Source organism: Rothia mucilaginosa (assembly GCF_019334805.1).
In the GTDB taxonomy this organism is placed as follows: Bacteria; Actinomycetota; Actinomycetes; order Actinomycetales; family Micrococcaceae; genus Rothia; species Rothia mucilaginosa_C.
This window is the reverse complement of record NZ_CP079822.1, coordinates 2,017,430-2,132,772: the sequence shown is the minus strand read 5'-3', so window position 1 is coordinate 2,132,772 and position 115,343 is coordinate 2,017,430. Positions and strand designations below refer to the sequence as shown.

The 115,343-nt window shown below is 60.9% G+C and carries 77 protein-coding genes and 4 tRNA genes (2 of these 81 running past the window's edge); 23 read left to right on the top strand and 58 right to left on the bottom strand.

The annotated features are described in order from the left end of the window. The 9 genes from LPB405_RS08440 to LPB405_RS08400 all read right to left on the bottom strand — a co-directional run. A protein-coding gene (locus tag LPB405_RS08440; protein WP_044150367.1) for a sirohydrochlorin chelatase crosses the window boundary here: on the bottom strand, positions 1-174 show its 5' end (the start). 567 nt of this gene lie to the left of the window's left edge; 174 of the gene's 741 nt are visible here — the first part of the coding sequence; it begins with the start codon at positions 172-174; its stop codon lies off the left edge, out of view. A gap of 83 nt (positions 175-257) precedes the next feature. Then, positions 258-3,071 carry an HtaA domain-containing protein gene (locus LPB405_RS08435; protein ID WP_219101252.1) on the bottom strand — a complete coding sequence of 938 codons (2,814 nt, stop codon included), beginning with the start codon at positions 3,069-3,071 and terminating at the stop codon, positions 258-260. 196 nt (positions 3,072-3,267) lie between these two features. Then, positions 3,268-4,875 (bottom strand): enoyl-CoA hydratase, encoded by a 1,608-nt coding sequence (locus LPB405_RS08430; protein WP_219101250.1) that lies wholly within the window; start codon positions 4,873-4,875, stop codon positions 3,268-3,270. Positions 4,876-5,213: 338 nt separating this feature from the next. Next, a complete protein-coding gene (locus tag LPB405_RS08425) occupies positions 5,214-7,043 on the bottom strand; it encodes a hypothetical protein (protein ID WP_257604909.1) in 1,830 nt (609 codons plus the stop codon). A 449-nt stretch (positions 7,044-7,492) separates the two neighbouring features. Continuing rightward, on the bottom strand, positions 7,493-9,298 hold the full coding sequence (locus LPB405_RS08420) for a propanediol dehydratase (RefSeq protein WP_219101239.1): 1,806 nt from the start codon (positions 9,296-9,298) through the stop codon (positions 7,493-7,495). Between the two features lie 297 nt (positions 9,299-9,595). Next, positions 9,596-11,608 carry an adhesin gene (locus LPB405_RS08415; protein WP_219101237.1) on the bottom strand — a complete coding sequence of 671 codons (2,013 nt, stop codon included), beginning with the start codon at positions 11,606-11,608 and terminating at the stop codon, positions 9,596-9,598. Positions 11,609-12,361: 753 nt separating this feature from the next. Continuing rightward, positions 12,362-14,197, bottom strand: coding sequence for an LPXTG cell wall anchor domain-containing protein (locus LPB405_RS08410; RefSeq protein ID WP_219101235.1), 1,836 nt, complete (start codon positions 14,195-14,197; stop codon positions 12,362-12,364). Between the two features lie 562 nt (positions 14,198-14,759). Next, on the bottom strand, positions 14,760-15,560 hold the full coding sequence (locus tag LPB405_RS08405; RefSeq protein WP_219101233.1) for an SDR family oxidoreductase: 801 nt from the start codon (positions 15,558-15,560) through the stop codon (positions 14,760-14,762). A gap of 126 nt (positions 15,561-15,686) precedes the next feature. Further along, on the bottom strand, positions 15,687-16,001 hold the full coding sequence (locus tag LPB405_RS08400) for a penicillin-binding protein (RefSeq protein ID WP_219101231.1): 315 nt from the start codon (positions 15,999-16,001) through the stop codon (positions 15,687-15,689). Positions 16,002-16,595: 594 nt separating this feature from the next. On the opposite strand from LPB405_RS08400, the gene valS reads away from it, so the two are divergent. The 3 genes from valS to LPB405_RS08385 all read left to right on the top strand — a co-directional run bounded on the left by valS (position 16,596) and on the right by LPB405_RS08385 (position 22,053). Then, complete coding sequence (valS, locus tag LPB405_RS08395) at positions 16,596-19,328, top strand: valine--tRNA ligase (RefSeq protein WP_219101228.1); 2,733 nt, start codon at positions 16,596-16,598, stop codon at positions 19,326-19,328. 556 nt (positions 19,329-19,884) lie between these two features. Continuing rightward, the gene (locus LPB405_RS08390) at positions 19,885-20,286 is read left to right on the top strand and encodes a hypothetical protein (protein WP_161799617.1); all 402 of its coding nucleotides are present in this window, start codon (positions 19,885-19,887) and stop codon (positions 20,284-20,286) included. A gap of 183 nt (positions 20,287-20,469) precedes the next feature. Further along, complete coding sequence (locus LPB405_RS08385) at positions 20,470-22,053, top strand: LssY C-terminal domain-containing protein (protein WP_219101226.1); 1,584 nt, start codon at positions 20,470-20,472, stop codon at positions 22,051-22,053. A gap of 140 nt (positions 22,054-22,193) precedes the next feature. Here the strand turns inward: LPB405_RS08385 and LPB405_RS08380 are convergent, their stop codons facing one another. The 9 genes from LPB405_RS08380 to LPB405_RS08340 all read right to left on the bottom strand — a co-directional run bounded on the left by LPB405_RS08380 (position 22,194) and on the right by LPB405_RS08340 (position 29,933). Next, on the bottom strand, positions 22,194-22,835 hold the full coding sequence (locus tag LPB405_RS08380; RefSeq protein WP_070629451.1) for a DsbA family oxidoreductase: 642 nt from the start codon (positions 22,833-22,835) through the stop codon (positions 22,194-22,196). Positions 22,836-23,010: 175 nt separating this feature from the next. Continuing rightward, positions 23,011-24,378, bottom strand: a complete 1,368-nt coding sequence (gene clpX, locus LPB405_RS08375) for an ATP-dependent Clp protease ATP-binding subunit ClpX (protein WP_070692263.1) — start codon at positions 24,376-24,378, stop codon at positions 23,011-23,013. A 461-nt stretch (positions 24,379-24,839) separates the two neighbouring features. Then, entirely contained in the window at positions 24,840-25,529 is a 690-nt protein-coding gene (locus LPB405_RS08370; RefSeq protein ID WP_012903382.1) for an ATP-dependent Clp protease proteolytic subunit, read from the bottom strand. Between the two features lie 5 nt (positions 25,530-25,534). Beyond that, positions 25,535-26,188, bottom strand: a complete 654-nt coding sequence (locus LPB405_RS08365) for an ATP-dependent Clp protease proteolytic subunit (protein WP_005505718.1) — start codon at positions 26,186-26,188, stop codon at positions 25,535-25,537. A gap of 319 nt (positions 26,189-26,507) precedes the next feature. Beyond that, positions 26,508-27,809, bottom strand: coding sequence for a trigger factor (tig, locus tag LPB405_RS08360; RefSeq protein WP_219101224.1), 1,302 nt, complete (start codon positions 27,807-27,809; stop codon positions 26,508-26,510). Positions 27,810-27,916: 107 nt separating this feature from the next. Continuing rightward, positions 27,917-27,991 (bottom strand) — tRNA-Pro (locus LPB405_RS08355). 303 nt (positions 27,992-28,294) lie between these two features. Next, a tRNA-Gly gene (locus LPB405_RS08350) sits at positions 28,295-28,365 on the bottom strand. A 73-nt stretch (positions 28,366-28,438) separates the two neighbouring features. Further along, positions 28,439-29,323 carry an Fpg/Nei family DNA glycosylase gene (locus tag LPB405_RS08345; RefSeq protein ID WP_219101222.1) on the bottom strand — a complete coding sequence of 295 codons (885 nt, stop codon included), beginning with the start codon at positions 29,321-29,323 and terminating at the stop codon, positions 28,439-28,441. A 118-nt stretch (positions 29,324-29,441) separates the two neighbouring features. Beyond that, positions 29,442-29,933, bottom strand: coding sequence for a ribose-5-phosphate isomerase (locus LPB405_RS08340; protein ID WP_005505713.1), 492 nt, complete (start codon positions 29,931-29,933; stop codon positions 29,442-29,444). A 379-nt stretch (positions 29,934-30,312) separates the two neighbouring features. Here LPB405_RS08340 and pepN point away from each other — a divergent pair, with 379 nt between their 5' ends. Both pepN and LPB405_RS08330 read left to right on the top strand, forming a co-directional pair. Beyond that, a complete protein-coding gene (gene pepN, locus LPB405_RS08335; RefSeq protein WP_219101220.1) occupies positions 30,313-32,862 on the top strand; it encodes an aminopeptidase N in 2,550 nt (849 codons plus the stop codon). A gap of 217 nt (positions 32,863-33,079) precedes the next feature. Beyond that, positions 33,080-34,237: an SGNH/GDSL hydrolase family protein gene (locus LPB405_RS08330; protein WP_257604908.1), complete on the top strand. Its 1,158-nt coding sequence runs from the start codon at positions 33,080-33,082 to the stop codon at positions 34,235-34,237. A 143-nt stretch (positions 34,238-34,380) separates the two neighbouring features. Here the strand turns inward: LPB405_RS08330 and LPB405_RS08325 are convergent, their stop codons facing one another. Next, positions 34,381-34,986 carry a phosphatase domain-containing protein gene (locus LPB405_RS08325; RefSeq protein WP_049345629.1) on the bottom strand — a complete coding sequence of 202 codons (606 nt, stop codon included), beginning with the start codon at positions 34,984-34,986 and terminating at the stop codon, positions 34,381-34,383. A 277-nt stretch (positions 34,987-35,263) separates the two neighbouring features. After that, complete coding sequence (locus tag LPB405_RS08320; RefSeq protein WP_049345632.1) at positions 35,264-36,127, bottom strand: hypothetical protein; 864 nt, start codon at positions 36,125-36,127, stop codon at positions 35,264-35,266. A 205-nt stretch (positions 36,128-36,332) separates the two neighbouring features. Here LPB405_RS08320 and LPB405_RS08315 point away from each other — a divergent pair, with 205 nt between their 5' ends. Continuing rightward, positions 36,333-37,241, top strand: a complete 909-nt coding sequence (locus LPB405_RS08315) for an acyl-CoA thioesterase (RefSeq protein ID WP_049345634.1) — start codon at positions 36,333-36,335, stop codon at positions 37,239-37,241. 134 nt (positions 37,242-37,375) lie between these two features. Here the strand turns inward: LPB405_RS08315 and LPB405_RS08310 are convergent, their stop codons facing one another. Next, positions 37,376-37,951: an HdeD family acid-resistance protein gene (locus LPB405_RS08310; protein WP_257604907.1), complete on the bottom strand. Its 576-nt coding sequence runs from the start codon at positions 37,949-37,951 to the stop codon at positions 37,376-37,378. Positions 37,952-38,203: 252 nt separating this feature from the next. After that, positions 38,204-39,883 (bottom strand): energy-dependent translational throttle protein EttA, encoded by a 1,680-nt coding sequence (ettA, locus tag LPB405_RS08305; RefSeq protein WP_219101214.1) that lies wholly within the window; start codon positions 39,881-39,883, stop codon positions 38,204-38,206. 93 nt (positions 39,884-39,976) lie between these two features. On the opposite strand from ettA, the gene LPB405_RS08300 reads away from it, so the two are divergent. Beyond that, positions 39,977-40,393 (top strand): MmcQ/YjbR family DNA-binding protein, encoded by a 417-nt coding sequence (locus tag LPB405_RS08300; RefSeq protein ID WP_219101212.1) that lies wholly within the window; start codon positions 39,977-39,979, stop codon positions 40,391-40,393. 710 nt (positions 40,394-41,103) lie between these two features. Here the strand turns inward: LPB405_RS08300 and LPB405_RS08295 are convergent. The 8 genes from LPB405_RS08295 to ffh all read right to left on the bottom strand — a co-directional run bounded on the left by LPB405_RS08295 (position 41,104) and on the right by ffh (position 49,358). Next, the gene (locus tag LPB405_RS08295) at positions 41,104-41,391 is read right to left on the bottom strand and encodes an antibiotic biosynthesis monooxygenase family protein (protein ID WP_219101210.1); all 288 of its coding nucleotides are present in this window, start codon (positions 41,389-41,391) and stop codon (positions 41,104-41,106) included. 209 nt (positions 41,392-41,600) lie between these two features. Then, entirely contained in the window at positions 41,601-42,488 is an 888-nt protein-coding gene (gene trmD / locus LPB405_RS08290) for a tRNA (guanosine(37)-N1)-methyltransferase TrmD (RefSeq protein WP_219101208.1), read from the bottom strand. A 3-nt stretch (positions 42,489-42,491) separates the two neighbouring features. Next, positions 42,492-43,142, bottom strand: a complete 651-nt coding sequence (rimM, locus tag LPB405_RS08285; protein WP_219101206.1) for a ribosome maturation factor RimM — start codon at positions 43,140-43,142, stop codon at positions 42,492-42,494. 177 nt (positions 43,143-43,319) lie between these two features. Further along, positions 43,320-43,565 carry an RNA-binding protein gene (locus tag LPB405_RS08280; RefSeq protein WP_005505691.1) on the bottom strand — a complete coding sequence of 82 codons (246 nt, stop codon included), beginning with the start codon at positions 43,563-43,565 and terminating at the stop codon, positions 43,320-43,322. A gap of 2 nt (positions 43,566-43,567) precedes the next feature. Further along, entirely contained in the window at positions 43,568-43,990 is a 423-nt protein-coding gene (gene rpsP, locus LPB405_RS08275) for a 30S ribosomal protein S16 (protein WP_200962953.1), read from the bottom strand. Positions 43,991-44,274: 284 nt separating this feature from the next. Further along, positions 44,275-44,763: an NUDIX domain-containing protein gene (locus LPB405_RS08270; protein WP_219101204.1), complete on the bottom strand. Its 489-nt coding sequence runs from the start codon at positions 44,761-44,763 to the stop codon at positions 44,275-44,277. 12 nt (positions 44,764-44,775) lie between these two features. After that, the gene (locus tag LPB405_RS08265) at positions 44,776-47,664 is read right to left on the bottom strand and encodes a hypothetical protein (protein ID WP_219101202.1); all 2,889 of its coding nucleotides are present in this window, start codon (positions 47,662-47,664) and stop codon (positions 44,776-44,778) included. Between the two features lie 113 nt (positions 47,665-47,777). Beyond that, entirely contained in the window at positions 47,778-49,358 is a 1,581-nt protein-coding gene (gene ffh, locus LPB405_RS08260; RefSeq protein ID WP_049342095.1) for a signal recognition particle protein, read from the bottom strand. Positions 49,359-49,639: 281 nt separating this feature from the next. Here ffh and LPB405_RS08255 point away from each other — a divergent pair. Then, positions 49,640-49,722 (top strand) — tRNA-Leu (locus LPB405_RS08255). A gap of 252 nt (positions 49,723-49,974) precedes the next feature. On the opposite strand, the gene pyk is transcribed toward LPB405_RS08255, so the two are convergent. Next, positions 49,975-51,438: a pyruvate kinase gene (gene pyk, locus LPB405_RS08250; protein WP_219101200.1), complete on the bottom strand. Its 1,464-nt coding sequence runs from the start codon at positions 51,436-51,438 to the stop codon at positions 49,975-49,977. 522 nt (positions 51,439-51,960) lie between these two features. On the opposite strand from pyk, the gene LPB405_RS08245 reads away from it, so the two are divergent. Continuing rightward, a complete protein-coding gene (locus LPB405_RS08245) occupies positions 51,961-52,533 on the top strand; it encodes a flavodoxin domain-containing protein (protein ID WP_219101198.1) in 573 nt (190 codons plus the stop codon). Positions 52,534-53,163: 630 nt separating this feature from the next. Next, positions 53,164-55,104: a GH25 family lysozyme gene (locus LPB405_RS08240; RefSeq protein WP_219101196.1), complete on the top strand. Its 1,941-nt coding sequence runs from the start codon at positions 53,164-53,166 to the stop codon at positions 55,102-55,104. 969 nt (positions 55,105-56,073) lie between these two features. Here the strand turns inward: LPB405_RS08240 and adhP are convergent. The 6 genes from adhP to LPB405_RS08210 form a co-directional block, all read right to left on the bottom strand. Next, complete coding sequence (adhP, locus tag LPB405_RS08235) at positions 56,074-57,114, bottom strand: alcohol dehydrogenase AdhP (protein ID WP_257604906.1); 1,041 nt, start codon at positions 57,112-57,114, stop codon at positions 56,074-56,076. Between the two features lie 398 nt (positions 57,115-57,512). Continuing rightward, positions 57,513-58,895, bottom strand: a complete 1,383-nt coding sequence (locus LPB405_RS08230) for a phosphoenolpyruvate synthase (RefSeq protein WP_219101194.1) — start codon at positions 58,893-58,895, stop codon at positions 57,513-57,515. A gap of 323 nt (positions 58,896-59,218) precedes the next feature. Further along, positions 59,219-60,292 carry a prolipoprotein diacylglyceryl transferase gene (gene lgt / locus LPB405_RS08225; RefSeq protein WP_219101192.1) on the bottom strand — a complete coding sequence of 358 codons (1,074 nt, stop codon included), beginning with the start codon at positions 60,290-60,292 and terminating at the stop codon, positions 59,219-59,221. Further along, the gene (trpA, locus tag LPB405_RS08220; RefSeq protein ID WP_219101190.1) at positions 60,292-61,146 is read right to left on the bottom strand and encodes a tryptophan synthase subunit alpha; all 855 of its coding nucleotides are present in this window, start codon (positions 61,144-61,146) and stop codon (positions 60,292-60,294) included. The genes lgt and trpA overlap by 1 nt, the downstream gene beginning before the upstream one ends. Beyond that, on the bottom strand, positions 61,146-62,480 hold the full coding sequence (gene trpB, locus LPB405_RS08215) for a tryptophan synthase subunit beta (protein WP_219101188.1): 1,335 nt from the start codon (positions 62,478-62,480) through the stop codon (positions 61,146-61,148). The genes trpA and trpB overlap by 1 nt, the downstream gene beginning before the upstream one ends. A gap of 326 nt (positions 62,481-62,806) precedes the next feature. After that, complete coding sequence (locus LPB405_RS08210) at positions 62,807-66,184, bottom strand: chromosome segregation SMC family protein (RefSeq protein WP_219101186.1); 3,378 nt, start codon at positions 66,182-66,184, stop codon at positions 62,807-62,809. 261 nt (positions 66,185-66,445) lie between these two features. On the opposite strand from LPB405_RS08210, the gene LPB405_RS08205 reads away from it, so the two are divergent. The 3 genes from LPB405_RS08205 to LPB405_RS08195 all read left to right on the top strand — a co-directional run bounded on the left by LPB405_RS08205 (position 66,446) and on the right by LPB405_RS08195 (position 71,895). Then, the gene (locus LPB405_RS08205) at positions 66,446-67,498 is read left to right on the top strand and encodes a 3-oxoacyl-ACP synthase III (RefSeq protein ID WP_219102067.1); all 1,053 of its coding nucleotides are present in this window, start codon (positions 66,446-66,448) and stop codon (positions 67,496-67,498) included. Positions 67,499-67,584: 86 nt separating this feature from the next. After that, a complete protein-coding gene (locus tag LPB405_RS08200) occupies positions 67,585-70,605 on the top strand; it encodes an alpha/beta fold hydrolase (RefSeq protein ID WP_219101184.1) in 3,021 nt (1,006 codons plus the stop codon). Positions 70,606-70,638: 33 nt separating this feature from the next. Next, positions 70,639-71,895: an NAD-dependent epimerase/dehydratase family protein gene (locus LPB405_RS08195; RefSeq protein ID WP_219102066.1), complete on the top strand. Its 1,257-nt coding sequence runs from the start codon at positions 70,639-70,641 to the stop codon at positions 71,893-71,895. Between the two features lie 177 nt (positions 71,896-72,072). Here LPB405_RS08195 and mutM read toward each other — a convergent pair whose 3' ends face one another. The 14 genes from mutM to murA all read right to left on the bottom strand — a co-directional run bounded on the left by mutM (position 72,073) and on the right by murA (position 90,076). Further along, positions 72,073-73,155 carry a bifunctional DNA-formamidopyrimidine glycosylase/DNA-(apurinic or apyrimidinic site) lyase gene (gene mutM / locus LPB405_RS08190; protein ID WP_219101182.1) on the bottom strand — a complete coding sequence of 361 codons (1,083 nt, stop codon included), beginning with the start codon at positions 73,153-73,155 and terminating at the stop codon, positions 72,073-72,075. 76 nt (positions 73,156-73,231) lie between these two features. Then, positions 73,232-73,921, bottom strand: coding sequence for a ribonuclease III (gene rnc, locus LPB405_RS08185; RefSeq protein WP_060824644.1), 690 nt, complete (start codon positions 73,919-73,921; stop codon positions 73,232-73,234). A gap of 16 nt (positions 73,922-73,937) precedes the next feature. Continuing rightward, the gene (gene rpmF, locus LPB405_RS08180) at positions 73,938-74,141 is read right to left on the bottom strand and encodes a 50S ribosomal protein L32 (protein ID WP_005505656.1); all 204 of its coding nucleotides are present in this window, start codon (positions 74,139-74,141) and stop codon (positions 73,938-73,940) included. 30 nt (positions 74,142-74,171) lie between these two features. Beyond that, positions 74,172-74,780, bottom strand: a complete 609-nt coding sequence (locus LPB405_RS08175) for a YceD family protein (RefSeq protein ID WP_012903341.1) — start codon at positions 74,778-74,780, stop codon at positions 74,172-74,174. 233 nt (positions 74,781-75,013) lie between these two features. Beyond that, positions 75,014-75,490, bottom strand: a complete 477-nt coding sequence (gene coaD / locus LPB405_RS08170) for a pantetheine-phosphate adenylyltransferase (RefSeq protein WP_049337936.1) — start codon at positions 75,488-75,490, stop codon at positions 75,014-75,016. Positions 75,491-75,600: 110 nt separating this feature from the next. Beyond that, positions 75,601-76,266 (bottom strand): 16S rRNA (guanine(966)-N(2))-methyltransferase RsmD, encoded by a 666-nt coding sequence (gene rsmD, locus LPB405_RS08165; RefSeq protein ID WP_219101180.1) that lies wholly within the window; start codon positions 76,264-76,266, stop codon positions 75,601-75,603. An 89-nt stretch (positions 76,267-76,355) separates the two neighbouring features. Further along, positions 76,356-79,988: an ATP-dependent DNA helicase RecG gene (locus LPB405_RS08160; RefSeq protein ID WP_219101178.1), complete on the bottom strand. Its 3,633-nt coding sequence runs from the start codon at positions 79,986-79,988 to the stop codon at positions 76,356-76,358. Then, positions 79,985-81,253 carry a Dak phosphatase gene (locus tag LPB405_RS08155; protein ID WP_219101176.1) on the bottom strand — a complete coding sequence of 423 codons (1,269 nt, stop codon included), beginning with the start codon at positions 81,251-81,253 and terminating at the stop codon, positions 79,985-79,987. Before LPB405_RS08155 ends, LPB405_RS08160 begins: the two co-directional genes overlap by 4 nt. 205 nt (positions 81,254-81,458) lie before the next feature. Then, the gene (locus tag LPB405_RS08150; RefSeq protein WP_219101174.1) at positions 81,459-82,826 is read right to left on the bottom strand and encodes a thiamine-phosphate kinase; all 1,368 of its coding nucleotides are present in this window, start codon (positions 82,824-82,826) and stop codon (positions 81,459-81,461) included. 78 nt (positions 82,827-82,904) lie between these two features. After that, the gene (locus LPB405_RS08145) at positions 82,905-84,602 is read right to left on the bottom strand and encodes a hypothetical protein (protein ID WP_257604905.1); all 1,698 of its coding nucleotides are present in this window, start codon (positions 84,600-84,602) and stop codon (positions 82,905-82,907) included. A 623-nt stretch (positions 84,603-85,225) separates the two neighbouring features. Further along, positions 85,226-86,344: a D-alanine--D-alanine ligase family protein gene (locus tag LPB405_RS08140; RefSeq protein ID WP_219101170.1), complete on the bottom strand. Its 1,119-nt coding sequence runs from the start codon at positions 86,342-86,344 to the stop codon at positions 85,226-85,228. Positions 86,345-86,569: 225 nt separating this feature from the next. After that, on the bottom strand, positions 86,570-87,688 hold the full coding sequence (locus tag LPB405_RS08135) for an NAD(P)H-dependent glycerol-3-phosphate dehydrogenase (protein ID WP_219101168.1): 1,119 nt from the start codon (positions 87,686-87,688) through the stop codon (positions 86,570-86,572). Positions 87,689-87,785: 97 nt separating this feature from the next. Then, a complete protein-coding gene (locus LPB405_RS08130; RefSeq protein ID WP_219101166.1) occupies positions 87,786-88,643 on the bottom strand; it encodes a lysophospholipid acyltransferase family protein in 858 nt (285 codons plus the stop codon). Further along, positions 88,643-90,076 carry a UDP-N-acetylglucosamine 1-carboxyvinyltransferase gene (murA, locus tag LPB405_RS08125; RefSeq protein WP_219101164.1) on the bottom strand — a complete coding sequence of 478 codons (1,434 nt, stop codon included), beginning with the start codon at positions 90,074-90,076 and terminating at the stop codon, positions 88,643-88,645. The genes LPB405_RS08130 and murA overlap by 1 nt, the downstream gene beginning before the upstream one ends. A 700-nt stretch (positions 90,077-90,776) precedes the next feature. Between murA and LPB405_RS08120 the strand changes: the two genes are divergently transcribed. Continuing rightward, positions 90,777-92,225: a transcriptional initiation protein Tat gene (locus LPB405_RS08120; RefSeq protein ID WP_219101162.1), complete on the top strand. Its 1,449-nt coding sequence runs from the start codon at positions 90,777-90,779 to the stop codon at positions 92,223-92,225. A gap of 179 nt (positions 92,226-92,404) precedes the next feature. On the opposite strand, the gene leuD is transcribed toward LPB405_RS08120, so the two are convergent. Beyond that, complete coding sequence (gene leuD / locus LPB405_RS08115) at positions 92,405-92,998, bottom strand: 3-isopropylmalate dehydratase small subunit (RefSeq protein ID WP_005505627.1); 594 nt, start codon at positions 92,996-92,998, stop codon at positions 92,405-92,407. Positions 92,999-93,024: 26 nt separating this feature from the next. Continuing rightward, complete coding sequence (gene leuC, locus LPB405_RS08110) at positions 93,025-94,467, bottom strand: 3-isopropylmalate dehydratase large subunit (RefSeq protein ID WP_219101160.1); 1,443 nt, start codon at positions 94,465-94,467, stop codon at positions 93,025-93,027. Positions 94,468-94,878: 411 nt separating this feature from the next. Here leuC and LPB405_RS08105 point away from each other — a divergent pair, with 411 nt between their 5' ends. Further along, on the top strand, positions 94,879-95,766 hold the full coding sequence (locus LPB405_RS08105) for an IclR family transcriptional regulator (protein WP_374021073.1): 888 nt from the start codon (positions 94,879-94,881) through the stop codon (positions 95,764-95,766). A 94-nt stretch (positions 95,767-95,860) separates the two neighbouring features. On the opposite strand, the gene LPB405_RS08100 is transcribed toward LPB405_RS08105, so the two are convergent. Beyond that, entirely contained in the window at positions 95,861-97,711 is a 1,851-nt protein-coding gene (locus tag LPB405_RS08100; protein WP_219101158.1) for a GTPase, read from the bottom strand. A gap of 87 nt (positions 97,712-97,798) precedes the next feature. Continuing rightward, positions 97,799-99,760, bottom strand: coding sequence for a dynamin family protein (locus LPB405_RS08095; RefSeq protein WP_257604904.1), 1,962 nt, complete (start codon positions 99,758-99,760; stop codon positions 97,799-97,801). A gap of 913 nt (positions 99,761-100,673) precedes the next feature. Here LPB405_RS08095 and LPB405_RS09095 point away from each other — a divergent pair. The 7 genes from LPB405_RS09095 to epsC all read left to right on the top strand — a co-directional run bounded on the left by LPB405_RS09095 (position 100,674) and on the right by epsC (position 107,998). Further along, positions 100,674-101,228: a DUF6318 family protein gene (locus LPB405_RS09095; RefSeq protein ID WP_257604903.1), complete on the top strand. Its 555-nt coding sequence runs from the start codon at positions 100,674-100,676 to the stop codon at positions 101,226-101,228. A gap of 269 nt (positions 101,229-101,497) precedes the next feature. After that, positions 101,498-102,685, top strand: a complete 1,188-nt coding sequence (locus tag LPB405_RS08085) for a DUF6318 family protein (RefSeq protein WP_219101155.1) — start codon at positions 101,498-101,500, stop codon at positions 102,683-102,685. Positions 102,686-102,948: 263 nt separating this feature from the next. Next, positions 102,949-103,827 (top strand): DUF6318 family protein, encoded by an 879-nt coding sequence (locus LPB405_RS08080; RefSeq protein WP_219101153.1) that lies wholly within the window; start codon positions 102,949-102,951, stop codon positions 103,825-103,827. Between the two features lie 103 nt (positions 103,828-103,930). Next, the gene (locus LPB405_RS08075; protein WP_219101151.1) at positions 103,931-104,896 is read left to right on the top strand and encodes a DUF6318 family protein; all 966 of its coding nucleotides are present in this window, start codon (positions 103,931-103,933) and stop codon (positions 104,894-104,896) included. A gap of 117 nt (positions 104,897-105,013) precedes the next feature. Beyond that, the gene (locus LPB405_RS08070) at positions 105,014-105,784 is read left to right on the top strand and encodes a DUF6318 family protein (protein WP_070506039.1); all 771 of its coding nucleotides are present in this window, start codon (positions 105,014-105,016) and stop codon (positions 105,782-105,784) included. 406 nt (positions 105,785-106,190) lie between these two features. Next, entirely contained in the window at positions 106,191-107,126 is a 936-nt protein-coding gene (gene cysK / locus LPB405_RS08065; protein ID WP_219101149.1) for a cysteine synthase A, read from the top strand. A gap of 287 nt (positions 107,127-107,413) precedes the next feature. Continuing rightward, the gene (gene epsC / locus LPB405_RS08060) at positions 107,414-107,998 is read left to right on the top strand and encodes a serine O-acetyltransferase EpsC (RefSeq protein ID WP_060824622.1); all 585 of its coding nucleotides are present in this window, start codon (positions 107,414-107,416) and stop codon (positions 107,996-107,998) included. A gap of 211 nt (positions 107,999-108,209) precedes the next feature. Here the strand turns inward: epsC and gndA are convergent, their stop codons facing one another. Together gndA and LPB405_RS08050 are read right to left on the bottom strand one after the other, a co-directional pair. Next, positions 108,210-109,682 carry an NADP-dependent phosphogluconate dehydrogenase gene (gene gndA / locus LPB405_RS08055; protein WP_219101147.1) on the bottom strand — a complete coding sequence of 491 codons (1,473 nt, stop codon included), beginning with the start codon at positions 109,680-109,682 and terminating at the stop codon, positions 108,210-108,212. A gap of 185 nt (positions 109,683-109,867) precedes the next feature. Continuing rightward, positions 109,868-109,940, bottom strand: a tRNA-Val gene (locus tag LPB405_RS08050). A 476-nt stretch (positions 109,941-110,416) separates the two neighbouring features. Here LPB405_RS08050 and aceE point away from each other — a divergent pair. Further along, positions 110,417-113,149, top strand: a complete 2,733-nt coding sequence (gene aceE / locus LPB405_RS08045) for a pyruvate dehydrogenase (acetyl-transferring), homodimeric type (protein ID WP_219101145.1) — start codon at positions 110,417-110,419, stop codon at positions 113,147-113,149. A gap of 173 nt (positions 113,150-113,322) precedes the next feature. On the opposite strand, the gene LPB405_RS08040 is transcribed toward aceE, so the two are convergent. Next, a protein-coding gene (locus LPB405_RS08040; RefSeq protein ID WP_219101143.1) for a non-ribosomal peptide synthetase crosses the window boundary here: on the bottom strand, positions 113,323-115,343 show its 3' portion. It continues 2,290 nt past the right edge of the window; the window shows 2,021 of its 4,311 coding nt (coding positions 2,291-4,311); its start codon lies beyond the right edge, outside the window; it ends in the stop codon at positions 113,323-113,325.

Here is a 115,343-nt window from a genome sequence, read left to right as displayed (position 1 = left end):
ATCATCAACGCTGGGAGATTCCACATCCACATATGCGGCGTGGACACGGTACTCCACACCGTCATTACGCTGGGCAAGCAGGAACTTGATCTGCTCACGAATCAGCGTGATAGCTTCACGACCGGCGACCGAGTCAGTGCCGTGCGAAGTTGCGATTACATTCAGAATAGTCATATTTCCATTGTATGAAAGGAACACCCCGCTCCCCCACTCATGAACACGAGTGGCGAAGCGGGGTGTTGCACGAAGGCTAAATTTTAGCTCTTGCGGCGGCGAGCCACGACCAGTGCGGTACCCGCAGCCAGGGTGATAGCACCAGCTGCTGCGGCGAACATAGCGCCGGATGCGCCGGTCTGTGCCAGCTTCGAGGAGGAGCTACCGGAGGTCGAGGAACCACCTGCGGAAGAACCACCGTTAGAGGAGCCGCCATTGGAGCCGCTCACACCCAAGTTGTCGGAGGTGCCGGAACCTGCGTCAGAACCGCCGTTGGAGCCGCCCTTGTGGCCGGCTGCGTTCTGGTCGGCGGTGCTGCTCTCAGAAGCAGAAGCGCTCGCGGATGCAGACTCGCTCGCGGAAGCACTCGCGGACGCGGATGCACTCGCAGATGCAGACTCGCTAGCCGATGCGGTCACCGAAGCGCTACTGGAGCTGCTTGCGGAGCTCGATGCACTCGCAGAAGCGCTCGAAGAAGCAGACGCGCTAGCGGACGCCGATGCAGACGCGCTCACCGAGGGGGTCACGGCGGGAATGCTCGGAACCGCGGTCGGGGAAGCGCTCACCGATGCGCTCGGAGTTGCAGAAGGTGCTACAGAAGGTGCCACGGATGCGGTCGGCAGAGACGGCGAGGTGGGCTCCTCCGAAGGCACTGCGGTGGGTTCTGCAGTCTTGGTGGGCTCAGCGGTTGCGGAAGGCTCCATAGTCGGCTCTGCAGAAGGTTCTGCGGTCACGCTAGGCTCTGCAGTTGCCGAGGGCTCGACGGTCGGCTCAGCAGTTGCAGAGGGAACCTCGGTCGGTGCCACGGTCGGTTCTGCAGTCTTGCTAGGCTCTGCAGTCGGTGCCACGGTGGGCGCGACAGTCGGCTCAGCAGACTTAGTGGGCTCTGCGGTCGGTGCCTCGGTCGGAGCAACAGTCGGCTCCGCAGTGACGGTAGGCTCAGCAGAAGGCGCGGCAGTCGGCTCAGCAGTCGGTGCCACGGTCGGAGCTACGGTGGGAGCAACGGTCGGCTCAGCAGACTTAGTGGGCTCGGGTGCCGGGGTCTGTTCCGGTGCCGAGTTTGCTGCCAGGCGGTTCAGCCACAGCTGATCCTCGTAGGTGTTCGGGTTCTCGAAGCTGGTCGGGTAGATAATATCGCCGTTGGGCAGCTCGAGGGCGTTGTAGCCGCCGCTCTTGTCGGTCTTGCGCATCGAGGAGAGCACGACCTCGTTCACCTTGTTCAGGGTGTCATCCATGAACACCAGGCGGGAGCCGGAAGCATCCACCACAACCACGTTGCCCGCGCGGGTCAGGAACATGGTGGCAACCTCGGTCTTCTCGAAGCCCTCAAGAGTTGCGGACTCGCGGACCACGCTGAAAGTGCCGTTCTCGTACTTGAGGATCTGCACCTTACCGCCGTACCAGTTGTTCCAACGGTAAATGTAGCCCTTGGGGCTGACCAGGGTCGAGGGCAGGGCGGTGTCGTAGCCTGCGGGTGAAGAGTTCGGAACCAGGGACACGCCGTTGCTGCTCATGTGCAGCAGGTGACCCTTCTGAACCACCTTTTCGCCGGCCGCATCGTAGATGGAGGTCGACGGCGCGTACACGAAGCTGCCGTCGGGCAGCGGCGCGAGGGTCACGGTGTTATTGGAGAACGAGTCACCGTAGTACTCGTCGAGCGAGTAGGCGTTCACAACCTGCGGGTCGATAGAGTCGGGCTTCGGCAGAGCCTGCGAGGTTGCCTTGCCGGATGCGTCAATGATGGTCAGCTTGCCGCCGCCCTGGCCGTCAATACTGAGGATGCCCCAGGTGTTGTTGGCGGGGTTGTAGCCGATTGCCTTGACGGTGTTGGCGCCGAGGTCTACGTCGGAGTAGGTACCGGAGGAGACGAGCTTACCCTCGGCGGTCACGGTGTACAGCTCGGGCTTGTTGGTCTCGCTGCCGATGACGAGCATGCGGTTGCCGTCAGCGTCTACCGCGAAAACGCCCTTGATTGCCTTCAGGACGCCGGTGTCGGTCATCTTCAGGTTGGAGCTGGTCAGCACGGTGTAGGTGGTGTCACCGCTGAAGCTCGGGGGTGCCACGTGCACGATGTGGTTCTGGCCCAGACGTGCGGTGTTCTGGGGCTGGTTCACGCCCGCGCCGGTGTTGTAAGACTCGGCGACGCTGTAGGCGCTCTTGGGGGTGTTAGCTGCGCTACCGTTGTAGGAGATGCTCAGCGGGTCGAGGCTGGCGCCTTCGTTGTAGAAGTCAGAGAAGGCGTGGTTACCGTCGGCGGTCAGGTTCGCGGAGATGCCGCTGATGCTAACTACGCCGTCCTTCTCGCTCTGCTTGGCGGTGCCGGTGCTCAGGGTCGCCATCTTGACTTCCATGGGGCCCTCGAACTTGCCGGAAGCGTAGTTCTTGGTGCGCACGGTCATGTAGAGAGAGCCGGTGCCGTCAGCGAGGTTCAGTTCCACGCGGGGATTGGAGAAGGTGAGGTTCAGGGCGCAACCGGTTTCGGGGTCCTGACCTTCAGCGCAGTGGCCGGTGAACCAGAGGCGGCCGGCTGCCTGCAGGGTGACCTGCTTGCCGTCTTCAGAGACGGTGGTGGAGGTCGGGGTGAAGGTGAACTGCTTTGCGGTTGCGTCCCAGGCTGCGCCGTCGGTCATTTCGCGGGGCATACCGTTGTAGGACAGGAAGGAGGCGCGCACGCCCCAACCGAAGGATGCGCCGGCGGTTGCCTGGTCGCCTGCAGCGACATTCTGTGCGGCAACGTTCTGGGCAGCGATATTAATGTTCTCGGCGAGAACGGGTGCCAGGGGCAGGGCAACAGCGCCAGCAACGGCGAGGGCGCAGGCTCCCTTGGAGAGGCGGGTGCCAGATGTGAAAATCTTCATTGGTGTGTATCCATACTATCGACATTGTTAGGACAGGCTTACTATATCGATAGCGTGAGTATTTCTCAACATCAGGTTCCAAGAAACCGTTTTGTGACAAACCACCCCACAGCACACTGACAGGGCAATAAACCCACCCCGTACCAGCACACTTCAACAGGCAACAGGGGCCGCTACTCCCCCACCCCCTACGCGACTAATCCTTCTTCGAAGCATGCATACGTGACATACCCAAAGCACCCAGAATCAGACCGCCACCCAGGGTCACCAAAATCGGCAGAAGCGGCGAACTCTTATCCATGTTGCGGGTAATCTGCGCCTCCGTTGCCTTCACACCATTCGGCGATCCGGGATCAGTACGAACCTGAGAGGAAGAACCGTTCAGAATCGCGGCACGGCGAGACTGAGCCGCCGAATCGGTACCCGAGGGCAAATTAGACTCGGGGGTCGCCACCTCAACAGGCTGCGCCTCCCCGGTGCGGTACCCCAGCGCCGAGGAAGACGCGGTGGCAGGGCTACCGGCAGCGCGCGGAACAGAAATCGTGGCGTCATTAGTACCCGGAGCCATGGCGGTATCAGCCTGAATACCGCGGGTCTTAGACTTAGAACCCGCAGCGGGTGCATCCGCAGTCTCAGAGGCAGACGCGGAAGGTACAGTAACCGGCTTCTCCTCGTTCACAGACGAAGAATTGGACGATGATCCACCGCCCTCAGAGGACGCCTGAGTCACCGTAAAACGCACCGTGTTGAGCTGAAGGTTACCGTCACCGGCAGCGTCAAAAGCCGCCACCAGGTACGTCTTACCGATCTGTAGGGACGCACCGGGCACACCAATCACAGCCTCGAACGCACCCGCAGAAATAGATTCCGGGCCAACGTGCACAATGGCGAGCGCATCACCAACAGTGTTGCCATTGGTGTCGATTTCCATGACGATCAGGTCGTAACCCTTGTCATTCTGGGGGAAGTTCGTGGCACGGACCGTGACAGGCTTCGTATCATCCTGAGAGTCACCCTGCGAATCCTGAATAGACATGTGCGCCTTGCCCTTGCGCTGATTCATCGGGTCATACACGCTATTGTCTTCTGAGATAACGTACTGGCCAGAATCCTTGTTCTGCAGGTTGTCTACGGTACGGCGAACCGTGTCACCGTTCGTATCGGTGGACGACGTAGCGGTCGGCGAAGGCAGGTTTACCGCCTCGGGACTTGGGGTGGCACTTGCCTCAGCGGTTTCTGCCTCTTCACGCTCAATGTCGACCGGCGGTTCAGTAGGCTTTGCCTTACCGTTGCGCGGGTCAGCGGCCTCAACCAGGCGGTTCCCCCGCTCGGTGACAAAGAATTCGTAGGAGACACCGTGCGCGGTATCCTCCAGAACAATCACGTACACGACGTTAGAGTCCGTCGCCGGGCTCATCAGGAGGCGAAACTCCCCCTCCTTGGTCCCCTCAGCTAGGGTCGGGCTTTCCAGAACGGAGCCACCATACTCACCGGAAGGGGTGTAGAAGTTCACATCAACCAGAACGCTGGAGGCCTCCAGATCTTCAGGGAAACCCGTCCAACGTAGAAGGTAGCCACCATCCTTGAGCTGCGCCTTCATGGTGATGGTGGAGGCTGCGCCCTGCACCTGCTGATTGTCTTCAGCCTGGTTCGGGGTTGCGGTCAGGGTGGCGGTTTTTTGCACGGCAGAGTGGGTCGTGACGGGTGCTTCCGTTGCGACAGAGGGTACAACAAGCCCGCACTGAAGCCCCGCAACCAAAACGGTTGCGGTGACAATACGGTGCTTCGCTGAATAAATACTCATGCAATGCGTCTTTTCATGATGGAATTGTGCGTGCTACTGCCCATTCTTCATGCGCCTCAGGGAGCCTTTCGGGAGCGCCATACACCCGGATTTGTCGTACCATACTCCGCTTCATATTTCAGGTGAAGAAGACCTGACAATAGCTCGCATCTATTTATCGGTTATTTCAACCCTATCACGAACCTTAAGGTTTATTCACGCGAGGGTAGAGTTTTTTTGAACACCCTGAACGCACGACTCGCCCCCGCGATCTGCGCCAACAGATAGCGGGGGCGAGCATTCCTCATGAAACAACGAACATACTATGCGATGCCGCCAAAAAGCACGGATTAGGGGCGTTAGCCGCCGAGGACTCCCCTGCGGTGAGCCATCCACGCGGCACCAACCACCAGCGCCAAACCGGCGCCTCCAAGAGCCCAGAAAGCTACACCGTGCTGCGCAACCTCTTCACTAGCGGGAGACGCCGCCGAAGCTACAGCCTTCACGCCATCCTGACGATCAGCATTCGCGTTGGAGTGCACCTGGGTGGTATTCGAGTTCACCGTAGCGGAACGATTATTAGATTCCGAATGAACCACGGGGGTGAAACCCTTATTGCCATTACCAGAAGCTGCCGACGCCGCCTTTTCTTCATCCGTCAAAGCAGCCGAGTTCGCGGCAGCAGCGATAGATGCCGGGTCAGAACCCGAACTGTACGCCGAAATCTGATTGGTGCGAGTCGGCTCAAAAGCCGAACGCGGAGCTACCGTACGTGCCTGAGCCAAAGCCTGCAGAGCCTGACGCTGACGCTCAGCCTTCGCTTCCTTTGCCTTGGACATGGCGCTCACCGCATCCAGAGTGGAACGGGGTGCGCTCGCGGCAGACTGACCCGAGCCCGACTGGGTATCATCAGAACGAGTCGAGACGGCGCTAGTAGCAGCGGAGGGGCTACCCTGAGTGGCACCGGTCGCCTCGGCCGCATTGGCGCTGGGCGTGAGCGATGCGCTTGCATCCTGGCGAGGCGACTCATCTTTCGTCAAGGAGGTTGAGTTGCCGGTCGCCTCGCCACTGACCTTGAATCGCACCGAGACAACTTCTTCCGCATACTCAGTATCGTCCGCACGCACCAGGTAGGCGGTGTACACCGAGCCGGTCTTCAGCAGAGAGCCGGGCATGCCAATCTCTTCTTTGAACGCGCCATTCACAATGCGATCAGAGCTGATGTGCGTAATGGACAGCGCATCACCCTTATGGTTGCCACTCATGTCGGTTTCAACCACAATCAGGTCGTAGCCAGCCGCATTCGCAGCCAGACGCGCTGCACTGATAGTCACCGGCTTGGTTTCCTTATCGGAGCGAACCTCAGCATACGCAACCTTCAGTTCCGTAGCGCTCAGGGTCTGAATATCGCGAGAAGAGGTCGATCCGCCGGGGATCTGCTCCAGCTTCTGCGTGTGGGTTTCGGAGTTCGGGTTTTCAGCAGACTCGGAAGGCGCCTCAGTCTTAACCTTATCCCTGCTACCCTTCTGATCTGCAGCCTGCTGGTTCTTCTGCTCCTCTTCACGGAGCTTTTCCATCGTCTTCAGCTCGTCAATGGTCGGCACCTGGTGGGCGTTTTCCTTCTTGTCCACCATCACCTCGTCAGGGTCATCCTCAATCGGGATAGCGTGCGGAACGAGGGAACCCTCAGAAATCATGAATTCGCCATAGCCCTCGTCAGAGGTCGTCAGGTCCATGACGCTCATGGAGTAGTAGCCCTCCTGAGGCATCTGCGGCATCTCAAAGGTGACGAGCATCGAGCCGTCATTCGCACGCTCAACCTGCATTGCGGAGGGCTCGTAAGTGTCAGACCCAAGCAACGTGCCAGTGGCGTCGTAGTACTGCATTACCAGGTACACCCTAGAGGCATCGCCCACGTAGCCGCCCTCATAGAGGGGCACGAGCTTAATGGTTGCCTGACCGTCCTTGATGGACTGAATCTGAATCTCAATGGTATCGACCTCAATTTCGAGGTCTTCGTAGGGGCAGCTTGAATTAAATTCGCTATTAACCAGAGCCGCCAGGCAATCATTCACGTTAATTGCTTCAGCCTCTACTGCGGAGGCGCCAGGAAGCACAAAAGCGCTTGCACCTAAAGCGGCTGCAAGCGAAAGAGCATGAATGCGTTTCGGAAGTCGAGTGATAGTCATGTGCGCCATTTCGATCGATGTAGGCGCAAAGCGTGGACTAGGGAAGGCTCACCACAAGCCGGTGTTTCTATCCAAGTATTTGCGCACCAGTACGTCGGTTACACCCTAGCCTAACACGGATATTGCACTTAATGTTGCATTGCATTCACGTGCTAAAACCTTATGTCGCAGTAATTGCCGAAATAAAAGGGAATTAATTACTTTACTGAGATATAAATAACGCAAAATTCGAATGTCAAAATATATTCCCCAGAGTGCACTAAAAAGAGATTTTTACACCACCCCAAAGCGCACCAGACCACCGCGCAATAGAGTCAAACATCCGGGCACACAGAAGGCGCCCCACCAAACACGCACCCACACGGCACGCATCCAGCAGAACGCCTCCCACTCAACAAACTCCCCTACAGAGAGCCACGCCTCACAGCGCTAAGCAACAAATAGCTGAGCTACTCGGCACCCAGCTCCTCAGCACCCTCAAGGCGGCGACGATACACGTTAACCGCAACAGCAGTACCCACAAAGGCAACCGAACCCAGCAGAGCAATACTCAGCGGCAAGGTACCCTCCGGCAGCGGGCCATTATCCTGAGCACTCGCCTCCAGCTTCGAACCGGCAGAATCACCGCGCGACTTCGAGCTACGCGTATAGAAACTACCCGAACCTGCAGCACCCACATTCTCCTGAGGCGAAGCAACAGTCACCGTCTCCCCCTCAGTAGACTGGTAACCCAACAGGTTCACCACGGTACGCCCCGGCAACATCACTGCATAACCAGACATCACCATCGTCGAAGGAACCACCGCAGTCTCAGCCACAGAACTACGAGCCTGCGCGGTAATCGCACGCGCCGACTGCTGCGCCTGCACAATATAGCCCAGAGCGCTATCCACCGAGGGAATCTTAGCAACAGAATCAATCACCAAACCCTGAGCGTCCGCAGAGGTATCTGAAGAGCCCACGCGACCTGAAGGGGCCGAAGGGCTCATACGCTGGTTCGCATCAGAAATCATCGGGACCTGCGGGTGAACAACAGTATTCGTAGGCTTCGGAGCCGGGTCAACAGGAACCGCACGCTGAATCACGCTCACACCAAAAGCACTGGTCGCCATGAGCTGCAGCTCCTCAGTGGAGTTACCACCCACCACAACCACACGGTAGCGCTTACCCGCATTCAAAGAGGTACCGGGAACCTTCAAATCAGCAGAGAAAGAAGCATCAGTCACCTGCTGAGGGCTCACATGCGTGGTTGCCAGCGGCGAACCCACGGCACCGCCGTCAGCAGGCATTTCAAAGACCATCACGTCATAGCCCAGGCCACTCTCCGCAACGTTCCTAGCGCGCACGCTAATCGGCTGCAGCTCATCCGATCCGCGCAGCTCTGCGGTGGAAATTTCCAGGGTCGCCTCACGGGTCTCCGCGGGAGCCCGATCGGAGCGGGAGTGCACCAGCAGACGATCCTCGGTCACCTCAGCGGGCGCCGCATCATCGGTAGAAGAACTCGCCGAAGCAGACTCACTCGCGGACACACTCACCGAGGCGCTAGCAGATGCACTCGCAGAAGGACGAGCCGAAACTTTCTGCGATGCGGACGGTGCCACAGAAGGTGCCGGGGCGACCGTCGGGCGCGGGCTATCCTTCGCGGCGCTCGGGGATGCGCTCGGGCTTGCGGACACCTCGGGGGTGGGATTCGCCTCCACGCGGTTAGCACGGGGAACGCCTGGGGTGTCAGGGAAGAAAATGTTCTGGCGGCTCGCCAGAATCTCGTCAACGGTCGCGCCCTGTTCAGGCATGAACTCAACCGAAATAGCATCCTTGGTGCTCAGGTTCTGCACCTCAACCATGTACGGCTGCTCAACGTTGAGGCGCTGGTGGATGCTCAGCTCAATATTGCCTTCTTCATTCTTTGAGGCAGTCATCTGGGCTGCGGGTACGGTCATGGTCGCCACAACGCCATCTTCAACGGAGATGGCGGACAGGCGAACCTTCACCTGGTCCAGGGAATTTACACCGCCGATTTGCAGAAGAGTGTAGTCGCCAGTCTGAGCCAGTAAAACCAAGGAGATACTGTGCTGAACCACATCAGTGGCAACGGCGAGCGGAAGTTCAGGCTTTTCAGGCTGCTGAGTCTGAGCGTAGGCAACAGGCGCGAAAGTTGCGGGAGCAAGAGTTGCAGGCGCGAGAGCACCCCCCAAACCGAGGGTTGCGGACGCTACTAGCGCCGCGCCGCGAGCAGTTCGCTGCGTGGAAAACATGGTCACCTATTTTCGTGAGTGAGTGTGATGAATCGTCGTGTGACTCCTGCGCCCAAAGGTCGGAAGTAGGCACAGAATAACGGTTCTCTCATATCGGTGACCGGAGGCGCTTCACAGCGACTCCTCACCCCGGGTGAACGAGGTGATAAAGAGTGATAGTACCGTCTATAACAGCACTCTAAATTATAGGTATAACCTTAGAAAAAGTTAAAGATGCAGGGACGCCCGAATCTTGCATTTCGGACGTCCCTACATCTATGTGCACGTTTTGCCTAGTGGGGCAATAATTGCCCCGTTTTAGCGGCGAGAACTGAGCCGCATCTCACTACGGCGACGACGGCTCAAACGCATACCAGCAAGCAGCGACAGCGATCCAGCTGCGCTAATGACCAGCATATTGGAGGCGCCGGTAGCCGCCAGCTGCTCGCGCTTCGGCTGGGTAGCAGCGGCAACCTTTTGACCACCAGATGCCTGCGCCTCAACCTTCTGAGCATCGCTCTTCTGGGCATCACCCTTCTGTGCAGAAGCGTTCTGAGCAGGGGCGTTCTGGGTAGCAACCGGAGCCTCATTCTTCTGCTCAGCACCGCTCTCCCCCGCCTTCTGCTCGGTAACAGAAGCCTGATCAGCCGCAGGCTCAGTAGGCACCGAAGCATCGACCGCGGGAGTCTCGACAGCGGGAGTGTCGGCTACGGGAGCCTCGACAGTGGGCGCATCCTGCTCAGGGGTAGTGGGCAGGCTATCCACGCTATCGCGCTCGACGGTAAAGCCACCATTGACCATGCGCACAGTACCCTGCTCATCCTCCGCCACAGCACTCACACGGTAGGTGGTGCCGGGCTTGAGCTCCGAGCCGGGAATCTGCACCTGTGCGGTGAAAGCACCGGAGTCGTCAATCTCAGAGACATCAGCCGACGCAATCACGCCGCCGGTAGCCACTCCGTATTCATCGATAGCGCTAACCATCAGGTGCACCGAGCTGACGCCGGTGAAGCCCTCTCCACGCAGGGTCAGGGTCTTTGCGGAATCGTTTTCGGGAACTACGGTTTCTTCTACGTGCAGGCGGGCGGTCATCACGGGGTTAGCGGTGTTGTTGGTCTGTTCTTCGGTGGTGTCGTGGACGCGGTCAAAAACGGTGTTGCGCGGCAGGCTGTAGTGGCGGCGCGGGTCGTTCTCGGGCAGTACGTGGTCGAACTGCTCGACGGGGCTCGCGGCAACTGCCTGAGCGGACTGAGCATTCGAGGTAGCCTGCTCAGACTGCGCACTCGGGGTAGCCTGGGCGACCTGCTCGGGCTGCGCCTCCTCTTCGAACTGCTTCTTCTCGAACTGTGCCTGCTCCGCCATTGCGCGCTCGGCGGTGGCAACCGGAGCGGAGCCGTGCTGTACATTCCAACCATTCATGAAGGGAACCTCAACTTCCTGGGCGGTGTAACCATTAGCGGCAGAGGGTGCAACCTCAACGCTCAGCACATAGCGCAGGTCTTCGTGAACAGCCTGCACTTCTTCCAACCTGGATCCGGGCACCTCAATGCCGTCCAGGAGGGTGCCGTTTACAACGTCGGCACGCGCGGGAGAGGCAGCGAGCAGGATGCGGTTACCCTGGCTATCCAGGGCGTAGGCGTAGGTCATCACTTCAAAGGCCTGCGCCTCACCCAGACCGGTGACCTTGTAGACGACAAGGTTCTTATCCTGCGGGATCTCCAGCTGCCCCGAAAGAATCTGAGCATTGAGCGGCTCATCCTGAGTATTTGCGGGCAGCAGCTCCAGCGGTGCGGAGGAGTTGTAGGAGGGATCCTCCGTCGCGTAGCCCTTGGCAGGGTCAACCACGGCAGTTGCGACAACGTACTGCTGGTTGGGGTCGAGGGTACCTGCGGGCAGGGTCAACTGGGTGCTGAAGCGGCCACCGTCCACATCGAGTTCGGGCACGAGGGTCATCGTCACTGCGGAGCCGCGACCCAGTGCGTAGAGGGGGTACTGGCGGTATTCGCTCACGTACACCGCCACACCGTAACGTTCAACGGCACCGCCGGTGAAGCCTTCACCGGTGACGGTAATGCTCTGGGAACGCGCCGGGTTAATGACAACACCCTGCTCGACGTACACCTGCGGGGAGTTCTGGGTAGCAACGTTTTCGATGGGGGTTGCATTTACAGCGGAGGGAGGATTGTCGAGTTCCACCGCAGTCGGTGAAGCCATTCCGCCGGTATTCTGCACCTGCACATCTGCGTGCGCAGCACCAACACCGGTGGCGGACAGGACGGAAGCAGCAATAGCGGCTGTTGCTCGGGTTTTTGAGTGAGCGGGTTCGGGCATGAAACACACCTTCTTCTGTGAGTGTGAACGATACCCTCCGGAGGGTGCCACGGATCGAAGCTGGACGGGTGTCTCTTCGGGATTGACCGCTATAACGTACGGACTAGTCATAACGTTCATGTAATGGTGGAAGTTACCGCGAAGGGAATCGCTCTATTTATCGGTAATTCCACACTAACAATACTTTTCTTGTTATTGCTGTAAAGACGCTTTACGTCCCAACTATTTTCCTGTGCAATAACCCACACAGCATATTTTTTACTCTCTATAACATCATCAAGAGCACTCAAATTGCATGGACTAGGCAAAATTTTTCAACTCTCCCTTGAAACTCAAGGTTTTATTGCATGCATATGCAGTTTTAATGGATTTGAGATAAAAATATTCTGCACATTCATGCATTTAATTTATTTCTTCTAAGTGAAAAAATCGCAGGTCACACCACTTTTACATGCGCATTGATTACAAGCATGCGTACCAATAATTGCGCGCCAAATAACCCAGCAAAATCATTCCGTTACACCGCCCCGCGCTTCCACCCCGCACCTCCACCACGAAAGAGAACACCCGCACCTCTCCCCCAGCTTGCCGCACACGCTTTGCCACCCCCCTCCATTTCAAAACAGCTCAACACAAAACTGCTAGCACGCAAAAGTGCCGCCAATACCCTTTTCAGAGTATTGACGGCACTTGAATCACTCACCTTACGGCGAGTATCAGATATTCAGAGCCTAGCCTATAGAGGCTGAGCTATTAGAGGCTGCGGCGGCGCAGGAGCATCAGTGCGGCACCAGCAATCAGAGCTGCGGCGCCAACGCCTGCGATACCTGCAACACCCTCAGCACCGGTGTGTGCCAGCTGCTGCTTCGAGGAGGAGGAAGCCTGAGCCGAGCCCTTGGTGCCGGAGACGCCTACAGTGTGGCCCTTGGAGCTAGAGGAGGTAGCAGCGGATGCGTTACCAACCTTAGCCTTGGGTGCCTGAGAAGAGGGCATGCGGGTCTCGGTTACGACAACCGAACCGTCTTCGCGCATTTCAGCGGTGAAGACGCTGGTGGTGCCGTCGCCGTTATCGCGAACGGTGGTGCTCTCGTCCTCGGTAGCTGCCGGCAGGGTCGGTGCGGGGTTGTTCGCATCGCTCACGGTGGCGGTGGTGACTGCAACCTGGTGTACCGGGCCGTTGGGGTCGCTGGTTGCCACCATTGCGTAGGCGTAACCGGGCTGCAGCAGTTCAGCAAGAACGCTGACCTTGACGCGGAAGGTGCCGTTCACGATTTCAGAAGCGGGTACGTCGTGGGTTGCCAGAGCGTCGCCGGTGATGTTGCCGTTTGCATCCAGGCGGAAGATAGCGATCTGCACACCGTTAGCGACGGACTCGTGGGTGAAGCCGGAGCCGTTGAAGGTCAGGACGTTGTACTGATCGTTCGGGTTCAGGGAAGCGTCCTCGGTGGTGAGGGTTGCGTTCTCGGGTGCTGCGGGAGCCTCCGGAGCGGGGGTCTCGTCAGCCTTGGGGGTCTCAGTCTTAGGTGCTTCCGGAGCAGGAGTTTCTTCCTTGGGGGCCTCGGGTGCCGGGGTCTCGTCAGCCTTCGGGGTCTCCGGTGCCGGGGTCACGGGAGCGGGAGTCTCGTCAGCCTTGGGGGTCTCCGGTGCCGGGGTCACGGGAGCGGGGGTCTCTTTGTTCTTGGGTGCCTCGGGAGAGGTGGACTCGGTGACCTTGAAGGAGGAGAGAGCCACGAGCTTCTGGTCAGCCTGAGCAGCCTGAGGGTTGCTCACAGCAACCAGAGCGTAGGAAGCGCCGGCGGGCAGCTTGCTTGCCTCGACAGTGAAGGAAGTCTTGAAGGAGCCATCCTGAATCTGGTCCGCAGACACGGACACGGTGGTAATGGCGTCACCGGTAATCTGCTGGTTCTCATCCAGCGCGTAGATGCTGACCTGGACGCCGGGGCCGACCTTCTCGCCGTAGAAGCCGGTACCAACAACGCTCACGGTGTTGAACTGCGCATCACCGGAGAAGCGTGCGTTCTCGATGGAGACGAAGGGGTTAGCCTGCTTCACCTCGGGAGCGGGGGTCTCAGCCTTGGGGGTTTCAGCCTTAGGAGTCTCAGCCTTAGGAGTCTCTGCCTTAGGAGCCTCGGTCTTCGGCGCTTCAGCCTTAGGAGACTCGGTTGCCTCAGCCTTAGGTGCTTCGGTTGCCTCAGCCTTAGGTGCTTCGGTTGCCTCAGCCTTAGGTGCTTCGGTTGCCTCAGCCTTAGGTGCTTCGGTTGCCTCAGCCTTAGGTGCTTCAGCCTTAGGTGCTTCAGCCTTAGGAGCTTCGGTTGCCTCAGCCTTGGGAGCATCAGCCTTAGGTGCTTCAGTTGCCTCAGCCTTAGGAGCTTCAGCCTTAGGAGCTTCGGTTGCCTCAGCCTTGGGAGTCTCGGTTGCGTTGCCGCCGGGCAGGGAAGAAGTCTGAGAAGATGCCTTCTGATCAACAACCTGCTGCTGCTGATCGGCGGGTGCTTCTGCCGCGAAGGTTGCCGGGATTGCTGCTACAGAACCAGCGGTAAAAGCTGCCGCAGCTGCGATCTTGTAAACGCGACGGGTAGTCTTCGACATTTTTCCTCGATCTCTGAATTATCGGTGGTGAACCTACGCGGTGTGCCTCCGTCCTTGAGGGGCGCGCAGATTCACACATGGGTGTGACTGCTAAAAGGCTAACACCCAACTCTGAGTCTTCTGCCCTCTTAATGCCCGCTTTAAGTAACTGTAATGAAATCGTTATAAAACCACCCCTCAAGTTGAGGGTTATTACAGACCAATTATGGTGTTTTGTGGTCATATACTGACATGTAAACACCGGTAACCCTACATTTTGATTGCATTTGAAGAAAATATAATACTTTCCATAGATGATTTCACCCCAACTATTTCACCCTGGTGAACCTTAAAGTCTCACGTACCACTTTATAGTTTTATCAAGCACTCCTTGATACCTCTCCCCCACCCGTTCTCGCCCCGTACGGCACCCCAACCAAAGCTCCACACAAGCCACAGGCCTCCCGTGCACACACATAAAAAGCCGGGCGCACACAAAAAGCCTCGCCCACATCCCAAGAATCTGGAATGCGGGCGAGGCACGCACAATAACCCCGCATCAGCGAGCGCAAGAGCGCAAAGCTTAGCTCTCCTTACGAATCACCTTGAACTGGCTGGGCTGAGCTACCGGGCGAATCGTAATACGGTCGAGGTTCACGTGGTGCGGAACGTTCAGAGCAAAGGTCACGGTCTGCGCCACATCCTCGGCGGTCAAAGGCTTCTCAACTCCGGCATAAACACGGTCAGCCGCCTCCTTAGAACCCAGGCGATTCAGGGAGAACTCCTCGGTATGCACCATGCCCGGGCAAATCTCAATCACGCGAATATTGTTCTCGGCCTCTTCCAGGCGGAGCGCCTCGGTCAGACCGCGAGCGCCAAACTTCGCCGCGTTGTATCCGGCGCCGCCCTCGTAGCCGTGTTCCGCTGCGGTGGAAGTCAGGTTCAGGATCGTGCCGTGCCCGTTCAGTCGCAGCGCCTCCGCGAAGGCGCGCACCATGTGCAGAATGCCGAGCACGTTCATCTGGTACATCTTCAGGTAGTCAACCGTCTTGCCGTCGGCGACCTTATCCACGCCAATAGCGCCGCCGGCAATATTGACCAGGGCGTCAATGGTGCCCTGCTCTTCCAGAATCTGCTCGGCAACGAAGCGCACGGAATGCTCGTCGGTCACGTCACAGGTCACCGGGTGAGCACCCGTCTCCGCATAGAGGGTGTAGAGTCGGTCGGTGCGACGCGCCAGAGCATAGACGGTCCAGCCGCTTGCCACGAGCTGCTGTACGGTGGCGCGGCCAATACCGCTGGAGGCGCCGGTCACCACGGCAACTTTGCCAACACCGGCGTTGGGCAGGAAAGGAGATGCAGGAATGTGGGTGTTCTCAGTCATATTTTAATCCTAGTAGAGTGATGCCCGCGGGTGCTCTGATCGAGCAGACTCGCGGGCATATATTTTGAAATTTTCGATAGTGAGATAGGTTCCGGAACCACAACCACCCGGCGCCCCGTCAGGCTCCTACTTGTGGCGGCGCGGCAGACCCCAGCGGCTCCTGCCACCGTCACGGAATCCGAGGCGGTGCTCAAAATACACGGGCGAACTACTACCGGTCTTGATGGTGTCCGGAGGAACCGTACCCTCACGCGCCGACAGCAGATAAAGAATCGCGGCACCGGGCATGAACAAAATCAGAGGTAGCACGAAACGCATGCGCGCCTCACCGTAACCACTACGCACCGTCAAATGCCAGATGCACAACGCAACCAGCACCAGGTGCAGTATCAGCAGAACAGTTTCGGACGTGCCCAAACCGAAAATACTCAGAGAACTCATGGCAACTCCTCAAAGGTCGTATGCTTTCAGTCTACGCCGCCACCGCGCCCCTGAGAAGGATTCACCGGCTGTTGATACCGTCACTATTGATACTGTCACTGTTGATACCACGGCTATTGATACCGCAGATTTTCGCGCCTACACTGCAGGTAACCGAGGGTAGCATTTTAGGGGATCCCTCCCCCACTGCCGTTTTCCACCGAGTTTGCCACTGAGTTTTCCACTGAACCGCCGATTACTCCTCCTCTAGGGACCTCCACATGACAGCAACACCACGCCAGCGCATCACCGCACTACACGAGCATCGCCAAGCACTCCAGCAGAGGGCGCGCAGCGTCCGCACCGCCACCGGAACCCCCTACAGTTCTGAGGTGCATCTGCTGCTCGGGCAGAGCTACCTCGACCCCGCCAGCTGGCAGGAAATCACCGCCTCCAAAGGGGTACGCGCCGCAGTACGCAGGGCACACTTCGCGCGCCGGTACCGGCCGCTGCTAGCACGTTTGGAAGCCGCCATCGAGCAGTACGAACAGAACAGCACAGCGCAGAATTCCCCCGGAGCTGAGAGAATGCCGTGAATATGAGAAAATAGCCGTTATGGCTGAAAACATTTTGGGCTCAGACTCGCCCGTACAGATTAACGTTCCCGACCGCCCCGCCCTCGAAGGCCTCGAAGAGAAGCTCTCGCAGCGCTGGGCCGACGAGAAGACCTACGCATTCGACGAGAACACCACTCGCGAACAGGTCTACTCCATTGACACCCCGCCGCCGACCGCATCCGGCTCCCTGCACGTGGGTCACATGTTCTCCTACACCCAGACCGACGTCATTGCACGCTACCAGCGCATGACCGGCAAGAACGTGTTCTACCCCCTCGGCTGGGATGACAACGGCCTGCCCACCGAACGCCGCGTTCAGAACTACTACGGCGTTCTCTGCGACCCCTCCGTGGCAGACAACGACTCCTTCCGTGACCTGATCACCTGGAAGGCAGACGGCACCCCCAAGCCCGACCGCAGCCAGGCAAAGTGGCCGCGTATCTCCCGCAACAACTTCATTGAACTCTGTGAAGAGCTCGCGGTTGAAGACGAGAAGGTCTTCGAAAACCTCTTCACCACCCTGGGCCTGTCCGTTGACTGGTCGCGCACCTACCGCACCATCGACGCGCACTCCCGCAAGGTCTCCCAGCTCGCCTTCCTGAAGGACCTGGAAGCAGGCAACGCCTACATGGCTGAAGCACCGACCATGTGGGACGTCACCTTCCGCACCGCAGTGGCACAGGCAGAGCTGGAAGACAAGGAACGCCCCGGCGCGTACCACCGCATCAGCTTCCACCGCCCCAACGGCGAGAAGGTCTGGATTGAGACCACCCGCCCCGAGCTGCTGCCCTCCTGTGTGGCTCTCGTGGCGCACCCGGACGACGAGCGTTACAAGCCGCTGTTCGGCACCACCGTCACCTCCCCGCTGTTCGGCGTTGAGGTCGAGATCAAGGCGCACCCGCTGGCACAGCCCGACAAGGGTGCCGGTATCGCCATGATCTGTACCTTCGGTGACACCACCGACGTCACCTGGTGGCGTGAACTGCAGCTGGACACCCGCGCCCTCATCGGTCGCGATGGCCGCTTCTCCCGCGAAATCCCCGAATGGATCACCTCCCCCGAGGGTCGCGAGCGCTACGAGCGCATGGCAGGCGCCACCGTCTTCACCGCACAGAAGACCGTCGTGGAGATGCTGGTTGAGGCTGGCGAAATGGACGGCGACCCCAAGCCGATTACTCACCCCGTGAAGTTCTACGAGAAGGGCGACAAGCCCCTCGAAATCGTTGCTTCCCGTCAGTGGTACATCCGCAACGGTGGCCGTGACGCTGCACGCCGCGAGAAGCTCATCGAGCGCGGCCGCGAGATCAACTGGCACCCCTCCTTCATGCGTAGCCGCTACGAGAACTGGGTTGAGGGTCTGAACGGCGACTGGCTGATTTCTCGCCAGCGCTTCTTCGGTGTTCCCTTCCCCGTCTGGTACCCGCTGGACGCCGAGGGCGAGCCCGACTACGAGAACCCGATTCTGCCCACCGAGGATATGCTCCCGGTAGACCCCGCCTCGCAGACCGCTCCCGGTTACACCGAGGATCAGCGCGGCGTGGCCGGCGGCTTCATCGCTGACCCGGACGTTCTGGACACCTGGGCTACCTCCTCCCTGACCCCGCAGATTGCGACCGGCTGGGGTGTGAACCCGGACCTGCACGCAAAGACCTTCCCCATGGATCTGCGCCCGCAGGGTCACGACATTATCCGTACCTGGCTGTTCTCCACCGCTGTTCGCGCGGAGACCCTGGCTTCCTCCGTGCCGTGGTACAACACCGCGCTCTCCGGCTGGATTCTGGACCCGGACCGCAAGAAGATGTCCAAGTCTAAGGGCAACGTTGTGGTCCCCAACGAGGTTCTGGAGAAGTACGGTTCGGACGCTGTTCGCTACTGGGCTGCTTCGGCTCGCCTGGGTGCTGACACCGCCTACGACGAAGGCCAGATGAAGATTGGCCGCCGCCTTGCGATCAAGCTGCTGAACGCATCCAAGTTCGTGCTGAACCTGGGCGCTACCGAGAAGTCCGTGATCACTTCTCAGGCTCAGGGCCGCGTGCTCATCAACGCTCTGGACCGCTCCCTGCTGGCTCGCCTGGCGTACCTGATTGAGGAAGCAACCGCAGCGTTCGAGAAGTACGAGTACGCTCGTGCCCTGCAGATTTGTGAGAGCTTCTTCTGGTCCTTCACCGACGACTTCGTTGAGCTGATCAAGGACCGTGCGTACGGTGCTCGCGGCGAGCAGGAGCAGGCTTCTGTTCTTGCCGCGCTGGCAACCACCCTGGATGCTCTGCTGCGCCTGTTCGCACCCTTCCTGCCGTTCGTGACCGAAGAGATTTGGTCCTGGTGGCGCGCAGGTAGCGTGCACCGCGCCGAGTGGCCGCAGGCACTGCCCATTCTGGAGGGTACCCTGCTGGCTGAGTACTCTGCACAGAACCCGACTGCTGGCATTTCTGCTCAGTGGGTCCTGGCGGACGCTGACCCGGCTCAGATTGAGTCGCTCAAGCAGATCCTGCCGGATGTTGCTGAGGCTCTGGGTGGTCTGCGTAAGGCTAAGAGCGACGCGAAGGTCAAGCAGCGCACCGAGGTTGAGTCCGCTACTATTGCGGCTCCTCAGGCTCAGCTGGATCGCATTGCCGCTGGCTTGGCTGACCTGAAGGCTGCCGGTAACGCTCGTGAGCTGTCCCTGGTGGCAGCTGAGGGCGAGCTGGAGGTTCGCGACGTTGTACTCGTTGTGGAAGAAGCAGCTGAGTAATCGAATCTAACGTTCATTGCTTAGTGACATAACACCGAGTTGGTGTTGAGGACGGGGCGGTACCGATTGACGGTACCGCCCCGTTTTCTGTGTCTGCGGTTCGTTGGTTTCTGCCGGCAAGATATTCGGAAAGCATGATGCTCGGCTGCGGGCGGTGCTTTGCAGGGTGCCTTTACGACTCTGACTAGAGGCTTTACACATTCGGTACCCGCGGGTGCCCGTACCCATCCCTAGCACCTTCACAACCTCCTCCCCCAATAATGTGGGTTTTAGTCTGCTGTTCTGTAGGGATTATGTGGGATTTTCAATCCCTTTTTCTGTTCATCAATGTGCAAAGAGCATAATCAACCTTATGAGATTGACTGTCACTTATGTATGATTGTTGATGCGAGGGTTTTACCATTAGGAACAACCCTCTATTCAACTTCAGCAACAGACAAATCACCGGTACGAGCAAGACATACCCCGACCAACCGCACGACAATAAACCACCCGTCAGGCGCAGCGATGCGTCCTGACTCTGACCCGCGCCAAAGTAGGCGCACCCCATATCCTCATGAATTCATACTCATCCTCTTCCGGATTACCGAACAAACCCCAGGCGAGGCAGAGCTCAACCCCGAGCTCACCGCCAGGAGCGCAAGCAAACATTTCCCCCGATCAACTTCAGCACTACCACGCAAGCCTGAACGAATACATCAGCCAGGCACGCGAACACGCCCGGGCACTACGTGACAGCTACACCAACGAAGTGTACGACCTGTGGCATCAGCACATTTCCACCAGCGCCGCCGCCGATGAGGCGAGCATCGCCTCCGGTTCGTTGACCGCTCAGCAGCTTGAGGAGCTGACCCGCAAGTGGGTGCGCCTCATGCGTGAAAGCCGCGATATGCTGCACCACGAAAGCTCCATTGCCGCCGCACGTGCTGCGGTTGAGGCTAAGCCCCTCCCCGAGTAGAGTCACCCTTTATTTCTTTCGCGCGGCAACGCCAGCACTCCGCGTTGTACCGCGTTTTTCTGCGGCGGGGCTATCGAGCCAAGCGATTAAGCCCTGCCCGGAACGGACGCATCTGGCAACCCACCCCTTGCTATAGTTATGTGATATTCAAAGAGCCTAACTATGTTTGCAGAAAGGGCGGGAATGTCCCACCAAAAACGCGTCCTACGGCCTATACGTAGCGATGTTGCTCCCCCAGTCACCTCGCCACCGGTCTACCGTGGTGATATTGACACGCGCGGCGCGGCGCAAGACCTCGTCCCGCGTAGCTTCTGGGTTGATTTCTGGGACACTCTCTTCTTTATCTTCGCCGGCGTCGCGGCACTCGTACTGACCTTCATGATTCTGGCGAATACGGTCGGCCACTCATGGTGGGGTTTTCCCATTGCGATTATCTTCTGGGCGGTCACCGCGTACCTGACGCTACCGCGTTTTCATGCCATCATGACCCGCATCTACGTGCCCGACTACTTTATTGGGCGCACCCGCACCCCGGACGGTCTGCTCGGCGACCCGGTCAATATCGGTCTGATTGGTACCGAGGAGCAGATTCACCAGGTCATGCAGGACGCTGGCTGGACCCGTGCTGACGACGTCACCCTCGTCTCCTCCTGGAAGATTATTCTTTCCACCATCACCCGCCGTTCCTACGCGGAGGCACCCGTCTCCCCGCTGAAAATTTTTGGTAAGACGCAGGCTTTCGCCTACCAGAAGGAAGTGGATGGCAACCCCGAGAAACGCCACCACGTGCGCTTCTGGAAAACCCCGGACGGCTGGCTTCTGCCTGGCGGTCACCAGGTGGATTGGTTGGCGGCGGGCACGTACGACTCCGGTGTGGGTTTCAGCTTCTTCACCCTGCAGGTCACGCACCGCATTGACTCTGAAACCGACTTTGAACGCGACTACATTGTGGAGTCCATTCAGTACGCCCACCCGGAAACTCACGTTGAGATTCTGCACGATTTTTCCTCCGGTTACCACGCCCGTAACGGCGGCGGTGACGCGATCCGCACGGACGGCGCGCTCCCGGTCATCGTGCTGAACAATGAGGGCCTGGAGCCGCAGGAACAGGAAGAAATTCACCTCTCCAGCGCGCACGACCTGGCGTACCGCATGCCGCTGAGCCTGCTGATCGGTTCGGGTATGCTCATCGTCGTGACCCTCGCCGACATTGTCAACAGCGTCATTTTGGCGCTCAGCCGCCCGGCTCTGCGTGCCAAGCTACTGGAGGAAGGCTCCGGCAACGATCTTGAGTTGCTGAACCTCTTCGACCAGGTGGATAGCGACGTACTGCTGACCATTACCGGTACGGTGCTGGTTGGTTTCGTGGCGATTTATTCGGCGGTGCACCTGTTCCTGCTGTGGAGCACGCTACGCGGCTCCTCGAAGGCCCGCCGTCTGGCTCTGCTGTTGACTGCGTTGAACTTCGCAGCGATTACCGGCGGTGTGCTGTGGGGCCACCAGTCCCTGCCGCTGTCCACGATTTTCTTCCAGCTGGGTGTTGCGGTGTTTGCGATGCTGGCGTTCACCTCGGATGCGGCGGTCCAGTACACGGCAACCCGCACCTTCCACATGCGCGATACGAAGATCGTGCAGCGCGCAACGCACCCGAAGGTTCTCGAGCACAGGGCACAGCGCAAGGCTCAGAAAGCCCAGAAAGCGCAGAAGACGCACAATGCGCAGAAGGCACGCAAAGCTACCTCTGCAAGCAACGCTCACCGCGCGTAGATTGCACGTTTCAGCGCAACATAGTGAATAGAAAAGTACCGCCCGGTCAGTACATGATCGGGCGGTACTTTTTTGCTCTGCAGCCGCAGACTCTACCGGGCCTGCGCGCATTGCAGGAATCTCAGCACATTGCAGGCTTCTTAGGCTTCACCCTTTTCGCCGTGGAAAATCGGGCCCACGTTACGGGGGCGCTTGAGCTCAAAGAAGCCGGGGTAGGAAGCCAGCGCCAGGGCGCCGTCGAAGAGCTTACCTGCCTCTTCACCGGCGGGGCTCGGGGAGATGACCGGGCCGAAGAAAGCGGTGCCGTTAATGGAAATCAGCGGAACACCCACATCGGTGCCGCCCACGGTCTCCAACGCCAGGTCCAGGGAGGCGCGCATCTGCTCATCGTACTGGTCGGTGAAGGCGACATCCACCAGCTCTGCGGGCAGGTTGACCTCCTCCAGCGCCTTGACGATTGCGTCGCGGTAGGAATCAGCCTTGTTGTCGTTGTGGTGAATCTGCTCGCCCAGAGCGTCGTAGAGGGGCTTGATGACCTCGTTGCCGTGCAGCTCGCGCACAGCGGTAATGAGGCGGGCCGGCGCCCAGGACTTGTTCATCGCTGCCTGGTAGCTGGCGGGCAGGTCGCGGCCCTGGTTGTGCATGGACAGGGAGAAGGGACGCCAGGTCACCTCAACATTACGGACCTTCTGCACCTCGCCAATCCAGCGGGAGGTAATCCAGCACCAGGGGCAGATCGGGTCGAACCAGAAATCAATCTGTGCGGGTGCGTTCTCAGTCATGAGTGTTCCTCTCTCATACGGTTGCGCCAGCCGCTTCTATGAGCCGGCGCTTATTCTTCGGTACACGCTCATCAGGACATGCCAGCGAGAGCAGTACCTGCTAGTGAGCCGTCACCCCGTATAACCGGGGCGACGGCTTCTTTATTCCCTAGCCTGTTCGGCTGGAAGTATTCGGTTATGCCGCCTGACGGTCCGCGGCCTTCAGGGAGGCGGTCTTCGCCTCCCCCTTCACGGTGCGGGTGGTCTCGGTTTCGGGGTCGGGCGCCTGCAGCACGTAGCGGGGTTCCGTGCCGTTGAGCACGGTGTCCTCACCGATGACGATGGACACCACATCGGTGCGGTCCGGGATGTCGAACATAATCGGCTGCAGAATCTGCTCCATCATGGCGCGCAGGCCGCGGGCACCGGTGCCGCGTTCGGCGGCGAGGCGGGCAATAGCCGCGATCGCAGCGTCATCGATGACCAGGTCCACGCCGTCCAGGGCGAAGAGGTGACGGTACTGCTTGAGCAGCGCGTTCTTCGGCTCGGTCAGCACGCGAGCCAGCTCTTCTTCGTTGAGCTCGTTCAGGGTCGAGATGACCGGCAGGCGACCAATCAGTTCGGGGATAATGCCGTAGTGCGCCAAGTCCTCGGGCATGATCTGGTCCAGCGGGTTCTTTACGGAACCGCCCAGCTCGGCACCGAAACCGATGCCACCGGCACCCACGCGGGCTGCAATGCGGTCGTCAATATTGTCGAAGGCACCAGCCACGATGAAGAGAATGTTCGAGGTATCAATCTCAATGTTCGCGTGCGCCGGGTGCTTGCGGCCGCCCTCCGGGGGTACGGTCGCCACGGTGCCCTCGATAATCTTCAGCAGCGCCTGCTGCACGCCCTCACCGGACACGTCACGGGTGATGGAGAGGTTCTCGCCACCCTTGCGGGCAATCTTGTCGATTTCGTCAATGTAGATGATGCCGCGCTGAGCCTTGGCAATATCGCCGTCAGCGGCGTTAATGAGGCGCAACAGAATGTTCTCCACGTCGTCACCCACGTAACCCGCCTCGGTGAGGGTGGTTGCGTCAACCAGGGCGAAAGGCACATCCAGCTTCTTCGCCAGGGTTGCCGCCAGGTAGGTTTTACCGCAGCCGGTCGGGCCGAGCATCAGAATATTCGACTTGCCCAGCTCCACCTGCTCCCCCGCGGTCGCCGAAAGAATGCGGGAGGTCAACACCGGGTTATCAATATCGTGGATGCGCTTGTAGTGGTTGTACACCGCCACCGCCAGGGTGCGCTTCGCCGCGTCCTGACCGATGACGTAGTCGTTGAGGTAGCTGTAAATTTCGCGCGGAGTAGCCAGCTGAGGCGCGGGCGCAGCGGCGGGGGCCTTCACCTTCAGACGCTCTTCAGCGAGGATCTCTTCGCACAGCTCCACGCATTCGTCGCAGATAGAAACATTCGGGCCGAGCACAATCTTAAAAACCTGCGCGCGAGTCTTCTTGCAGAAGGAGCATCGCATGCTGGCGTTGGGCTGTTCGGGAGGCACAATGACGTCTGTGGCCACGAAAATTCCCTTTCGATCGGCGTGGTGAAATCGGCGCAGAAGGGTCAGTGACCTGATGTCTGCGGTGATTTCTCAGGAGGAGCACCGGCGGGTGGTGGGCGCCCTAGTTTGAGTGAGAAAACGGTATGAAATACTCGAATTTTCTCCTTTTCTAAGGCTACCGGAGTTCACCCCGGAACCAAGAATTACGCACCGCAAATGAACGGACTTACCGGGCATATGACAAAGCGCGTCTTTTATGACGGCGGCGGGGCTGATACTCCGGCATATGACGGTAGGCATGTGACGCTAAAGCCCGGCAAGAAAGCGCAGGTCATCACCACATATCAGCCTGCCTTGCCGTACCCCTGGCGGGCACAAAAAGGGCGGCACCGCACCGCGCACCAGCCCGAAGGCTCGCACACGGGGCAATGCCGCCCCTCCCCCGAAAAGTACTCGGGGATATTCCTCAAAACTAAAGTTTAGGTGTGGGAAATAGCGGTGTTGGTCGCAGGCTTACGCAGCTTACGCGACTCCAGCACCTTATCGACCAGGCCGTACTCCAGGGCAGCAGCCGCAGTCAGAATGTTGTCACGCTCAATGGAGCGGTCAACTTCCTCGTAGGTCTTGCCCGAGTGCAGTGCCAGGGTCTGTGCAGTCCACTCACGCATACGCATAACCTCGTTCGCGTGAATCTCAATGTCAGATGCCTGACCGCCCTGCTGGCCGCTCAGCGCGGGCTGGTGAATCAACACGCGAGCGTTCGGCAGTGCCAGACGCTTGCCGGGGGTACCGGCAGCCAGCAGAACCGCCGCAGCGGATGCCGCCTGGCCCAGGCACACGGTCTGGATCTCGGGGCGGATGAACTGCATGGTGTCGTAGATGGCGGTCATTGCGGTGAAGGAGCCGCCGGGCGAGTTGATGTACAGGGTGATGTCACGCTCGGGATCCTGCGCCTCCAGCACCAGCAGCTGAGCCATGATGTCGTCAGCGGATGCGTCGTCCACCTGGGTGCCCAGGAAGATGATGCGGTCCTCGAACAGCTTTGCGTACGGGTCCTGACGCTTGTAACCGTAGGGGGTGCGCTCCTCGAAGCTGGGGAGCACGTAGCGGTTGCTCGGCATAGCCGGCGCCGAGGTGGTGATATCGTTCGGCAGGTAGTTCATGTGCATCTCCCTTATGCGTTCTTCGACTCGGGCAGCTTACCGGCGGTGGTGGCAATGTGGTCGAAGAAGCCGTATTCCAGGCCTTCTTCCGCGTTGAACCAGTTGTCGCGGTCGTTATCCTTCAGGATGGTTTCCAGGCTCTTGCCGGTGCGCTCAGCGGTGATCTCTGCCAGGCGCTTCTTCATGTCCAGAATCAGCTCAGCCTGGGTGCGGATATCCGATGCGGTACCGCCAATACCGCCGAGGGGCTGGTGCATGAGGATGCGGGCGTTCGGGGTTGCGTAGCGCTTGCCGATGGTGCCTGCGGTGAGCAGGAACTGACCCATGGATGCTGCCATGCCGGTCACCACGGTCACCACGTCGTTCGGGATGAGCTGCATGGTGTCGTAGATAGCCATGCCAGCGGTGACGGAGCCGCCGGGAGAGTTGATGTACAGGTAGATGTCTGCCTCGGGGTCTTCAGCCGAGAGCAGCAGCATCTGGGAGCAGATGAGGTTAGCGTTGGAGTCGCGCACCTCGGAGCCGAGCCAGATAATGCGCTCCTTCAGGAGGCTGTTGTAGACGTAATCTTCCTGGGCACCAACGATGGGGGTTGCCATAGACGGCGCGGGCGCCACGCCGGCTGCCTGGGAGGCGCCGATGGGCAGAGGCATGTAGCTGGACATTCTTCCTCTTCTTCTCTAATGGGTCTTCGCTGCATCTTTGCGCGATTTACGCGCCGGAGCGCACGCGAAAAGTTTCGTTGCTACTACCTTACCGATAGTTGCTCTCCCCCGCTTCCCTTCGGGTTGTTCGTTCGCCAGGGGGTGAAGTAGAGGCGAAAACCTCGGTACGGAATAACTTGAGGGCGGAATAGTTTGGGGTGAAAAGAGCCTCAGCGGGCACCCAACCGGTAATTCGGTGGATGCCCGCTGAGGCTACACGTTTCAAGCAATCAGCTCACGCCCTCTAGAGGGGTGGCTTCTTGCAGACCGTGGCGGGGATTTAGGCAGCTGCCTCTTCACCCTCGCCCAGGTACTTGGACAGGTCAACAACGTTGCCCTTGGTGTCCTTGACCACTGCGGTCTTCAGCACTGCTGCCAGAGCCTTGGAGCGGCGAACCTCGCCGACCAGTGCGCCTGCCTGGCCGGAGCCGTCCAGCATCTGTGCGAACTGGTTGGGGTCCATGCCGTACTGAGAGCTCATGGTGATGATGTAGTTAATCATCTCAGCCTGGTCAACGGTCACTTCTTCCTTGTCCGCAACAGCGTCGAGAACCATCTCGTTCTTGAATGCGGTCTCGGTGTTCTCGCGAACCTCGGCGCGGTGCTCCTCGGTGTCGTGGCCTGCTTCAGCGTTGGGGTTGTTGAAGTGCTGCTCGAGCTGGTCCTCAATAACCTTCTCGGGGACGGGGATCTCAACGAGCTCAACGAGCTTTGCGAGGACCTTGTCGCGTGCCTGGGTGCCCTGCTCGGCAACCTTAGCTTCTGCAACCTGCTTCTTGATGTCTTCCTTCAGCTCTTCGATGGTGTCGAACTCGGAAGCCAGCTGTGCGAACTCGTCGTCAGCTGCGGGCAGCTCGCGCTCCTTGACTGCGGAGAGCTTGACCTTGATGGTTGCCTGCTCGCCTGCGTGCTCGCCACCGGAGAGCTTGGTCTCGAAGGTTGCATCCTCGCCAGCGGACAGACCGGTCAGAGCCTCGTCGATGCCGTCGAGCATGGTGCCGGAACCAATCTGGTAGGACAGGTCGTTAGCTGCGTCCACCTGCTCACCGTCAATCTCTGCGGCGATGTCGATGGTCACGAAGTCCTTGTCAGCTGCGGGGCGCTCAACGGTCTTCAGGGTGCCGAAGCGCTCACGCAGAGCGTCCAGTGCCTGAACCTCGTCCTCGGGGGTCACCTCGACCTCGTCAACCTCAACCTCGAGGCCCTCGTAGTTGGGCAGCTCGATTTCGGGGCGGACGGTGACGGTGATGGTCAGCTTGACGTCTGCCTCACGGTTCTCGGTGGAGGGCTGGGACTGAACGTCCAGCTCGGGCTGTGCCAGGGGGGAGAGCTCGTTCTCGCCCAGCGCCTGTGCGTAGTAGTCGTTCAGAGCGTCGTTCAGGGATGCCTCGACGATGTAGTCGAAGCCCGCACGCTGCTCGATGAGCTGCTTGGGCAGCTTACCCTTGCGGAAGCCGGGAACGCTGATCTGACCCGAGAGGTTCTTGTAGGTGCGGTCCAGGTAGGGCTTGAATTCTGCGAAGGGAACCTCGACCTCAATTTTTGCGAGGGTCGGGTTGAGCTTCTCGACGGCGGTCTTCACGTCCGTGATCTCCTCATATAGTTTCGGTGCGGCACGAATCGTGTGTGCCGCGGTTGCTTAGTGGAAAGAGCGCCACGACCCTGTAGCGTCGCGGCAACCGTTTCACGTCGGGGCGACAGGATTCGAACCTGCGATCTCCTGCTCCCAAAGCAGGCGCGTTAGCCAAGCTACGCCACGCCCCGTGAAACCGACCGTGTTGCGCACTTGCGTGTTTAACACAGTCAGTGCCCTAGTTTACCTGTTTTCCCGCTAAATGCCCAACACAGCGGCTCGTGCACGGTTTATTTCCACTGAGCGCGTACTCCCCTGTCTCCCGTGGTTTTGTGGGGCGTTTTGTGTGGATGCGCGGTGATGGGATGACGAGCTGGAGCGTGCGGATTCTGAGCGCGCGAGGAAATAAATCCGCATGCGGAAGGGATTCCCGTCATCCCCTCGAGGGAAAAAGAAAGGGCCTCAACGCGAAAGCGTCGAGACCCTAAATCTCGAGGGGATGACGGGAATCGAACCCGCGTAATCAGTTTGGAAGACTGAGGCTTTACCATTAAGCTACATCCCCGGAATGGAACTTGACTATAGTAGCGAGGTTCCATCTGGGCTGTCAAATATTTGAGTAGTTTTTAGACCTGTTTTCAGACCTGGCAGCCGGGGCACCAGTAGAGTTTACGGCCGGCAATTTCTTCCATGCGGATGGTGGTTCCGCAGCGGCGGCAGGGCTCGCCGTGGTGCATGTACACGTAGTTGGCGTGGTCGGGCCACGCTTCGGTTTCGGGTATGCCGGGGCGGTCTTCGGGTTCGGTGGTGATGATGCGCCCCACGCGCACGCCGATGACCAGCAGGTGCTTATTGTCTTCCCAGAGTCGCTCCAGTTCCTCGTCACTGAGGCTCTTGCCGGGGCGTAGCGGATCAATTTCCTGGCGGTACAGCGACTCGGCGCGGAAGATATTGCCCACGCCGGAGATTGCCGCCTGGTCCATCAAAATCACACCAATCGGGCGGGAGCTCTTGCGTGCCGCGCGGTAGAACTGTTCGGGGTCGGCGTCCGGGTTGAGCGGGTCGGGGCCGAGCTTGGAGCGGACGGTGCGCACCTCCTCCGGGGTGAGGGTGCGGCAGATAGTCGGGTCCACCAGATCCGCCCAGCCGTGCTCCGAAACAATACGGCAACGCACCGTACTCTTCGGTTCGGGAGGACCGGCGTAGGGCTGCTCCTCCCCCGCCGCATATTCCTTCTCACCAATCTTGCGGGGCGCGCCAATGCTCGAAGCACCCGTGAACGTCTCGTCCCCGCCGAAGCTCCAGTTACCGTAAATACCCAGGTGCACGTTCAGGGTCAGGTCGTTTTCGAAGGTCACGAACAGGTGCTTACCGTGCGCGTATGCCCCGGTGATGGTGTGACCGTCCAGCAGGGCGGCACCCTCAGTGTAGCGGCCCTGCGGGGAGGAAACCTGCACGCGCTCGCCGGTGAAGACGTCGCTGATTTGGCGGGCGATACGGTGGATGGAGTGGCCTTCGGGCACGGGTTCTCCTCGAAAACTTGTGGGCTGGAAATAGCGCGGCTAGAAATAGTGCGGATTATATGGGGCGCAGAGACGACTGAGGCGCATAGCCTGCACTATGCGCCTCAGATTTTAGAGCTTAGGCAGCGTCAATCTGCTTGCCGGCAATGTCGCCGGTCTGCTCGTACTCAGCCAGCTGGCCGATACGGCGTGCGTGACGCTCCTCGTTGGTCCAGGGGGTAGCCAGGAAGACCTTGATGATTTCCAGTGCTTCTTCCTTGCTGTGCTGGCGGCCGCCCACAGCTACAACCTGTGCGTTGTTGTGCTCGCGAGCCAGTGCCGCGGTGTCGTGGTTCCATGCCAGAGCTGCGCGGATACCATCAACCTTGTTCGCCGCCATCTGCTCGCCGTTGCCGCTACCGCCCAGCACGATACCCAGGGAGTCCAGGCCAGCCTCGCGGTCACGCTTCACGCCAAGGGCTGCGTTAATGCAGAACGAGGGGTAGTCGTCCAGCGGGTCGTAGTCGGCGGGGCCGTGGTCAATCATTTCGTAGCCCGCAGCGGTGAGGGACTCGATCAGGTAGTGGCTCAGTTCGAGGCCAGCGTGGTCGGTTGCGATGTGTACGCGCATGGTACTCTCCTGGTGATTTTGTCTTGGTGTGACGTGCGTTTGTGCGTTCGTGGGAGGCGCCGGTTCTCAGTTCTGAGCGCCGTTGCTAGAGTGCGCCGCGCATCCATCAGGTGGGATACGCTTCCCCGTTTGGGTTTTTTCTGTCTTAACTGTATCGAATTCGCGCGGGTTCGGGTAATGCGAAGCCTTCTAGATTCCCAGCTATACGGTAGACTGTGGGATATGGCACTTTTTGGTGTCCCGATTCGCCGCGCCCAAGCTTGAACGCCTCCAGCGCTACGTATGCAGCGTCGCAGGAGCCGCGCACCTCGGGAACCAGCGCACCATGACAGGGCGTGTCAACACGGCACGCTATTCACATCTAAGGAGAGGGAGCTGTATGCCCGGCCTGAACCTAACCCGCAATGAGGCAACCGAACGCGCATCCATTATTAAGCGCGTGCACTCGTACCGTATTGAACTCGACCTGCCGAAGGACAAGGACGTCTTCTCCTCGAAGGTTGAAATCCGTTTCGACGCTCAGGAAGGTGCCTCCACCTTCATTGACGCCATCACCTCCTCGGTCAAGTCCATTAACCTCAACGGTGAAGAGCTGAGCACCGACCTGGCGGACGGCGAGCGCATCCAGCTGCCCAAGTTGGCGGCTGAGAACACCCTGGTCATTGACGCAGAGATGTTCTACACCAACACCGGTGAGGGTCTGCACCGTTTCGTGGACCCCGCCGACGGCGAAGTGTACCTGTACTCCCAGTTCGAGGTGCCGGACTCCCGCCGTGTGTTCCCCGTCTTTGAGCAGCCCGACCTGAAGGCTGAATTCGAGTTTATTGTGCGCGTTCCCTCGCACTGGGTGGTTGTGTCTAACCAGCCCGAGGTGAAGGTTGAGGAGAAGGAGTGCGGTTGCGGCCGTGCGAAGACCTGGTTCTTCAAGCCGACCCCGCGCATGTCTTCGTACATTACCGCGATTGTGGCTGGCCCCTACGAGAAGGTCACCAGCGAGCTGACCAACTCTGAGGGTCGCGTGATTCCGCTGGGCGTGTACGCTCGTAAGTCCCTCATGCCGTTCGTGGATGCTGAGGACATGTTTGAGCTGACCCGTCAGGGCTTCGAGTTCTACGAGGAGCAGTTCAAGACCCCGTACCCGTTCGAAAAGTACGATCAGCTGTTCGTGCCCGAATTCAACGCCGGCGCGATGGAGAACGCTGGCTGCGTGACCTACCTGGAGACCTACGTCTTCCGTTCCAAGGTTGCGGAGGCTCTGCGTGAGCGCCGCGCCATCACCGTTCTGCACGAGCTAGCCCACATGTGGTTCGGCGACCTGGTTACCATGAAGTGGTGGAACGACCTGTGGCTGAACGAGTCCTTCGCGGAGTTCATGTCTACCCTGGCCGCCGCGGAGAACACCCGCTACGCCAAGGAGGCGTGGGCTACCTTCTCCGCTTCGGAGAAGACCTGGGCCTACCGCCAGGACCAGCTGTCCTCGACCCACCCGATTGTGGCTGAGATTCGTGACCTTGCCGATGTTCAGGTGAACTTCGACGGCATTACGTACGCGAAGGGCGCTTCGGTGCTGCGTCAGATGGTGGCGTGGGTTGGCCAGGAGAACTTCATGGCTGCCCTGAAGGTGTACTTCGATAAGCACAGCTGGGGCAACACCGTTCTTGACGACCTGCTGGTTGAGCTGGAGCGCACCTCCGGCCGTGACGTGCGTGCGTGGAGCGCTAAGTGGCTTGAGACCGCTGGTGTGAACACTCTCGCCGTTGAGGTTGAGAATGATGAGGCGGGCAACATTTCTTCGCTGGGTATTCGTCAGTCCTACGCTGAGGGCTTCGAGACTCTGCGCCCGCACCGTGCGGTGATTGGTTTCTACAACCTGGTGGACGGCAAGCTGACCCGCACCGACCGCATCGAGCTGGACATTGACGGCGAGCTGACCGTGGTCGAGGAGGCTCTCGGTAAGAAGCGCCCCGACCTGCTGCTGCTGAACGATGAGGACCTGGCGTACGCAAAGATTCGCCTGGATGAGCGTTCCATTGAGACCGCTATCAAGCACCTGGGCGATATTGATTCGTCCGTGGCTCGCGGCGTGGTTTGGGGTTCGCTCTGGGATACCGTGCGTGACGCTCAGATGCCGGCGCGTAAGTACGTTGACCTGGTGCTGAACAACATCGGCAAGGAGACTAACTCTACCGCTCTGCGCACCCAGATTAACAACCTGTCCGCTACCCTGCACTCCTTCGTGGCTCCCGAGGCTCGCGAGGAGACTCGCCACCGTGCCGCTGACCGTCTCTGGGAGCTGGCATGCGTTGCAGAGCCCGATTCGGATGCTCAGCTGCAGCTGCTGCAGGCGTTCATCAACCAGACCCGCACCGAGGATCAGTACGACAACGTGCAGCGTCTCTTCGAGGGTGACCTGACCCTTGAAGGCTTGGACATTGACGCTGACCTGCGTTGGAACCTGGTGTGCCGCTTGGCTACCGGTGGCCGCTTCTCCGCCGAGCAGATCGCTGCGGAGCTGGAGAACGACAACACCGCAAACGGTCAGCAGTACGCTGCTCAGGCGTACGCGTCGATTCCGACTGCGGAGGCTAAGGCTGAGTACTGGAACAAGATCATGGTGACCGGCGAGCTGTCGAACATGATTCAGCGTTACGCTATTTCCGGTTTCAAGTCCGGCGAGCCCGAACTGATTGCCCAGTACGATGAGCCGTACTTCGAGCAGATTGAGGGCATTTGGCGTTCGCGTTCGCACGAGATTTCCATGCAGATTATCGGTGGCATGTACCCGAGCGAGCCGACCGCTGAGCTGCTGGAGCGTACCGAGGCGTACCTGGCGTCTCTGCCTGAGGATGCTGCGGCCCTGTACCGTCAGATTGCGGAGGCACGCGACGGTGTGGCTCGTGCGCTGAAGGTTCAGGCTGCTGACATCTAACAATGCTTATGAGCTGAGGCGGGTTCGCCGCCTGCTCTCCTAGGTTTTGCTCATAGGTTCTTGATCGTCCCCTTCTGCCCCGTTCTGGGGTGGGAGGGGACGTTTTGCATCAAGGGCCCAAAATCTTGTCACTGCGGTGCATATTTTTTGTTATTTTCATTTGAATATCCATCAAAAGCTCTCTACTTGGGGTTGCGCCTATCGTATACTGTTGTGCATGCCTTCTATCAAGTCTCCTATCGCGAAAGTTTCTCTGACCGGCGCAGTCCTTGCTGTGGTTGCCGCCGGTTCCTTTGGCGTGTACTCCGCAGGAGGCTCCAACGCGCCCGGTAGCACCGCCGCTACTGCCGCTGAGAGCGCCGAGCCTACCCAGTCGGCACAGGAAAGCCCCAGCGAGTCCCCCTCCTCCGAGCCGACTCCGGAACCGACCACCCCGGCGCAGAAGATTGAACGCACCGCGCAGAACGCCTTCGGTAAGGAGGGCGCGCAGGCAACCGGTGAGATTCAGGCACCGTTCTCTACCACCGCTGATGCCGCCGACATGCTGGTTCAGCAGTTCAAGGGTGGCGTGGTCATGTACACCCCCAAGTACGGCCCGGTCGCGGTGGAATCCGGCGTCTACGAGCACTGGTGGAAGCAGCGCCAGTACAGCGACTTTGCCGGCTGGGAGGGCCTGCCGGTGAGCTGGCATTCCGAGAACGGCGTTCTGCACACCAAGTTTGAGAAGGCTGAACTCTACTGGGATAAGGCGAACGGTCTGCCGCGTAACGCGAACGTCCTGGGCGCTAAGGACGCCCTGGTGATTGGCGACTCGCAGGTGACCGCAACCTCCTGGGTTGGTTTGGGCCTGAAGCAGGCAGGCTTCGTTCCGTACCTGTTCCGTTGCGGCGGCGTGGGTTTTGTGACCGCCCGCGAGGGTGTGTGCCCTTCCTACTATCAGGGTGTGATGGGTGGCCGTTGGGCTCTGCCGAACGGTAACCCCGGCGTGATTTACCTGGACGCCTCCGGCAATGACATTTACATTCACGAGGATGAGACGAAGGCTCGCGAACACGTGAACGCGCACCAGACTCAGGTCATTGAGCAGCTGCGACGCATGTACCCTTCTTCGAAGATTGTGTTCGGCGGCGTGGTGTCGATGAGCGAGGACGCTGCGACGGATAAGCAGCTGGCCCATAAGCGTCACGTGGCGAACGAAGTCGCGCGGCAGGGTGCCCGCGAGACCGGCGTGTTGTTCATGGACACCGCGGATTGGCAGACCATTTACCTGACTGAGGGTGACATGGCTGATGGCGTGCACCTGAAGAAGGAGGCGCACCACAAGCTGGCGGCACCGTTTGCGGCTCGCCTGCGCGAACTGCTCGGCACCGCGTAAACTAACTGTGTAATCAGCCGAGTACATCAGCTTCGATCAACGCATATAGCATTAGAATGAGGCGCCGGGAGGATTGAATCCTTCCGGCGCCTCATTCGTTTGAGTGGGTTACCCACCGCAGCTCTCAAGTTGGTGTGCGGGTTTTATGCCGCGACGTTTGCCTGGCGTTCCTTCGCCTCGGCCTTCTGGTGTGCGAGCACGCCCTCCGCAAGGCGACGCTTCTGACGCTCACGAGCGGCTTCCTTCTCACGCTGCTCGGCAGCCCAGGCGACCGGGTCAATGTCGATCGACTCGTAGTGCCATTCGCCAATGTAGTCGCGAATCGGGGCGACCCAGGTGACGGGAATGCCGCGGCGCAGGTACACCTCGTGGTCGGTGTCTTCAAAAGCGTGGATAATGCGGTTGCCGTCAGCAATCAGGGACTCAATGACGGAGTCCTTCCATGCGGGGCTGTTGGAGCCGTCGTTGCCGGGCTTAGCGAACACGTGCTTGGGTTCCAGACCTGCGCGGGCGATGAACTGGTTCAATTCCTTCATGTAGGTGCCATCGCGGCCGGTAATTACTACGACCTCTGCGCCGGTGTCTGCTGTGATTTCGCGAACACGGTCGGCAACTTCAACATTGACCGTGGCGTTGCGGATGGCCTTGAAGAATCGGCGGTTGCTTGCGAAGAAACCGGTCAGGTACTTATCCATCTGATCTCGGTTGCTGGCAAGGGTACCGTCAATGTCGACTGCAATCAGATCCATATAGGTCTCACTTTCGATCCGTACGGGAAGAATGCGCCTGGTGAGGGCGCGGCGGAAGAGTTCCCGTGCGGTGTGGCTGGTAATCGGTGTGTCAAAGACGCCCCGGTGAAAGGGCGTAGTTTTTCTAGAATACCCTATTTTCGTAAAGTAATGCCTTATCGAAAGTCATTATTACAAATCCCCCGATGATGTCATGAGACGCAAAAATAGCTGGCGGCGCAGGTCAGAACCCGTACCGCCAGCTGAGAAAGATCTAGCAAAGCCTAGAGAGGGGGGGTTAGAGTAGCGAACCGGAACCGCGGCGCACCAGCACCATACCGGCGGGCGCCACAATGCGCAGCCACTCCTCCGAACCTACATGCGCAGCGAAGAGCGGCAGATCGCCCGTGAAGCCTTCCGGGATGAAACCGAACACGCGCAGGGCGAATGCCGCGCCGGTCGGTACAAGCACGGTATCGAACTCAGGTAGGTACTCCAGCACCATATCGGAGGACCAAATACGCGAGCGCACCGTGGAAAGCACAGCAGCGCCGGGGTTCTCGGGCAGGGCGCGTTCTACCGCCTCCAGACCTTCTGCGGTGGCGCGGTGGAACTCTTCAACCGGGACGGTACCAACCTCGTACCAGCCGCTGAGCGGGGCTGACTTGCCAGCCCAGCTAGCGTTAACGGTCACCGGCGGCATGAACAGCACCAGCTGCGGGTTCTCTTCGTTACCCTGTTCTTCTGCCTGCTTCTGCAGACGCGCCAGACGGTCCAGCAACGCCTGCGCCTGCACGGTCATGTCCAGGGTCGAGTCAGCCAGCAGGTGCAGGGCACGCAGACCCATAATGACCGGGGTGTCCGAGGAGGCGTCCTCCGGCTCCAGGGAGCAGGCGAACACCGCCACCACGCGGCCGCGCGCAGTCAGGCGGATAGCGGCGTCCGGGTTCACCGCCAGGGCGCGAGAAATGTAGGTGGCAAGGTCCTTGACCGCTGCGGCACCCTGCGCTCCGCCGGGCAGAATCAGGTAGGGCTCCTCCACGCCTTCGTGGGGGTTGTACTTGAGTTCAATGGGTGCCGCCGCGTTCGGTGCGCTGTTCTGATCGGGAGCGTTCTCCTGCACGGGGGTATTGTCAGGGGTGGTTTCAGACGGCGTAGTCATTTCTGCTCCTTTTCGGCGTAGGCCTGCTCGGTGGCAAGTTGGTGGGTGATATCTGCGATGGTGTGTTAGGCAGACGTTCCGGATCGACTATCCGGGTCATTGTTCCTAGTCAATGTTCCGAATCAACCTGTCGTGGTTGTCTCAGAGTATGCTCTCCCACTCTACGCCAGAAACCGGTTCATTGAAAACGTGCGAGAATAAAACCATGACCAAGCCCACTGTGACCCAAAACCTCATGCGGATGCTGGACCTCTCCCCTGTGGAGGCGGCGCCCGCCTCCTTCGGTAGTGATGAAGTGTCCACCGGTGTGACGCTCACCCGCGAACAGCCGCGTACTTTCGGTGGTCAGGTTCTTGCCCAGTCGATTATTGCCGCCGACCGCACGGTGGAGGGCAAGGACATCCACTCGATTCACGCCTACTTTCTGCGTCCCGGCGATATTGAGCGTGAACTGTTCTTCGCCACTCAGCGCCTGAATGATAGCCGTTCCTTCTCGACCCGCCGCGTGCAGGTGTTCCAGGATGAGGCGCCCATGTTCTCGGCGATTATGTCGTTCCAGTCCGATAGCCGCGGCCCGGAGCACACCGCAGTGACCATGCCGGAGGTGCCGGACCCCGAATCATTGCCGATGGTCAGCGACTACCTGGGTCAGCTCCCCCACCCCATTGCACAGGCGGTCTCGTGGGAACGTCCGATTGATATGCGACACGTGGACGCGCCCCTGTACACTCAGGCGGATGCCTCCTCGACACAGCCGCGTGCCTGTGTGTGGTTCAAGACCTTTGACCGCCTGGTGCGTGCTGATGGTTCTGAGGCATCGGAGGCGGAGCACCGCGCCGCTATCGCCTACGCTTCGGACTACCTGCCGCTGGAGCCTGCTCTGCGCCGTCACGGCAAGTTCTGGCTGGAGCCGGGCCTCAAGAGCGCCTCGCTGGATCACGCGATGTGGTTCCACCGTTCGGCGCGCGCCGATGAGTGGCTGCTGTACGTGCTGGATTCCCCGAGCGCGCAGGGCGGCAGGATGCTCGCGCAGGGTTCGATTTTCAATCGTTCCGGTGAGCTGGTGGCGACCGTGGCGCAGGAAATGATGTTCCGCCTGCCGGAATATCGATAAAGCGGAGCACCGCTAGAGTTTCGGCGCTACGAGAGCGTAAAACGTCAGAGCATACAGAAAGACCGTGTGAGGTGGTTGTCTCACACGGTCCTTCTTATGTTCTAGTGTACGGTCTAGAAGCCGTTAGGAAGCTCTTATTTAGCTTCGCCGTCAATCACACCGTCCGGGGAAATGTGCACGGTGCTCTTGGTGCGGCGGGAAACAAAGAAGTCACCCACGAATACCAGACCGGTCACCAGAAGACCCAGTGCTGCCATCCATACTGCCGCCACGCCGTAGATTATCGGGAACAGCACCACGAGCAAGCCCAGAATAAGGGTACCAATAGCAGAGAGCTGCAGGTGGCGTCCGGCGGCGTAGCTCAGGTATTTCATGGCCTGGGCAGTCATCAGACGAATCAGCGCCCACATAATCATCCACACACCCACAATGGTCGGGATGAAGGTTGCCTGTGCACCCACCGAGGCAGTCAGCAGAATCAGGCCAGCCACCACGGTCAAGATGCCGTCAACCAGGTCCCAGCCGGTACGTGCCTGCTTTGGCGTGCCGAAGTAACGCACCAGTTCAAACACGCCACCAAGCCACACCGAAATGGAGAACACATAACCCAGAACTACCAGCGGAATAGCGGGATTGGCGAACATGTAGATTGCCGCTGCAATCAGCAACAGACCGGTAACCAAGGACATCCAGTTATATTTTGAAAGCATAATGCTCTTCTCTTCGTAATCACATGTGTCAGTTGCACTTACGTGCATACCCATTATAAACCGTGAATATGAAATCCGCCATGATATATCGGTCGCCACTGAGCGAACTATTTCTACCGACGAATAACCCACCACGTAGCGGAACAACACGTGAGATAGCAGGAATATACCCCTTCCCCAGCAGACACAGCAAAGCCCCACCTCCCCACGCTCAACAGCATCAGGAAGCGGGGCTTACTACCGAACCAAACCCTATCGGGTCAGCTTGCGGTGCACCACGCGGTGCGGCTTAGCAGCCTCAGGGCCGAGGCGCTCAATCTTGTTCTTCTCGTAGGACTCGAAGTTACCCTCGAACCAGTACCACTGATCCGGGTTCTCGTCGGTGCCCTCCCAAGCCAGGATGTGGGTTGCCACGCGGTCCAGGAACCAACGGTCGTGGGAGACGACCACTGCACAGCCGGGGAATTCCAGCAGCGCATTTTCCAGGGATGCGAGGGTCTCAACGTCCAGGTCGTTAGTGGGCTCATCGAGCAGCAGCAGGTTACCGCCCTGCTTGAGGGTCAGCGCCAGGTTCAGGCGGTTACGCTCACCACCGGAGAGCACGCCCGCCTTCTTCTGCTGGTCCGGGCCCTTGAAGCCGAACGCGGAGACGTACGCACGCGAAGGCATTTCAACGTTGCCGACCTGGATGTAGTCCAGACCGTCAGAGACGACCTCCCAGAGGGTCTTCTCCGGGTCAATGTTCGCGCGGTTCTGGTCAACGTACGAGATCTTGACGGTCTCGCCGACCTTCAGCTCGCCGCCGTCCAGGGGCTCCAGGCCAACGATGGTCTTGAACAGGGTGGACTTACCCACACCGTTAGGACCAATCACACCCACAATGCCGTTACGGGGCAGGGAGAAGGACAGACCGTTAATCAGGGAACGGCCGTCGAAGCCCTTCTGCAGGTTCTCAGCCTCAATAACGACGTTACCCAGGCGGGGTCCCGGAGGAATCTGAATCTCTTCGAAGTCAAGCTTGCGGGTCTTCTCAGCCTCCGCAGCCATCTCCTCGTAGCGTGCCAGACGAGCCTTCGACTTAGCCTGGCGGCCCTTAGCGTTGGAGCGGACCCAGTCCAGTTCCTCGCTCAGGCGCTTAGCGAGCTTAGCGTCCTTCTTGCCCTGAACTTCGAGGCGGGAGCGCTTCTTCTCCAGGTAGGTGGAGTAGTTACCCTCGTAGGGGTACAGGTTACCGCGGTCAACCTCAGCGATCCACTCGGCAACGTGGTCGAGGAAGTAACGGTCGTGGGTAATCGCAATGACGGCACCCTCGTAGGACTGCAGGTGCTGCTCCAGCCAAAGCACGGACTCTGCATCCAGGTGGTTGGTGGGCTCGTCGAGCAGCAGCAGGTCAGGCTTCTGCAGCAGCAGCTTGCACAGTGCCACGCGGCGGCGCTCACCACCGGAGAGGTGGGTGACGGGCATGTCAGCGGGCGGGCAGCGTAGCGCCTCCATCGCCTGCTCCAGCTGGGAGTCGAGGTCCCATGCGTTAGCGGCGTCGATAGCTTCCTGCAGCTGACCCATTTCCTCCATGAGGGCGTCGAAGTCAGCGTCGGGCTCAGCCATGAGGGCGGAGATTTCGTTGAAGCGGTCCAGCTTGGACTTGATTTCGCCCACGCCTTCTTCAACGTTGCCCAGAACGGTCTTCTCTTCGTTCAGCGGCGGCTCCTGCATGAGGATGCCCACGGTGTAGCCGGGGGTCAGTCGCGCCTCACCGTTGGAGGGCTGGTCGAGGCCAGCCATGATCTTCAGGATGGTCGACTTACCCGCACCGTTCGGACCGACCATACCGATCTTGGCGCCGGGGAAGAACGACATCGTCACGTCGTTAAGGATGACCTTGTCGCCCACAGTCTTGCGGGCCTTGATCATCTGATAAATAAATTCAGCCATAGTTACCTATTTTAGCGTGGATTTGCCGGGCAGTACGAGAGTTTTTGGTTGCGTGCTAGGCGGGATACCGTGCGGGGCACTAGACTCGAAGCTATGAGCACAAACCCCTCCCCCAAACTTCTGCGACCCGAGGACCTGGAGCAGACCCTGCACCGCCTCGCGCTCGCCATGCCGCTGGCAACCTCCGACCAGCCGTTCGGGCCCGAGCACACGGTGTACCGGGTCGGCGGCAAGATGTTCGCCATGTACACGGAGGGTATCGGCTACCCCATCGTGAACCTCAAAACCGATCCGGAAGAGTCGGAGGTGCTGCAGCGCATCTACCCGAGCGTCATCCCGGCATGGCACATGAATAAGCGGCACTGGATTTCTGTGGGCACCGGCGAGGGCGTGACCGAGCAGGTGCTGGAGGGTCTTGTGGAGGATGCATACTTGCGCGTCATGTATTCATTGCCGAAGTCGAAGCGGCCCATCGAGTTCCGCGAGCGCCCGGTACCCGAAAAGCACTAGGTACAGGAACACTAGGTAACGTATAGTCCAAGTCTGGGACGTGTAAAAGGCGGTCTTAAACAGCGGAGCGGGTGAGCTTCGGTCCGGACCACCGAGTTGCTCACCCGCTAAGCAAAGCACTTTTCTATCCGCGGCTGGGAGGGTCATCAACCACGATGAACGCTCGAACCACCAAGCTCCCATCCCATATATTGCGGGGTCCAGTACCATGCACCACTTGTGTGAATACGTGATAGTTGAGTCGGCTCCCCTGCCAGACCTTCCTATGCAGAGGAGGTACTCACACGGGTGCGCTGAATATTCCCTTGAGTGACTCGGCTGTCTCATGCGATGTAGCCGAGAGGGGATTGCTGTCCTCGCCCGAACTACCGGCACGGACGAAGTGTGCTCTCGGGAACAATAATAACCTTTTTGCATTAAAGTGTCACTTTCGGATTGAAGGATTTAGAGGGCATTTATTGACCATAATTCAGGTGTTTTATAGCGCCGAACCCACATATCCAACCACCACGAAATACCTGCGAATTTTAAGCCCCGAAAAATCAAGGAGGGGCCGCACCAACCCTTCCTTATATCGCCTCCACATGGGCTAATACCCACTTAAAGCAATATTTAGAAAAGTCAGTGCGACCCCTCACTATATGAGATAAATTCTTCATCTCACATGGGCTTCAGCCATAAATCCGGTCAGACGCAGACAAACACAGATGTTAGTCGTCGAACTCCACCTTCTCGAAGCTCATAGTGCCGTCAGCGTGAGAGACAACAGTGTTCGGGTCACGCTCACGACGAGCCGCCGCGTACGCATCGTGGCTTGCCTCATCAGCCCAGCGGGTCACCACAAAGTAGTCGCCGCCCTCATCCAGGGGGCGCCACAGCTCGAAGCCCTCAAAGCCGGGGAAAGAGTCAGCAATGTGGCGGGCAGCAGCGAAGCGCTTCTCCAGCTCAGCCTGGTTGTCGCCAACGACAGCAAGACGGTGAACCTTAACAACGGACATGTGTCCTCCTTCTGTTGAGTACGTGCTTTCAACAATGAAAGCGTATTGCCACCTCGCGCCACCTATGGGTAGGCTGTGTTCATAGCGAGGCTACCCTCAGAATAACGGTTCGCGGGCACAAAAAATAGGGGTCAGCGCCAACTAACAGTTATATGACGCTAACCCCCATTCAGAGGTTTACGAGGCGCTCGCGAGCGCCTATTCGAGGCCTAGGAATTTGCCTCGGGCTGGGTGGTATCGGCAGGAGCTGCGGGGCTCTTCTTCACCTTCTTCTGAGCAGCCTTCGCCGGGTTCGCAAAATGCACCCCGCGCTCAGCCAAGAAACGGCGGTCCTTCTTATCCCACTGCTCCACCGGGTACGCCTCCAGCAGATCGGGGCGGCGCTCCAGGGTGCGCTCAATCTGACGGTCACGGCGCCAACGCGCAATCGCACCGTGATTACCCGACAGCAGCACCTCCGGCACCTCACGGTCACGCCACACGGCGGGCTTCGTGTACACCGGGTACTCCAGCAGGCCGCCCGTATGCGACTCCTCCTCCAGGGAGGCGGGGTTGCCCATCGCGCCGGGAATCAGGCGGGTGATCGCCTCAATCATTGCCATGACCGCAACCTCACCGCCGTAGAGCACGTAGTCGCCCAGGGACACGGGCATCACGCGGAAGCTCTCCTGCGCCCAGTCCAGCACGCGCTCGTCAATGCCCTCGTAGCGTGCCGGGGCGAAGACAATATGCTTCTCCTCCGCCAGCTCGTACGCCATCGCCTGATCGAACACGGCACCCGCCGGGGACGGGACAATCAGCAGCGGACGGGTATCGGCGGCGGGCTCGGTACCCTCAGCATCGCCTTCAGTAGTTGCCTTTAGCGGGGAGGCGGCAAGCACCTCATCCAGCGCCAGGCCCCACGGCTCCGCCTTCATCACCATGCCCGCGCCACCGCCGTACGGGGTGTCGTCCACCGTGCGGTGACGGTCAAACGTGTACTCACGCAGGTCGTGCAGGTGCAGGTCCACCAGGCCCTTCTCGCGCGCCTTACCCAGCAGGGACAGCTTCAGCGGCTCCAGGTACTCGGGGAAAATCGTGACCACATCGTAGCGCACGGACTACTCCCCCGCCTGCTCAGTAGCCTGCTCAGCGTCCTCGAGCAGGTCAATCAGACCCGCCGGAGGGGTCAGCAGCACAAAGCCGGGCTCGTCCTCGGTCGAGGGAACCACCTCGGGCACAATCTCCTCAACAAACGGAATCATGATCTCTTCACCCGCGCCGGAGGCAAGACGCGGCGAACGAGCCAGCTTAATCAGCAGCAGATCCTGCACCGGCATGGTCTGCAGACCGGTCACCTTACCCAGCGGCTTGCCCACAGCCGGGTTATCCACGGGGCTCTCACCCTCGGGAACGTCCGCCAGCAGGTACACGGGCAGGTTCACCAGCTCCTGCTCGTAGAAGCCCTCTTCATCGCCCTCATCCTCGGGAACCTCGTAGACCAGGCGGCTGCCGCGCAGCTCCTCAGCCTGATTGCGGGTGGTCACCTCATCAAAACGGACCACCAGAATCTTCTTGTTCCAGCGGGCACCGGCAACCGTCAGCTCACCGGTAGGCGCCACCGAAGCGGCAGCAGAGCCGGGCTTGAAATTCTCGATACCGAGCACCTCACCGCGGGCAAAACGCTCCTGCGGGGCATCAGTAAAGAGCTGAACCGTCACCTCACCACGAATACCGTGAGGCTTACCGATACGAGCCACCACAACCTGCATAATTTTCCTCCGCTGGATACAAGCTAAAAACCTACGCCGTGCACGTGCACGGCTCCCACTATTCTACCGGGCACTTAGGACGGGCGCATTCTGCCGCCCGCACTACCACCGGGACCCGGGTACGCGAAAGCCCCCGCCTCCGGAAAACCGGAAACGGGGGCTTCAAGCGTTTACGAGCTAGCGTCGCTTTTTGTCGGTGTCGATAATGTCGATACGCATCGGCTCGCCATCAGAAATAGCGTCCATCACCAGACGGATGCTCTTGGCGGTACGACCAGACCTGCCGATAACTCGGCCCAGGTCATCCGGATGCACGCGAACCTCAAGGGTTTCACGGTGACGCTGAGTGCGCAGGCGCACCTTCACGTCCTCCGGACGATCGACAATCCCTCGAACCAGGTGTTCGAGTGCGTCAGCCAACATAATTACTCAGCTGCTTCCTCAGCCTCAGCCTCGGGAGCTGCTTCCTCAGCAGCCTCTTCAGCCTTCTCAGCCTTGGGGGTGATAGCCTCGGGCAGGATCACGGAACCCTTTTCGGGAACAACGAACTCAGCCTTAGCCTCGACGGGCAGAACCTTGGACTCTGCCTTCTCGCCCTTGAATGCAGCCCAGTCGCCCGAGAGCTTCAGCAGAGCCAGAACCTGCTCGGTCGGCTGTGCGCCGACGGAGAGCCAGTACTGAGCACGCTCAGAGTTGATCTCGATACGCGAGGGGTGCTCGGTCGGGTGGTAAATACCAATCTCTTCGATGGTCTTACCGTCGCGCTTGACGCGCGAATCAGCGATCACGATGCGGTAACGAGGATCGCGGATCTTACCCATACGCTTGAGACGAATCTTAACAGCCACTTTAGTGGTTACTCCTGTTTCATAATTTGGTGCGAGGCACACGGTTCAGCACCCGTGGGGCGGGCCATTCACGGCGCCTCTATGGACACAACGGCGCGCGAAGAGAGGGGTCGCGCGTCGCCGGGTACTCAGCTAGGGTATCAGAGCCCAAGATTTTAAGCTAGCGACACGGAAAAATAATTGCCCAAGGCACCGAATATCACTTTTAAACAGCGTTCTGTACCCCGGGATGCACCCGGTAGCTTCCCGGCGAGCCGCAGCGTAGCCGCCGCCAGTCGAGGTTATTAGGAGTCGAGGTTGCTCAGCTCCAGAGTCTCCCCCGTCTCCAGGGCGCGGTAGCACTCACGCAGACGCTCTACCATCGACGAGCGCACGTAGCCTTCCAGGTTCTCCGGAGCAACCCACTCATAGGTCACCAGTTCAGCATCCTGCAGGGTAATCTTCGTATCCGCTGCGATCACGCCGCCGTCATACATGTAGTAGGTCGAATCGCCCCATACGCCCAATGCCAGGCCGTGGAAAATCAGCAGCACGCGGCCCAGTTTCACATCCAGGCCCAGCTCCTCCGCAATCTCACGCTCACAACCGGGCTTGGGCGCCTCGCCCGCCTCCACGGTACCGCCGGGAAGAATCCAGCCGTCCTTATAGTTCGGCTTCACCAGCAGCATCTCGCCGCGCTCATTACGAATCAGCGCGCCCGCCGCCAAACGGCGCGTGGGCAAGGTGGCGATAAAAGCCTTCAGCTCTTCATCGCTCAGATAGGAATCCTTCATGGCTTCTTTCCTTTAGCGGTCAGTTTTCTTCGCAGCGCGCTGCCTGATGCTACGCACTATACCCAGGGCACGCTCACGCAGTCCAGAGGGTGCCTGCTCCGTGGACGGGGCAGCATCCTCCACCGTGCGGTAGTGACCCTCACGCAAATCATCAATCAGAGTGCGCTTCTTGGTCGAATGCTCAGCACTCGCGCTACCACCCGGATGCACCAGCTCAGCATCCGCCACCGGGCGGGCGTGCTTCTTCATCTGAGTCTGCTCAAAAGAACGCAATACCGTGGGAATCAGGGCGGATTCCACGGTGGCATTCAGCGCAAAGAGTGCGGCAGCCACCGAGAACTTACGGCTCGCCTTACCCTGAGCGCGACGGCGGCGTGCCACCTTCGCCAGGGTCAGGGCGATAGCGCTCTGAGCGGTCACGTCCGCGCCCAGGACAAGACCTACACGGCGGGTCTTGGCGCGAATCTGCTCCGGAGTCAGGCGCTTGCGGCGCGAACGAGGCGCGGGGCCCTGAGTGGATGAACTCTGCGGTGCGGGGCCCTGGGATGCCGGTGCCTGATGCTCGGTATTCTGCGATGCGTTCGGCGCAGGTTCGTCGCCCGCCGCGGCATCAGATTGTGCACCCTCAGCCGAGGTCGCCTCAGCCTGCGATGCGGAAGACTGGCTGGAGTACGGTGCGAGGGCAGCCCTCAAATGGGCAAGAACAGCTTCTTCTTCCTCCGGGGTGAAATTCCTGCCCCCCGTAGGCTGCGCATCGTCCTTCTCGAAATCGCGGTCCTGCTCATAGGGACCCTCGAAGTCATCAAACGCCTCAGCGTCCAGGAAGTCTTCTTCCTCATCAAGAGCGTCTTCCGGGAAAGACATATGAGTGTACTCGAAAGGAATATGACCTTCGCTAATGGCATCCATCCACTCGGCGAGGGTCACGCGGCGACCGGTCGCAACCAGTCGGTAGCTACGCTCCATGGGCGAGGGGAAGTTACCCGGGTAGGGCTCAATCTCCTCGTCATCTTCGAAGGAATCGTCCTCTACGGGGGTGCTCTCGGAGAAAGTAGCCTCGGCAGCGGAGTCATCCAGCGGGAAGGTAACGTCCAGGGCTTCAGAAGTCTGCGCCTCATCAGCCGAATCAGCTGCGTCGGCAGAGTTAGTCTCAGCAGAGTCAGCCGCAGGCTGCGCGAAGCCCTCATCCTCATTGCCGAAGATGCGCGCCGTACTAATCGACGCCACATCAAAACCGGTGGTCGGCACCAGCGCCAGCTCCGTGGGAACATCCAGTAGCTGCAGCACCGACTCCAATGCCAGGGTATTGCTCGTATCGCGCAGGTACGCATTCAGGCGGCGACCGGCAATGGAGTCAGCCTCCACACCAAACATCGCCATGACATTAGCGATACCCTGCTCGATTTCATCCTCATCAGAACCGAAAATCTTCGAACCCGCCAGCTCCGGGGCGCTACCGGGAAGCTCCGAGAGCAGGTCCTCCAGCACGCCGCCAAAACGTGCGACTTCCTCGCGGCTGAGGGCACGGTTCAGGCGCTTAGGCACACGCTGCCAGGTGAACTCCTCCACGATATTCTCGTAGGGTTCACCGAACGCCTCCAGGTACCATTCCTCATCCGAGTAGGGTTCGCGGTCGGGCTCCTCATAGACCACCAGGTGCTGCTGGTTCGCGTTACCCTCAGCAATCAGGGCGTTGCAGTTCAGCAGGCCCAGCAGCGCCATCAGGTCCACCGGGTCGGCAGAAATGAGGGTCCATTCCCCCGCCGGCGCGGCAACAACCTGCCGAGTACCGGCAGGAAGGTACGCCAAAAGAAGCCCGGTAATCATGTCAATGGGCAGGTCAACGAGCATCGCGGCGTCACCATCCACCAGGAACTCCAGCTCACCCTGCCCACCGGGCAGATCCTCCCACACGGTCGCCTCACCCTCGAGGGCGGCACCGGTAACCGGCAGCTGATCCACCAGCTGAGCCACATAATCCTCAACCGGAGTACCCACGTGCAGGTGGCCGTCAGCGACCTCCAGCACGTTCATGTAGCCCTCATCGTCCACCGCGCACAGCACGTAGAGCTGCACCTGGTGCTCACCCATCTCGTAAGCAATCAGCTCCGGGGAGGCGGCGGTCGCCTCAATGAGGGCGGCAATCAGCTCCTCATCGGTAGTGGAACGAGCCATGATGCGGCGGCGCTGAATCTTCTCCTCCAGCTCCATGGTCTGCTCGATGCGCTCATTGCGCTGCTTCTCAGCGGTGCGCTCCTCATCCTGGGCGCGCAGGTACTCGGGGCTATCCGACTCACCGGTTCCGGCAGGTGCGGGGGCATCCTCCCACATGCCGGTGAGCTTATCGACGGTCCACTCTTCGCTCTCCAGGGCGGCGGCGAGGCGGTCAACCTTCGTACGGTCGTTCCAGGCACGCTGCTTATCGGGGTCTTCCGCCTTCACCTCATCATGCATGCTGCGGGCCTCACGAATGAGGTTCAGAATGGTTGCGGCAACGTCGTCAACGGCGGGGTCGTCACTCTCGCTGGAGTAGACGAGGTCGCCCGCCAGTTCGGCGGAGTGCTCCCCGTACTCGAGGGCGATACGCGCCCAGACGGGGATGTACCCGGGAAGGATGCTCGAATCATCGTCGAAGCCGTCCGCAAAGTCGCCTGCGATGCCGTCTTCAAGATCGCCCGAAAGGTCCTCTTCAAGAACCTCTGCGAGAGCATCAGAGAAGCCCAGCGAGCCCTCCTCAACTGCAGACTCGCCTGCAGACTCCTCTACAGACTCAGCGGCAGATGCGCCGGCAGGGTCCTCTACAGCATCATCAGCGAAGGCGCGCTGAGACCACGGCATGACCTGCTCATTCAGCTGATTATCCGCGTTCTCTCGATCCCAATTCTGCTCGTTCTGAGCCATTGATACCTTCCCTTCACACCATTCATGCACCCAAACCGGGCACCATACCGGTACGGGTGCGCCCGTCACCACGTGCGCACCCGTACCACCCCTTACCGGGCTCATATTTGCTCTTACTGCAGGAACTTCTCGAAGCCCTTCGGCAGGTTCATGCTGGACAGATCCATCTCCTGGTTCTGAGCCTGCTGACCGAATGCAGCACCGGCGCGAGCCTGCTGCGCCTTAGCTGCTGCCGCCTCCTGCGCCGCACGCTTCTGCGGGTTGCCGGAGCGAGCCTTCTTCTTCTTGTTGTTGTTCTTCGCGTTTTTACGAGCGCCACCGGCCGCAGCTGCCATACCGGGCATCTGCATACCACCGGGCATGCCGGGCATCTTGCCCGAAGCGAGCTTCTTCATCATCTTCTGAGCCTGAGCGAAACGCTCCATCAGCTGGTTCACCTCAGACACGGTCACACCCGCACCCTTAGCGATACGGGCACGGCGAGAACCGTTAATAATGCGCGGAGCCACACGCTCATGCGGGGTCATGGAGCGAACAATCGCCTCCACGCGGTCAATCTCGCGCTCGTCAAAGGCCTCAAGCTGCTGACGCATCTGAGCCGCACCGGGCATCATCATGAGCAGCTTCTTCATGGAACCGAGCTTACGAATCTGCTGCATCTGAGCCAGGAAGTCCTCAAAAGTGAAATCTTCCTGATCGATGAACTTCTTCGCCATGCGGTCGGCCTCAGCCTTATCCCACTGAGCTTCAGCCTGCTCAATCAGAGTCAGGATGTCACCCATATCCAGGATGCGGCTTGCCATACGGTCCGGGTGGAACTGCTCAAAGTCAGTGACGTTCTCACCGGTGGACGCGAACATAATCGGCTTGCCGGTCACCGAAGCCACCGACAGCGCCGCACCACCGCGGGCGTCACCATCAAGCTTAGACAGGACCACACCGGTGAAGTCCACACCCTCGTTGAAGGCGTTAGCGGTGTTCACGGCGTCCTGACCGATCATTGCATCGATGACGAACAGAACTTCGTGCGGCTCAATAGCGTCACGAATGTTACGTGCCTGCTGCATGAGCTCAGCGTCAACACCCAGACGACCCGCGGTATCGACAATCACCACGTCGTGCAGCTTAGCGCGAGCCTCAGCCACACCGTCACGTGCCACCTGCACGGGATCGCCGGTGGGTACGTCAAACTCGCTGGTCACACCGGGGTGCGGCGCGTACACGGGCACGCCCGCACGCTCACCAACGACCTTCAGCTGGGTCACCGCGTTGGGGCGCTGCAGGTCGGATGCGATCAGCATCGGGGTGTGGCCCTGGCCCTTCAGCCAGTGAGCCAGCTTGCCCGCCAGGGTGGTCTTACCGGCACCCTGCAGACCCGCCAGCATAATGATGGTCGGGCCGCTCTTCGCCATGTTGATGCGGCGGGTCGAACCGCCGAGGATGCTCACCAGCTCCTCGTTCACGATCTTGACGATCTGCTGGGAGGGGTTCAGCGCCTCGGAAACTTCCGCACCAAGAGCGCGTTCCTTCACGTGGGCGGTAAATTCGCGGACCACGGGGACGGCGACGTCAGCGTCGAGCAGGGCGCGGCGGATTTCGCGGACGGTTGCATCAATGTCTGCCTCGGAGAGGCGGCCCTTGCCGCGCAGGTTCTTAAAAGTTGCCGTCAAGCGGTCGGAGAGAGAATTGAACACGAGCCGTGATCACTTTCTTAACGTTGAGGTGGCCCCCAGCCGCGAAGGCGAACGGGGATGGTTAGTCAGTCTTTAAGGATACAGGATGCGCGCTTTCTCCCCCGCCTCCGCTGTGGATAAGTGGCGCCGGTTCACCATCAGCTCAGGATTTACAGCTATAAGACCCCGCAGTAGGCTCCCGCGCCCCACCTCACCACCTTCAGCGCTTTCAGAAGATAGATTAGATTTTCTAGACAGCCTGGGTTAGAATTCTAAAGGTGTTACGCACAAATGCGTGATACGCCCGAGTGGCGGAATTGGCAGACGCGCCTGACTCAAAATCAGGTTCTTCGGAGTGTGGGTTCGAGTCCCACCTCGGGCACCAACGAACAAGCGGCGGGAAAGTTTGAAGCTTTCCCGCCGCTTTTCTGTATCCGCTTCTGTACCCCTTGTACCCCACCCGCGCATCAGATGGGACAACAATAAAGGCACAAGAAAGATAAAGACGCAATAAAGATAAAGACACAAGAAACCGCCGCCCGATCGTGAAGTCACGACCGGGCGGCGGCTTCTATATACCGAGCGTACAGGCTGAGGATTATCCCCCGCTACGCATCGAAAAAGATTGGTGAGCGGCTTAGCGCTTGACCTCGTTCTCCTCGTAAGGACGCAGAGCCTCACGCTCGCCCTCAGCACCGTAGACGCGGTGTACCTGAACCATGTTGGTGGTACCTGCGCGGCCTGCGGGAGCACCGGCAGCAACGACGACCAGGTCGCCAGCTTCTGCCAGACCGTTCTTCAGCAGGTACTCGTCCACGAAGTGGAACAGACCTTCCTGATCGGTGATCATCTCAACCTGCTCAGCCTCAACGCCCCACAACATGGACAGGAAGGAGCGAACCTTCGAGCTGGTGGTGAACGCGACAATCGGGGTCTCGGGACGCAGACGTGCCAGACGACGTGCGGAGTCACCGGACTGGGTGAAGGTTACGATGAGCTTTGCGTCCAGCTGGTCAGCGATGTTCACTGCTGCGCGGGTGATTGCGCCACCGCGGGTGCGGGGCTTGCGGTCCAGCTCGGGCACGCGGTACAGACCGCCCTTTTCGGTGTCCTTGACGATTGCAGCCATAGCCTGCAGGGTCAGGATCGGGTACTTACCGACCGAGGTCTCACCGGAGAGCATCACAGCGTCTGCGCCGTCGAGGATTGCGTTAGCGCAGTCAGAAACCTCTGCACGGGTGGGGACGGGGTTGTCGGTCATGGACTCGAGCACCTGGGTTGCCACGATGACGGGCTTTGCCCAGCGGCGTGCCATGTCGATTGCCTTCTTCTGGACGAGGGGAACCTCGGAGAAGGGCAGCTCAACACCGAGGTCACCACGAGCGACCATGATGCCGTCGAACTTGTCGATGATGTCCTGCAGGTTCTCAACTGCCTGGGGCTTCTCGATCTTGGCGATGACGGGTACGCGAATACCCTCTTCTTCCATGATCTTGTGGACGGGGTCAACGTCTGCACCGGTACGAACGAAGGAGAGTGCAATGATGTCTGCACCCATCTTCAGTGCGAAGCGCAGGTCGTTTGCGTCCTTCTCGGTCAGCGCGGGCAGGGAGACTGCTGCGCCGGGCAGGTTGATGCCCTTGTTGTTGGAGATGGGACCACCGACGACCACGCGGGTACGAACGCGGGTGGGGGTAACTTCAATTGCTTCGAGGCGGATCTTACCGTCGTCGAGCAGGAGCTTGTCGCCAAGCTTGACGTCGCCGGGCAGGCCCTTGTAGGTGGTGCCACAGATTTCTGCGGTACCTTCAACGTCTTCGGAGGTGATGGTGAAGTCTGCGCCGGGCTCAAGGTATTCCTTGCCGTTTGCGAAGCGCTCGAGGCGGATCTTGGGGCCCTGCAGGTCGGCGAGGATTGCAACGTCCTTACCGAGCTTCGCAGACTCTTCACGGATGGTGTTGTAGCGTGCCTGGTGCTCGGCGTGGTCACCGTGGCTCATGTTCAGACGGGCGACGTTCAGGCCAGCCTTGATTGCCTCGGAGATCTTCTCGGGGGACTCGATTGCCGGACCGATGGTTGCAACGATTTTTGCGCGCCTCATGTACCTAACCTTTGTGTGTTGTTTTGTGTGACCACTGGAGGTTCACACTGGTTTTCCGGGGAAGACTAACGTCAAATTCCCAATTATTCCCACGTGTTCTAACAGTTAACCACGTGCCGGATGCGTGGGACTCTTTCTCAATTATAGGGGTTTTAAGCCCGCTTGGGTATGGTTCCCCCAGCTCTTTCCATCGAAGAATTTGTGTTTCACGTCGCATTTTGAGCACCACCTCCCACCCGCCAGGCATGCCACGGAAAGCCAGTTTTCACACCCACTACCCCTCCTCACCCCGGAAAGTAAATTAGGGTGCTTTTTACCCATAGAAACCAGCCGTTGCGCAATATTTAGTCACACTCGAGAACCTTCGGGCGTGTTTCAAAAACATAGAGACACTCAGAGTGGGCTGTGAGAAGATAGATGGGGCATCCAAAAGCTGGGCGATTTCACATTTTCGCGCGCCTAGCCTATATTGGAACCCATAATTAGTATTTGAAATGCGAAATATATCTGGAAGGTTCACAGATGACTACTCGCGTGCTGATTATCTTCGGCTCCACCTATGGCTACACCGAACAGTACGCCACCTGGCTGGCAGAAGATTTGCGTGCACTCCCGCAGGCTCCTGAGGTTGAGATTGTCCCCGCCTCCAAGGTCACCCCCGAGCAGGCAGAGGCATTCGACGCCTTCGTGATTGCCGGCAGCGACTACGGTGGATTCCTCAACGGCGCACCGGCACTTCGCAAGAAGATCCTGCCCATCATTGCACCCAAGAAGAACCGCACCGCGTTCTTCACCGTCTCCTTCACCGGTGAATACTCCAAGAAGCTGCTGGACAAGGCCGTCGCCAAGAGCTACACCCCCGAACTGACCGAGGGTCGCCCCGTCTACCACCTGCGTGGCGGCATCGACTTCGACAAGATTTCGCTGGCTCACAAGACCGCCCTGAAGGGCCCGGTGCGCGCATGGCTCATGGCAAACCCGCACCCGAACGAGGGTATTCAGCAGATGCTCGAATGCTACAAGACCGGCAAGGCTGAGTACATCGATCGTGAGACTCTCAAGCCGCTGGTTGAGGACATCGCAAAGTTCCTCTAAGCCTTTCGGGAAACACAAGCTTTCGCCTCTTCCCACCCGTCTCTTTCAGCCGGACATCAGAACCTGAAAGAGCGGGCGGGAAGAGCCGAGAAAAACGTGCCAACAGGCACCATATACGTGGTCGATGACTCTTCATCTCTCCTGCATCGACCATGCAACTCCGGGTGCCGGTGCGAGGCCGCGCCAATCACAGTACCCGGAACATGAGGGGTGGGTCTTTGTGTGTGCGGCCCACCCCTTTCCTTATGCCCGCAAGCCAAAGCCCCGGCAGCGTAGCCTCCGACAGAGCAGTCCACAGAGTGAAATTCTCAACGCCCCGGCGTGTCGCGCACCTAAAATTTTTCACAAAAAACTGAGCCCATAAATGCATCGACACGCCGCAAAACAAAACAGGTCCCTCAAAGACGCCGATTTACTGTGCACTCCATGGAAAATATGCCGTCAGAAAGACACACTAAAGCATTGCGCACAGCTATGCAGGTACCGTAGGCTGTTAGCTGTGCCGGTCGCTTGACACGGCAACAATTGACACATCAACCTCACTCAACTGCACCCCTATTCACTCGCGTCAGAAGCCCCCACACAGGGCCACATCGACGCATCCACCTCTCAAACACAGGCAAAAAACCTATGAAGAAACTCCAGACTGCCGCGCGCTCCGCGGCAGCCCGCTCTATCGTGGCGTCCGCAGGTGCACTCGCCCTGGTTGCCGCATCCCTCACCTCCGTTCCCGCCGCATTTGCTACCCCCACCGCGAGCGCAGCGGCAGAGGTCAACCCCGTCAACCCCAACGCATCCTACGAAGAGCTCAGCTATGCGCCCGCCCCGGATGCATCCCTGGTCGAACGTTCCAACCCCGCAATGGGTGCGGGCGAACGCGAACGACTAGGCACCGCCAACGCGCGCACCGGCGCCGTCTCCCCCGCTTCTACCGCAACTCTGAGCGGTATTTCCGCGACCCAGAGCTCCGCGCAGGGTCAGGCGGCTGGTCAGGGTCTGGCGGCTGGTCGGGGTCTGGCGGCCAGCCAGGCGCTGGCTCAGGGCCGCTCCGCGTGGGCTCCCTCCGGCGGTACCCTCGGCATGGACGTCTCCTCGCACCAGCAGAACGTGGACTGGGCGAGCGCCTACGCCGCCGGTTCCCGCTTCGCCTATGTGAAGGCAACCGAGGGGGGCTACTACACCAACCCCTACTTCGCTCAGCAGTACAACGGCTCGGCACGGGTCGGCATGGTGCGCGGCGCCTACCACTTTGCGAACCCCCGCACGTCCTCGGGTGCCGATCAGGCGCGCTACTTCGTGCAGAACGGCGGCGGCTGGAGTGCCGACGGCCAGACCCTACCGGGCCTGCTGGACATCGAGTTCAATCCCTACCCCGCCTACGGCAACACCTGCTACAACATGACCCCGGCGCAGCTGACCGCCTGGACCCGCGATTTTGTGGACACCTACCGTTCGCTCACCGGCCGCGACCCCATGGTGTACACCGCAACCTCCTGGTGGTCGCAGTGCGTGGGTTCGCAGCAGTTCGGCACTCTGCCGCTGCACCTGGCAAGCTACTCCACTGTGGTGGGCGCAATTCCCGCCGGCTGGAGCGGCTACGACATTTGGCAGTTCACCGACTCCGGCCCGTTTGTGGGTGACTCGAACTTCTTCCCCGGCACCGTGAACGATCTGAAGGTTCTAGCGAAGAATCCCAAGGCTACGCACCGCAACTGGTCAAACGGCCAGGACCGCGCAGTCGATGACCGTGCCGCACAGGATTCGAACGTGGTGACCACCGCGACCGGTTCGATTGATATTCGCACCGGCATCGGTGACTTCTGGAACAAGAACCGCGCGTTCTACGGCAACCCCATTGGCACCGAGTACTCCCTGGGCAACGGCGTATACGCACAGAAGTTCACCAACGGTAAGACCATCTACTGGACGAACTCTCACGGCTCGCACTGGCTGGTCACCAACGGCGGCCTGGACCAGAAGTTCCGCTCCGACGTGGCACGATTCCGCGGCCTGACCACCAACGAGGAAACCCGCTCCGACACCATGGCGGTCTCCTTCGCCAACGGTGAGGGCGGCTACTGGTCTGCCGCTACCGGCACCCACATCATCAACGAGCGCGGTGACATTTATTGGACCTGGCGCAAAGCAGGCATGAGGGGCGCCCCCACCACCGATGAGCAGAACCTGGGTAACGGCCTCATCAAGCAGGAATTCACCGGCAGCACCACCTACGTGTGGTCCGCACAGACCGGCACCCACCGCCTACACACCGGCGGCGCGTTCTACCACCGCTTCCTGCAGCACCGCGGCACCTGGGGTGCCCCGGTGACCGACGAAACCGCCACCTCCACGGGTGCTCAGGTGCGATTCGCCTCGGGCAAGGTACTGCTTTGGTCGGATGCGCACGGTGCGTACGAGACCAACGGTAATGGCGCAATCTTCAAGCATTGGGAGAAGAACACCGCCCGCTACGGTGCGGCACGCGGCGACGAAACCTATGTAAACGGCGTGTACTACATGGATTTTGAGCGCGGCACGATCCGCTGGACCGCACAGCGTGGAATCTACTAAGTAGCGTGGAATCTACGAAAGAGCGTAGCAGCTACTAAAGAGCGTGGAATCTAGCCGACCATAAAACGCGCATATGAAAACGAGGGGCACCTGGCAGAGGTGCCCCTCGTTCTTTTGCTACAGGGCGCATCTTCTGAACAACACAAAATCAAGATGCGTTCTGTAGCGGGTGGGTTACCGAGTGAGTAGAGAACCCGGCTATGTTACCCGTGCCGGCAGGTAAATTTATGTCGAGGCGGTGCGCCGCCGCGAAGCGTTATTGCGGAATTGTCCAAGAATTTCGGATTAGTGTGGCGGACATAGTCCCCATTGACTATGTCCGTGGGGCCCACACTAATCTTGTGAGACCTCTTCCGAAGGTGTCTAAAGGGGCGCCTGACCGGAAGTAGGACTCAGCGGTGAATAACGGCACGGTACGAAGATGCTGAAATTCACCCGGGTATGGCGTTCCGGGAGAAGGAATCGATATCTAGGAGGGCCGAAACCTTCACACGTCATATCCCGTTACATCAAGGGTATGTGCAAGGGTGTTCAAAACCTATCTCTTCGGCAAATATTACGCCTCAACCAATGGTTGAATGTTTACAATGCAAGTATGCACTTTGAGATCTATAGATGTCAAATAAGATGCTCTATTGAACTAATTTAGCGGGAATTTTGATATATTTCCGCGGATATTTCAAAAATAAATTCCTGTGTATATTACGTTTAGGTGCCTGGCACTCACAGAGTTTTTCAGCCCCTTACGATAACGGCTCTCAAAAACCCGTAGCTATAAACCGGCGCCCTAAAACGCCGCATTAAAACACTAAGGCGCACCCCGCGTCGTATGCACAGCAGAAAGAGTACCCCTACTCCCCCGCCACACGGGATGCGCCCTAGGCGTTATATAACTATCGAAGCTACCGGCAAAACCTCAGCCGAGTGAGACCTTGAAGCCCTACCGGGCGCCTCGAATCATCCGCCAGCTTAGAGGCTGGCGAAGTCCAGAACCATACGGCCGGTAATCTTACCTGCTGCCATTTCCTCGAAGACAGCCGGTGCCTCATCAACCGCACGCAGCTGAACCACCGGAACCACGATGCCGTCAGCACCGAACTGGAATGCCTCCGCCAGATCCTGACGGGTGCCCACCAGGGAGCCCACCACGCGGATACCGTCCAGAACGATCTTCACAATGGACAGCTCCATCATCTCCGAAGGCAGACCAACAGCCACCACGGAACCGCCCGCACGAACCGACTCAACAGCCTGGTTGAATGCAACCTTCGACACCGCGGTCACCACAGCAGCGTGAGCGCCACCGCCGGTCAGCTCGCGAATACGAGCCGGAACGTCCTCAACCTCACGGCCGTTGATGATGTAGTCAGCGCCGGTCTCACGAGCCAGAGCCAGCTTGTCGTCGTTGATGTCAACAGCGATAACCTTGGCACCGAAAACCTTCTTAGCGTACTGAACAGCCAGGTTACCCAGACCGCCAGCACCGTAAGCAACCAGCCACTGACCCGGGCGGACCAGCGACTCCTTGATTGCCTTGTAGGTGGTCACACCAGCGCAGGTAATGGAGCTAGCCTGCGCCGGGTCAAGGCCCTCGGGAACCTTCACGGCGTAATCAGCGGTCACCAGGGTGTACTCGCTCATGCCGCCGTCAACCGAGTAGCCTGCGTTCTTCACCGAACGGCACAGGGTCTCACGGCCCGAGGTGCAGTACTCACAGTGACCGCAGCCCTCGAAGAACCAAGCCACCGACACGCGGTCGCCTTCCTTCAGGGACTCAACACCCTCGCCGACCTTGACGACACGACCGATGCCCTCGTGGCCCAGAATACGGCCCGGAACCTCACCGAAATCACCGGAAGCCACGTGCAGGTCAGTGTGGCACACACCCGAGTACTCAATCTTCACGAGCGCCTGGCCGTGACCGACAGCCGGAACGGGAACCTCACGGACAACAACCGAACCGTCAACCTTCTCAGGGACAACAACAGCCTTCATGGTTTCCTTGCACATGATCTAAACTCCTTAGTCATCGGTGGCCGCGCTCAAGCCGCAATCTGCAATCTGCGCCGTGCAACCTAGCGGGGTGGGCGCGTGTATTCTTTACATTTCCACCGTAAAATGATGAGCCGCCAATCTAAAGGTTTACCCCCGAATATGACAGAGGGGTTATTTAGGGGTCGGCACGCGAGCGAGGATGAGCTTTCGATAAGGTCTATTCCGACCAATGCGCTAAACCGCCAAAGGTTGATATGACGCTATGACGAACCGACACAGAAGATGAGAATGCCTCCCAAACCAGCGGTCTGGGAGGCATTCAGAAAAAATTTAAATATTAAGTTTGAGGCGCATACCACCCTAAAGAAAGGGTTCAATCTGCACCTATACGATTCTTATAAGCTCATAGCAGCTTAGAAGCAGAAAGCAACCTCAATATAGCCGGCACCGCGCTCACCCGGACCATTCGGAGCGTTCAACGCCCAACCCAGATCCATGATGCGCACCGTAGAATCCATGAACGTACCGCCGCCAGCGCCACCGCCAGCCAGCTGCACCGAACCCACCGCATAGCGGGCACGAGCCGAATCATTATTCCACTTCTGCGACACCACACGAGCCGAAACACTCAACGCAGCACCGGAGCCGCCGCCGCCATAACCGGCGCCACCGCCTCCAGAAACCACCGACTGGTAGCCGTTAAACAGCTCGCCAGCGTTCGACGGGCGGTTATCGGTACCCTCCGGAGTCTGATCCCACTGGTACGAATAGCTCGCCACACCATCGGCGCCCTTCGCACGGAAACCGCTCGCACCCGCCGCACCGGCAGTCGCAGTGCTCACCAGCTTCTGGGTGGAAGTGCTCGAAAAACCAATCACCGGGCCGTCAGCAGTCGGCGGGTTCAGCTTCTCACCGCCAGCGCCGCCCACACCACCGGCAGCGCCCGAACCCGGGTTCACCGTCAGAATCGGATTAGACTGCGCCTCGTACGAGGTGAAACCAACAAAACCGGGCGAACCGTCGCCATCACCCGAACCAGCGCCACCACCGGTGCTGAACTGATGCTCGCCACCGGAGCTATCGAGCGAATAGTGCGCGGTCGGGCGGACAGCACCCGCATTCGCGGGGTTCGGCAGAACCGTCGCATACGACGCCAGCACACCGGCACCGCCGCCGCCACCGGCAACAATCATCGGCACGCCGTCCACCTCAATAGCGGAGGAACCACCGCCGGATGCCGAATACAGCACAGCGCTCATGCCGCCGCGACCGGTCACACCGCCAGAAATGCGAGTCAAATCATTAATCGCAGAAACAACGTTCGCAGGAACCGGCGAAGAAGCCTTCGAAGAGCCGCCCACGCCGTAGCCGTCGCCGCCCTCAGCGGGCTTTAGCTCACCATTACCGATACCGCCCGAACCGGCAGTCAGAGTAATAGTCTGGCCGCCGCGCACAGCCATAGAACCCTCCACCATGGCGCCGGAACCGGCATCCGCCACAGTGTAGTTCGTGCCGCCAGCACCGCCCACAGCGGTAAAACGCATACGCTTAGCGCCCGCAGGAACCGTCAACACACGGACCTTCTTCACGCCGTCACCGGCAGTGACCATCGTCGAATCCTCGTAGGGACCGGTGCACTCGCCTTCCTCGTCAGAAGCCGCATAAGCGGGAATCACCGACGACGCCACAACAACCGGGGCAGCCCACGCCGCACCAGCCACCAGGCGGCGGCGCGACAGGCCCGGACGAGAAGAAGGAGAAACGGCGCGCGAAAAATCGCCGGAAGAAGAGCTCACGATAAAATCCTGTACGTTGAGTGGGTGTTTCTAAACGCAGACGCGGCAGGTATCACCACTCGAAGAGCCTCATACTCCTTCGCGGGTGCCCACCACATGCAATACCTCTATTATGCCTTCTCAACAGCCTAAATCCACGCACGGCGCCGTCACATACCAGTGTGTGAATGCTACACGCGCTTAGCAGAGCGCCAGAGTGGAAGAATGCCAGTGCGGAAGCGCCAGAGTGGAAGAACGTCAGAGCGCAGAAACAGGTACAAAAAACCGCCGGACGGGGGGGCACTCCCCCATCCGGCGGTTTTTCTATGAAATTTAGATGAAAGCTAGGAGCTCTTCGTTTGGGAGTCCGCCGTCTGGGAATCCTTCGTCTGGGAGCCCTTCATCGAAGACTCAGAAGAGTCAGAATCCTCGGCGGGCTCTGCCTTCTCGGTTGCCTTCTCGGACACCTTCTCAGGTGCCTTCTCCTCAACGTCCTCTGCAGACTCATCTGCGGCAGGCTTCGGAGCGAACTCCGCAGGAGCCGGCTCAATACCCGCAGCAGCCTTTGCCGCCGCACGACGACCAGCCACCACAAAACCAGCAGCACCCAGCAGAACCAGCAGCAGAGCAGTCCACACGTGAATACGAACACCCCAGAGCATCTCCGAGGTATCAATACGCAAGAACATCTCAATGAAGAGGCGACCCACACCGTAGTAGAACACATACAGCCACAGGGTCTGACCCAGCTTCAGCACGCCCTTACGGCCCAGCCACAGTAACAACGCCACACCCAGCAGGTTCCACAACGACTCGTACAGGAACGTCGGATGGAACAGCGTACCCGCCGGATACTGAGGCGGGAAATTACCGCTCGAAGCGCTAATCTCCAAGCCCCACGGCAGAGTCGTCGGCTTACCGAATAGCTCCTGGTTGAACCAGTTACCCCAGCGGCCAAACGCCTGAGCCAGCAGAATACCCGGCGCTACCGCATCCGCAAAGGCCGGGAAATTAATCCCGTAGCGGCGGCAACCATACCAGGCACCCAACGCGCCAACCGACACGGCACCCATAATGCCGATGCCGCCCTCCCAAATCTTCAGGAAAGCCCACGGATCAGCAACATTCGGACCGAAATAGCTACCCGGGTCGGTAATCAGCACGTGGTAGGCGCGGGCACCAATAATACCCGCCGGAATAGCCCACATCGCCACGTCAAAAACGCGTTCAGGGGTACCACCCGCCGCCTTCCAACGGCGAGAACCCAGCCACAAGCACACCGCCATACCCGCAAGAATACACAGAGCATAGAAATGCACACGGAACGGGCCCAGCTGCAGATACGAAACGCTCGGTGACGGAATCGACGCCAGCACGTTAGCTACCGGCACGCTCGCCAGCGACAGCACATCAGACATTAGCCTTCACGCCCCGCCAGCTCACGGGTCAGCTTAGCCACCGCCTCAACACCGCCAGAAGCCAAAGCCTTCACCAGCGCGGTACCGACAATCACGCCGTCCGCATACTCGCCAATCTCCTCAACGTGGGCACGAGTTGAAACACCCAGACCCACGCACGCACGAGGCGCACCGGCTGCCTTAATGTCCGCAACCAGGGTGCGAGCTGCCTCCGACACGGAGGTGCGGGCACCGGTCACGCCCATCACCGATACGGCGTACACGAAGCCGCTCGACGCCTTCGCAATGGTCGCCAGACGCTCCGGCGAAGAAGACAGAGCCGCCAAGAAAATACGATCCAGACCGTACTCGTCAGAAGCCTCAAACCATGCCGACGCCTCATCAGGCACCAGGTCCGGGGTGATCATGCCCGCGCCGCCGGCAGCCGCCAAATCACGCGCAAAATTCTTCACACCGTACGCCAGAACCGGGTTCCAGTACGTCATCACGACAACCACAGCGTCGGTCGCCTCGGTAATACGGCGGACCGCCTCAAACAGCTGAGGAAGCTTGAAACCGTTCTCCAGCGCCACGCCGGTCGCCTTCTGAATCACCGGACCATCCATGACCGGATCAGAATAAGGCACGCCCAGCTCGATAATGTCCGCGCCGTTATTGCCCAGAGCAATCGCCGCGTCAATCGACTCATCCAGGGTAGGGAAGCCCACCGGCAGGTAGCCAATCAGCGCCGCACGGCCCTGCTTCTCGCACTCAGCCAGACGAGCCGCCAGAGGCGAGTTCGCGTTCGGAGCGGGGAAAGAACCATCCAGCATCGTAAAAGGTGCCGCCTGAGAAATAGCGTCCTGGTAGCTCATTACTTAGCCTCACTTTCAGCCTGTGCGTTCTGTGCAGCGGATGCGGCAGCTTCCTTATTACCGGTCATCAGGGTCGAGGACGGAATCGCCTTACCCAGGCCGAACCACTTCAGCGCGGTCTCCATGTCCTTATCGCCACGACCGGACAGGCAGACAATCATCGTCTTCTCGCGTGCCGCCTCCGGATCCTCAGCAGCCCAACGCTGGCACACGCGCAACGCGCCCGCCAGAGCGTGCGAGGACTCAATCGCCGGGATAATACCCTCGGTGCGGCAGAGCAGACGCAGAGCGTCCATCGCCTCGGTGTCAGTCACCGGCTCGTAGGTCACGCGACCAATATCGGACAGGTAGGAGTGCTCAGGACCCACGCCAGGGTAGTCCAAACCAGCCGAAATCGAGTGGGACTCAATGGTCTGGCCGTCCTCATCCTGCATCAGGTAGGTCATCGCGCCGTGCAGCATGCCCGGGCGGCCCAGAGTAATGGTCGCCGCGTGACGGCCGGTATCCACGCCGTCGCCGCCAGCCTCAAAACCGTAAATCTCAACCGAAGAATCGTCCAAGAACGCGTGGAACAGACCAATCGCATTCGAACCGCCACCCACGCAGGCAGCAATACCATCGGGCAGGCGGCCAGTCTCAGCAAGAATCTGCTCGCGCGCCTCAGAACCAATAGCGTCGTGGAAGAAACGCACCATCGCAGGGAACGGGTGCGCACCCGCGGCGGTACCCAGCAGGTAGTGGGTGTTCTCAACGTTCGCAACCCAGTCGCGCAGCGCCTCATTAATGGCGTCCTTGAGGGTGCGGGAACCGTTCTGAACCGCAATCACCTTCGCGCCCAGCAACTGCATACGAGCCACGTTCAGCGACTGACGCTCAGTGTCTTCCTCACCCATGTAGACCACGCACTCCATGCCGAACAGCGCAGCCGCGGTAGCAGTCGCAACACCGTGCTGACCCGCACCGGTCTCAGCAATCAGACGGGTCTTGCCCATACGCTTAGCCAGCAGAGCCTGACCAATCACGTTATTAATCTTGTGGCTACCGGTGTGGTTCAGGTCCTCACGCTTGAGGAACACGCGCGCACCAGCATGCTCAGAGAACTTCGGAACCTCAGTCAGCAGCGACGGACGGTTCGAATACTCAGCAGAAAGACGCTGGAACTCGGCAATGAACTCGGGGTCGTTCTTCGCCTCGTTAAAGGTTGCCTCCAGCTCATCCATGGCGGCAATCAGCGACTCGGGCATCCACCGCCCGCCGTACTCACCAAAATAGGGGCCGGGGGCATTCTTCAACGACTCGCCGTTGAGGAAAGCATCTGCCAGGTTCTCGCTCATCACTATTCCTTCCCTGGATGGTTACCGCCGGATGCGCGCCGCGGGTAGGGCGGGGCATCAGGCCTGATCACAGCGAAACACCACGCAACCGCGGGTAGGGCGGGCGGTGTTCACGCATATCCCCCTATAGTACCCGGGTACAGGCGGTGACCTGTACCCCGGGGTGCACATGACCATTCCTAGGACATGTGACGTTCGCCGGGGTGGGTGTGCTCGCGGGTATGGGCGGCTCGCATGGGAAGGTTTAAACGCTGGGAAGAAGCGGCGAGGCAGGGGCGCTCGGCTGGGTCTGGCCGGGTCGGGCAGGGTCTGGCAAGCGCGGCGGGCTACAGCAGCTCGCGCAACTCCTCCATCTGCTGAGAAAGCACCGTCGACACACCACCGCGCATCGACACCCCGTACAGGGTCTCCGCAATCTGCATCGTGCGCTTCTGATGCGTCACCACAATCAGCTGCGAACGCTCCCCCAACTCACCAATCACCTGCAGCAGGCGCGAGAGGTTGCGGTCATCCAGCGCCGCCTCAACCTCATCGAGGGCGTAGAACGGCGACGGGCGAGACATATAAATCGCAATCAACAGCGCCAGCGAAGCGAGCGAACGCTCACCGCCAGAGAGCAGCGACAGGCGCTTAACCTTCTTACCCGCCGGGCGCGCGTGAATCTCCACACCCGAATTCAACGGATCGGACGGGTCGTCCAGCTCCAGGTGGCCCTCGCCTCCCGGGAACAGGGTCTCAAAGATGCGGCGGTAGTGGGTGTTAATGTCCTCCAGCGCGGCGGTGAACACCTCCGCAATGTGGCTGCTGACCTCGTCCATGACTGTGTTCAGGTCGCGGCGGGTCGCCTTCAAATCCTCAATCTGCTGGTTCAGGTAGGCGTGGCGTTCAGAAAGCGCCTCGTACTCCTCCAGCGCCAGCGGGTTAATGGCGCCCAGTGCCTCCAGTTCGGCGCGGGTTGCCTTGAGGCGAGCGCGGACGCTCTCGGTGGAGGCTTCGGTAGTCTCTGATGCCGTTTCGGTAGCAGTATTTTCGGTGGCGGTATTTTCGAAAGCCGCGTTTTCGGACGTCTCCTCCGCGGGCACGTCAACCGGCAGCTGCTCGGAGTACTCCTCCTGCAGCTGCTCCAGGGTCAAACCGGTCACCAGGCGGGCACGTTCAGCCAGCGCCTGCACACGCTCCTGCACGCGCGCCGCCTCCGTCTGGGTGCGCGCCAGCAGGGTCAGCGCCGCCGCGTGCGCCGCCTGCAGGTCCTGCACCTCATCATTGGTGCTGGTCAGACCCTCCTGGGCGTTCTTCAGGGCGGTGCTCAGCTCGTGCAACTGCTGCTCACGCTCGCTCACCTGCTCGGCAAGCACCTCCCCCAGACGCTGGGCGCGGCGCTCAATGGTCGCGGCGGGAGCCTGCTCCCCCGTGCCCGCCAGGTAGGAATCCTCGCGGGTGCGCGCCGACTCGTAGGCGGTGCGCGCCTGCGCCACGGATTCCTCCGCAGCGGCAAGGCGCTCGTTCAGGCGGGCGCGCTCATTCTGAATGTTCTGCGCGGATGCCTCCAGGGATTCCGCCTGAGCGCGGGCGCGGGCATGCTCGGCGCTCGCCACGCCCGCCGCCTTCGCCGCCTCACGTTCCGCTTCAACCGCCGATTCTGCCGCGGTCTGAGCCTGCTGAACGGTCTGCTCGGCTTCGTCCAGTTCGGCGCGGGTGCGGGTCACGACCTGGGAGGCGGCGCGGTATGAGGCGGCGAGTTCCAGGGGGCTGGCGCCCTCAGCCGGGTAGAGCAGGCTGTAGCGGGTGTGCTCGGTGCCTGCGGGGTCAAAAATACGCCAGATAGTGCGCTGACCTGCGAGGGGATTCTCTGCGAGCAGGTGTAGGGCGTGCTCTGCGGAGGCGGCATCCGGCGCGAACAGCATGCCTGCCAGGCGCTCGCCCAGCGCCGCGGTGACGCGCGCCAGGGCGTGCTCATCGATGCCGGCGAGCGCGGCGGCATCCTCGCTGAGCGGTTCAATCATCTCGGTTGCGGGGCGGATACCCAGCTCGCGCAGCTCGGCAGCGCAGGATTCGGGCAGGGTGGTTTCAGGCAGTTCTGTTGAAAGTTCCTTCGCGGCAGATTCGCTGCTTTCGTCCCCCTTATCACCGCGCAGCTGCGACACCTCGGCGCCCTCAACCGGCACGCTCAACGCCGCGGTCGCCAGCGAGGTCAGCGCCGCAGAAGCCGCGCGCGCATACTCGGGGTCAATCTGCACGGCATCCAACACGCGCAGCAGGCTCGCGCCCTCGCTCGAAGAATCCATGAGCTCACCGGTCTCGGGGTCGAACACCGCCTCAGCAGATTCAGTGTCCAGTTCGGCGGGTTCCTCGCCCAGGCTCTGCCCCAGCGCCTCACGCAGGGTTGCGGCACGCTCAGCCGCCGCCGCGTAGGCGCGGGTCGCCTCCACCGCAGCGGCGCGGGCGGCATCCAGCTGAGCCTGCGCGCGGGCACGAGACTGCGCCGCCTCACCCGAGGCGCGCTCAGTCTGCGCCACCTCGGACGCTGCCTTCTCGACGTTCTTCAGCGCCGCATCGTAGCGTTCCTCAAAGCTGGCGTAGCTTTCCACCGCGCGCTCTGCCTCTTCGCGGCGTTCCTCCAGCAGTTCCAGGGCGCGTTCGTATCCGGCGCGGGCGGCGGCGGTCGCCTCGGTCAGCTCCACGCGGTAGGTGCGCACGCGCTCGGCGGCGATGGACTGCACGGTGCGCACGCGCGCGGCGGACTCGCGCAGGGTCGACACGGCCTTCTGACAGGCGGTGACCTCCGCGTTCAGGCGGTTCTGCTCCTGCTGATGCTTCGCGGATGCGGCACGCGCCGCCTCCAGCTGTTCTTTCAGGGTTTCGGCGCGGCGGGTACCTTCCGCCTCGGAGGCGAGAGCCTGCGTCTGCTCAGCCTGCAGAACACCCAGCTGACGGGCCAAAAGTACCGCCTCCAGCTGGCGGATGCGCGCCTGCAGCTGGCGTGCAGTCGCGGCGGATTCTGCCTGCTCGCTCAGCGGCTGCAACTGCGAATCCAGCTCGGCAACCAGGTCGCTCAGGCGGGTAACGTTCGATGCCACAGACTCCAGCTTGCGGCTGGTCTTCTCCTGGCGGCGGCGGTACTTGACCACGCCCGCCGCCTGCTCAATCATGTCGCGGCGCTGCTGGGCGGTGGCGTGCAGGACTGCATCCAGCTGACCCTGGCCGACGAGCACATGCATCTGCTGACCCAGACCCGCCTCCGAGAGCAGGTCCTGAATGTCGGCAAGGCGCGCCGGGGAGCCGTTAATCTCGTACTCGCTGCCGCCGGAGCGGAACATGGTGCGCGAAATCTGCACCCGATCAGCGGGAATGCTGAGGGTGCCGTCAGAATTATCGAAAGTCAGGGTGACTTTGGCGCGGCCCAGGGGCGCACGCTGGGCGCCGTCGCCCGAACCAACCTCGCCGGAGCCCGCGAAGATAACGTCCTTCATGCTGCCGCCGCGCAGGCTCTTAGCGCCCTGCTCGCCCATAACCCAGGCGAGCGCATCCAGCACATTGGATTTGCCGGAGCCGTTGGGTCCGACCACCGCGTTAATGCCGGGGGTGAACTCAAAAGTGGTGGCGGAGGCGAAAGACTTGAACCCGCGCAGGGTCAGCGACATCAGGTGCACAAGGGGCCTTTCTGCAGAAGAACTGGTGTGTGCCGGGCACGTTCTGTGGTGCATGGCGGCATCCCTCTAGTGTACGCGGTGCGGCGGGCGGGCGGCGTGAACGTGCACGGGGTGAAGAGGGTTCAAAGTTCCTCATTATGCATCATCTTACGCGCGGGGTGAACGGGCGCGTTCATATTGGGTCTACGGATACGGGTTCGCCCGGTCGGTGCGGTAGATTGGAATGAGCATCACGAATTCTGCGGGGCCGCTGTTCGCATCCCCGCGTTTTTCTATGTATCCCACTGACTTCTATTTTCAAGGGCCACACCATTGATGAATGCACCCGCCGATAAGGTCGGCACGAACTCTGACATTCGCCACGCTAACGCAGCTCTGCTGTCTATTACCCATGAGCTACCTCCGGAGGTCGTCACGAGCGACTACTTCGATGAGCAGCTGGCCCAAACCTACAAGCGTCTGCGCATGCCGAAGGGCCTGCTGGAGCGCCTTGCCGGTATTAGCACTCGCCGTGGCTGGGCTGAGGGCCAGACCTTCGAGGACGGCGTGGTTGCCGCAGCCGAGAAGGCTATCGAGCAGGCGGGTATTGACCGCTCCCAGATTGGCTTGCTGATTAACGCTTCGGTGACTCGCGATAACTTTGAGCCCGCCGTTTCGGTGGGTGTGCACGACCGCTTGGAGTTGCCGCGTCACGCCCTGAACTTCGATATTACGAACGCCTGCCTGGGCTTTGTGAACGCGATGACTGTCGCCTCCACCATGATTGATGCGGGCGCTATCGACTACGCCCTGATTGTGGCTGGCGAGGACCCCTCCCCGTGGCACCGTACCGCGGTGCGCATCCTGAACAACCCCGATTCGACCCGCGAGGATGTGCTGGCGCAGTTCGCGACCCTGACCCTCGGTTCGGGTGCGGCGGCGGCTGTGATTGGTCGCGCTGACCGCCACCCGGAGGGTCACCGCATTGTCGGTTCGGTGTCCCGCGCGGGCACCGAGCACCGTAACCTGTGCATCGGTGGCGAGGCGGATCAGGGCATGAACACCGACGCCGAGGGTCTGCTCAAGTACGGCCTGGAGCTGGTGGCGCAGGCGTGGGAGCAGGCGCATCAGGACGGCTGGGAGTGGAACGACATGACCTCCTATGTGACCCACCAGATTTCTAACGCCCACACAAACGCCATTATTGAGGCGGTCGGTATTGAGCGTGAGCGCATCCCCTTGACCTTCCCGAAGTGGGGCAATGTGGCTGCGGCGGCTCTGCCGATGACTCTCGCCGAGTGCGCGCCGACCTACACGAAGGGCGACCGTATTCTGTGCATGGGTGTGGGTTCTGGCCTGAACACTGCCCTGCTTGAGATTCAGTGGTAACCCGTTAGCCAGCAGCCCTTAGCCGGCAGCCCTTAACCTCTGTGCGGTAGACATTCACCGATTCGATCCGGAAGGATTCCCCCAGCATGCGCCATTTGAACTTCCCTAAGACCCAGCCGCCGTATAACCCGGAGGAATGGGCGGGCGTGAACCCGCGTTACTCCCACCTTCTGGAGGTGCCCACCACCGCCCCCATTGAGCAGCGGGCGCAGCAGGCTGGCGCGCGCCGCTGGCACTACCTGGATAACCTTCCGGTGCTGGTCGAGCAGGGTTTGGAGCCGATTGGCACGATTCTGTGCGTGCACGGTAACCCGACCTGGTCGTACCTGTGGCGTACCGTGCTGGATGCGGGCGTGAATGAGCGCGCCCCGTGGCGTGTGGTTGCGGTTGATCAGATTGATATGGGTTATTCGGAGCGCACCCACCTGGATTTGGAGGGTGAGCGCCGCACCCTGACCGACCGTATCGCTGACCTGGGTGATTTCACGAAGGCGCTCGGTCTGGACGAGACTGACAAGCCGGTCGTAACTCTCGCCCATGACTGGGGTGGGTTGGTGTCCTTTGGTTGGGCGCTGGAGCATCGTGAGATTCTTTCGGGCGTGATGCTGACGAACACCGCGGTCTACCATGACGGCATTGAGAATATCCCTGCCGCCCTGCGTCTGGCGTTGGGTGTGCACGAGTGGGGTACCCGCGATTCGACCGCGTTTATTGATGTGACCCTGGGTTTGGCTCAGAATGAGGGCCGCCTGCCCGCGCCGGGTTCTGCCGGTGCCGGGGCGCTTGATGGTGCCCTGCCGCAGCCGGTGGGCAAGCAGCCCAAGCGCCTGTACCCGAGCCCTCTGAACGAGGCGATTTACCGTACGTACCGTGCGCCGTACGCTCATTCGGCGTGGCGTGAGGGTGTGCGTAATTTTGTGGGCGATATTCCGACCGGTGCCGATGTTCCGTCCTATACGCCGATGCAGCGTATTGCCGAGCAGATCCGTGGCCTGGACGTGCCCGCGTTCTTCCAGTGGGGCACGAAGGACCCGGTGTTCCAGCGCCGCTACCTGTTCGACCTGATGGAGCGCATGCCGCAGGCGAAGGTGCACCGCTACGAGAAGGCCTCGCACCTGGTCATTGAGGATTACGATATTGCCTCCCCCATGATTTCGTGGCTTGCGCAGACTTTCGGCACGCTGGAGGATGGCGCTCTGGTGCCCCCGCACAACGTTGAGGCGGAGCATCGTGCCGCCCGCGCACGCCGCCACGGTCTGACTGCCGGCGAGGGCGCTACTGCTGAGGGCACCGCCGCTGAGGGTGCTGAGGGCGCTGTTCCCGCGGCGTTCCGACCCATGCTCGCAGCCCTCACCGAACGCGCCGATGACGCCTCCACCGCCGTGGTGGACATGGACCCCAAGGGCGACGGCACCTCCGTGTCTGTAACCCTGACCTGGGCTGAGCTGAACCAGCAGGTCAACGCCGCCGCGACCCGCCTGCACGCCCTGGGTGTGCGTCCGGGCGACCGCGTGAACCTGATGGTGCCTCCAGGTGCCCGCCTGACCACCCTGATTTACGCCTGCATGAAGCTGGGCGCTGTCATTGTGGTGGCTGATACCGGCCTGGGTATTCCGGGTCTGACTCGCGCATTGAAGGGCGCTAACCCGAGCTTCCTGGTGGGTATTCCCGCCGCGCTCAGTGCCGCCCGTACCCTGCTGTGGCCGGGTGTGCGTATTTCTGTGGAGCCGCTGGGTTCGGTGCAGGAGAAGCTGTTGGGCGTTGCCGGTTCGGTGTTTACCGCGCCCGCCGCTGACGGTACTCCGGGTGCTCCCGTGCCCACCCCGACCGTGGTGGAGTTCCCCTCCCCCGTGCCGGATGCTGATGCGGCGGTGCTGTACACCTCCGGTTCGACCGGCCCGGCTAAGGGTGTGGTGTACACGCAGCGTCAACTGGCGGGTATGCGCGATGCCATTGCGAATACGTACGGTTTTGCGCCCGGTAGCGGCCTGGTGGCTGGCTTCGCGCCGTTTGCACTGTTGGGCCCGGCACTGGGTGCTACCAGCGTGACCCCGACGATGGATGTGACCCGCCCGAAGACCTTGACGGCTTCGGCATTGGCGTCGGCTGCGGCGGCTATTGATGCGTCGGTCGTGTTTGCTTCCCCCGCCGCCCTGGTGAATGTGGTGGCGACTGCCGATGAGCTGAACGCTGAGCAGCGTGCGGCGTTGGCTAAGGTTCAGACCGTGCTGAGTGCTGGCGCGCCGATTCCCGTGCCGCTACTGGAGGCGCTCTCCGCACTCGTGCCGAACGCCTCCCTGCACACCCCGTACGGCATGACCGAGGGTCTGCCGGTGACCGATGTGTCTTTCGAGATGATTCGCCAGGCGATTGCTGAGGGCACCCCGAATGCTGCCGGTGAGGTGCTTGACCCGTTCGCCCGTGATGGCGTGTGCGTTGGTTTCGCGGTGTACGGTGCGGCGGTGGCTATTGCGCCGCTGCTGCAGGACGGTTCGGTCGCGGATGAGCTAACCCATGAGCCGGGTGTGACCGGTGAAATTCTGGTGTCGGCGCCGCATGTGAAGGACCGCTACGACACCCTGTGGGTGACTGAGGAGCAGTCCATTAGCACTCCGGGTTGGCATCATACCGGTGACGTCGGGCACCTGGACGCTTCGGGTCGCCTGTGGGTTGAGGGTCGCCTCGCGCACGTGCTGCTGACTTCGCAGGGCGTACTGACCCCGGTTGCGGCTGAGCAGTCCGCCGAGTCCCTGCCCGAGGTGCGCCGCGCCGCCCTGGTGGCGGTGGGTCCTGCCGGTACTGCGGCACCGGTGCTGGTCATTGAGGCGTCCGCGAATACTGCCGCGTTGGAGGCGCGCCAGTCGGCATCGGGTCTCAAGCGTGCCCTGCTCGATCGCGTGCCCGGCGCTCGCCGCTTCCCCATTGCGGAGGGTGTGGCGCCCTTCGAGCTGTCGCAGCTGGTGCGTCAGAAGGTTGCCGAGGATACCGACGTGGAACTTGCCGCGGTGCTGGTGGTGCACGAGCATCCGACCGATATTCGCCATAATTCGAAGATTGACCGCCCCGCCCTGGGTGAGTGGGCGTCGAAGGTCCTTGCGGGGGCGTAAGCGCCTGCCGGATCCCTAAGTCTAAGGAGTATGATGTCCCCTCATTCTTCGCGTGAGTCCTCTTCCCACGAGCCCGCACCCCGCCTGTCTGCGTCCCGCTTGTCTGGACACCGCCTGTCGACTGCGCATGCGGTGATTTCCCCGACGGCTCGGTTCCGTAAGCCGGCGCAACCGCTGGCGGCACGCTACACCGACCCTGCCCCGCGTTCGCTGCGCCCGGTTGAGGAGCCCGATTTCGCGCCGCGTATTGGCGAGCGCATCCTCTTTACCGGTGCGAGCGGCCTGCTGGGTCGTGAGAGCGTTCTGGCGTTGCTGCGTGCAGGCTATGATGTGCGCGTTTTTCAGCGTGGCGATTCGGGTATTGCGGCGCTTCTGCCCGATTCGATTCGCCCGCGTTTTGAGCAGGTGCGCGGCGATATTACGAACGCGCAGGCTGTGGATCTGGCGATGACCGGCGTGAACGGCGTGGTGCATGCCGCGGCAAAGGTTTCGGTCAGCGGCGAGTGGACTGACTATGAGCGCATCAACATTGAGGGCACCCGCACCCTGTTGCATGCGGCGCTGAACCACTCGGTGGGTTCGTTCCTGTACATTTCGTCACCGTCGGTGGCTCATGCCGGTGCGGCGATTGTGGGTGACGGTGCCGGCGTGGCGTCCCCGGAGCATGCGCGCGGTAACTATGCGCGTTCGAAGGCTGCCGCTGAGCTGCTCGCGTTGGAGGCGAACGGCACTCCCCTGCCCGGCGGTGGGGTTTTGCGTGTGGGTGCGTTGCGTCCGCACCTGATGTGGGGGCCGGGCGATACCCAGCTGGTCGAGCGTATTCTGGAGCGTTCCGCCGCGGGCCGCCTGCCGCTACTATCCGGCGGTACGGGTCTGATTGATACGCTCTACATTGATAACGCCGCGGATGCGCTGGTGCGCGGCTATCAGCGCCTCGACGCTTTTGCGGGCCGGGCGCTGGTGGTGACGAACGGTCAGCCGCGCACTATCGCTGAGCTACTGGGTGGTTTCTGTGAGGCGGTGGGCGTTCCTGCCCCGCGTTTCTCGGTTCCGGCGAAGGTTGCGGCTCTGGCGGGTAAGGTCATTGAGCGCGTCTGGGAGCGTCTGCCGAAGAACGTGACCGCCGGTGATGAGCCGCCGATGACGGAGTTCCTCGCCGAGCAGCTGTCGACCGCACACTGGTTTGATCAGCGCCGCACCCGTGAGCTTCTGCAGTGGGAGCCCGCCGTGTCGATTGAGGAAGGCTACGAGCGTCTGGGCCTGTTCTACGGGGACAGGTACAAGCGATAGGTACAGCCGCCAGTTGCTTCTTGTCGGGGTGGCTTTCGGGTTGACTCCCTCGCCCCCCGGTTTATACAGCTGAGGTTCAAACGAATGACGGCGTAGCTACATCCCCCTATGGGAGGAACGTAGCTACGCCGTCATTCGCATATCTAGCGTGAGCTTGTGCCTATCGTAAGCCTTTATCTAGCGAGAACGCGGCGCCCGCTGGCAGTGCGGGCAACGGTAGGATGAGCGGTTCTGGAACGGCTCGCGCACCATCAGGGTTGTGCGGCCCGCCTCCGCGCAACGGTGGCAGGGCTCCCCGGCACGGCCGTAGGCGTTCAGCGAGCGCTCAAAATAGCCAGACTCCCCCAGCACGTTCACGTACAGGGCATCGAAGCTTGTGCCGCCCGCCGCCAGGGACTCGCGCAGCACCTGGGTGACCGCCTCCAGCAGTTCGCGGGTTTGGGCGGCGCTGAGGGTGCGTGCGGGCTTCGCGTAGTGCAACCGCGCACGCCACAGCGCCTCGTCGGCGTAGATATTACCCACGCCGGAAATCACCGACTGGTCTAGCAGCACCTTCTTAATGCCGCTGGAGGTGCGCAGGAACTTGCGGCGCACCGCCGCGGGGTCGAAGAATTCGTCCAGCGGGTCGCGGGCAATGTGCATGACCGCTTCCGGTACTAGAAAACGCTCCGGTACTTCACCCGGCGCTACCTCACCCGGCGCTACTTTATTCGTTGCAACTGCCGCGGGTACGTCCGGTACCAGCGGGCTGAGGAACATGCCGCCGAAGATGCGCTGGTCCACGAAGAGCAAGCGCTGCCCGGTGTTTGCCCGGTTGGCGCTCGCCGCGCCACCGGTGGCTCCCGCAACGCTGGTAGCTCCCACCGGTCCTAGCTCGAGCGCCACGCGCAGGTGCCGCGGCTGCTCATCAAAGGCCGCACGCGCCTGCAAATCATTACCCGAGTCGCCGCCCGAGTCACTGCCGGAATCGCCGCCCGGCTCATCGCGCACGAGCAGCTGACCACTCATGCCCAGATGCACCACGAGCGCCTCGTCGGCAAGCGTGCCGTCCGCCTCGCTCAGGGTCAGCCATAGGTACTTGCCGCGGCGGTAGGCGCCGCGCAGCGCCCTGCCGGTGAGTGCCGCCTCAAAGTGGGCGGGACCGGGCAGGTACCTGCGCAGCGAACGGGCATCGACCACGCGCACCGCCCGCACGGGGCGACCCAACGAATGGTCGACTAGACCTGCGCGAACGGTTTCCACCTCGGGTAGTTCGGGCATGAATTACTCCCCTCAACGGGATTGCAGGTTCAAGAGCCCCGCAGAGTTAGCAGACCTGCAGGATGATTGAATGAGCCTAAACCAGAACGCGGTACGCCTGCTCAGCGGCAAGGCGCTCCGCTTCCTTCTTGCTCGGACCCACACCGGTACCGGCCTGCTGGTTCGCCACAATAGCGACCGCAGTGTACACGCGCGCGTGGTCGGGGCCCTCGCCGGTGACCTCATAGCGCACGTCTCCCCAACCGCGGGCGGTGGCGAGGTTCAGCAGCTCGGTCTTCCAGTCGCGTCCAGAGTTCAGGACCTTCTCATCATCGAGCAGCGGCGCAATCAGGCGCAGCACCAGGTCACGAGCCGCCTCGCGACCGCACTCCAGGTAGGTCAGGCCGAAAATCGCTTCCATGGTGTCGGCAAGGATCGAGTCCTTATCGGCACCGCCGGTGTGAATCTCGCCCTTACCGAGCAGGATGTACCGGCCCAGATCCAGGTCGCGTGCCACCTTCGCCAACGCCACCGTAGACACCACCACGTGGTGCAGCTTCACGAGCTCGCCCTCGGGCAGGTCGGGGTAGCGTCGGTACACTTCTTCAGCGATCGCCAGGGAAAGCACCGAATCGCCCAGGAACTCCAGGCGCTCGTTATGCTCCACCCCGGGGTTCTCGAAGGCGTAGGAGCGGTGGGTTAGGGATAGCAAAAACGTCTCGGCGTCGATATCGACCCCGAGACGTTTACGCAACTCCCTAGTATCAACACTAGGAAATTCAAACATAAGGATTCACCGCTTCTTAGGCGTCTGCAACCTTACGGCCCTTGTACTCCAGGAACAGGGCGTTGCCTGCAGCGTCGGTTACAACCTTTGCCTGGTGGGGCAGGCTGTAGGTCACGCGACCGTTTTCAACGGTCTTAACCAGCTGGGGCACGGATGCCTTCCACTGGGAACGGCGTGCGCGGGTGTTAGCGCGGGACATCTTGCGCTTGGGAACAGCCACAGCTATCTCACAATCTCTAGTAACAACAATTTAGTTTTCGGTATCTGCACCGAGCAGGCCCTGCAGGGCCGACCAGCGCGGATCCAACACCTCGTGATGATGCCCGGGGTCATCCTCCAGGCGCGCACCGCAATCGGCGCACAGACCCTGGCAGGTGTCCCTACAAACAGGCTGGAACGGCAGTTGAAGGATTACTGCGTCCCGCAGAGCCGGTTCAAGGTCGATGGAATCATCCTCAACGGCGTACTGCTCATCTACTTCGTCTTCGGGGCCGCCAGCCGGGGCCTTCTCAAAGACGAAAAGCTCTTGAATATTGGCCGACATCTCGTAATCAATCGGATCCAAGCAGAGGCTACACTCGCCGTGTACATCCACAACGACGGAGCCGGTTACTAGGATACCATCAACAACAGACTCCATACGAATATCGAGGTCAATATCCGAACCCTCTTCCACGCCGATGAGCGTGTTACCCAGGTCTGCCGGTGCGGGCAGAACCTCAGTGAGAGTTTCCATGGTGCCGGGGCGGTGAATCAGGTTAGTGACTGATACAACCAGCGGCGATGCGTCTGCACGTGAAATGGCGTTTCTCCTTACGAAATGTATAAACCAAAGTCCCATTTTAGGGGTCATTCGCACCGTTAATCAAGATTAAGCGCCTTTTAAATCTCTTTAAGTGGCGCTCACCTCTTAAATATCCCCTTAAGGAGACACCGCGCGGCACTTAATCGGCCGGTCGGGGCGTTCCATAGGTAATTAAGCGCCCGGTCGGCGGTGCGAGTTATTCTGCCGGAGCCCTGCCGGTGGTCATGTCGGGCGTGTCGGATGGGTGCGCGCCCGGTGGCGTGCGCCCGGGTTGATGAGGCGTTTTCCTAGGCGCTCTTCAGGGCGCGGGCGACCGCCTCCGGCACGAAGGGAGTCACGTCACCACCCAGCGACGCCACCTCACGAATAATCGTGGACGACACCGCACCGTAGCGGTCCTCACCCGCCAAGAACACCGTCTCAACCTGCGCCAGGTGACGGTTCATGCTCGCCATCGGAGCCTCATAGCTGTAGTCCGTCGCAGAACGCAGACCCTTCACCAGCACCTTCGCGCCGCGCTCCGCCGCGTACTCGGCAAGCAGCACGCCTGGCGGAATCGGCTCCACGCTCACGCCCTCAATGCCGAGCTCCTGCAGGGACTCACGCACCAGCTGCACGCGCTCCTCCAGGGAGAAACGGTACTTCTTGGAGCTATTGTGCGCCACGCCCACGATCACCTCATCAAAGAGCTGAGCGGCGCGGGCAATGATTTCCAGGTGGCCGTGGTGCACGGGGTCAAAAGAGCCGGGGCAGAGGGCAATCATGGCGGTCCCTTCACGAATAAATATCAGAGGTTGGAATGGCTAGAGGCAGGCGGGTTAGAGGGGTCGAGCTCGCGGGGGATGCGCGAGCGCAGGGTTGCGCGAGCGCGGGCTTAGGCTGCGAGCTCTTCAGCGTCCTCGCCGGGCTCAGTATTCTCGCCGGACTCGTCGCCCGCCTGCTCCTCCGCCTCGTCAGGCTCCACGTAGTAGAGCACCGTCTCGCCGTGCTGACGGGTCGAAAAACAGTACAGGCCCTCGCCCCACACCGGCTCGGGGTCGCGCGAAGAACGCTCCACCACGACCACGGCGCCCTCGGCGAGCTTGGGGGTGAGCGCCTCCAGCAGCTCGCTGACCTGCTCGTTCGGCATGGCGTAGGGCGGGTCAACAAACACCAGGTCCCACGGACCGGAGGCGGACTTCACGTAGGTCAGCGCCTGAGACTGCTGCACGCGCGCCGCAGAACCGGTAGCGCCAGAAGAACCAGAGCCGGTGCGCCCCATCGCCTTCTCCACCGCGGCAACGTTCTTGCGAATCACCGCAACAGCCTTCGGGTACGTGTCCAGCAGCGTCACGGAGGCTGCACCGCGCGAGAGCGCCTCGCAGCCGAGCGCGCCCGAGCCGCCGAAAGCGTCCAGCACGCGGGCGCCGCGAATAATGTCGTAGCTCTCCAGCTTGGAGAAGAGGGATTCCTTCACCCGGTCGGTGGTGGGGCGAGTATTATCCCCCGGAACCGAGGCAAGGCGAACGCCTCCGGCGGCACCGGAAATAATACGGCTCATAGGGTCTCTCCTCTTAGCTAGTGCGGTGTGTTGCAGTTGTTTTTGTGCGCGGGCAGTTCAAGGGGCGGGTCTTCTCCCCTATCGGGCGCCTATCCCCTACCGAGGAACGCCTCACGGTCAGCGTCCAGGGCACGGTCAATCGTACGCGCCAAAGACGGATGCTTAGCCAGCGTCGGGTCCTTCTCCACCACCGAGCGGGCATCCTCGCGGGCACGCTCAATAATGTCGGCATCGGCGAGCGCCCGCAAGAACCGCAGGGTGCTCTTCGAGCCTGATTGTGCAGCACCCAGAATATCACCCTCACGGCGCTGCGCCAGGTCGATGCGGGAAAGCTCAAAGCCGTCCGTGGTGGAGGCGACCGCATCCAGACGCTCGCGGGACACGCCGCCCTCCTCCTGGCGTGTAACCAGCAGACAGGTGCCCGCGTAGCCGCCGCGGCCCACACGACCGCGCAGCTGGTGCAGGCCCGAGATGCCGAAACGGTCGGCGTCCATGATAATCATGAGCGTGGCGTTCGGGACATTCACGCCCACCTCAATGACGGTGGTGCTGATGAGCAGGTCAATTTCTCCGCGCTCGAAAGCGGTCATGACGGCGGTCTTCTCCGCCGGGTCCATGCGGCCGTGCAGGGTGCCGATACGCACGCCGACGAGCGCGTCCTCAGCGCTCAGGTAGGAGTACATTGAGGCGACCGAGGTCAGCTGAACCTTGCCGTCGCTGCTGGCGCTACCGCCCTGACCGAAATAGCCCTGGGCAGTACTGCCCGCGCCAGCACCGTTGAGGCTGGATGCGCCAAAGAACGCGGCGCCCTCCTCCAGGCTATCGCCGTCCTCCCCGATTTTGGGTACGACAACGTACACCTGGTGGCCCGCGTCGATTTCTTCGCGGGCGCGCCTCCACAGCCGGGATGCCCAGGCGGGCTTCTCGGCGAGGGGCACCACGTGCGTTGAGATTTTCTGGCGGCCGGCGGGCAGTGTGTCGAGCACGGAAACGTCCAGGTCACCGAACACGGTCATGGCGACGGTACGCGGAATGGGCGTTGCGGTCATGACCAGGCGGTGCGGCAGGGCGCCGTCGGTGCCGCGCAGGCTGTCGCGCTGCTCCACGCCGAAGCGGTGCTGCTCGTCCACGACGACCAGACCCAAATCGTGGAAGCTCACCTCATCGGAAAGCAGGGCGTGGGTGCCAATCACAATCTGGGCGGTGCCGTCGGCGAGTTCCTGCAGTACCTTGCGCTTGGCGCGGGTACCCATGGAGGCGGTCAGCAGGCGCACACGCACACGGCGGGGTTCCTCCCCGCTCCCCGCGGGGATTCCCTCGGCGGAACCGGCGGCTGAATCGTCAAAGTCTTCGGGCGCCGCCATATCCCCCAGAATGTCCAGCACCGAACGCAAATGCTGCTCGGCAAGCACCTCGGTCGGGGCGAGCATCGCGGACTGGCCGCCCGCATCGGCAACCTGCAGCATGGCGCGCAGAGCCACCACGGTCTTACCGGAACCCACATCACCTTGCAGCAGGCGGTTCATGGGCGATTCACTCGACAAATCCGCGGCAATCTCAGCGCCCACCTTCTGCTGCCCCTCAGTCAGCTCGTAGGGCAGAACCTGAAGCAGCCGATCGGCGAGGCCGCCCTCCACGGCGGGGCGCGGCTGAGTCAAGTGCGCGGCACGTACCGAATGCAGGCGGGCGAGCGCGCTCTGCAGCACGAATGCCTCGCGGTAACGCATCTGTGCCTGCGCGGCACGCCAGGTGTCCTCCGAGTCGGGGGTGTGCAGGGCACGGTACGTCCACTCCAGCGAGGGCACCTTGCGGGCGCGACGAATTGTGTAGGGTACCGGGTCTTCGAGTTCTTTGAGCGGCACCTTTTCGAGCAGCTGCGCCATGTAGCCGCTGATGCGGTCGGTGGGTAGCTTCACGGGGGCGCGATAGACGGGCACGGGGGCGGTGGCGGCGTCGGTGACGTCCGCGCCGGAAGCGTCCTTCGAGAGCAGGGCGTAGTGCGGGTTGGTGAGGGTGTATTCGCCGCGGTAGATGCCGACCCTGCCCGAGAACATCATGGTTTCGCCCTCGTGGATTTCGCGGGCGGCGGTCCAGGCGTTGAAGAAGGAGAGCTTCATCTGCGAGCCGATGAGCGCGCCCGCACCGGGATTCGTGCTCGGGCTGGGTGCGGGCACGCCAAAGAGGCCTCCCTGCGCGAAGCTATCCTGGCCGAACGAATCCTGGCCGTAGCTGTCTGCGTAGCCGCTGTAGGAGGCGGGTTGTGCTCCCCTGCCCTGGGTGGGGTTCGGGGCGGTGGGAATCTGCGCGGCGGGGTTCTGGGTGGCGTTCGGGCGAGTGTTAGCGAGCGCGTTGATGCGCGGGTTGTGCATCCCGGTTGCCTGCCAACTCTGAGCGGGCGCAGCAGAGGAACCGGGGCGGTTAGCGCGCCCGGGCACCACGGATACGGGACCGCCAGCACCAAAACCAGCGGCACCAAAACCGGCGGGTGCGTCCTGCCCGGTGGCGTCGGCGAGCCGGTCGGTGATGGTCACTTCCGTGATTTTGCCGCGGCGTGCCGCCATGGTTCGGGTGCTCACGTGCACCACGCGGGCGATGATGGTGACGTCCTGACCCTCAACGAGTTCGGCGAAGGAGCTGAGCTCGCCGCGCGGCAGGTATTTGCGCGGGAAGTACTCGAGCATTTCCCCGACGGTGTGCAGGTCAAGGTGCGCGGAGATTGCCTTGGCGCTGGGTGCGGGCAGGTACTTTTTGAGCGGCGCATTTTCGATGCGGTCTTCGGAGGCGTAGCGCGCCAGGGCACGGCTTTTAGCCTCCGCGGCTGCAGATGCGGAGGCTGCAGCGGGCTTCTCAGCCGCAACCTTCTTGGTAGCGGCCTTCTTCGCAGGAGCTTTCTGGGCGGGAGCTTTCTTCGGCGTAGTTTTTTGCGCAGGCGTTGCCTTCTTGGAGGGGGTTTTCGGCGTAGCAGTTTTCGATGCCGGGGTTCTCGATGTCGAGGTTTTGGAAGCAGGAGCTTTCTCTGCGGGCACAGTCTTCTTCGCTACAGCCTTTTTGGGTGCAGACTTTTTGGTCGCGGACTTTTCAGCTTCTGCCTCGGGCGCACTCTTCTTCGGCGCAGGCTCCTGCTCGACCTCTTCGCTTGCCTTCGTTACCTTTTGCGGGCGCGCCGGAATATCCCGCGCGGCAGTTTCACTCTCCTGCGGGCTCGGTTCGTTCTGAACTAGTTCTTTCTGGGCAGGTGCCTTCTGAACCGTCTTCTTCTGAGCGGGTGCCTTGCGGGTTGCCTTCTTCCGTGCGGGCTCCTCCGCCTGAGTTGCCTGCCGCGCCGCCAACGCAATATCGACCAGCTCGTAGAGAGCGTCGTCGGTCATGGTGTGCGCGGCGGGGCCCAGCGAATGTTTGAGCGTCTTGAGCGCCTTACGGTAGGGTGCGCTGGCGCGCTGTGCCGCGCGTTCGCTCAGTTCGGCGCGGCTCACCTCGCCGCGGGCGTAGGCGGCAAGATCACGCACGGTCAGCTCGGCGGTGGTGCGGAGCTGCTCATCGCTCAGTAGAAGCGTAGCTTTTTTCCCCCGCTGAGCGCGGGTAGGCTCGACAGCCGTTGACTCTGCGGGTTCACCCTGCGCTGCCTCGGCCTTCGCAGGTTTAGTCTTAGCGGGCGCAGGCTCGGGAAGCCCCAAATCCAGGGCTTCCTGCTGTGGGTTCACGGAACGTCGGGCGGGGCTCATACGCCGCCCTCCGCACCGCACGCGTGGTCGGCGTGGTGGCCATCCGTCAGGGAGGAAATACGCTCATCCGCCCACTGCCCGTAGCCCATAATCAGCTCGCGGGCGGGGTCGATGTCGGGCACATGCACGTGCAGCGCCCAGAGTCCAGCCGCCATGTCCAGGGGCGTAATGAGCAGACTGTCACCCATGGCTTCAAGTTCGGGGCGCAACTGCGCCAGGGCGAGGGGCTCGCAGGTCAGCGTACCCATGAGCTCCCAGCCACTCTGCCCCTCACCTTCTGCGTGCTCGGCAGGTTCAGAACCTACCGCAGAAGCCACACCGGCAGAGGGCGCACGCAGCATGGACTCCACCTGCGCCTCGTTCAGGATCGCGCCCTCCCAACGCGGGTTGGAGTGCACCACGGCAAGGTAGAAGCCGAGCGCGCCAGCATCCACGAAACCTGCAAGCTCGGGTGAGGGCGGGAACTGCGCGGTACGTTCCAGAGCGGCACGCATCAGCGCACGTCGACGCTCTTTCAGCACCTCGTCAGCAGCTTCTGCGTCCTGCGATGCATCATAGTGTGCGTCCAGGCGGGCGAGCTCCACCATGACCGACAGCATCGTGGAGGGCACCATCTGCTCCCCCACACTGGCGCGAATACGCTCAGCCGCGAACGCCATCGCGCGCGCCTCCGCATGGGCGTACTCCAGCTTCACTTCGCGGTGCTTCGGCAGGGAACCGCCAGCCAGCACACGCTCGTAGTCTGCCTCCAGGGCACGCACGAGCGGCAGCTCATCGCCCGTGTTGCCGAGCTCCTGCGCGAGGTTTCCGGGCAGGAACCAGTAGCTGCGCACCGCCTCCAGCGCCCAGGCACAAAGCAGGGTACCCGAGTTGCCGCGTGCCACGCGGGATGCGCGCATAATCGCGTGCTCATAGATGCCACCCAGTTGAATCCACAGGTGGGCGAGGGTTTCCTCGTCAGAGGTGCCCTCCCCGCCAAGAATTTCGCCCGCGGGAAGAACCTCACTAGAAAGAATTTCACCGGGCAGAACCTGCTCCATGCCCCGCTCAAACTCTTCGGTCAGGGTCAGCAGGGTGTGGGCGATATTGGAGCCGGTGTCCTTATCGGGCACGGGGAACCCGTTGAGTTCGTTGAGCGCCTCGCGGTAGCGTTCGATGGTGGTGCGGGCGGCGGTGGACCACGCTACGCCGAAGCGGTAGGCACACACGCAGGCGCGGCGGTAAATCTCGCGCTCTTCGGTGCGCTGGTTCTGTTCTGCGTTCACGCTACCCTCCTTGTAAGTTTCGTCGGTTTCGCGCGGTTCTCGGCTGATTTCTCAACTAGTTCCCGGCTGATTTCTCGGTGCCCGCGGCACGGACAGAATCCAGCCTATTTCGTACTTCTATTCTAGGCAATTTCGGTTAAATGTACGGTATTGCCCGTCGTCTATCCCGCGGGGTGAAAACACCTCACGGCACTCAATCAAGCTCCTACGCGGAAGCTCCGTAGTGTTCCCAGCCCATGCCGTCCAGGGAGCGGCCGTCCATCACGACCGCCGCGCCGGTTACCGTATCATGGCGGCGCTCGGCACCGTAGAGCTCAGCACTCAGACCGCGCTCCGGGGCGTCCGCAACGCAGGTGCCCAGGGGCACGAACTCTTCGGGCACCTCACCGGGGAAGGTCGCCAGCAGACCGTGGTCTTCCCCGCCAACCAGCACGAAGGTGCGCGCCAGGGATGCGGGGCTCTCCCCCGCCTCGTTACGTTCACCAATCGCCAGCAGCAGGCGCGCCAACGGTAGCAGCGGCTCGGCGAACGCACCCACGGCGGCACGGTCGAGGCGCATCTGCACCCCGGAGGCGGCAGCAACTCGCCCAGCGTCCTTGACGAGTCCGTCGGAAAGATCCAGCATGGAGCTTGCCCTATGCTGGCGTGCCACTTCACCGGCGGGGATGGGGCTGACCGGGTGGTGCTGCGAGTCGACGGCGCGCTCGCAGACCGCAATCATGTGCGCGGCCTCTTCGGGGGTGAGGGTGCGGGCAAGCTCGATGAGACCCTCGGGAAGAACGCCACCAGGAAGAGCGCCAGTACCTTCAGCCTGCTTCTCAGCCTGCTTTTGAGCCCACGCCCGACTCACCGCGCCCAGCGCCGCCTCAGCATCCTGACCTGCAGCAATGGCACGCAGTAGTGCCGTGGCGGGCAGGGAGAGCGGGTTGAGCAGCAGGCGCAGACCGGCATCGGACCAGGCGGTACGTCCCGCCAGGGCGATAGTGTCGCCGGGGCGTGCGCCGGAGCGCAGCACGGCGCGATCCGTGTAGCCGAGGGCGGTCACAGTCACCGACATTTCGGTGGAGTCGCCAATATCGCCGCCGCCAATCACACATTCGGTGGCTCCGCAGGCGTTGATTCCGTCCACAATGCCGTGGGCGAAGCCGTCAATCCAACCATAGGGGGTGCTGCCGGGCAGGCTCAGGGAGATGAAGAGGCTCGCCGGGCGTGCCCCCATGGCGGCAACGTCGGCGAGGTTCTGGGTCGCGGCTTTGCGCCCCACATCGTAGCCGCTACTGCGGGCGGGTTCCAGAATGAACTCACCGGCTTCACTCGTCTGTGCGATACCGCCGGGCCACAGGTTCATGAAGTCCTGGTCCTCGACGAGGGTGTCGGTGGTGACCACGGTACGCTGACCGGGCGCGGGCGCGGCGAGGACGGCACAGTCGTCACCGGGACCCACCTCGAGGGGTTCGATGCGCCCCGCCTGGCGTGCCGCTGCGGCAACCTGCTCGTTGTGGGCGTTGATAATCGGCATGAAAGCGCGCAGAACGCGGGACTCCCCTAGCTTTGAGAGAGGTGTCTCTCGCATGGGGTTGTCCCGCGTTTCGCTAAAAGTCTGAGGATTCACATCCTCTATTATCGCGTATTCTTACGCGTTATGTTCGCCTTATGCTCCGCGGCTGAAGTAGCGGATTGCCAGAGCAATCAGCACCAGACCGATGAGCGAGAAGAGAATCAGCGGTGCAATACCGGAAAGTCCGGAATCGTCCGCGTCCGCATTCTTCACGGCCTGCTCCTGGGCGGCATTCGCGCCGTCAGCCTTTGCCACGCTCTTTGCGGAGCGGCTGGCGCTAGCCGAGGTGGAGGAGGAGCTAGGCGACTTCGAAGCCGATACCGAGCTTGAGGAGTTCGAGGGGCTTGCCTCGTGGGAGTGGTCCTCCTCTGTCTTATTGCGCGAGAGGTATCCAGCAACCCAGTCAGCCGCACCCGGGATGGAGTCATTCGAGCCGTTATTGGCTGCGATTCGTCCGAGGGTGGTGCCGCCAGAACGCAACGGATCGTCATCCTCGCCATCAAGCCTGTCGCTCGGTGCCTTGCTCGGTGAAGAGCTCGAAGATCCCGAAGAGGAACTTGAGGAGTCAGAGGAGCTGCCCGGTCGCGGAAGCTCAATGGAGATGACGACATCTTCCCCAGAGATTTCCTTACGGGTGCCGGGGGTGGTCACCGGGTTGTTCGCCGGAGGAATCGGAGCAACAGGTTCGGTCTCAATCGGGGTAACCGACTTGGAGTCCGAGCTGTCCTTGTTATCCTCTACCGGAGCTACGGGAGCTACCGGAATCACGGGGATGACCGCATCCTTGGTCGGCTCGTTAGTCGGCTCCTGCTTAGCTTCCTTGGAGGGCTCCTGAGTCGGATCCTGAACCGGGGCCGGGACTACCGGAACCTGAGAAGGATCCTGGGTGGGTGCCTCAGTCGGTTCCTGAGTCGGCTCGGGAGTTACGTCCTTGGTCGGTTCAGGAGCGGGCACCGGATTCGGTTCCGGAGCGGGGTCCTGGGTCGGCTCCGGGGTCGGTTCGGGAGTTACGTCCTTCGTCGGCTCGGGAGTAGGTTCAGGGGTAGGCTCCGGATTCGGTTCGGGGGTCGGTTCGGGAGTAGGTTCCGGAGTCGGATCCTGAGTAGGCTCCGGGGTCGGCTCGGGAGTTACATCCTTCGTCGGCTCGGGAGTAGGTTCAGGGGTGGGCTCTACCGTAGGCTCAGGAATCGGATCCTTGGTGGGTTCCGCGGTGGGCTCCACAGTAGGCGCAACGGTCGGTTCCGGAGTGGGAGCAACAGTAGGTTCTGCCGTCGGCTGGACCGTAGGCTCCGCAGTCGGAGCTACAGTCGGCTCAGCCGTCGGAGTTGCAGTAGGAGCAACACTCGGTTCGGCACTTGCGCTAGGAGCTACGGTCGGCGTAGCGGTAGGTTCAGCGGTCGCATCCTTAGAGGGCTCTACGCTAGGACTCGCCGTAGCACTCGGGGTTGCGGTAGCACTAGCAGAAGCGGTGGGCTCGGCAGTGGGTTGCACAGTAGCACCCGGAGTAGGTGTCGCATCCGGGCTGGGCACGGCATCATGAGTGGGGGTAGCACTCGCGGAGGGCTCGGCGCTAGCGGTGGGCTGAGCACTCGAAGAAGCGCTAGGCTGAGCGGTGGGCTCTGCCTGCGCTTTGTCAGTCTTATTGTCCCCCTGAGCGGTGGGCCATGCGCTCACGGTTGCGAGCGTGGGTACTGCCGCCTGAGAGGAAGATGCCGCGGCCGCGGCGGGGTCCAGGGTTTGGCTTGCGGTGCCGACAGGGTTCGGCGGAAGCTGTGACGCTGCCTCCTGCACATCTTGAGCAAATGAGGCTACGTATGGACTTCCGGAAGCAACCAGTGCTGTCGCCAGACTCGCAGAGACCACCTTACGGTTTCGTTTTCCCAAAGGTTGTCCTTGACTTTCTAATACGTTGTGAGTGAATAGATACCCAATCGCTAGGGCAGATTGGATATGCCTTCATCTATTCTACCGAATCGACTTTTTCTTCATTACTCATTTTAGCGCTTTCATACCAATCTTTGAGCTTCAAGATGTGCAACGACCATCAACAACATCTTTTCGTTACCTAGAAGCATCATTTCATGCACTTATGAGCAGGATTACGTTTTGCCTTATCAATACCACTTTAAAACTTGCACTCCACTATCCAAGCAGCCTCGAGGCGAGTGTTAGTGATTTTTCTCATGGGTGAAATTCGAGCGATTCTCATCAAGATTTAGAGGCTAATACGTACCAATTACCCCTCCCGCACAGACTGAACTTGCCCGCCGCGCAAAAAAGTGCCCCGGTACAGACTCTCAAGAATCCGCACCGAGGCGCCTTACAGCAGGGGCACTCCCCCACCGTTAAATATTCACACGCTGAGCGCCAACTAAAGAATTTAGCCCACTCAAAACTTATGCACTCTCTAAAAACTAGCGCAGACCCAGGGGGCGTTCCATCGCCAGGGTCAGCAGCTCGCTAATCAGATCAGTGTAAGAGATACCGGTGTTCTCCCACATGGTCTTGTACATCGAAATCGGGGTGAAGCCGGGCATGGTGTTCACCTCGTTGATGACCAGGCGGCCATCCTCGGTGTAGAAGAAGTCCGCACGAGACAGACCCTCACCATCCAGCGCCAGGAACGCCTTCACAGCCAGCTCACGCAGACGATTCTGCACATCCTGCGGCAGGTTCGCCGGGCACACGGTCACAGCGGACGACTCAGAAACATACTTCGCCTCAAAGTCGTAGAAGCCGTGGTCCTCATCCACAACCTCAATCTCGCCGGGGTAGGATGCACGGGGCATCTCGCCGTGGTGGCCATCGAGCACAGCACACTCGATTTCGCGGCCCACAATACCGGCCTCAATAATGATCTTCGGGTCGTGGCGGCGTGCCTCTTCAATCGCGGGCACGAGCTCCTCCACCGAATCCACCTTGGTAATACCGAAGGAAGAACCTGCGCGGGTCGGCTTCACGAACATGGGGAAGCCCAGCTTCAGCACGCGCTCCAGAATCTGCTCGCGGTCCTCGTGCTCCCACTGGCGGTTGGTGATGACCTCGTAGGGGCCAACCTCCAGGCCAGCAGACTCGAAAGCAACCTTCATGAAGTGCTTATCCATACCCACAGCGGATGCGGTCACACCGCAACCCACATAGTGCAGGTCAGCCATTTCCAGCAGGCCCTGCACGGTGCCGTCCTCACCGAAGGGGCCGTGCAGCAGCGGGAACACAACGTCCACCGGTGCGGTGCGGGTAACGTTACCCTCAGCATCCACCAGGGTCAGGCGGGAATCGCCGGCACCCATCGGCAGGAACACCTGCTGGGTACCCTCGGGGAACTCTGCGGTACCGCGAGTGCCAGCAGTCAGGTCGGCGAGCTCCTGCTCGTCAGTCAGATACCAGCGGCCGTCACGGGTAATGCCGATAGTGATGACCTCGTAGGCGGTGCGGTCAATGGCGCTCAGCACGCCAGCGGCGGTAATGAGCGAAATGGGGTGCTCGGAGGAGCGGCCACCGCACAGCAGGGCGACGGTCTTCTTCTCGGTCATATATTTCTCCTAGTCAATGTTCCCCTACCCTCAGGTCCGGAAGGTGGAACGGCAATGCGTCAATAATCCTAACGCACGAATACCGTCGCGGTCACTGATGCGTTTCTCACGCACCGGTCTTCCGCAACGGTATCCGTCCTCGGATGTTTACATTCAATCTTCTTCTAGTATGTCCTGGCACACACCACTAATCAGGGGTTACCAGCACACCAGAAAGCTTTAACCTTAGTGGCTCTCGTGCTTGAGGCGGCGACCCAGCAGCTGAGGCGCCAACTCCTCAATGCCAATACGGCCCGAAAGCACAGCCACCACAGCCTCAACAATGGGCATCTCCACGCCGTGACGACGAGCCAACTCAGCCACCACCGGCGCCGACTTAATCGACTCGGCAGTCTGGCTCATGTGCTCGTGCAGACGGTCAGGGGTAACACCCTGAGCCAGCAGGCGGCCCGCCGTGTGGTTACGAGACAGCGGCGAAGAGCAGGTCGCAATCAAGTCGCCCATGCCAGCAAGACCGCTCATGGTCGCAGCCTCGCCGCCCAACGCCACCGCCAGGCGGGTAATCTCCGCCAGGCCGCGCGTCATAATGGACGCCTTCGAATTATCGCCGTAATTACGGCCCTCGCAAATACCCACGCAAAGCGCAATCACGTTCTTCACCAGGCCGCCAATTTCGGTACCCACCACATCCGTGTTGGTGTACGGGCGGAAGTACGCGCACGCAATCGCGTGAGCAACAGACTCAGCCACCGGCAGGGTACGAGCCGCAACCACGGAGGCGGTAGGCTCCTCCCCCATGATTTCCTTCGCCAGGTTCGGGCCCGAGAGCACGCACACGCGGTGCGGAATATGACCGATCGCGCGCACATCAGCACCGCGCAGAGCCATAGCCTCTTCCAGCTCCTCGGTAATGACCTGCGACATGCGCAGACCCGTACCGGTCTCCAGGCCCTTCGCCAAAGACACCAGCATGGCGTTCGGCTCAATATAGCGGGCGAAGCTCTGCAACTGCGAACGCAGAACCTGCGCAGGCAGGGCAAGAACCACGATATCGGCGCCGGTCAGCGCCGCGGGGGCATCCGCCGTGAAGTGCATGTTGTCCGGCAGCTTCATTCCCGGAAAATAGCGGGCGTTCTCGCGGGTGCGCTCGCACTCAGCCATCACCTGCTCATCACGACCAATGAGGGTCACACGAGTGTCATCTCCACGCTCACGGGCAGCATCCGCCGCGATCTTAGCGAAAGCGGTGCCCCAGCTACCGGCACCCAGCACCGCAATAGACTGTACGGTTGCCGGAGGGGTAAATTCAGGGCTTGCTGCGGGGGTGCGTCCAAAGAAGGTCACGAAAACACCATCTTCCTTGTGAGGTCCTTGGGTGAGCCACCGAAGGCGCCCGGTCGGGCACCTATCGGTGGCTCTCATATGATTCCCAGCGGGAATACTACTTTTCGTCCGGTTCGCCGAGTGCGCCACCGACCGGACCGGAGGGGGTGCCGGGGGCTTCACGACGCTTAGTGCGCGGGTTCCAACGACCCTCAGGAGCCTTCTCGCCGCGGATTTGCTCCAGCTCGGCGGTAATAGCATCCAGCATGGCGTCGGTGACCACGCCCAGTTCGGTGCGGGTGTGCTTAGCATCGGGGCTGGCATCCTCAACGAGGGAGGCAATATCCAGTGCCTTGCCAACCTTCACGCGGACGGTCTTGCGCGGGAACAGCGAAATCTTACGCTTCTCCTTGATGCGGCCGTCCTCGCCAGGCTCATCCACGTAACCGAGAATCTGCTCATCCCCCCAGTGCGCCACCGGGAAGACGGGCGCGCCGGTCGCAAGAGCCAGACGAGCCGCACCGGTACGCGCCTGCATGGGCCACAGTTGCGGATCGTGGGTGGTGGTGCCCTCCGGGAAAATTATGACGGCACCGCCAGCCTCAACAATCTTGCGGGCAGTAATCAGGGACTTACGCGCATCCACCGAACCGCGAATCACGGGAATATGCGCGAGCTTGCGCATAATGTAGCCGAGCACGGGTGCACGGAAGAGCGAATCCTTCGCCAAGAAGCGCGGCAGGGCGCCCTCAACGAAAGCAGGGAAAGCCACGGTCACCGGGTCAAGCTCGGTGGTGTGGTTAGCCACGATAATGTACCCGCCGCTCTTGGGCAGGTTCTCACGGCCGGCAATCTCAACGCGTGCGATGAGCATGTACAGCCCGCGCACAGCGTTACCGAGCACCTTGTACAGAGCATCGCCGGAGGCGGTGGGCTCAATCTCAGGCAGAGCCTGCTTTCCCTGCTGTCCGCTCACTAGTCCTGAACCTCAACTTCCTCGGGCTCAACAACGACGATTGCCGCATCGGGCTTGGGAGCCTTCGACGCCTTGCGTGCCAGCACCTCAAAGTTGGCACCCAGGCCCTTGAGCTTCTCCTCGAAGTTCTCGTAGCCGCGAGCAATCAGCTCAACGCCGCTCACGTGAGAGGTGCCCTTAGCAGTCAGAGCAGCAATGATGTGGGAGAAGCCGCCGCGCAGATCCGGAACCTCAATGTCGGCGCCGGTCAGCGGGGTGGGGCCAGAAATAATAGCGGAGTGGCCGTAGCCCTTACCCTCGAAACGGCAGGGTGCGCCGCCCACGCAGTCACGCATGACGACAATATCTGCACCCATCTGCTTCAGCGCGTTGGTGAAGCCGAAACGCTCCTCGTACACGGTCTCGTGCACAATGGACGCGCCCTTAGCCTGGGTCAGCGCCACAACGAGGGGCTGTTGCCAGTCGGTCATGAAGCCGGGGTGCACGTTGGTCTCAAAGACGATGGGCTTCAGCTGAGCACCGGGGGTGCGCTGAGCCGGGTGGGTGAAGCGGATACCGTCAGCGGTCACCTCGTACAGGCCACCCATCTTGCGGAACTGGTTCAGGAACGCGGTCATATCCTTCTGAGCTGCACCGCGAACGAAAATGTCGCCGCCGGTAGCCAGAGCTGCAGAAGCCCAGGAAGCGGACTCGTTGCGGTCGGGCAGGGACGCGTGATCGTAGCCAGTCAGCTCGTCCACGCCCTCAATGACGATGGTGCGGTCCTCGTTAATGAAGATGATGGCACCCATCTTCTGCAGAACAGCAATCAGGTCAATAATTTCGGGCTCAATCGCTGCGTTGCGCAGGACGGTCTTACCCTTAGCACGCACACCGGTGAGCAGAACCTGCTCGGTAGCGCCCACGGAGGGGTAGTTCAGCACAATCTCTGCACCCTTCAGACCCTCTTCGGGAACGATCAGGGTGGTGCCGGTTTCGTCGTCCTTCTCAACGACTGCGCCGAACTTGCGCAGTGCAGACATATGGTAGTCGATGGGGCGGTCACCGATCTTGCAGCCACCCAGGTTGGGGATGCGTGCGGTACCGAGGGTGTGCAGCAGCGGGCCCACCATCAGAATCGGGATACGAGAGTTACCGCCGAAGAGCTGAATCTCCTCTGCGTTCTTTGCAGCGGTGGTTGCATCCTGTGCGGGGTTGAGGGTCAGAACACCAGCTTCGCGGTCGTAGTCGACCTTTGCGCCGTGCAGCTCCACGAGGGTGGTAACGATTTCGACATCGCTCAGGTCAGGGACGTTACGCAGGGTCGAGGGGGTCGAACCGTGCAGTGCTGCGACCATCGCCTTGGGCACCAGGTTCTTGGCGCCTCGAACGTGGACCTCACCAACGAGCGGAGTGCCACCTTCAATGCGAAGCTTGCTGATGTTCTCAGTCATTAAAAATCCTTTGTGGAGTCGGCTGGTTTAGGCCGAACTTTAACAGTGTGCCGATGCGCCGCGTTCTCATACGCTCATACGTGCCGTGCCCTCTGCCGGTAGCAGGGCGAAACGGGCGCATATATTCATCATTATTCTAAGCCCTGCGTAAAGGTGCTCCAAACACCGAAGAGCCTTTGGAACTCGTGACTGGGATTTTGCTCTGTTGTATGTGTGATAAACCGCTCTGACCCCCTCCAGATTCAGAGCTAGAAAAAACAAAAAGATACACAAACATTCACACTAATGCAAACATTTTCTGGTTCTTCACCGAAATTTGACGCCAGTTTCGTCTTTTTGACGCACGAATTTGAACTTGAGAGTAACCTCACCCCTACAATAACGTGCACACTCGTGCCCACTGAACGGCGCCTCCACTCTCACCGAGGAGCCAATCGGCTCTACACTGCGGCATTGGCGCCGGCATTGCCGTTACTCCATGCAGTACGGAGCCTCACGGCAGGGAACGGGCGTGTATTCACTGCATAAACCCTGCGATGACGCCCAACCACAACGGTTCGGCTTCCTGCTTCACTTCAACTTCAAAAATTCACCTCAACATCACCGTAAATATTCGAAAGTCAACTAAAAACCAGGGCACATCGCAACCAACCACAGGTTATTTCGCGGCTGCATCCGCGAAACAACCGGAGGACCCAATATGACACATCACAACACTGCATCACGCATTTCACGCCGCCGCCTCGTACAGGGTGCGGCATGGAGCGCCCCCGTTATCATCGCCAGCGCAACCGTCCCTGCATGGGCGGCAAGCGGCGAGCCCACCTGCTCCCCCGCCCTGACCCTCAAGCCGACCGCAACCGGCTTCGACGACAAGGCTGGTGCATACACCGAATGGCTCGTTCCCGAAGGCGTTGGACGAGTCCGCTTCGACCTCGTGGGAGGTGCCGGCGGTGCTGCTTCTTCCTTCACCCCCAGCTACCTGACCGACGTCACGAACGCATCCCTGGCTGGCGGCGGTGCCGGCGCGCAGCTCAGCGGCGTTCTGGCGGTCAAATCCGGCGATATCCTGCGCGTCTGGGCAGGTAACGGCGGTGTCGGTTCGGCGTCCGGCGCGAAGCCCGCACTCGGCGGCGAAGGCTACGCAGCGGGCGGCGACTCCACCGGCTCCAGCACCGCAACCGGCGCAGCGCAGGTAGTGGGTACTGACAGCGGCTACGTGTACGGTGCATCCGGCGGCGGTTCCTCCGCGGTCGAGCTGGTCCGTGACGGTGCAGTCACCGTCGTAGCCGTTGCGGGTGCAGGTGGCGGCGGCGCACAGCTGGGAACCCTCACCACCCACCAGAGCCTCTTCGACACCCAGCCCAAGGATCAGCTGAACCCGGCACTGCGCGTGGCACTGGACAGCCGCGACGCATCCACCACCGCAGGCGGCAGCGCAGGCGGCGACCTGGGCACCGACAACACCGGTCAGGGCGGCATGCTCGTGGCAAGCCCCTACCAGGAATTCATGCCCCTCGACGAGGACGACAAGACCCTCGACATGCGCCTCATGGTCACCGGCGGTACCGCTGGTCGCTCCGGCGTCGCGGGTACCCTCGGTGAGGCATTGATCGGCGTCCTCGACGAGAACAACGAGCTGAAGCTCCTGCCTATGTCCGAGCCCTGGTTCGATTCGTACAGCTTCCCGCGCTACTACCGCTACGAGGGCGACTCTGTGAGTGAGAAGGAGAAGGGCACCGGCGGTGCGGATGCTACCGGCTCCTACCGCGGTAAGGGCGGCTCCGGCGCTCTGCTCTCCCACACCTACGCCAAGCTCTCCCTCACCACCGTTGCTTCCGGCGGAGGCGCCGGCTACGGCGGCGGCGGCGCAGGCCTGAACATCTGGACCGTCGGCGCGTACTACGAGAGCGTTTTCGGCCGTCAGGTGCAGTTCGAGAGCGAAGGAAACATCTACTCGCTCAGCTCTCTGAGCAGCGGCGGCGGTGCAGGCGGCAGCTACATTAACCACGAGGTGGTTTCTGACTTCGCTCTTGCCACCGCGCAGAACGCCAACCCGACCGCGGGCGTGCGCTCCCCCGGTTCGGCGGCGCTGTACAGCTGCACCGAGAACGCAACCCTGAACACCCCCATCACTGAGGGCGCCTAAGCTCTAGGTATTGAAAATAAATGTGCCTCCCCGGAAGCTGATGCTCCGGGGAGGCGCATTTATATGTGTGCCAATTTATATGCGTGCCCAGAGGTTTTGGGTGCCGAGGTTCGGATGCAGAAAAGCTCGAAGGCGGCGACTGATTCAGTCGCCACCTTCGAGCTTTATATCTCTAGGTTTTAGAGCTCCTGGGTGCGGGGCATCCAGGAGGGGCGCTTCGCCTCGTACGCCTCAATAGCCTCGAGGTTCTGCAGAGTCAGACCAATGTCGTCCAGGCCCTCCATGAGGCGCCAACGCACATAGTCGTCAATCTCGAAGGGAACAACCAGCGCGCCCACGGTTACGGTCTTGGACTCCAGGTCAACGGTGATTTCGGTGCCGGGCTCGTGCTCCAGCGCCTTCCAAATCAACTCAATATCGTCCTGTGCAACCTGCGCGGTGACCAGGCCCTGCTTACCCGAGTTGCCGCGGAAAATATCGGCAAAACGAGCAGAAATAACAACCTTGAAACCGTAGTCGCGCAGCGCCCACACGGCGTGCTCACGGGAAGAACCGGTACCGAAGTCCGGGCCCGCCACCAGCACGCTACCGTGCTTGTAGGGCTCCTGGTTCAGGATGAACTCGGGGTCCTTGCGCCAGTTAGCGAAGAGGGCATCGTCGAAGCCGGTCTTGGTCACTCGCTTGAGGTAGACGGCGGGAATGATCTGGTCGGTGTCAACATTCGAAGAACGCAGCGGCACGCCAATGCCGGTGTGCTTAATAATGGGTTCCATAATGGCTCCTTAGCTATAGCGGCGTGCTAGGCCACGACGTCGGACGGGGCGGACAGGGTACCGCGCACAGCGGTTGCGGCGGCAACCACCGGGGAGACCAGGTGGGTGCGGCCACCCTTACCCTGGCGGCCCTCAAAGTTACGGTTCGAGGTGGAGGCGCAACGCTCACCGGGTGCCAGCTGGTCGGGGTTCATGCCCAGGCACATGGAGCATCCGGCGAAGCGCCAGTCGGCACCGAAGTCCTTGAAGACCTTGTCCAGGCCTTCTGCTTCTGCCTGTGCGCGGACCTTCTGGGAGCCGGGCACGACCATCATGCGTACGTTCTCGGCGATGGTGTGGCCGCGCACGATGTCTGCTGCGGCGCGCAGGTCCTCGATGCGGGAGTTGGTGCAGGAGCCCAGGAAGACGACGTCCACGGGGATGTCCTTCATGGGGGTGCCTGCCTTCAGGCCCATGTATTCGAGGGCGCGTTCTGCTGCGACCTTGTCGTTCTCATCCTCGAAGTCGTCCGGGGAGGGAACGGCGTGGCTCAGCGGAACACCCTGACCGGGGTTAGTGCCCCAGGTGACGAAGGGCTCGAGCTCGTCAGCGTTGATGAAGATTTCCTTGTCGAAGACGGCGCCTTCGTCGGTGGGCAGGCTCTTCCAGTACTCGACTGCCTTGTCCCACTCTTCGCCCTTGGGTGCGTGCTGGCGGCCCTTGATGTACTCGAAGGTGGTCTCGTCGGGTGCGACCATGCCGGCGCGTGCGCCCGCCTCAATGGACATGTTGCACATGGTCATGCGGCCCTCCATGGAAAGGGAGCGGATTGCGGAGCCGCGGTACTCGAGCACGTAGCCCTGACCGCCGCCGGTGCCAATCTGCGCGATGACGGCGAGGATGATGTCCTTAGCGGTCACGCCGGGCTTGAGAGTGCCTTCAACGTTGATGGCCATGGTCTTGAAGCGTGCCAGGGGCAGGGTCTGGGTGGCCATGACGTGCTCCACCTCGGAGGTGCCGATGCCGAACGCGAGAGCGCCGAACGCACCGTGGGTGGAAGTGTGGGAATCGCCGCAGACGATGGTCATGCCGGGCATGGTCAGACCCAGCTGCGGGCCGACCACGTGTACGATGCCCTGTTCCTGGTCGCCGAGGGAGTGGATGCGCACGCCGAACTCTGCAGCGTTGCGGCGCAGGGTCTCGATCTGGGTGCGGCTGGTCAGGTCGGCGATGGTGCCGAAGATGTTGTCGGTGGGGGTGTTGTGGTCCTCGGTGGCGATGGTCAGGTCGAGGCGGCGCAGGGGGCGGTTCTCGATGCGCAGGCCTTCGAATGCCTGGGGGGAGGTCACTTCGTGCAGTAGCTGCAGGTCGATGTAGAGCAGGTCGGGCTTGCCGTTTTCGCCGGGGACGACGACGTGTGCGTCCCAGACTTTTTCTGCCAGGGTGCGCGGACGGGTGCCCGCGGTGGTTGCGTTCTGTTCGCTAGTCATGCTTTCTCCTGCTTGATGCGTTCCTACGGTGGATGCGTTCGGTGTGGTGCGTGCCGCAAGTTTGCGGAGTTAAGGGGCGGATTATGTACCCGATGGGACCCTCAAATCGGTATTTCCCTGCGGCGTGTCGCATATTTTTTCACGGATTCTTAGCCTGTGAGACGGCCTAGAAACACCCCGAACTAGCGAGTGTTTTTATGTGGGTTTACTCTATGACTCCAGGGTAATTTTGCGGGATTGCGCGCATTTTCCTGCGGCTTTTTCACACATTTTCACCCATAAACACACATAAACACTTATTATGAAAAACTCATAATTTATCCCGTAGGGGGTGATTCCATCTTCAGCTGTGCACCCGAAAGAGTCCACGAAGTCCGGGGTATCTTTCATATTCTGAGATAGAATATAAGAATGACTCCTTCCGCTTCACGTTTTAACGCACACGGAATGCGTCACCCCAACGCATCCACATACCACAACGCACCGATTGTCGACCCCGTCAAGCCGCCCGAACACATGGCCGCCGACGAGCAGATGGTAGAGGTAAACTCCCACGGCTCCTCCGGCGTTGGCGTGCTCGACAAGGCGACCCTCATTCTTGATTGCCTCGAGGCAGGACCCGTATCTCTGGGTGACCTCGTCAAGGCAACCGGTCTGGCGCGCCCCACCGCGCACCGCCTCGCCGTGGCACTGGCACATCACCGCCTCGTAGCCCGCGACGTGCAGGGACGCTTCATGCTCGGCCCCCGTCTGACCGAACTCGCCTCCGCCACCATTTCTGATGAGCTCATCACCGTGGCCGACCCGATTCTGCAGAAGCTCAGCCTCGAAGCTGACGAGTCCACCCAGCTGTACCGCCGCCAGGGCGACTGGCGCGTGTGCGTTGCGACCGCGGCACGCCCCTCCGGCATGCACGAATCCATCCCGGTGGGCACCCAGCTGTCCATGCAGGCTGGTTCCGCCGCCCAGGTGCTGCTCGCATGGGAAGACCAGAACCGCATTGTTGAAGGCCTGCGCGATGCGCACTTCAGCGCCGCCATGCTCGCGGCTGTGCGCCGCATCGGCTGGGCGCAGTCCGTGGGCGAGCGCGAGCGCGGTACCGCCTCGGTCTCCGCTCCGGTGCGCGCTCCCGGTGGCAAGGTGATTGCGGCTGTCTCTATCTCGGGTCCGATTGATCGTATGACCCGCCAGCCGAACCGCAACTACCCCGAGCTGGTCGTCAAGGCTGCTCAGGCGATTACAAACGGTCTGCGTGAGCTTTCTACTTCTCACTCAGCCTCGGATGTTGAGGAAAGCTAAGGCTCCGTTATAGATAGTTTTCACGAAAAGAATCCCTCCCCGCCTCATTGAGGTGGGGAGGGATTCTTTTATGCGGTTTTCAGATGATATGCCGCTAAATGTCCAGGGCTTTACGGTAGGAGTTGAGGCGCTTAGCTTCCAGCTGCACCGGGGCGACCACGCAGGACTGTACCGCCTTCTCAACGCCGGTCTGCAGGCGACCCCGCAGTTTACGTGCGTAGTAGCGTGAGCCCATGGCGGTAAGCAACCTGCCCACACCCGCCGAGGCGATGCCGAGGAGTATGCCCAGCAGCAGAAGCAGGGTCGGCAGGGGTACCGGGGAGCCTTCGGGAGTCGGCGCGGGCGGCAGTTGAATCTGCAGGTACGCCATGCCGGAGATGAGGGTCAGCCAGCCGACACCTACCAGGGCGCTCAGTAGCGCAATCCACTGCAGGGCGTTGAAGATGACCCAGGGGGCGCGGGTGCGATCCAGACCGTAGTCGATGCGCATCATGTCCCGTTCAAGCAGTTCGGGTAGCTCCGCCTCGCGGGAGAGGGCGGCTTCCTTCATGCTACGTTTCCATGGCTCGTCGATGCGGGCCGCCATCTGCTTGCTGTATTGGCGTACAGCGTTTGCCATGCCTGCCTTCTGCGCGGCGCTCAGCGGAGGTAGCGAGGATGCCACCAGCTCGGGTGCGTTCTCGCTATCGGAGCCGAGCATGCCCGAGGACTTCTCCGCCTTAGACGCGCTCTTCGTTTCGTCCTGCTGCCCCAGGTGCAGGCGGCGCAGGGGGTCAGCTTTCAGACGGCTCATCCAGCGGGTGAGGATCCAGCCGGTGTGCTGTCCCGCGGCGCGGCGGTAGGAGGCGGTTGCCGCCTGCAAAACCTGCTCAGCCTGGCTGGAGGTGTAGCACGCCTGCACGAGCTTCTGCTCCGCTTCGAGGGCGTAGGCTCCGGCGAGTACAGTCCCCTCTCCCCCGGCGTAGGTGCGCAGCTGGGAGGCGGTGGCGTGCAGCTGCGCGTCGGTTCGCTGCAGGGACAGGCTCTTGGCGGCGGCTACTTGGGCGAGCAGGTCGCGCAGCACGTCGACACCCTCACCGGTTCGCGCGGAGACGGCGATGGGTGCGGCGAGCAGGTGCGCTTCGGTGCCCTCAGCCTGGAGCAGGCGGGTGAGGGATGCGAGCACTGCGGGTACCTCGGCGGGTGCAAGTTTGTCCGCCTGGTTGAGCACGCAGAGCGCCTGCGCGCCGGATGCGGCAAGCGGCACCATGAAGTCGCGGTGGATGACGGCATCGGCGTACTTTTGGGGGTCGACAACCCAGACGAGTACGTCCACGTAGCGCATCATGCGGGCGGCGAGGTCACGGTTGGTGGTGGTAACCGAGTCGAAGTCGGGCATGTCCAGCAGGATGAGGCCGCCGGTGCGGGTGCGCATTTCGCCGCGTCCGCCTACTGCACGGCGGATGCGGTTGAAGAGTCCGGGTGCCGGCTCGGTGACGGCGTTGGGTGCCGCCGCTCCCCCGGCTGCGTCTCCTTCGGCGGTGAGCGCCTGAGTTTGCGGGTAGACGCGCTTGTCAATGCCGAGCCAGTCGAGCAGTTCTTCGCTGCCTTCTGCCTCCCAGATAGCCGCCTGCACGGTGGAGGTGGTCGGGCGCGTGGGGGCGGAGAGGGCAATATTCTGCCCGGCGATGGCGTTGAAGAGCGTGGATTTGCCGCTGCCGGTCGCGCCGAAGAAGCCGATGACGGTGTGTTCGGTGGAGAGTTCGCGGCGCTGACTGAGGCGTTCGAGGGTTTCGGCGGCGTCAAGCAGGACGGTTTCGGGGACTCGTCCTTCACCGTAGCTGATGGCTTCTTTCAGGGATGCGACGGAGCGCGCGAAGGGCGAGGTCGCCACGGCAGGGGTGGCGCCTCGCTCGGTATGGCGCTCAGCGGCTTTGTTCTCGGATTTATTCTCGGGGGTAGTCATAGTGCGTTTTTCTTCGTCTGTGGTGCGCTGTGTGGTGGTGCGCTGTGGAGATGATCTGGTGACAGGCGGTTGAGCGCGTTGCCCCGACTATGATGTAGCCGACCAGGGAGTCTGCGCGCCCTGTGTCTGCGCGCCCTGTACCTGAGCACCCTTTGCCTGGGCAGCCTGGCTCTGCGCGCTCATCTCCGCGGCAATTTTCTGCACCTGCTCGGCGGCGCGGTGAATGTCCTCGGCCTCAGCCTGCGGGTCGGTTTCTTCCAGTACGGCGGTGAAGGGCTGAGCGTGCTCGGTGAGCAGATCCGCCATGCGTTCGAGCAGGTCGGTGCGGGCGCGGGTTGCCATGCGGCGCACCGCGTCTTCACCGAAGATGGACTCGAGCAGCTTGGTGCCGACCACGCCGCTACCGCCGGCGATACCCGCCTCAATACCGGTGATGCCGCCGGTGAGGCTGAACGCGGCGACCATGAGCATCACGGCGGTGGCATTCACGCCCAGGGAGAGGAAGCGGGCACGTTTGCGCTTGTCGGCGCCTTCTTCGCGAATCATTTCGAGCACGGAGCCCTGCCAGAGGCGGATCTGTTCGGCAACGGCTGCGGAGAAGATGTCCTCGGCGGACTGCACTTCACCCTTCGTATCGCCGGTAGCTTCTGCGTTCTGTTCGGGCGCCGCGGCGGAGGCCGTCTGCGGCGCAACAGAAACAGCCTGCAGCACATCCAGGCGCGCCAGCAGGGAGCGTCCGGCACGGCTGGCATGCCAGCGGGTGCGGGTGTTTTCGGAGGCGCGGGCAGCTGCATCCAGCACGACGGCGTGGATGCCGCTTTCGAGAGCGTCTTCTACCTTCTGGGCGGCGGCGGGCTGACCGCGCAGTGCGGAGCCGACGCGGTCACGCAGGCGACCGATGGTGCTGTCGAGGGAGCGGAAGAAGTCGCCGGTTCCCACGAAGTCGTGCCAGCGCGAGAGCACTTCGCCGCGCAGCAGGGAGCCGTCGGAGAGGGCGCCGTCGATGGTGGCCAGCGCATCCTCGTATTCTTCGGCGGCGATGGCGGCAAGCGACTGGTGTGCCGCCTGCTGGCGTGCCTGCTCGGCGGCGAGCACCTGCAGGTTACCGGCGAGGGTTTCGACGGCACCGGCGAGAGTCTGCCGGGCAATGGCGGCGCGGGCGGGCGCGTCGGCGCCGAGTTCGCGGATCCACAGGGTCAGAGGGGCGAGGCTGACGGGGGCGAGCATGCCGCTTTCATCGCGCGGCTGTTCGGTGACGGTGTGAATCAGCACGGCGTGGATTCCCGCCTCGTCGAGCATGCGTCGCAGGTCGTTTTCAATGGCTTCTTCGTCGCCTTCGGGCACGCGGTTGAGCACCACGGCAATTGCGATGGAGCGCGCGGCAGCCTCGTGGAGTAGCTCCCAGGGCACGGCGTCGGCGTAGCGGTTGGCGGTGGTGACGAAGAGCCACAGGTCTGCTGCGGAGAGCAGTTCCTTGGCGAGGGTGCGGTTTTCTTCGGAGACGGAGTCGATATCGGGCGCATCAATGAGCGCGATGCCCTGCGGTAGCGCCGAGGTAGTAATAGGAATGAGGGCGCGCGCAATCTTCGGGTCAAGGCCCGGTAGTGCCTGCGATCCGGCGTTCATGCCGGAGGTGCGGGTGCGCGGCAGGGTGGGCAGGAAGCGTTCGGGTGACAGTGCCGCCTCGTCTTCTGCGCGGTGCAGGAGTACGGGGTGGCGGGTGGTGGGTCGAATCGCGCCGGACTGGGTGAGCGGTTCGCCGAGCAGGGTGTTGACGAGGGTGGATTTGCCGGCGCCGGTGGAGCCGCCGACCACGATGGTGAGGGGGTTATCGACGCTGGCGCTGCGCGGCAGGATGTAGTCGTCGAGTTGTCGTGCCATGGCTGCGAGCAGGGTGCGTGCGGTGGCGGTGCCGTGCTCTGCGGTGCCGTCGTGGGTGACGGTGTAGGGGGTGCCGGGGGTTTCGCCGGCTTCTACGTCGAGCGGGAGGGGGATTCGAGTGAGCAGTTCGCGAGCTACTTTGAGCTGCGCATAGTCGGTGGTAGTCACAGCGCTATTGTCCCATAGGGTGCACCTGCTTCATGCCATGTTTGGGCGTTACGGTGGGCGCGTTACGGCTACGGGTTGTTTGGGGGCTCATGTTGAGGTGTTTTTGATAGGTGTTTGGACAACCTGAAGAGGTTGAGATACTACTTGCGCACAGGGTGCAACAACTCCAATTTATGATTTATTCACAAGAAGAAAAGATTAGAAAATCCCTAAGTTTCCGCGGGAAAACAGCGCATCTTATTGCGGTTATCTCGAACACATTGGTACGTTTTATAACCCGCATAAAACGGGCAAATATTAAGATTTGATAACTTTTTACCTTTAAGCGCAGATATGGTCATTGTGAACCTGAAAGTACGCTTAGAATCGTTGAGCACGACAACCAGGCAGGTCATAATCCACACCGATTCCTTCAGGCGGCTTCTGACCTGCCCTTCGTATCGCATCCGTACTCACCGCGGTATGCCACCCCCATCGGGAACGCTCACCGCCCCCTCACGCAACTGCAATCAACTGCCGTTGAGGTTCACTGCATCCGAGCTACCCGTTACTGCCTGCCCATCTTTACTCTTGCGAAAGGTTGCGTATGTTCGGTTCGCTGTCACGTCGCCATCTTCTTGCTCTTTCTTCCGGAGCAGCATTGAGTGCACTCGCAAGCGCTTGCAGCCCCAGCGCAGTTTCTCGCCCTCAACCACTCACTGATCCCTCTCCCACTGATGCCGCACCGGCGCCTCAGAGCACCCAGACTAAATCTGCGACCACCACGCGCAGTATTACGTACGCCGAGCCTCTGCCTGCGTCGGCTCTGGATGGTCGCGGACCTGCTCTTCTGCCGGATTACTTCTTTGAACGTTCCGGAAATTTCTCGAACGGCACCCTGAGCCATCGAGCCATTAATGTCCCCCGTCCCACCATGCCTCCGGAAGCTAAAGACCGCACCGTTGAGGGCCTGCACGCCTTCTTGCAGTACTGGGGCGCGGCGCAGAACTATATGCTCCTCACCGGCGACACCGATCCCTTCATGAACCTGCCCGGCCAGGAGCACTTTAGCAACATGGCACAGATGTACCGCGATATCTACCGCTACAACATCGGCTGGCTGGTCTCTAAGAACAACCACCCCATGTGCATTAACCTGAGCTCGCCGCAGCCGGTGCCCGCCACCGAGCAGGACGTCTACTGCTGGAAGGCGACCCTGAAGGTGGACGAGAACGCGTTCCTGTTCAACCATGAGACCCGCCAGCGTGAGCAGCTCACCGGTATCTACGGCAGTAATCAGAAGGCGGACGCTTACGTCTACTTTGGTGAACAGGGCTGGCAGATGCTGGAGGATCCGAAGTCTTCCCCGAGTGCTACCGCCACCCCTGCGGCTAACCCTGAACCGTCCACGAATACTCCGAGCGCGCAGCCGACCCCGAATGCGAGTACCTCCCCTAAGGCGGCTCGTTATATTCGAGGTTCAGCCTAAAGCTTCTTTGCATCCGTGCCTCAAAGAACCCGTCATATTGGGTGATATGAGGCACGGATGAGGGCTTTTATTTGTGTGCCACGCGTGAAGTCTATAGGCTAGGGCTAGATGAGGTCCGCCCATTTTCGCCTCAATATGCCTCTGCCCGCCCCGCGGGTGACTGCTTCGCGCCCTCCTGTGAGGGGCGTGATGTTAGGCTGAGGATTAGGACGTGAGCTCTTCACTTATCACCGATACTTCCGCATCACAGCACATTCAAGGGGATCACTATGATTCACAGCCGCCGCCACTTTATTGCGCTCACGGGCACTGCCGCCCTGGGCGCTATGCTTGCCGCTTGCGGTTCCAAAAAGACTGAGGAGGCGACCGCCTCCCCCACTGCTTCCGCTTCGATTGCGGGTGCCTACGATAACCTGTCGGGCGAGCTGAAGTGGACCAAGTACGTTCCCGGTCATGGCGCAGCCCCGATGAGTAGCACTGACCCGGAGACCGGTCAGGTCTACACGATTGAGCCGACCGCCAGCCCGGCAAGCGTGGATTCTAAGGCGAGCGCCGTACCCATCCCCGTTGAGGATGAGAGCATGTACGAGAAGAACGCCCGTAGCCTGCGCACCACTTTCGCGTATTTTGCGGCGGCGGTGAATTACGCCCGCATGACCGGTGATCCCGGTCCGGCCCTGCAGGTGGTTCATCAGGATAATTCTGTTCAGCGTGCTTCTTTGGAGAAGCTGCGCGCCTTCTATGCGCCCGGCACGAACTGGCTGGTTGATGGTGAGTGGACCTTCCGCCTGACCGATAAGCAGCCGACGACCCGCGGCACTAAGTATTCGTGGGCGTGTTCTGTTACTCAGGCGCACGGCTTGCAGGTTGAGAAGGCAACCAATACGACTAAGCCTCTGGAGGATACTGAGGCTGCGGAGATTAAGGCTCTCTACGCTGAGTACGATGAGGAGGCGAAGCGCTGGTTGGTGATTTCGCCTCAGCAGTACGATCCCGCATTGACCCCGAAGCCGACGCAGACTCCGCGTGCGCATCCTTCCTCGACCTATACCCCGACGGTAACTGATGACAGCACCGTGGCAGCTAATGCTGGCGCACACACCGGCGCGAATACTTCGGGTAACGGCGCGGCTCAGGGCACTGCTCAGAATGGTGCCGCGCAGAACGGTGGTGCGCAGGCTCCTGCCGCCCAGAACGGTTCCCATCAGTACACTGGCTCCCAGAACGGTGGTGCCGGTCAGGGGTCTGCTGGTCAGGGTGGCGCGGCTCAGGCTCCTCAACCTGCCGCTACCCAGGCGCCTGCGGCTCCCGCGCAGCCTGTGGCGACTCAGCCTGCAGCTGCGACGGCTCAGCCGAGCGCAGCGCCCGGTGCCCCTGATGCGGGCGGTGTAGCTGGCGGTGTAAATGCTCCCGGCGCTGAGGCACCCGGCGGTATTCCTGGTGAAGGCGCACAGTAGCCCCTCCCCCTATAGACGATGAACGCGTCCTCTCCTTCACTATTCCCTGTACCTCCCTTTCGGTGCGCTGTTGCCGCTGGTTGCGGTAAGTTCGCTGATGGGCGGCATATCACGCTCATTTGAGCGGTGGTACGCACGGGTGTGAAGGCGGGGGCGCGTTATACTTAGGACTGTCTCTAGAGGGGTATCCGCGTGTGATATCCGCTCGTCGAGGCGCACTCTCACTCGTCTCTCACCTGAGATTCTCACTCGAAAGGTACTCCGTGGCGCTTTTCCCTTTGACCTCTGGGCTTTCTAATGGTTCCGCTACCGGCATCAGCCGCCGTTCTGCTCTGCGTTACGCCGGCGCGGGCGTTGCAGGCGTGTCGTTGAGCGCCCTGCTGGTTGCCTGCGGTGGTTCTTCATCCACCACCGAGAACGCTGATGCGGATACCCCTCAGATGTCCCCCTCGGCTTCTGCGCGCACTGACTTTAGCGGCGAGGTCACCTTCGATAACTACGAGAAGAAGGGCACTTTCGTTCCGGCGACCGAGTCCGCTCCCGCGCAGAACGTGCCGGTCCCCAAGCGTCCGGCGAGCGCTTCGGAGAACTCGGTGCAGGGTCTGTACGATTCGGTTGCGTTCGTGTACGCGGCGATTAACTACCTGGTGTTGACCGGTGATGCGGCTCCGCTGCGTGAGTCGAAGGCTGATGAGAAGTTCATTGCGTCGTTCTCTTCGTTCATGGATGAGTCGAATGAGAGCTCGCAGGCGCGTAACTGGTTTGTGTCGCCGAAGGTGACGATGTCTGCGTTCACTGCTGTTCCGACCCTGGTGAAGAAGAGCGTGCAGTGGACTTTCGACCTGGTGATTGATTTGGGTCCGACCGTTGTGGTTGATGGCGCTCCTGCGGAGATGTCTGAGAAGGTTCGCCGCACTGAGCGTGGCCTGGTGGTTACCGGTGTGCGTCACGATAATGATTGGACTTTGACTATTCAGGACGAGTATGAGGCGCAGGCTTCGGCTCAGCCTAAGAATGGTGGTGCTTCCGGTGGTGCCGCTAACGGCGGTAATGCTGGCGATTCCGGCGGTGCTAACGGCGGTAACGCTGGTGATTCCGGTAACTCCGGTAATGGCGGCACTTCTAATGGTGACAACCTTTAAGCCCTCAGATGGATGAGGCATCATGCCCTAACTCGCACTCGGGTTAGGGCATGATCTGTTTTACTCTGGTAGTAACGTACTTTCCCGGATTCAAGGTTTTTGTATGTCTTCTTTTTCTCAGTCTTCTTTCTCTCGCCGCTCCCTGTTGCGCCTGGGCGTGGGCGTTTCTGCTGTTGCCGGTTCTGCGGCGCTGTTGAGCGCGTGCGGTTCGGGTGGCTCTAGCCAGCAGTCTGGTTCTCAGGGCGGTAGCCTGAACGGCGCGAAGTCGAGCGCTAACCCGAATGGGTACAGTGATGATGGCCAGAACTATTCGGGTCTGGTGGAGTACACCCACTATGAGGGCGCGGTGAATTATGAGCAGGGCACGGTGGAGCATCCGCCGCGTAATGCTCCGAAGCCGAAGGTGACTGATGCTCTGTCGGTCAATACGGTGACGGGTTTCCATGAGGCGATTGCTTATTTTGCGGCGGCTATGGATTATCTGGTGAAGACCGGTAGCACGGATGCGTTCTCGACCGGCATTACGTTGTCATCGAAGACTCGCTCTGAGGTGGATGCCCTGTCGGCTTCTATTCTTGCGGGTGTACAGAAGGGTTCCTGGTATGTGAACCCGTCGGCTTCCTATGCGCTGTCGAGTGCGCAGCCGTCGATTATGAGTGATGGCAACCTGCTGTTTAAGGGCAAGTACACTCTGGATTTCGGTACGGAGGCGGTGGCTGAGGGCAAGATTCAGCCGGTGGTCGCCTCCGCGAGTGCTTCTGCTGAGCCTACTGAGCCTTCTGAGGATGCGCTGGTGTCTGACGCGGCATCCCCCACTGCTTCTGCCACGGCTTCTGCGGCGGGTCCGGCTTCTCAGGTGACGGTTCAGGAGTGCGATTTCCGCGGCCGCTACCATGCTGATTCTAAGATGTGGGAGCTGAGCGTGGCGTACGGTGCGACGCTCCAGGGAGGCGCTACTCAGAGCACCACTACTCAGGGCACCGCGAGCGCGGCAGCATCCGGCGCAGCATCTGCTTCCGAGTCTGGCTCGGCTTCTACTGAGGCTTCCGCCACCTCCGCGGCGTCATAGTTCGTCATAACACTTTTATCTGCGAGGCGCTTCTCACGCTTCGTCCGCTCAACTCTGTATCCTGTTGGGTTTGCGGCTAAACTGGTTGCAATCACCGACTGACTGAAAGGTATCACTATGTCCGAGAACCTGACCCGCCGCGCGGCGCTGGGTGTGCTGGGCGTCAGCTCCATGGCTTTGCTGGCGGCTTGTGGCTCTAAGGCTACTTCTGAGGCGTCTGCTTCCGCTTCTGGCTCTGAGAGCGCTTCTGTGGCTGCTTCTGGGTCTGCTACCGCCTCGCCCTCTGCGTCGGCGTCTGCTTCCCCTTCCGCATCTGCGTCGGCTTCGGCTACCGCAGCGAATTCTCCGCTGCCTAACGACAATAAGGATTACAGCGGCGTAGCGAAGCTGGAGAAGATGGAGGAGCACGGCGAGTACCAGCCGGGTAACGCTGAGCACCCGCCGCAGAATGTTCCTTCCCCGATCGTTCCGGAGGCCATGCACCAGAACTCGGTGGCTGGCTTCGCGGCGGCTCTGGCGTACTTCGGTGCGGCGTTTGAGTACCTGCTGCGTACCGGCGATATGCACTACATGAACGAGGTCAGCACCGACCAGGAGACCCTGGCGGCGATGAAGAAGTACGCGGACTCCACCAAGGCAGGTATTGAGGAGAAGAAGACCTGGTACGTGAACCCGACCGCTACTTTGACTATTGGCACCAAGCAGCCGGTTCTGGCGCAGGGTGCGTACAACTGGACCGTGACTTTGAACGTGGACCTGGGCGAGAAGCTGTTCAAGGACGGCAAGGAGCAGACCGTGGCGGCTGATAAGCGTCACGTGAAGATGTTCGGTGAGGCTGTTGGCCGCTACCTGAACAACAAGTGGGACCTGCACATGGACATCAACTAGTCCTCTGGGCTGGTTTTCCCCCTCCCCCGCTTTTGCGTCTTTTCCATCTCAGGATGCGGTTTTTCACTGTTTTTTCCATTGATGGCAATAAAATTTGTGGCTCCAGCTTGCGGTGAACAGAGTTCATCACTACTCTTATATACAGAGGTTGTCTTTTGGGCTACATAATGTTTCTAGAGAGCGCCGCACAATCATCATCCTTTATCGAGAAAGGGTTTGTGCGGCGCTTTTCTGCACCCTCTTCCCTAAACCTCGTTTCTTGAAGTTTTTCTCTGGCATTATTACGAACTGTGACCGCAGGTTTAAACCTGCCGCCGGCGAGTAGTAGAGTTGCCACGTAACCGATTATTCATCGCGGAGACCCCGTCACGGCTGGCCTCCCCCAGGCTCATGTAAGGAGCACCCCATGGCAAAGATTCTCAACAGCATTGTTGAAGCAACCGGCCAGACCCCCCTGGTTAAGCTGAACCGACTGGACGAGGGCCTTCCCGGTAACGTTGCGGTCAAGCTTGAGTTCTACAACCCCGCAGGTTCGGTCAAGGACCGTATCGGTCGCGCCATCATTGACGCTGCTGAGAAGTCGGGTGCGCTGAAGCCCGGCGGCACCATCGTTGAGGGTACTTCCGGTAACACCGGTATTGCGCTGGCTATGGTGGGTGCTGCTCGCGGTTACCGCGTCATCCTGACCATGCCGGAGACCATGTCTGCTGAGCGTCGCGTGCTGCTGCGCGCTTACGGTGCTCAGATTGTGCTGACCCCCGGTACTGAGGGTATGCGCGGCGCTGTGGAGAAGGCTAAGGAAATCGTTGCGACCACCGAGAACGCTATCTTGGCATCCCAGTTCTCCAACGAGGCGAACCCCACCATTCACTACAACACCACCGGCCCCGAGATTTGGGAAGCAACCGACGGTAAGGTTGACATTTTCGTGGCGGGTATTGGTACCGGCGGCACCATCTCCGGTTCGGGTAAGTACCTGAAGGAGCAGAACCCGGACGTGAAGGTTGTTGCGGTTGAGCCTAAGGACTCCCCGCTGCTGTCTGAGGGTCGTGTTGGTCCCCACAAGATTCAGGGCCTGGGCGCTAACTTCGTTCCCGACACCCTGGACCGCGGCATCTACGATTCGGTGACTCCGGTCAGCGCTGAGGACGCTATGCGCACCTCCCGCCTGCTGGCTACCCAGGAAGGTATTCTGGGCGGTATTTCTTCCGGTGCGGCTGTCTGGGCTGCTCTGGAGGAGGCTAAGAAGTCTGAGAACAAGGACAAGCTGATTGTGGCTATTGTTCCCGACTTCGGTGAGCGTTACATCTCTACCGCCCTGTACGAAGATATCCGCGGCTAATAGCCCGTTGTTTCTCCCCTCTGCTCCCTGCCTGAGGTCTTGGACCTAGGGTTTGGATAGCTGACGCCCCGCCTCCGGCTCGTCCCACTGTGGACGGTCCCGAGGCGGGGCTTTTGCGTCTTTTGACCGGCAGAAATATTACGTTCCGCGCGTTTGTGTGACTGAGTTTTTGGTAAGAGTGTCTACTATGACATGTAGCCGGCCGGGAATAGGCGAAAGGGCCCCGTTGTTGGTACCTTTGGAAAGGTCGCATATACAGAGAACGACCGATGAGGGAAAGGGAACCCATGAGTTTTATTGCGCGTCTGCGTGAAGATATTGAGAACGTCCGCCAGCACGACCCTGCTGCGCGTGGCGCTGTCGAGATTGCGCTGAACTATTCGGGTATGCACGCCATTTGGGTTCACCGTCTGACCCATAAGCTCTGGCAGAAGGATGAGACGAAGGCTCTGGCTCGTACTCTCTCGCAGTTTGCTCGTTTTCTGACCGGTGTGGAGATTCACCCCGGCGCGACCATTGGCCGCCGTTTCTTCATCGATCACGGCATGGGCATTGTCATTGGTGAAACCGCTGAGGTCGGTGACGACGTGATGCTGTACCACGGCGTGACCCTGGGCGGTCGCTCCCTGGAGAAGGTGAAGCGTCACCCCACCATTGGTGACCGCGTGACCATTGGTGCCGGCGCTAAGGTGCTGGGTCCGGTGGAGATTGGTTCCGATAGCGCTATCGGTGCGAACGCCGTGGTCGTCAACGATCACCCCGCCGATTCGATTATTACCGGTATTCCGGCGAAGCACCGTCCGCGTACCCCGGAGAAGAAGAAGCCCCTGGTGGACGCTGTGGAGTACATTGATCCCGCCATGTGGATTTAGTGCTTGTTAGCGTTTTGAGGCGGTAGCGGCGCGCCTGACGGCTCCTGGCGAGGCTCTGCAGGGCTTCTCCCCTGCCATACCCTTGCTACACCTCTGGAGATACCCCTGAATACACCTCGGGGGCGCCCCATATAAGACATAACGAAAGCCCGCCTTCGACCGGATTCTCATCCAGCCGAAGGCGGGCTTTTATGTATTCAGCTACGGGAGCTTAGTGAACGTGGATGTCCGCTGCGTTCACCTCGGAGCGGTCACCGCTCCACATGGTGTGGAAGGCGCCCTCTTCGTCGATACGACCGTAGGTGTGCGCACCGAAGAAGTCACGCTGGCCCTGAATCAGGGATGCGGGCAGGCGGTCGCGGCGCAGGCCGTCGTAGTAGGACAGTGCGGAAGCGAATACCGGCACGGGGATGCCCAGTGCGGTTGCCTTAGCCACCACGCGACGCCAGGAAGGAACGAGCTCCTCCATGAGGTTCTTGAAGGCGGGTGCCAGCAGCATGTTCGCGGGAGCCTCATCAGCGTAAGCAGCCATGATGTCGCCCAGCAGCTCGGCGCGGATGATGCAGCCTGCACGCCACAGCGATGCGATGGTGTCCAGCTTCAGGTCCCAGCCGTATTCCTTGCCTGCGCGGGTGAGCAGGTCCATGCCCTGTGCGTACGCAACGAGCTTGGAGGCGAAGAGTGCGCGGCGCACATCCTCAACGAACTCGGGGTCGCCTGCACCGATACCGGTGGTTGCGATTAGGCCTGCGGGCAGTTCGCGCTGTGCCTGCTCGCGCTGTTCACGCTCGGAGGAGGAGAGGGCGCGTGCGAACACGGACTCTGCGATAGCGGAGACGGGGGAACCGAGGTCCAGGCCAGCCTTAGCGGTCCACAGACCGGTACCCTTCTGGCCCGCTGCGTCAACGATAACGTCGACCAGGGGCTTGCCGGTCTTTGCGTCTACCTGTGCGAGCACCTCTGCGGTGATTTCGATCAGGTAGGAGCTCAGGTCGCCTTCGTTCCAGGTCTTGAAGATTTCTGCCTGCTGTGCCGGCTCAATGCCCGCGATGGAGCGCAGAATGTCGTAGGCTTCGCCGATCACCTGCATGTCGGCGTACTCGATGCCGTTGTGGACCATCTTCACGAAGTGACCCGCACCGTCGGTGGAGATCCATGCGCAGCAGGGTGCGCCGTCCTGAGGTGCCTTCGCTGCGATCTTTTCGAGCATGGGGCCGAGGTGCTTGTAGGACTCTGCGGAGCCGCCGGGCATCATGGAGGGGCCCCAGAGAGCGCCTTCTTCGCCGCCGGAGACGCCAACGCCCACGAAGTGCAGGCCCTTTTCAGCCAGGGCGTGCTCGCGACGGATGGTGTCGGGGAAGTGAGAGTTACCGCCGTCGATAATGATGTCGCCCTCATCGAGCATGGGGGTGAGTTGCTCGATCACTGCGTCGACGGGTGCGCCCGCCTTGACCATAATCAGGATGCGGCGGGGAGACTCGAGGGAGTCAACGAGTTCCTGCAGGGACTCGGTACGGATGAAGTCGCCGTCTCCGCCGTGCTCAGCCAGCAGTGCGTCGGTCTTCTCTACGGAACGGTTGTGCAGTGCCACGGTGTAGCCGTTACGTGCCAGGTTGCGGGCGAGGTTTGCGCCCATGACAGCAAGGCCGGTGACACCAATCTGTGCCTTCTTGTTTTCAGTCATGTATATAAGGATACGCGCTTAGGGCAGGCTATATATAGGTGGAGTGCAGTTTTATGCCCGAAGGAATCGCAGTTCCGACTGGATTATCTTCGCGAGCTTCCCGCTGGGCACCCTCGTGGCAGGTCAATGGGTAAACAAAACCGGTAAACAAAAACCCCGGTACCTTGCGGTACCGGGGTTAGCGGTGGGTCCTACCGGGATCGAACCGATGACATCCACGGTGTAAACGTGGCGCTCTACCAGCTGAGCTAAAGACCCGTAGTTCTCACTGTTTTTTTGTTCCAGTGGCGAACACAAGAGAAAACTATACGGGCTTTTGGTGCGCCACGCAAATCCGAAACATGTGTTCTATGTCTCAATATTTTTTTCTTTTTCGCAACTCACCCCACAGCAAGCCACATCAAGCCATGTCGACCCTCGGCCTTATAGGTAGGTCATACCCCATCATTCCGCGCCATTCCGCCACCCCCACCATTCCGCACTATTTAGATACAAAAAGACCCTAACTAGTACTTTTGATGCGCATATTTTTCGCTCAGAGAGCTAAGCCACGAAACCCACATCACAAAAACCTTCGTTTGATGCCAAGAAGCCCACATTTAGGTCTAAGATAGTAGAGATAAGTAGCGAAGTAGACCCCACGGATCTATAGCGCTTAAACGCAGAGATTGTTCGACAATGCAACATCGCGGCGAACAATCTACACAACCGCACAGAAGAGAGGTTGGATTAGTTTGGCTAACGTACCGAACGAGCACTCCCTGAGCACCCTTCTTGATGGCCTCAAGGACATCGACGTAGAAGAGACCCAGGAATGGGCTGAGTCCCTCGAGGACCTTATCAAGACTCACGGCACCGAGCGTGCAGAGTACATCCTTCGCGCACTGCTCAAGGAGGCTGGCGCAAAGGGTGTTAAGGTCCCGACTCTGGTCAAGACCGACTACATCAACACCATCCCCGTCGACCAGCAGCCCGAGTACCCCGGTGATGAGGAACTCGAGCGCCAGTACCGCGCATGGATTCGTTGGAACGCAGCAATCATGGTTCAGCGTGCCCAGAAGAAGGGCATCGGCGTTGGCGGTCACATCTCCACCTTCGCAGGTGTGGCTGACCTCTACGAAATGGGCCAGAACCACTTCTTCCGCGGCCGTAACCACCCCGGTGGCGGTGACCAGGTCTTCTTCCAGGGTCACTCCTCCCCCGGTGTCTACTCCCGCGCATTCGTTGAGGGCGTCCTGACCGAAGAGCAGATGGACGGCTTCCGCCAGGAGAAGACCAAGGGCGCAAACGGTATTCCTTCGTACCCGCACCCCCGTTGCATGCCCGAGTTCTGGCAGTTCCCGACCGTTTCCATGGGTCTGGGCCCCCTGAACGCAATCCACCAGGCATCCTTCAACAAGTACCTGCACAACCACAAGATCAAGGACACCTCCGAGCAGCACGTCTGGGCATTCCTGGGCGACGGCGAAATGGACGAGCCCGAGTCGCGTGGTGCACTGCAGCTGGCTGCAAACGAGCACCTGGACAACCTGACCTTCGTCGTCAACTGCAACCTGCAGCGTCTGGACGGCCCCGTTCGCGGTAACGGCAAGATCGTTCAGGAGCTCGAGGCATTCTTCCGCGGCGCAGGCTGGCACGTCATCAAGGTCCTGTGGGGCTCCGACTACGACGAGCTGCTCAAGAAGGACAAGAGCGGCAAGCTCATCCAGCTGATGAACGAGACCCTCGACGGTGACTACCAGACCTTCCGTGGCGAAGACGGTGGCTACATCCGCGAGCACTTCTTCGGCAAGTACCCCGAAACCAAGGAACTGGTTGCAGACCTGACCGACGAGCAGATCTTCAACCTGCGCCTGGGTGGCCACGACGACAAGAAGCTCTACGCAGCCTACAAGGAAGCTATGGAGACCAAGGGCAAGCCCACCGTCATCCTGGCACAGTCCATTAAGGGTGCGGAGCTCGGCCCCTACTTCGAGGCACGTAACTCCACCCACCAGATCAAGAAGTTCACCATGGAAGCACTGAAGGGCTTCCGTGACCACCTGAACATCCCCATCTCCGACGAGGAGCTGGAGAAGGATCTGTACAACCCGCCGTACTACGTGCCCGAGGCAAGCCACCCGGCACTGCAGTACATGCACGCACGCCGTAAGGAACTCGGCGGTTACATCCCCGGCCGTGCAAACACCCAGCCTGAGATTATCCTGCCCGAGTCCAAGGTCTACGCACAGACCAAGAAGGGCTCCGGCAAGCAGACCGCTGCTACCACCATGGCGTTCGTCCGCCTGATGAAGGACCTCATGCGCGTGAAGGGCTTCGGTCACCGTATCGCTCCCATCACCCCCGATGAGGCACGTACCTTCGGTATGGACTCCTTCTTCCCCTCGGCTAAGCTGTACAACCCCAACGGTCAGAACTACGTGCCCGTTGACCACCAGCTCATGCTCACCTACACCGAGTCCCCCGAGGGCCAGATCGTTCACGTGGGTATTAACGAGGCAGGCGCAACCGCTGCGTTCATCGCACTGGGCTCCTCCTACGACACCCACGGCGAGCCGATGATCCCGATTTACATCTTCTACTCGATGTTCGGCTTCCAGCGCACTGGCGACGGCTTCTGGGCTGCTGCCGACCAGCTGTGCCGCGGCTTCGTCATCGGTGCAACCGCAGGTCGTACCACCCTGTCCGGTGAGGGTCTGCAGCACAACGATGGCCACTCCCCGATTCTGGCGTCCACCAACCCGGCGTTCAAGATCTACGACCCGGCTTACGGCTACGAGATCGCTCACATCGTGGAGCGCGGTATCGAGCAGATGTACGGTACCAAGGACGAAGACCACAACGTCATGTACTACCTGACCGTGTACAACGAGCCGATTCACCAGCCTGCTGAGCCGGCAAACGTTGACGTTGAGGGCATCATCAAGGGTATCCACAAGATTAGCGAGTCCCCGCTGACCTCCGGCCCCAAGGCACAGCTGCTGGCATCCGGCGTTGCTGTTCCGTGGGCTGAGAAGGCTCAGCAGCTGCTGGCTGAGGACTGGGGCGTCTCCGCAGACGTCTGGTCTGTCACCTCGTGGACCGAGCTGCGCCGCGACGGTATTGCCGCTGAGGAAGAGGCTCTGCTGAACCCGAACCAGCCCGCTCGCGTTCCTTACGTGACCCAGAAGCTGGCTGGCGCTGCTGGCCCGATCGTCGCGACCACCGACTTCGCTTCGGATGTTCCCGACCAGATCCGCCAGTTCGTTCCGAACGACTTCGCAACCCTGGGTGCTGACGGCTTCGGCTTCGCAGACACCCGCCCGGGTGCACGTCGCTTCTTCCACATCGATGCAGAGTCGGTTGTTGTCCGCACCCTGCAGATGCTGGCAAAGCGCGGCGAGGTTGCAGCAGACGTTCCCGCGAAGGCATTCGCTAAGTACGACCTGCTCAACGTGAACGCTAACTCCGAGCTGGAGCAGCACTAAGCATTTAGCTGTAGAACCCCGGTTCTGCGTTAGACGCTAAACGATGCCCCCGGTTGATGATTCATCAACCGGGGGCATTCGTGTTTTAACTCAACCGCATGTTTTAACCGATGTAGCCCGGAGGTAACGACTATTACCTCCGGGCTACTCCAGTTATTGGGGTGTCGGTGAGGCTAGCCGGCGAAGTGGCCGGTCACCTCCGCCAAACGCGCCGGATTCACCAAATCAGGGTGCGTACCCTCCAGCAGCACCGAACGGAACGACGACGCATGCGCCGCCCAACCCGCCGCATCCAGGTACGGCTGATCCTCATGCGGCACACCCACCAGCAACACGTCCCCTTCAAAGAACGCCTGCTCAGCACCACGCATCAACGCCGCCGAAGCACGCATACTACCCAGGCACACGCCCAACTTCTCCTCCGGTAGGTAACCCATCGCCGAACCCGCCTTCTGCAGACGCTCCAACGTACCCGGCAAATCAAGCTGCTCACCAGCGGCAGGCTCCGGCAAACCGCCCATGCGCAACAGCGCACGGAAGCTCTCCTGCTCATCCGGCGCCGGCACGCCCTGCCACTGCTCCGAAGGATACGCATCCAACAGGATGACGCGCTCAACCTGCGCACTCGCAGCCTGCGCCAAAGCCGCCACCTGCACCGCGGCAGTACCGCCCACAGACCAGCCCATCAGGGCAAAACGACGCGGCAGCGAACGCTCCGCCAGAGTCTTCTCAATCAGCTTCAGGTAGCCCTCAGCCAACTCCTGCAGGCTCGACGCAAACCCGGCATTCGGGTCAGAGAACGCCTCAGCCTGCAAAGCGTACACACCCTGCTGAGCCGGAAGATGCGAGAGGTACCCCGCATAGCACCAGCCCAAACCACCCGCAGGCGGCAGAATAAACAGCGGCGCGGGGGTCTCGGTAGTATCGGGGACAACGGGCTGCTCACGTAGCGGCAGAACCGGCGCGAACTCCGCGCCCTCGCCGCGCTCGCCCGCAATGGACGCCGCCAAAGCCTGCACGGTCGGATGCGCAAACAGCGCACCAATGCTCACGCGCAGACCCAGCTGCTCCTCAACCGCGGCAATCACCTCAAGAGCCGCCAGCGAATGACCACCCGAGGCGAAGAAATCCTCATCCACGCCGAAACGCTCACGACCCAGCACGCCCGCAATAATCGAGCACAGCTGCTGCTCCAGCAGACCGTGCGGACCCTCAGCATCAGAAGTCTGCGGGGTCAAATCGAGGGACGCCAACAGCTTACGATCAGCCTTACCGGAGGGGCTCACCGGCAGAGCAGGCAGAGTATGCCACAGGGTCGGAACCATGTAGTCCGGCAGAACCTGCGCGCAATGCTCACGCGCCGCCTCCACCAGCTGCTCGGCACGCTCGGCGGGCACGTCGCCCACCTCCAGCACCGCCGCCAGGGCAGGCTCACGCAGACCGCGGTACAACAGGGCCACCGAAGCGCTCACGCCCTCAACCGCGGCAAGAGCCATCTCAATATCGCCCAGCTCCAGGCGCTGACCGCGCACCTTAATCTGGTAGTCCGTGCGGCCGCGGTAGCCAATGACGGCGCGGCCATCGGGAAGAATCTCCCAGCACGCCAAATCGCCCGTACGGTACAGGCGCTGACTCTCACCGTTCAGCAGTGCGAGCGCACCGGCAGGAGCCTGCTCCACGAAAGCCGCCGCGGTCGCCTGCGGGTTGTTCTTGTAGCCGCGCGCCAGCTGCACGCCCGACAGGTGCAGTTCACCCGTCACACCCACCGGCACGGGGTGGCCAGTCGGGTCAAGAATCAGGGTGCCGGTGTTCCAGACCGGCTCGCCAATGGGCACGCTCTCACGCTGCGGGTCGCCGGAAGTCTCCCAGAAGGTCACGTCCACCGCCGCCTCGGTCGGGCCGTACAGGTTCAGCGGGTACACGCCCAGAACCTCGCCCGCAGCCTGCACCTGGTCCTTCTGCAGCGCCTCACCCGAGCAGACCACGTAGCGCAGGGGCTGCTCTCGATCTTGCCCGAAACCGGCATCAGCCAGGATGCGGCGCGCCGCCGGCGAAGAGGTCAGCGCCGACAGCATGGTCGGCACAAAGTGCACCGCCGTGACGGACTGCTCGGCAATCACGCGCGCCAGGTAGGCGGGGTCGCGGTGACCATCCGGGGCGGCAATGACCACGGCGGCACCCTCGGCGAGCGGCC

What these genes read in the sequence shown, in the direction of transcription:
- LPB405_RS08430 (WP_219101250.1), bottom strand. Translation starts at nt 4,875, where the DNA reads ATGAGTATTTATTCAGCGAAGCACCGTATTGTCACCGCAACCGTTTTG.
- LPB405_RS08320 (WP_049345632.1), bottom strand. Translation starts at nt 36,127, where the DNA reads ATGACTACGCCGTCTGAAACCACCCCTGACAATACCCCCGTGCAGGAG.
- LPB405_RS08330 (WP_257604908.1), top strand. Translation starts at nt 33,080, where the DNA reads ATGCCTTCTATCAAGTCTCCTATCGCGAAAGTTTCTCTGACCGGCGCA.
- adhP (WP_257604906.1), bottom strand. Translation starts at nt 57,114, where the DNA reads ATGTGCAAGGAAACCATGAAGGCTGTTGTTGTCCCTGAGAAGGTTGAC.
- LPB405_RS08310 (WP_257604907.1), bottom strand. Translation starts at nt 37,951, where the DNA reads ATGCTTTCAAAATATAACTGGATGTCCTTGGTTACCGGTCTGTTGCTG.
- mutM (WP_219101182.1), bottom strand. Translation starts at nt 73,155, where the DNA reads ATGCCCGAACTACCCGAGGTGGAAACCGTTCGCGCAGGTCTAGTCGAC.
- leuC (WP_219101160.1), bottom strand. Translation starts at nt 94,467, where the DNA reads ATGACTAGCGAACAGAACGCAACCACCGCGGGCACCCGTCCGCGCACC.
- LPB405_RS08280 (WP_005505691.1), bottom strand. Translation starts at nt 43,565, where the DNA reads ATGTTGGCTGACGCACTCGAACACCTGGTTCGAGGGATTGTCGATCGT.
- LPB405_RS08205 (WP_219102067.1), top strand. Translation starts at nt 66,446, where the DNA reads ATGAATGCACCCGCCGATAAGGTCGGCACGAACTCTGACATTCGCCAC.
- LPB405_RS08385 (WP_219101226.1), top strand. Translation starts at nt 20,470, where the DNA reads ATGTCCCACCAAAAACGCGTCCTACGGCCTATACGTAGCGATGTTGCT.
- LPB405_RS08300 (WP_219101212.1), top strand. Translation starts at nt 39,977, where the DNA reads ATGAGCACAAACCCCTCCCCCAAACTTCTGCGACCCGAGGACCTGGAG.
- LPB405_RS08410 (WP_219101235.1), bottom strand. Translation starts at nt 14,197, where the DNA reads ATGTCGAAGACTACCCGTCGCGTTTACAAGATCGCAGCTGCGGCAGCT.
- LPB405_RS08105 (WP_374021073.1), top strand. Translation starts at nt 94,879, where the DNA reads ATGACTCCTTCCGCTTCACGTTTTAACGCACACGGAATGCGTCACCCC.
- LPB405_RS08420 (WP_219101239.1), bottom strand. Translation starts at nt 9,298, where the DNA reads ATGTTTTCCACGCAGCGAACTGCTCGCGGCGCGGCGCTAGTAGCGTCC.
- LPB405_RS08120 (WP_219101162.1), top strand. Translation starts at nt 90,777, where the DNA reads ATGACACATCACAACACTGCATCACGCATTTCACGCCGCCGCCTCGTA.
- LPB405_RS08380 (WP_070629451.1), bottom strand. Translation starts at nt 22,835, where the DNA reads ATGACTGAGAACGCACCCGCACAGATTGATTTCTGGTTCGACCCGATC.
- rimM (WP_219101206.1), bottom strand. Translation starts at nt 43,142, where the DNA reads ATGCAGGTTGTGGTGGCTCGTATCGGTAAGCCTCACGGTATTCGTGGT.
- gndA (WP_219101147.1), bottom strand. Translation starts at nt 109,682, where the DNA reads ATGACTGAAAACAAGAAGGCACAGATTGGTGTCACCGGCCTTGCTGTC.
- LPB405_RS08245 (WP_219101198.1), top strand. Translation starts at nt 51,961, where the DNA reads ATGACTACTCGCGTGCTGATTATCTTCGGCTCCACCTATGGCTACACC.
- rnc (WP_060824644.1), bottom strand. Translation starts at nt 73,921, where the DNA reads ATGTTTGAATTTCCTAGTGTTGATACTAGGGAGTTGCGTAAACGTCTC.
- cysK (WP_219101149.1), top strand. Translation starts at nt 106,191, where the DNA reads ATGGCAAAGATTCTCAACAGCATTGTTGAAGCAACCGGCCAGACCCCC.
- trpA (WP_219101190.1), bottom strand. Translation starts at nt 61,146, where the DNA reads ATGAGCTACCAGGACGCTATTTCTCAGGCGGCACCTTTTACGATGCTG.
- LPB405_RS08425 (WP_257604909.1), bottom strand. Translation starts at nt 7,043, where the DNA reads ATGACTATCACTCGACTTCCGAAACGCATTCATGCTCTTTCGCTTGCA.
- LPB405_RS08315 (WP_049345634.1), top strand. Translation starts at nt 36,333, where the DNA reads ATGACCAAGCCCACTGTGACCCAAAACCTCATGCGGATGCTGGACCTC.
- LPB405_RS08195 (WP_219102066.1), top strand. Translation starts at nt 70,639, where the DNA reads ATGTCCCCTCATTCTTCGCGTGAGTCCTCTTCCCACGAGCCCGCACCC.
- LPB405_RS08405 (WP_219101233.1), bottom strand. Translation starts at nt 15,560, where the DNA reads ATGACTGAGAACACCCACATTCCTGCATCTCCTTTCCTGCCCAACGCC.
- LPB405_RS08160 (WP_219101178.1), bottom strand. Translation starts at nt 79,988, where the DNA reads ATGAGCCCCGCCCGACGTTCCGTGAACCCACAGCAGGAAGCCCTGGAT.
- LPB405_RS08365 (WP_005505718.1), bottom strand. Translation starts at nt 26,188, where the DNA reads ATGTCCAGCTACATGCCTCTGCCCATCGGCGCCTCCCAGGCAGCCGGC.
- LPB405_RS08295 (WP_219101210.1), bottom strand. Translation starts at nt 41,391, where the DNA reads ATGTCCGTTGTTAAGGTTCACCGTCTTGCTGTCGTTGGCGACAACCAG.
- LPB405_RS08140 (WP_219101170.1), bottom strand. Translation starts at nt 86,344, where the DNA reads ATGACCGAGAAGAAGACCGTCGCCCTGCTGTGCGGTGGCCGCTCCTCC.
- LPB405_RS08200 (WP_219101184.1), top strand. Translation starts at nt 67,585, where the DNA reads ATGCGCCATTTGAACTTCCCTAAGACCCAGCCGCCGTATAACCCGGAG.
- LPB405_RS08265 (WP_219101202.1), bottom strand. Translation starts at nt 47,664, where the DNA reads ATGGCTCAGAACGAGCAGAATTGGGATCGAGAGAACGCGGATAATCAG.
- LPB405_RS08240 (WP_219101196.1), top strand. Translation starts at nt 53,164, where the DNA reads ATGAAGAAACTCCAGACTGCCGCGCGCTCCGCGGCAGCCCGCTCTATC.
- LPB405_RS09095 (WP_257604903.1), top strand. Translation starts at nt 100,674, where the DNA reads ATGCCTCCGGAAGCTAAAGACCGCACCGTTGAGGGCCTGCACGCCTTC.
- coaD (WP_049337936.1), bottom strand. Translation starts at nt 75,490, where the DNA reads ATGATTGCCCTCTGCCCCGGCTCTTTTGACCCCGTGCACCACGGCCAC.
- LPB405_RS08210 (WP_219101186.1), bottom strand. Translation starts at nt 66,184, where the DNA reads ATGCACCACAGAACGTGCCCGGCACACACCAGTTCTTCTGCAGAAAGG.
- LPB405_RS08100 (WP_219101158.1), bottom strand. Translation starts at nt 97,711, where the DNA reads ATGACTACCCCCGAGAATAAATCCGAGAACAAAGCCGCTGAGCGCCAT.
- ettA (WP_219101214.1), bottom strand. Translation starts at nt 39,883, where the DNA reads ATGGCTGAATTTATTTATCAGATGATCAAGGCCCGCAAGACTGTGGGC.
- pyk (WP_219101200.1), bottom strand. Translation starts at nt 51,438, where the DNA reads ATGAGGCGCGCAAAAATCGTTGCAACCATCGGTCCGGCAATCGAGTCC.
- epsC (WP_060824622.1), top strand. Translation starts at nt 107,414, where the DNA reads ATGAGTTTTATTGCGCGTCTGCGTGAAGATATTGAGAACGTCCGCCAG.
- trpB (WP_219101188.1), bottom strand. Translation starts at nt 62,480, where the DNA reads ATGAGCGAGAACCTGGCAGATGCTTTCCTCAACGGCGAGTCGTTGAAG.
- LPB405_RS08085 (WP_219101155.1), top strand. Translation starts at nt 101,498, where the DNA reads ATGATTCACAGCCGCCGCCACTTTATTGCGCTCACGGGCACTGCCGCC.
- rsmD (WP_219101180.1), bottom strand. Translation starts at nt 76,266, where the DNA reads ATGAGCCGTATTATTTCCGGTGCCGCCGGAGGCGTTCGCCTTGCCTCG.
- LPB405_RS08070 (WP_070506039.1), top strand. Translation starts at nt 105,014, where the DNA reads ATGTCCGAGAACCTGACCCGCCGCGCGGCGCTGGGTGTGCTGGGCGTC.
- LPB405_RS08075 (WP_219101151.1), top strand. Translation starts at nt 103,931, where the DNA reads ATGTCTTCTTTTTCTCAGTCTTCTTTCTCTCGCCGCTCCCTGTTGCGC.
- leuD (WP_005505627.1), bottom strand. Translation starts at nt 92,998, where the DNA reads ATGGAACCCATTATTAAGCACACCGGCATTGGCGTGCCGCTGCGTTCT.
- LPB405_RS08270 (WP_219101204.1), bottom strand. Translation starts at nt 44,763, where the DNA reads ATGAAGGATTCCTATCTGAGCGATGAAGAGCTGAAGGCTTTTATCGCC.
- LPB405_RS08390 (WP_161799617.1), top strand. Translation starts at nt 19,885, where the DNA reads ATGAATTCATACTCATCCTCTTCCGGATTACCGAACAAACCCCAGGCG.
- LPB405_RS08325 (WP_049345629.1), bottom strand. Translation starts at nt 34,986, where the DNA reads ATGGATCTGATTGCAGTCGACATTGACGGTACCCTTGCCAGCAACCGA.
- LPB405_RS08150 (WP_219101174.1), bottom strand. Translation starts at nt 82,826, where the DNA reads ATGCGAGAGACACCTCTCTCAAAGCTAGGGGAGTCCCGCGTTCTGCGC.
- LPB405_RS08435 (WP_219101252.1), bottom strand. Translation starts at nt 3,071, where the DNA reads ATGAAGATTTTCACATCTGGCACCCGCCTCTCCAAGGGAGCCTGCGCC.
- LPB405_RS08370 (WP_012903382.1), bottom strand. Translation starts at nt 25,529, where the DNA reads ATGCACATGAACTACCTGCCGAACGATATCACCACCTCGGCGCCGGCT.
- LPB405_RS08415 (WP_219101237.1), bottom strand. Translation starts at nt 11,608, where the DNA reads ATGCCCGAACCCGCTCACTCAAAAACCCGAGCAACAGCCGCTATTGCT.
- valS (WP_219101228.1), top strand. Translation starts at nt 16,596, where the DNA reads ATGGCTGAAAACATTTTGGGCTCAGACTCGCCCGTACAGATTAACGTT.
- pepN (WP_219101220.1), top strand. Translation starts at nt 30,313, where the DNA reads ATGCCCGGCCTGAACCTAACCCGCAATGAGGCAACCGAACGCGCATCC.
- murA (WP_219101164.1), bottom strand. Translation starts at nt 90,076, where the DNA reads ATGACTGAGAACATCAGCAAGCTTCGCATTGAAGGTGGCACTCCGCTC.
- LPB405_RS08400 (WP_219101231.1), bottom strand. Translation starts at nt 16,001, where the DNA reads ATGAGTTCTCTGAGTATTTTCGGTTTGGGCACGTCCGAAACTGTTCTG.
- lgt (WP_219101192.1), bottom strand. Translation starts at nt 60,292, where the DNA reads ATGTCTGATGTGCTGTCGCTGGCGAGCGTGCCGGTAGCTAACGTGCTG.
- LPB405_RS08340 (WP_005505713.1), bottom strand. Translation starts at nt 29,933, where the DNA reads ATGCGCGTACACATCGCAACCGACCACGCTGGCCTCGAACTGAGCCAC.